At 65.9% G+C, this 114403-nt stretch carries 107 protein-coding genes, 2 tRNA genes and 1 pseudogene (1 of these 110 only partly in view); 51 read left to right on the top strand and 59 right to left on the bottom strand.

The features are described 5' to 3' along the window. The first annotated feature begins 1 nt into the window (after nt 1). The 5 genes from IPM60_16360 (at nt 2) to IPM60_16340 (ending at nt 4823) form a co-directional block, all read left to right on the top strand. Nucleotides 2–715, top strand: a complete 714-nt coding sequence (locus IPM60_16360) for a lysophospholipid acyltransferase family protein (GenBank protein ID MBK8909384.1) — start codon at nt 2–4, stop codon at nt 713–715. Then, nucleotides 652–2040 carry a 3-deoxy-D-manno-octulosonic acid transferase gene (locus IPM60_16355; GenBank protein ID MBK8909383.1) on the top strand — a complete coding sequence of 463 codons (1389 nt, stop codon included), beginning with the start codon at nt 652–654 and terminating at the stop codon, nt 2038–2040. Before IPM60_16360 ends, IPM60_16355 begins: the two co-directional genes overlap by 64 nt. Beyond that, on the top strand, nt 2027–3010 hold the full coding sequence (locus tag IPM60_16350) for a tetraacyldisaccharide 4'-kinase (protein MBK8909382.1): 984 nt from the start codon (nt 2027–2029) through the stop codon (nt 3008–3010). Before IPM60_16355 ends, IPM60_16350 begins: the two co-directional genes overlap by 14 nt. Next, nucleotides 3000–3896, top strand: a complete 897-nt coding sequence (locus IPM60_16345; protein MBK8909381.1) for a lauroyl acyltransferase — start codon at nt 3000–3002, stop codon at nt 3894–3896. The genes IPM60_16350 and IPM60_16345 overlap by 11 nt, the downstream gene beginning before the upstream one ends. 186 nt (nt 3897–4082) lie before the next feature. Next, complete coding sequence (locus tag IPM60_16340) at nt 4083–4823, top strand: formate/nitrite transporter family protein (protein MBK8909380.1); 741 nt, start codon at nt 4083–4085, stop codon at nt 4821–4823. Here IPM60_16340 and IPM60_16335 read toward each other — a convergent pair. Together IPM60_16335 and IPM60_16330 are read right to left on the bottom strand one after the other, a co-directional pair. Beyond that, a complete protein-coding gene (locus IPM60_16335; GenBank protein ID MBK8909379.1) occupies nt 4818–6470 on the bottom strand; it encodes a lysine--tRNA ligase in 1653 nt (550 codons plus the stop codon). The genes IPM60_16340 and IPM60_16335 overlap by 6 nt on opposite strands. A gap of 124 nt (nt 6471–6594) precedes the next feature. Next, the gene (locus IPM60_16330; GenBank protein MBK8909378.1) at nt 6595–7827 is read right to left on the bottom strand and encodes a class I SAM-dependent methyltransferase; all 1233 of its coding nucleotides are present in this window, start codon (nt 7825–7827) and stop codon (nt 6595–6597) included. Between the two features lie 113 nt (nt 7828–7940). Here IPM60_16330 and IPM60_16325 point away from each other — a divergent pair, with 113 nt between their 5' ends. From IPM60_16325 to purH, 6 genes are all read left to right on the top strand, one after another. Then, the gene (locus IPM60_16325; GenBank protein ID MBK8909377.1) at nt 7941–9347 is read left to right on the top strand and encodes a bifunctional enoyl-CoA hydratase/phosphate acetyltransferase; all 1407 of its coding nucleotides are present in this window, start codon (nt 7941–7943) and stop codon (nt 9345–9347) included. 5 nt (nt 9348–9352) lie between these two features. Then, the gene (locus IPM60_16320; protein ID MBK8909376.1) at nt 9353–10582 is read left to right on the top strand and encodes an acetate/propionate family kinase; all 1230 of its coding nucleotides are present in this window, start codon (nt 9353–9355) and stop codon (nt 10580–10582) included. A 105-nt stretch (nt 10583–10687) separates the two neighbouring features. Further along, entirely contained in the window at nt 10688–11899 is a 1212-nt protein-coding gene (gene nhaA / locus IPM60_16315; protein ID MBK8909375.1) for a Na+/H+ antiporter NhaA, read from the top strand. A 191-nt stretch (nt 11900–12090) separates the two neighbouring features. Continuing rightward, entirely contained in the window at nt 12091–12669 is a 579-nt protein-coding gene (locus tag IPM60_16310; protein ID MBK8909374.1) for a DedA family protein, read from the top strand. 24 nt (nt 12670–12693) lie between these two features. Further along, complete coding sequence (locus tag IPM60_16305; GenBank protein MBK8909373.1) at nt 12694–13224, top strand: disulfide bond formation protein B; 531 nt, start codon at nt 12694–12696, stop codon at nt 13222–13224. An 83-nt stretch (nt 13225–13307) separates the two neighbouring features. After that, entirely contained in the window at nt 13308–14879 is a 1572-nt protein-coding gene (purH, locus tag IPM60_16300) for a bifunctional phosphoribosylaminoimidazolecarboxamide formyltransferase/IMP cyclohydrolase (GenBank protein ID MBK8909372.1), read from the top strand. A 102-nt stretch (nt 14880–14981) separates the two neighbouring features. On the opposite strand, the gene fetB is transcribed toward purH, so the two are convergent. The 4 genes from fetB to IPM60_16280 form a co-directional block, all read right to left on the bottom strand. Further along, the gene (fetB, locus tag IPM60_16295) at nt 14982–15779 is read right to left on the bottom strand and encodes an iron export ABC transporter permease subunit FetB (protein ID MBK8909371.1); all 798 of its coding nucleotides are present in this window, start codon (nt 15777–15779) and stop codon (nt 14982–14984) included. Beyond that, nucleotides 15773–16390 (bottom strand): ATP-binding cassette domain-containing protein, encoded by a 618-nt coding sequence (locus IPM60_16290; protein MBK8909370.1) that lies wholly within the window; start codon nt 16388–16390, stop codon nt 15773–15775. Before IPM60_16290 ends, fetB begins: the two co-directional genes overlap by 7 nt. A 2-nt stretch (nt 16391–16392) precedes the next feature. Continuing rightward, nucleotides 16393–17670, bottom strand: coding sequence for an MFS transporter (locus IPM60_16285; protein MBK8909369.1), 1278 nt, complete (start codon nt 17668–17670; stop codon nt 16393–16395). A 148-nt stretch (nt 17671–17818) separates the two neighbouring features. Next, on the bottom strand, nt 17819–22648 hold the full coding sequence (locus IPM60_16280) for an NAD-glutamate dehydrogenase (GenBank protein ID MBK8909368.1): 4830 nt from the start codon (nt 22646–22648) through the stop codon (nt 17819–17821). Nucleotides 22649–22867: 219 nt separating this feature from the next. Here IPM60_16280 and gshB point away from each other — a divergent pair, with 219 nt between their 5' ends. Continuing rightward, nucleotides 22868–23845, top strand: a complete 978-nt coding sequence (gshB, locus tag IPM60_16275) for a glutathione synthase (GenBank protein ID MBK8909367.1) — start codon at nt 22868–22870, stop codon at nt 23843–23845. Beyond that, entirely contained in the window at nt 23842–24828 is a 987-nt protein-coding gene (gene glk / locus IPM60_16270; GenBank protein MBK8909366.1) for a glucokinase, read from the top strand. The genes gshB and glk overlap by 4 nt, the downstream gene beginning before the upstream one ends. A gap of 90 nt (nt 24829–24918) precedes the next feature. On the opposite strand, the gene IPM60_16265 is transcribed toward glk, so the two are convergent. The 8 genes from IPM60_16265 to hisB are packed head-to-tail and all read right to left on the bottom strand — an operon-like array spanning nt 24919 to nt 29343. Beyond that, the gene (locus tag IPM60_16265) at nt 24919–25422 is read right to left on the bottom strand and encodes a GFA family protein (GenBank protein ID MBK8909365.1); all 504 of its coding nucleotides are present in this window, start codon (nt 25420–25422) and stop codon (nt 24919–24921) included. Beyond that, nucleotides 25422–25787: a histidine triad nucleotide-binding protein gene (locus IPM60_16260; GenBank protein MBK8909364.1), complete on the bottom strand. Its 366-nt coding sequence runs from the start codon at nt 25785–25787 to the stop codon at nt 25422–25424. Before IPM60_16260 ends, IPM60_16265 begins: the two co-directional genes overlap by 1 nt. A gap of 13 nt (nt 25788–25800) precedes the next feature. Further along, nucleotides 25801–26145: a phosphoribosyl-ATP diphosphatase gene (locus IPM60_16255; protein MBK8909363.1), complete on the bottom strand. Its 345-nt coding sequence runs from the start codon at nt 26143–26145 to the stop codon at nt 25801–25803. Continuing rightward, nucleotides 26142–26915 carry an imidazole glycerol phosphate synthase subunit HisF gene (gene hisF / locus IPM60_16250; GenBank protein MBK8909362.1) on the bottom strand — a complete coding sequence of 258 codons (774 nt, stop codon included), beginning with the start codon at nt 26913–26915 and terminating at the stop codon, nt 26142–26144. The genes IPM60_16255 and hisF overlap by 4 nt, the downstream gene beginning before the upstream one ends. After that, nucleotides 26909–27664, bottom strand: coding sequence for a 1-(5-phosphoribosyl)-5-[(5-phosphoribosylamino)methylideneamino]imidazole-4-carboxamide isomerase (gene hisA, locus IPM60_16245; GenBank protein ID MBK8909361.1), 756 nt, complete (start codon nt 27662–27664; stop codon nt 26909–26911). The genes hisF and hisA overlap by 7 nt, the downstream gene beginning before the upstream one ends. Next, entirely contained in the window at nt 27661–28314 is a 654-nt protein-coding gene (hisH, locus tag IPM60_16240) for an imidazole glycerol phosphate synthase subunit HisH (protein ID MBK8909360.1), read from the bottom strand. Before hisH ends, hisA begins: the two co-directional genes overlap by 4 nt. Beyond that, on the bottom strand, nt 28302–28694 hold the full coding sequence (locus IPM60_16235; protein ID MBK8909359.1) for a DUF2628 domain-containing protein: 393 nt from the start codon (nt 28692–28694) through the stop codon (nt 28302–28304). The genes hisH and IPM60_16235 overlap by 13 nt, the downstream gene beginning before the upstream one ends. 25 nt (nt 28695–28719) lie before the next feature. Then, nucleotides 28720–29343, bottom strand: a complete 624-nt coding sequence (hisB, locus tag IPM60_16230) for an imidazoleglycerol-phosphate dehydratase HisB (GenBank protein ID MBK8909358.1) — start codon at nt 29341–29343, stop codon at nt 28720–28722. Nucleotides 29344–29531: 188 nt separating this feature from the next. On the opposite strand from hisB, the gene hslV reads away from it, so the two are divergent. Then, nucleotides 29532–30077, top strand: coding sequence for an ATP-dependent protease subunit HslV (gene hslV, locus IPM60_16225; GenBank protein ID MBK8909357.1), 546 nt, complete (start codon nt 29532–29534; stop codon nt 30075–30077). Further along, nucleotides 30074–31390 carry an ATP-dependent protease ATPase subunit HslU gene (hslU, locus tag IPM60_16220; protein ID MBK8909356.1) on the top strand — a complete coding sequence of 439 codons (1317 nt, stop codon included), beginning with the start codon at nt 30074–30076 and terminating at the stop codon, nt 31388–31390. The genes hslV and hslU overlap by 4 nt, the downstream gene beginning before the upstream one ends. Before the next feature lie 29 nt (nt 31391–31419). Here hslU and IPM60_16215 read toward each other — a convergent pair whose 3' ends face one another. The 6 genes from IPM60_16215 to IPM60_16190 all read right to left on the bottom strand — a co-directional run bounded on the left by IPM60_16215 (nt 31420) and on the right by IPM60_16190 (nt 36882). Continuing rightward, complete coding sequence (locus IPM60_16215) at nt 31420–32031, bottom strand: Smr/MutS family protein (GenBank protein ID MBK8909355.1); 612 nt, start codon at nt 32029–32031, stop codon at nt 31420–31422. Further along, nucleotides 32015–32725, bottom strand: coding sequence for a lactate utilization protein (locus IPM60_16210; GenBank protein MBK8909354.1), 711 nt, complete (start codon nt 32723–32725; stop codon nt 32015–32017). Before IPM60_16210 ends, IPM60_16215 begins: the two co-directional genes overlap by 17 nt. Then, the gene (locus IPM60_16205) at nt 32722–34146 is read right to left on the bottom strand and encodes an iron-sulfur cluster-binding protein (protein ID MBK8909353.1); all 1425 of its coding nucleotides are present in this window, start codon (nt 34144–34146) and stop codon (nt 32722–32724) included. Before IPM60_16205 ends, IPM60_16210 begins: the two co-directional genes overlap by 4 nt. Before the next feature lie 19 nt (nt 34147–34165). After that, nucleotides 34166–34936 carry a (Fe-S)-binding protein gene (locus IPM60_16200; protein MBK8909352.1) on the bottom strand — a complete coding sequence of 257 codons (771 nt, stop codon included), beginning with the start codon at nt 34934–34936 and terminating at the stop codon, nt 34166–34168. A gap of 78 nt (nt 34937–35014) precedes the next feature. Further along, nucleotides 35015–36190 (bottom strand): murein transglycosylase A, encoded by a 1176-nt coding sequence (locus tag IPM60_16195; protein MBK8909351.1) that lies wholly within the window; start codon nt 36188–36190, stop codon nt 35015–35017. Beyond that, on the bottom strand, nt 36187–36882 hold the full coding sequence (locus IPM60_16190; protein ID MBK8909350.1) for a Tim44 domain-containing protein: 696 nt from the start codon (nt 36880–36882) through the stop codon (nt 36187–36189). The genes IPM60_16195 and IPM60_16190 overlap by 4 nt, the downstream gene beginning before the upstream one ends. A gap of 252 nt (nt 36883–37134) precedes the next feature. Between IPM60_16190 and IPM60_16185 the strand changes: the two genes are divergently transcribed. Both IPM60_16185 and secB read left to right on the top strand, forming a co-directional pair. Further along, nucleotides 37135–37617 (top strand): FxsA family protein, encoded by a 483-nt coding sequence (locus IPM60_16185; GenBank protein MBK8909349.1) that lies wholly within the window; start codon nt 37135–37137, stop codon nt 37615–37617. A gap of 204 nt (nt 37618–37821) precedes the next feature. After that, nucleotides 37822–38397, top strand: a complete 576-nt coding sequence (gene secB / locus IPM60_16180) for a protein-export chaperone SecB (GenBank protein MBK8909348.1) — start codon at nt 37822–37824, stop codon at nt 38395–38397. 110 nt (nt 38398–38507) lie between these two features. Here the strand turns inward: secB and dnaQ are convergent, their stop codons facing one another. Genes dnaQ through IPM60_16160 form a run of 4 tightly spaced genes read right to left on the bottom strand, consistent with a single transcriptional unit; the run spans nt 38508 to nt 41349 of the window. Next, nucleotides 38508–39179, bottom strand: coding sequence for a DNA polymerase III subunit epsilon (dnaQ, locus tag IPM60_16175; protein MBK8909347.1), 672 nt, complete (start codon nt 39177–39179; stop codon nt 38508–38510). Beyond that, on the bottom strand, nt 39172–39816 hold the full coding sequence (locus IPM60_16170) for a dephospho-CoA kinase (GenBank protein MBK8909346.1): 645 nt from the start codon (nt 39814–39816) through the stop codon (nt 39172–39174). The genes dnaQ and IPM60_16170 overlap by 8 nt, the downstream gene beginning before the upstream one ends. A gap of 4 nt (nt 39817–39820) precedes the next feature. Then, on the bottom strand, nt 39821–40675 hold the full coding sequence (locus IPM60_16165) for a shikimate dehydrogenase (protein MBK8909345.1): 855 nt from the start codon (nt 40673–40675) through the stop codon (nt 39821–39823). Beyond that, nucleotides 40675–41349 (bottom strand): Maf family protein, encoded by a 675-nt coding sequence (locus tag IPM60_16160; GenBank protein MBK8909344.1) that lies wholly within the window; start codon nt 41347–41349, stop codon nt 40675–40677. Before IPM60_16160 ends, IPM60_16165 begins: the two co-directional genes overlap by 1 nt. A gap of 389 nt (nt 41350–41738) precedes the next feature. On the opposite strand from IPM60_16160, the gene IPM60_16155 reads away from it, so the two are divergent. From IPM60_16155 to rho, 4 genes are all read left to right on the top strand, one after another. Then, entirely contained in the window at nt 41739–42782 is a 1044-nt protein-coding gene (locus IPM60_16155) for a uroporphyrinogen decarboxylase (GenBank protein ID MBK8909343.1), read from the top strand. Next, nucleotides 42779–43873 carry a ferrochelatase gene (gene hemH, locus IPM60_16150; protein MBK8909342.1) on the top strand — a complete coding sequence of 365 codons (1095 nt, stop codon included), beginning with the start codon at nt 42779–42781 and terminating at the stop codon, nt 43871–43873. Before IPM60_16155 ends, hemH begins: the two co-directional genes overlap by 4 nt. 22 nt (nt 43874–43895) lie before the next feature. Continuing rightward, complete coding sequence (gene hemJ / locus IPM60_16145) at nt 43896–44333, top strand: protoporphyrinogen oxidase HemJ (GenBank protein ID MBK8909341.1); 438 nt, start codon at nt 43896–43898, stop codon at nt 44331–44333. Nucleotides 44334–44647: 314 nt separating this feature from the next. Further along, nucleotides 44648–45904 (top strand): transcription termination factor Rho, encoded by a 1257-nt coding sequence (gene rho / locus IPM60_16140; protein ID MBK8909340.1) that lies wholly within the window; start codon nt 44648–44650, stop codon nt 45902–45904. Nucleotides 45905–46042: 138 nt separating this feature from the next. Here rho and IPM60_16135 read toward each other — a convergent pair whose 3' ends face one another. Genes IPM60_16135 through IPM60_16125 form a run of 3 tightly spaced genes read right to left on the bottom strand, consistent with a single transcriptional unit; the run spans nt 46043 to nt 49591 of the window. Beyond that, nucleotides 46043–47020, bottom strand: coding sequence for a quinone oxidoreductase (locus IPM60_16135; GenBank protein ID MBK8909339.1), 978 nt, complete (start codon nt 47018–47020; stop codon nt 46043–46045). Beyond that, the gene (locus IPM60_16130) at nt 47017–47541 is read right to left on the bottom strand and encodes a methylated-DNA--[protein]-cysteine S-methyltransferase (protein ID MBK8909338.1); all 525 of its coding nucleotides are present in this window, start codon (nt 47539–47541) and stop codon (nt 47017–47019) included. The genes IPM60_16135 and IPM60_16130 overlap by 4 nt, the downstream gene beginning before the upstream one ends. 19 nt (nt 47542–47560) lie before the next feature. After that, entirely contained in the window at nt 47561–49591 is a 2031-nt protein-coding gene (locus IPM60_16125; GenBank protein ID MBK8909337.1) for a thioredoxin domain-containing protein, read from the bottom strand. A gap of 182 nt (nt 49592–49773) precedes the next feature. Here IPM60_16125 and IPM60_16120 point away from each other — a divergent pair, with 182 nt between their 5' ends. From IPM60_16120 to IPM60_16095, 6 genes are read left to right on the top strand one after another with little or no spacing between them, the layout of a single operon-like run. Next, nucleotides 49774–50037 (top strand): hypothetical protein, encoded by a 264-nt coding sequence (locus tag IPM60_16120; protein ID MBK8909336.1) that lies wholly within the window; start codon nt 49774–49776, stop codon nt 50035–50037. Nucleotides 50038–50084: 47 nt separating this feature from the next. After that, a complete protein-coding gene (gene mnmE / locus IPM60_16115; GenBank protein MBK8909335.1) occupies nt 50085–51416 on the top strand; it encodes a tRNA uridine-5-carboxymethylaminomethyl(34) synthesis GTPase MnmE in 1332 nt (443 codons plus the stop codon). 45 nt (nt 51417–51461) lie between these two features. After that, nucleotides 51462–53366 (top strand): tRNA uridine-5-carboxymethylaminomethyl(34) synthesis enzyme MnmG, encoded by a 1905-nt coding sequence (mnmG, locus tag IPM60_16110; protein MBK8909334.1) that lies wholly within the window; start codon nt 51462–51464, stop codon nt 53364–53366. A gap of 10 nt (nt 53367–53376) precedes the next feature. Beyond that, nucleotides 53377–54027 carry a 16S rRNA (guanine(527)-N(7))-methyltransferase RsmG gene (gene rsmG, locus IPM60_16105; GenBank protein MBK8909333.1) on the top strand — a complete coding sequence of 217 codons (651 nt, stop codon included), beginning with the start codon at nt 53377–53379 and terminating at the stop codon, nt 54025–54027. 18 nt (nt 54028–54045) lie between these two features. After that, nucleotides 54046–54828, top strand: a complete 783-nt coding sequence (locus IPM60_16100) for a ParA family protein (protein MBK8909332.1) — start codon at nt 54046–54048, stop codon at nt 54826–54828. Then, nucleotides 54828–55796, top strand: coding sequence for a ParB/RepB/Spo0J family partition protein (locus IPM60_16095; protein MBK8909331.1), 969 nt, complete (start codon nt 54828–54830; stop codon nt 55794–55796). Before IPM60_16100 ends, IPM60_16095 begins: the two co-directional genes overlap by 1 nt. A gap of 79 nt (nt 55797–55875) precedes the next feature. Here the strand turns inward: IPM60_16095 and IPM60_16090 are convergent, their stop codons facing one another. The 4 genes and pseudogenes from IPM60_16090 to IPM60_16075 all read right to left on the bottom strand — a co-directional run bounded on the left by IPM60_16090 (nt 55876) and on the right by IPM60_16075 (nt 60618). Continuing rightward, nucleotides 55876–56898 (bottom strand): DNA polymerase III subunit delta, encoded by a 1023-nt coding sequence (locus IPM60_16090; GenBank protein ID MBK8909330.1) that lies wholly within the window; start codon nt 56896–56898, stop codon nt 55876–55878. After that, nucleotides 56895–57422, bottom strand: a complete 528-nt coding sequence (locus tag IPM60_16085) for a hypothetical protein (GenBank protein MBK8909329.1) — start codon at nt 57420–57422, stop codon at nt 56895–56897. The genes IPM60_16090 and IPM60_16085 overlap by 4 nt, the downstream gene beginning before the upstream one ends. Then, nucleotides 57409–59987 (bottom strand): annotated as a pseudogene (locus IPM60_16080) (leucine--tRNA ligase). The gene IPM60_16085 and the pseudogene IPM60_16080 overlap by 14 nt, the downstream one beginning before the upstream one ends. 46 nt (nt 59988–60033) lie before the next feature. Then, nucleotides 60034–60618: a DUF3576 domain-containing protein gene (locus tag IPM60_16075; GenBank protein MBK8909328.1), complete on the bottom strand. Its 585-nt coding sequence runs from the start codon at nt 60616–60618 to the stop codon at nt 60034–60036. 199 nt (nt 60619–60817) lie between these two features. Between IPM60_16075 and IPM60_16070 the strand changes: the two genes are divergently transcribed. The 5 genes from IPM60_16070 (at nt 60818) to IPM60_16050 (ending at nt 66697) form a co-directional block, all read left to right on the top strand. Then, on the top strand, nt 60818–61666 hold the full coding sequence (locus tag IPM60_16070) for a sulfotransferase domain-containing protein (GenBank protein MBK8909327.1): 849 nt from the start codon (nt 60818–60820) through the stop codon (nt 61664–61666). Between the two features lie 30 nt (nt 61667–61696). Beyond that, nucleotides 61697–63319, top strand: a complete 1623-nt coding sequence (locus IPM60_16065; GenBank protein MBK8909326.1) for a tetratricopeptide repeat protein — start codon at nt 61697–61699, stop codon at nt 63317–63319. Next, a complete protein-coding gene (locus IPM60_16060; protein ID MBK8909325.1) occupies nt 63316–64164 on the top strand; it encodes a sulfotransferase domain-containing protein in 849 nt (282 codons plus the stop codon). The genes IPM60_16065 and IPM60_16060 overlap by 4 nt, the downstream gene beginning before the upstream one ends. A 6-nt stretch (nt 64165–64170) precedes the next feature. Then, nucleotides 64171–66045: a tetratricopeptide repeat protein gene (locus tag IPM60_16055; protein ID MBK8909324.1), complete on the top strand. Its 1875-nt coding sequence runs from the start codon at nt 64171–64173 to the stop codon at nt 66043–66045. A 265-nt stretch (nt 66046–66310) separates the two neighbouring features. Beyond that, nucleotides 66311–66697 (top strand): hypothetical protein, encoded by a 387-nt coding sequence (locus IPM60_16050; protein MBK8909323.1) that lies wholly within the window; start codon nt 66311–66313, stop codon nt 66695–66697. A gap of 21 nt (nt 66698–66718) precedes the next feature. Here IPM60_16050 and fghA read toward each other — a convergent pair whose 3' ends face one another. From fghA to IPM60_16035, 3 genes are all read right to left on the bottom strand, one after another. Continuing rightward, nucleotides 66719–67564 (bottom strand): S-formylglutathione hydrolase, encoded by an 846-nt coding sequence (gene fghA / locus IPM60_16045; protein ID MBK8909322.1) that lies wholly within the window; start codon nt 67562–67564, stop codon nt 66719–66721. Nucleotides 67565–67676: 112 nt separating this feature from the next. Then, nucleotides 67677–68786 (bottom strand): S-(hydroxymethyl)glutathione dehydrogenase/class III alcohol dehydrogenase, encoded by a 1110-nt coding sequence (locus IPM60_16040; protein ID MBK8909321.1) that lies wholly within the window; start codon nt 68784–68786, stop codon nt 67677–67679. Nucleotides 68787–68833: 47 nt separating this feature from the next. Then, nucleotides 68834–69376, bottom strand: a complete 543-nt coding sequence (locus IPM60_16035) for a thiamine phosphate synthase (GenBank protein MBK8909320.1) — start codon at nt 69374–69376, stop codon at nt 68834–68836. 117 nt (nt 69377–69493) lie between these two features. Here IPM60_16035 and IPM60_16030 point away from each other — a divergent pair, with 117 nt between their 5' ends. Next, complete coding sequence (locus IPM60_16030) at nt 69494–70186, top strand: YggS family pyridoxal phosphate-dependent enzyme (protein ID MBK8909319.1); 693 nt, start codon at nt 69494–69496, stop codon at nt 70184–70186. A 12-nt stretch (nt 70187–70198) separates the two neighbouring features. On the opposite strand, the gene IPM60_16025 is transcribed toward IPM60_16030, so the two are convergent. Both IPM60_16025 and ribA read right to left on the bottom strand, forming a co-directional pair. After that, complete coding sequence (locus IPM60_16025; GenBank protein ID MBK8909318.1) at nt 70199–70900, bottom strand: hypothetical protein; 702 nt, start codon at nt 70898–70900, stop codon at nt 70199–70201. 194 nt (nt 70901–71094) lie between these two features. Continuing rightward, complete coding sequence (gene ribA, locus IPM60_16020) at nt 71095–72288, bottom strand: GTP cyclohydrolase II (protein ID MBK8909317.1); 1194 nt, start codon at nt 72286–72288, stop codon at nt 71095–71097. A gap of 151 nt (nt 72289–72439) precedes the next feature. On the opposite strand from ribA, the gene IPM60_16015 reads away from it, so the two are divergent. Continuing rightward, nucleotides 72440–73129 (top strand): response regulator transcription factor, encoded by a 690-nt coding sequence (locus tag IPM60_16015; GenBank protein MBK8909316.1) that lies wholly within the window; start codon nt 72440–72442, stop codon nt 73127–73129. A 33-nt stretch (nt 73130–73162) separates the two neighbouring features. On the opposite strand, the gene IPM60_16010 is transcribed toward IPM60_16015, so the two are convergent. From IPM60_16010 to IPM60_15980, 7 genes are all read right to left on the bottom strand, one after another. After that, nucleotides 73163–74071, bottom strand: a complete 909-nt coding sequence (locus IPM60_16010; GenBank protein MBK8909315.1) for a pirin family protein — start codon at nt 74069–74071, stop codon at nt 73163–73165. A gap of 99 nt (nt 74072–74170) precedes the next feature. Further along, the gene (locus tag IPM60_16005; GenBank protein MBK8909314.1) at nt 74171–75370 is read right to left on the bottom strand and encodes a lytic murein transglycosylase; all 1200 of its coding nucleotides are present in this window, start codon (nt 75368–75370) and stop codon (nt 74171–74173) included. A 15-nt stretch (nt 75371–75385) separates the two neighbouring features. After that, a complete protein-coding gene (locus tag IPM60_16000) occupies nt 75386–75778 on the bottom strand; it encodes a DUF971 domain-containing protein (GenBank protein MBK8909313.1) in 393 nt (130 codons plus the stop codon). Continuing rightward, the gene (locus IPM60_15995; protein MBK8909312.1) at nt 75775–76038 is read right to left on the bottom strand and encodes a Trm112 family protein; all 264 of its coding nucleotides are present in this window, start codon (nt 76036–76038) and stop codon (nt 75775–75777) included. Before IPM60_15995 ends, IPM60_16000 begins: the two co-directional genes overlap by 4 nt. Nucleotides 76039–76052: 14 nt before the next feature. Beyond that, entirely contained in the window at nt 76053–76709 is a 657-nt protein-coding gene (locus tag IPM60_15990) for an LON peptidase substrate-binding domain-containing protein (GenBank protein ID MBK8909311.1), read from the bottom strand. A 10-nt stretch (nt 76710–76719) separates the two neighbouring features. After that, nucleotides 76720–77637 (bottom strand): thioredoxin, encoded by a 918-nt coding sequence (gene trxA, locus IPM60_15985; GenBank protein MBK8909310.1) that lies wholly within the window; start codon nt 77635–77637, stop codon nt 76720–76722. A gap of 82 nt (nt 77638–77719) precedes the next feature. Then, nucleotides 77720–78226, bottom strand: a complete 507-nt coding sequence (locus IPM60_15980; GenBank protein ID MBK8909309.1) for a prolyl-tRNA synthetase associated domain-containing protein — start codon at nt 78224–78226, stop codon at nt 77720–77722. 136 nt (nt 78227–78362) lie between these two features. Here IPM60_15980 and IPM60_15975 point away from each other — a divergent pair. From IPM60_15975 to IPM60_15960, 4 genes are all read left to right on the top strand, one after another. Beyond that, nucleotides 78363–78437 (top strand) — tRNA-Gly (locus IPM60_15975). Between the two features lie 215 nt (nt 78438–78652). Continuing rightward, on the top strand, nt 78653–79165 hold the full coding sequence (locus IPM60_15970) for a gamma-glutamylcyclotransferase (GenBank protein MBK8909308.1): 513 nt from the start codon (nt 78653–78655) through the stop codon (nt 79163–79165). A 127-nt stretch (nt 79166–79292) separates the two neighbouring features. Beyond that, nucleotides 79293–79925 carry a CDP-alcohol phosphatidyltransferase family protein gene (locus tag IPM60_15965; protein ID MBK8909307.1) on the top strand — a complete coding sequence of 211 codons (633 nt, stop codon included), beginning with the start codon at nt 79293–79295 and terminating at the stop codon, nt 79923–79925. After that, nucleotides 79926–80582 carry an HAD-IB family phosphatase gene (locus tag IPM60_15960; GenBank protein MBK8909306.1) on the top strand — a complete coding sequence of 219 codons (657 nt, stop codon included), beginning with the start codon at nt 79926–79928 and terminating at the stop codon, nt 80580–80582. It begins immediately after the preceding gene. 105 nt (nt 80583–80687) lie between these two features. On the opposite strand, the gene IPM60_15955 is transcribed toward IPM60_15960, so the two are convergent. Next, on the bottom strand, nt 80688–81065 hold the full coding sequence (locus IPM60_15955; GenBank protein MBK8909305.1) for a hypothetical protein: 378 nt from the start codon (nt 81063–81065) through the stop codon (nt 80688–80690). A gap of 94 nt (nt 81066–81159) precedes the next feature. Between IPM60_15955 and IPM60_15950 the strand changes: the two genes are divergently transcribed. Beyond that, nucleotides 81160–81771: a DUF924 domain-containing protein gene (locus IPM60_15950; GenBank protein ID MBK8909304.1), complete on the top strand. Its 612-nt coding sequence runs from the start codon at nt 81160–81162 to the stop codon at nt 81769–81771. A 184-nt stretch (nt 81772–81955) separates the two neighbouring features. Here the strand turns inward: IPM60_15950 and IPM60_15945 are convergent, their stop codons facing one another. Beyond that, the gene (locus IPM60_15945) at nt 81956–82294 is read right to left on the bottom strand and encodes a DUF2312 domain-containing protein (protein ID MBK8909303.1); all 339 of its coding nucleotides are present in this window, start codon (nt 82292–82294) and stop codon (nt 81956–81958) included. 130 nt (nt 82295–82424) lie between these two features. On the opposite strand from IPM60_15945, the gene IPM60_15940 reads away from it, so the two are divergent. Together IPM60_15940 and IPM60_15935 are read left to right on the top strand one after the other, a co-directional pair. After that, complete coding sequence (locus tag IPM60_15940) at nt 82425–83177, top strand: glycosyltransferase family 39 protein (GenBank protein MBK8909302.1); 753 nt, start codon at nt 82425–82427, stop codon at nt 83175–83177. Beyond that, nucleotides 83065–83970 carry a hypothetical protein gene (locus IPM60_15935; protein ID MBK8909301.1) on the top strand — a complete coding sequence of 302 codons (906 nt, stop codon included), beginning with the start codon at nt 83065–83067 and terminating at the stop codon, nt 83968–83970. Before IPM60_15940 ends, IPM60_15935 begins: the two co-directional genes overlap by 113 nt. 11 nt (nt 83971–83981) lie before the next feature. Here IPM60_15935 and IPM60_15930 read toward each other — a convergent pair whose 3' ends face one another. The 3 genes from IPM60_15930 to IPM60_15920 form a co-directional block, all read right to left on the bottom strand. Continuing rightward, a complete protein-coding gene (locus IPM60_15930) occupies nt 83982–85265 on the bottom strand; it encodes an O-antigen ligase family protein (GenBank protein MBK8909300.1) in 1284 nt (427 codons plus the stop codon). 232 nt (nt 85266–85497) lie between these two features. Continuing rightward, nucleotides 85498–85935, bottom strand: a complete 438-nt coding sequence (locus IPM60_15925) for a CDGSH iron-sulfur domain-containing protein (GenBank protein MBK8909299.1) — start codon at nt 85933–85935, stop codon at nt 85498–85500. Nucleotides 85936–86005: 70 nt separating this feature from the next. Then, nucleotides 86006–87271, bottom strand: a complete 1266-nt coding sequence (locus tag IPM60_15920) for a UbiH/UbiF/VisC/COQ6 family ubiquinone biosynthesis hydroxylase (protein ID MBK8909298.1) — start codon at nt 87269–87271, stop codon at nt 86006–86008. Nucleotides 87272–87997: 726 nt separating this feature from the next. Between IPM60_15920 and IPM60_15915 the strand changes: the two genes are divergently transcribed. From IPM60_15915 to IPM60_15890, 6 genes are all read left to right on the top strand, one after another. Further along, nucleotides 87998–89311, top strand: a complete 1314-nt coding sequence (locus IPM60_15915; protein ID MBK8909297.1) for an ammonium transporter — start codon at nt 87998–88000, stop codon at nt 89309–89311. Nucleotides 89312–89666: 355 nt separating this feature from the next. Beyond that, nucleotides 89667–92063: a DNA translocase FtsK 4TM domain-containing protein gene (locus tag IPM60_15910; GenBank protein ID MBK8909296.1), complete on the top strand. Its 2397-nt coding sequence runs from the start codon at nt 89667–89669 to the stop codon at nt 92061–92063. Nucleotides 92064–92243: 180 nt separating this feature from the next. Beyond that, the gene (locus IPM60_15905) at nt 92244–92906 is read left to right on the top strand and encodes an outer membrane lipoprotein carrier protein LolA (protein MBK8909295.1); all 663 of its coding nucleotides are present in this window, start codon (nt 92244–92246) and stop codon (nt 92904–92906) included. 82 nt (nt 92907–92988) lie between these two features. Beyond that, entirely contained in the window at nt 92989–93954 is a 966-nt protein-coding gene (locus tag IPM60_15900) for a fructokinase (GenBank protein MBK8909294.1), read from the top strand. A gap of 42 nt (nt 93955–93996) precedes the next feature. Beyond that, on the top strand, nt 93997–95313 hold the full coding sequence (fucP, locus tag IPM60_15895) for an L-fucose:H+ symporter permease (protein ID MBK8909293.1): 1317 nt from the start codon (nt 93997–93999) through the stop codon (nt 95311–95313). A 16-nt stretch (nt 95314–95329) separates the two neighbouring features. Next, nucleotides 95330–96463 (top strand): AI-2E family transporter, encoded by a 1134-nt coding sequence (locus IPM60_15890; protein ID MBK8909292.1) that lies wholly within the window; start codon nt 95330–95332, stop codon nt 96461–96463. Nucleotides 96464–96505: 42 nt separating this feature from the next. Here the strand turns inward: IPM60_15890 and IPM60_15885 are convergent, their stop codons facing one another. From IPM60_15885 to lptF, 8 genes are all read right to left on the bottom strand, one after another. Next, on the bottom strand, nt 96506–97627 hold the full coding sequence (locus IPM60_15885; GenBank protein ID MBK8909291.1) for a PQQ-dependent sugar dehydrogenase: 1122 nt from the start codon (nt 97625–97627) through the stop codon (nt 96506–96508). After that, complete coding sequence (locus IPM60_15880; GenBank protein ID MBK8909290.1) at nt 97624–98583, bottom strand: DMT family transporter; 960 nt, start codon at nt 98581–98583, stop codon at nt 97624–97626. The genes IPM60_15885 and IPM60_15880 overlap by 4 nt, the downstream gene beginning before the upstream one ends. Next, a complete protein-coding gene (rsmA, locus tag IPM60_15875; GenBank protein ID MBK8909289.1) occupies nt 98580–99434 on the bottom strand; it encodes a 16S rRNA (adenine(1518)-N(6)/adenine(1519)-N(6))-dimethyltransferase RsmA in 855 nt (284 codons plus the stop codon). Before rsmA ends, IPM60_15880 begins: the two co-directional genes overlap by 4 nt. Beyond that, nucleotides 99431–100471: a 4-hydroxythreonine-4-phosphate dehydrogenase PdxA gene (gene pdxA / locus IPM60_15870; protein MBK8909288.1), complete on the bottom strand. Its 1041-nt coding sequence runs from the start codon at nt 100469–100471 to the stop codon at nt 99431–99433. The genes rsmA and pdxA overlap by 4 nt, the downstream gene beginning before the upstream one ends. Before the next feature lie 23 nt (nt 100472–100494). Then, on the bottom strand, nt 100495–101757 hold the full coding sequence (locus IPM60_15865; GenBank protein ID MBK8909287.1) for a peptidylprolyl isomerase: 1263 nt from the start codon (nt 101755–101757) through the stop codon (nt 100495–100497). Nucleotides 101758–101789: 32 nt separating this feature from the next. Further along, entirely contained in the window at nt 101790–103937 is a 2148-nt protein-coding gene (locus tag IPM60_15860; protein ID MBK8909286.1) for an LPS-assembly protein LptD, read from the bottom strand. Nucleotides 103938–103950: 13 nt separating this feature from the next. Beyond that, complete coding sequence (gene lptG, locus IPM60_15855) at nt 103951–105051, bottom strand: LPS export ABC transporter permease LptG (GenBank protein MBK8909285.1); 1101 nt, start codon at nt 105049–105051, stop codon at nt 103951–103953. Between the two features lie 132 nt (nt 105052–105183). Continuing rightward, nucleotides 105184–106308: an LPS export ABC transporter permease LptF gene (gene lptF, locus IPM60_15850; GenBank protein ID MBK8909284.1), complete on the bottom strand. Its 1125-nt coding sequence runs from the start codon at nt 106306–106308 to the stop codon at nt 105184–105186. A 336-nt stretch (nt 106309–106644) separates the two neighbouring features. On the opposite strand from lptF, the gene IPM60_15845 reads away from it, so the two are divergent. Further along, nucleotides 106645–107460 (top strand): hypothetical protein, encoded by an 816-nt coding sequence (locus IPM60_15845; GenBank protein ID MBK8909283.1) that lies wholly within the window; start codon nt 106645–106647, stop codon nt 107458–107460. Here the strand turns inward: IPM60_15845 and IPM60_15840 are convergent. Further along, nucleotides 107373–109166: an acyl-CoA dehydrogenase gene (locus tag IPM60_15840; protein ID MBK8909282.1), complete on the bottom strand. Its 1794-nt coding sequence runs from the start codon at nt 109164–109166 to the stop codon at nt 107373–107375. The two genes, IPM60_15845 and IPM60_15840, sit on opposite strands and share 88 nt — an antisense overlap. A gap of 320 nt (nt 109167–109486) precedes the next feature. On the opposite strand from IPM60_15840, the gene IPM60_15835 reads away from it, so the two are divergent. After that, nucleotides 109487–111475 (top strand): PhoX family phosphatase, encoded by a 1989-nt coding sequence (locus IPM60_15835; GenBank protein MBK8909281.1) that lies wholly within the window; start codon nt 109487–109489, stop codon nt 111473–111475. A gap of 72 nt (nt 111476–111547) precedes the next feature. On the opposite strand, the gene IPM60_15830 is transcribed toward IPM60_15835, so the two are convergent. Both IPM60_15830 and lipB read right to left on the bottom strand, forming a co-directional pair. Beyond that, nucleotides 111548–112531: a diguanylate cyclase gene (locus IPM60_15830; GenBank protein MBK8909280.1), complete on the bottom strand. Its 984-nt coding sequence runs from the start codon at nt 112529–112531 to the stop codon at nt 111548–111550. Between the two features lie 161 nt (nt 112532–112692). Next, on the bottom strand, nt 112693–113409 hold the full coding sequence (gene lipB / locus IPM60_15825) for a lipoyl(octanoyl) transferase LipB (GenBank protein ID MBK8909279.1): 717 nt from the start codon (nt 113407–113409) through the stop codon (nt 112693–112695). 252 nt (nt 113410–113661) lie between these two features. Between lipB and IPM60_15820 the strand changes: the two genes are divergently transcribed. Both IPM60_15820 and mgtE read left to right on the top strand, forming a co-directional pair. Next, nucleotides 113662–113748, top strand: a tRNA-Leu gene (locus IPM60_15820). A gap of 143 nt (nt 113749–113891) precedes the next feature. Continuing rightward, nucleotides 113892–114403, top strand: the 5' end (the start) of a protein-coding gene (mgtE, locus tag IPM60_15815; protein ID MBK8909278.1) for a magnesium transporter. 922 nt of this gene lie beyond the right edge of the window; only the first 512 of its 1434 coding nucleotides appear in the window; its start codon is at nt 113892–113894; the stop codon falls past the right edge of the window.

The following is a 114403-nucleotide window of genomic DNA, read 5'->3' as shown; positions in this document are numbered from 1 at the left end:
AATGACATCGCTGAAGTCGCTGCTCGCCAACCCGTCCGTGCGCCGGATGCTGTGCTGGATCCTGGCGCAGTATCTGCGGTTCGTGCACGCGACGGGGCGGTGGGCCTATATCAACGAAGAGACGCCGCAACGCTTTTGGGACCAGGGGCAGCCAATGATCGGATGTTTCTGGCACGGGCGTCTGTGGATGATCCCGTGGTCGTGGCGGTGGCCGGGGACGGCGCGGCTGCTGATTTCCGGCCACCGCGACGGCTTGGTCATCGCCGATACCATCCGCTGGCTCGGCTTCAAGGTCGCGACGGGCTCGTCGTCGCGCGGCGGCAAGGCGGCGGTTCGGGAACTGCTCGCAGCGCTCAAAGCGGGCGAAACCATCGGAATAACGCCGGATGGCCCGCGGGGCCCGCGCATGCGCGCCCGGATGGGCGTGATCCGCATCGCCAGCCTTTCGGGCGCGCCGATCGTCCCGGTCAGCTTCGGCGCGCGCCGCCGCCGGATTGTCAACTCCTGGGACCGCTTTCTGGTGGTGTGGCCGTTCAACTCAGGCGTGGTGATCTACGGCAAAGAGATCCGGGTGCCGCGCCACGCCGATGCCGAGGCCCTGGAGCAGGCGCGGAGACGGCTGGAGGAGAGCCTCAACGCGATCACCGTCGAATGCGACCGCATGACCGGACACCACCCTGTCGCGCCGGCCGATCCGGATCCATCGAGCCCGTGAGTGAGTTCGGCCTTTATCGCGCCGCGACCACCCTCGGCGGCCCGCTCATCCGCCTCCACCTGGCCCGCCGGCGAGCGCGCGGGAAGGAGGATCCCGAGAGATTCCGCGAGCGCTTGGGCATCGCAAGCCGTCCTCGGCCCGACGGCCCGCTGACCTGGGTGCACGCCGCCAGCGTCGGCGAGTCGCTGTCGCTGCTGCCGTTGATCGAGCGCCTGCGGGAGCGTCGTCCGGGCGCGAGCGTGTTGATGACCACCGGCACGGTAACTTCCGCCCGCCTGATGGAGGATCGCCTCCCGGCCGGGGCGATCCACCAGTACGCGCCCGTGGACCGTCTCCGCTACGTGAGGCGCTTTCTCGCTCATTGGCGCCCCGACGCCGCGCTGTGGGCGGAATCGGAGTTCTGGCCCAACCTCATCACCGAAACCGCAGCTTGCGGCGCTGCCATGATCCTGGTCCAGGGCCGGATCTCGCCACGTTCCAACGCGCGTTGGCGGGGGCACCGGCCGCTGATCGCGCACATGCTGTCCCGGTTCGCCGTCTCGTTCGCGCAAAGCGAGATCGACGCCGAGCACCTCCAAGACCTCGGGGCGCGCAACGTCGCGTGCCTCGGAAACCTCAAGTTCTCCAAGCCGCCGCTGCCGGTGGACGATGAGGAGCTGGCGCGGATGCGCGGGGCCATCGGCGCGCGACCCTGTTGGCTGGCGGCGAGCACCCATCCGGGCGAGGACGACATTGTCGCCCGGGCTCACCGGCATCTGCAGGCCGCCTTGCCGAACGCGCTCTGCCTGATCGTTCCCCGCCACCCGGAGCGCGGCGCGGCCATTGCCCGGCAGCTGAGCGCGCGAGGGCTGACGGTGACGCGACGCTCGGCTGGGGAGGCCATCACCTCGGCAACGGATGTTCACGTGGGCGACACCATCGGCGAATTGGGCCTGTTCTACCGCCTCGTCTCCATTGCCTTCATCGGCAAGTCGCTGGCCGGCAAGGCCATGGCCAGGAAGTCCATGGCCGGCGGCGGACAGAATCCGCTGGAAGCCGCGCAACTCGGCTGCGCCGTGCTGTTCGGCCCGGACATGACCAACTTTGCAGGCGTGGCGGCCGCGCTGGAAGCCTCCGGCGCGGCTCAGACTGTCCTCGACGACCGGATGCTGGCGACGACGGTGCTGGCGCTGCTGCAGCATGACGACGACCGGGCTCGACGTGCGGCGGCGGCGATAGCGGTCGCCGCCGCCGAGGCGGGCGCGCTCGACCGCGTGGCCGATGCGATCCTGCCGTACCTTTCGCCGCTGTCGCCACCCGGGGCTGTGCCGCATGCGCGCCCCTGACTTCTGGTATCGCCGCGACGCCGTGCTGACGTCACGTCTACTGGCGCCCGTAGCCAAAACCTACGGGCTCGTCGCGGGCTTGCGGATGCGCTCCGTCCGCTCGTGGCGGGCGCCCGTCCCGGTCATCTGCGTCGGCAACCTGGTAGCGGGCGGCGCCGGCAAAACGCCGGTGGCAATGGATATCGGTCAGCGCCTGGCGGCACGCGGCTTCGATGCGCACTTCCTCACCCGCGGCTACGGAGGCACCGCGTCGGGTCCGACCGCGGTCGATGCGGCACGCCATTCCGCCCATGACGTCGGCGATGAGCCGCTTCTCCTCGCCCGGGTGGGGCCGACCTGGGTGGCGCGCGACCGGGCGGCCGGCGCCCGTGCCGCCATCTCCGCTGGCGCCGACGTGCTGGTCATGGACGACGGCTTTCAGAACCCCGCCATCGTCAAGGACTTGGCCCTCATCGTGGTCGATGGCCGCCGCGGCTTCGGCAATGGACGGGTGCTGCCGGCGGGACCGCTGCGGGAGCCGGTTGAACATGGATTGAAGCGCGCCGATGCGGTGGCCATCATTGGCGAGGATACCGCCGGAGTGTCGGCACGGGTGTCACCGCGCCCGGTCCTCCGCGCCCGCCTCGCGCCGCTGGACCTGCCGGCGGCGCTGGCCAAAGGCCGGCCGGTCATCGCTTTTGCCGGAATTGCCGATCCCGACAAGTTTTTTCGCACCGTGCAGGGTCTGGGCTGCCGACTGGTAGGGTCTTACCCCTTTCCGGATCATCATCCTTATGCGGTCGGCGACCTCGCGCCGATCCTCGCTTCGGCAGACAGACAAAGTGCCATCGTGCTGACCACCGCCAAGGACCACGTACGCGTTCCCCAGGAATTTGCGAACCGGGTGACGGTTCTGCCGGTGGTCCTCGTGTGGGACAACGAAGCGGACATCGAGGCACTGCTGGAGGCCGCATTGCGCCATGGCCGGTAAGCCGCGACCCCCGCTGGTGCTCCGCGCGATCTACGGGCTCCAGTCCGTCGCCCTCCGCATCCTGTTCATCGCAGTCCGTCGACTGCCGCTCGATCAGGCCTCGGCGATCGGCGGGTGGCTCGGCCGCCATTTCGGTCCGATGCTCCCTCGGACCCGAATCGCGCGGCTCAATCTGAAACGCGCGTTTCCGGAAAAGTCATCGACGGAGATCGACGCCATCATCCGCGGCATGTGGGACAATATCGGGCGCTTCGCATTGGAATATCCCCACCTGGACCAATTCTGCGGGATCGACGGCGGCGACCGGATCAGTGTGGTGGGGATGGAGTACGTCGATGCGGCCCGCGAGGACGGCGCCGCTGGCATCTTCTTCTCCGGCCACCTCGCGAACTGGGAACTGATGGGCCTCTGCGCGGCAGCTCGCGGCGTTCCCGTCAACCTGATCTATCGCGCTCCCAACAACCCATATTTGGCTTGGCTCTATGACCTGCGCCGCTCCGGAGAGGCCGAGATGCTGCCGAAGGGGTCGGAGGGCGCGCGACGGGCGCTCTTCCTGTTGCGCCGCGGCGCCCACCTCGGCTTGCTGGTCGATCAGAAGATGAACGACGGAATACCGGTGCCGTTCTTTGGCCGCGACGCCATGACCGCCCCGGCGTTGGCTCAATTGGCGCTACGTTACGGCTGCCCGGTGTTCGCTGTGCGGACCGAGCGGCTCGGCGGCGCCCATTTTCGCATCACCGTCCTGCCGCCTCTGACGTTCCAGGATACCGGCGACCGCCGCGCCGACGAGGCGAGAGCGATGCGCGAGGTCAACGCGCTCCTGGAAGCCTGGATCCGCGAACGGCCGGAACAGTGGCTCTGGATCCACCGCCGCTGGCCGGACTAGCCAGCGCGGCCGCCATTCGCGGCGTCAGGCGATGGCGGTGCAGCGGACGTTATGATAGCTCTGGACGACCGGCTGCCAAACTGTGGAATGACGATGAACAAGAACGACGACGGTCCCGACACCAATCCCCATCTCACCAAGAGCGAACGCGAAGACGTGAAGGAGCGCATCCGGCCGCGGGTGCCGATGCTTTACGAAATCATTCGCCAGGAAGGCGAGGCCGAGCTTGGGCGGCCGCTATCCGGATTGTGGTTTTCCGGTATCGCCGCCGGCATTTCGATCGGTTTTTCCATGGTAACGGAAGGTCTGCTGCGGGCCCATCTGCCGGATGCGCCGTGGCGGCCGCTGGTCGACAATCTCGGCTACACGATGGGCTTTCTCCTGGTCATTCTCGGCCGTCAGCAACTGTTCACCGAAAACACCATCACCGCCGTGCTGCCGGTGATGGCGAGTAAGGGCAAGACGACCCTGATGTGCATGCTGCGGCTGTGGGCGATCGTGCTGGCGGCCAATCTGGTCGGCGCCTTCCTGTTCGCGTTGTTCTGTAGCAAGAGCGGCCTGTTCGCGCCGGATGTGGAAACGGCGTTTACCGAAATCGCCCGCCACATGACTGATCTGTCGCCCGGCGACACCTTCTGGCGCGGCATCGTCGCGGGCTGGCTGATCGCGGTTCTGGTCTGGGTGCTCCCCAACTCCAAGGGCAACGAGGTCTTCGTGATTATCCTGATCACCTACGTGATCGCCCTCGGCGAATTCACTCACTGCATCGCCGGCTCAGTGGAGGCGTTCTGGCTGGTCCTCAACAGCGACCTCGGCCCCTTCGACATGTTTTTTGGGTTCTTGTTTCCGACCCTGTTCGGCAACGTGTTCGGCGGCACGGTGCTGTTCGCGATGCTGTCCTACGTACAGGTGCACGAGGAACTATGAGCGCCGCCCGGAGATGACATCGCGGATGAGCGCCACCGTCTCGTTTCGCCCGTACAAGGCGATGAACGAGCCCATGCGCGGCCCTTCGTCCTGGCCGAGCAGGATCTGGTAGAGGGACTGGAACCAGGCGCGGAGGTCTGCGAACGACGGGTGCCTCTTGCCGACCTCGTAGACCTCCGTCTGGATGGCCTCGGCGGAGGCGTCCGCCGGAAGGGCCTCCAGCGTCGCCGCCAGATCCTCCAACGCCGCCGCCTCCTCCGGAGTGGGCGCACGGTAGCGCTTCGCCGGCTTGACGAAGTCCCGGTAGTAGTTGATGGCGTGCCCGACCAGCCGATCGAGCACCGGCGCCGTCTCCGGCTTGGCATCCGGGCAGTAGCGGGCGATGAAGTGCCAGAGCACCGCCTTGTCCTCGGTGTGGCAGACGCTGGCGAGGTTGAGCAGCACATTGAACGAGAGGGTGGCCACCTCGATCGGCGGATGGCCGCCGTGGATGTGCCACACCGGGTTGTTGAGCCGCTCGGCCTCGGTCTGGCCGGGGAAACGCTCGAGCAGGCCGAGGTAGTCGTCCACCGCCCGCGGAATCACGTCGAAGTAGAGCCGCTTCGCTGCCTTCGGCTTCTGGAACATGAACAGCGCCAGGCTTTCGGGCGGCGCATAGCGCAGCCACTCGTCCATAGAAAGGCCATTGCCGCGGGATTTCGAGATTTTCTCGCCGTTGTCATCGAGGAACAACTCATAGGCGAAGCCGGCCGGCGGGCGGGCGCCGAGGATGCGACAGATGCGCCCCGACAACGTCGCCGAGTCGATCAGGTCCTTGCCGTACATTTCGTAGTCCACGTCGAGCGCTGCCCACCGCATCGCCCAGTCCGCCTTCCACTGCAGCTTGCAGCGACCGCCGGTGACGGGTGTTTCGCAGCTTACGCCGTCGTCCCGCTCATAGGTGATGGTCCCGGCCGCGGGGTCGTGGGCGACGACCGGAACCTGCAGCACTCGGCCGCTCTCCGGGCACACCGGCAGGAACGGGCTGTACGTGGCGCGCCGCTCCGGCCCCAGGGTCGGCAGGATGGTCTGCTTGACGGCCTCGTAGTGGCGCAGCACCTGTATCAGCATCGCGTCGAAGCGGCCGCTCCGGTAGCACTCGGTGGCGCTCACGAACGTGTAGTCGAAGCCGAAGGCGTCGAGAAAGGCGCGAAGGCGCGCATTGTTGTGGTGGCCAAAGCTTTCGTGGGTGCCGAAAGGATCGGGAATGGTGGTCAGCGGCTTGCCGAGGTGGGCGACCATCGCCTCCCGGTTGGGCACGTTGTCCGGCACCTTGCGGAGCCCGTCCATGTCGTCGGAGAACGCGAACAGGCGGGTCGGCAGGTCGCTCAACGTCGCGAATGCATGGCGCACCATGGAGGTGCGGGCGACCTCGCCGAACGTCCCGATGTGCGGCAGCCCCGACGGCCCATACCCGGTCTCGAACAGCACGTAGCCCTTGTCCGGTCTCTGGTCCGGTCCCCTGTCGGACTTCGTGTCGCCGAGCCGCTTCAACAGCGCCCGCGCCTCCGCGAACGGCCAGGCGTTGCTGGCGTGGGCGAGTGCTTGGAGGTCGTCATCAATGGCGAGCGGCGTTGCGGCCGCGGCTGGGCGTGCGATTGAGGTCATTGTCCGGGGCCGTTGATCCAGAGGGATCGCGAGCGGTCTACATTAAGCCTCGCCAATGCGCAACTGCCAGTCGTGCGGGATCTCGATCATCGACCGGCGGCGCGGATGGTTCCGTGGCATGCGCTCATCGACGAGCGATGTAGAGCTTGCCGAGTCCGTTGAGGGCTGCATGAAGGGCGACGAACTGCTCGGTGAACGTCCGCCGGCCGAGCTTCGGATCGACCCGTCGCAGGTCTTCGAGGATGGCGGCCAGGGATCGGCGCCCGTCGATCCGCGCCACGATTGCCCCCCCTAGCGGCGGGAAGGGCCGGCGGATCGTGATCCCGTCGACCGACGCAGAAATGGCGGCGCCGGTCGTAGCCGCTCCTGGGGCCGTTGGTTCCAGATCGCGCAGGACGGGGATGGCGGATAGGTCCCGCGGATCGGGCGGCGCTACCGGATTGTCGGCAGCGACCGCGTAGAACACGTGCTTGCGCATGTTGCCGGCCAGGAGTTCGGCGAAGGCGCAGCGCTCGAGCCACGGCAGCCGCGCGACACGCGCCAGGAGCGCGGCATCGCTCAGGTAGCTCGCCGGGTCGTAGAAAGCAGGCTCGATGAATGCGGTGATGCGGAGCCCCGCTCCGGCGGCCAGTGCGGCAATCTCCGGCACCAGGTAGGCGCGGTCACGTTCATGAAGCAGGAGGTCGTAAAGGCCGGCATCGCCATGCCGCAGATGATCCTGCACGAATGGGTTGCGGCGGAGCCAGTTGCTTTCGGGAAGCTGGCGGAGCAGGCGGTGCGCCAGATCCAGCCGTTGCCGAGGCGCGTCTCCGCCGGCAACCATCGCCATCATCCGCTGAACCGGGTAGACGCCGGTCCGCCCGAGCTCCCCGTATAGCATCAGCCCGATGCCGCCGCCGGGCGCGAGCATGCTGGTGAGCGTCTTGAGCCCGGCCGCCGGCTCGGCCAGATGGTGCAGAACGCCGCAGCAATCCACGTAGTCGAACCGGCCGAGCCCGGCCGCCGGCGCATCGATGATCGAGCCGGTCACAAAACGGATGTTGGCGAGCCCGCGAGCGGCGGCCCGCGCTTCGGCAATGCGGCGGCTGGCCTTCGACACGTCAAGATAGACGACCTCTGCCGCCGCGCCGCGATCGGCCAGTTGCTGTCCCAGCATGATCGTCGCATCGCCGGTGCCGCCGCCGGCGATAAGGGCCCGGAACGGCTTCTTGAAGTCGCGGGCGCCGCCGAACACGTAGTAGTTCAGCTCATCCAGATGGCTCGGCGAACCGGTCACCAAGCGCCGCGCCTCGTCAGCGGGATCCCGCGGCGGATACGGGAACGCCTCGTATTGCTCCCTGACTGGATCCCGGTCCATGTGCGTGCCTCTCGCTCAAGCTCGAATGCTGCAATGCAAACTCAACTTTTGCTGCAACGCAGCAGGTGCTACACACTACGGTAGCTGCCGAGGAGGGCGAGCCCTTGAACAAGATGCTCGAAAACCGGACGTTCGACGAAATCCGGGTTGGCGACACTGCCAGCGTGACCCGCGCGCTCCGCCTCGACGACGTCGAGACTTGGGCCGCCGTGACCGGCAATGTCAACCTGACCTATATTGCCCACTTGAATCACTTGCCGGGCAGTCTGGAAGAGGCGGGCGCCAGCGGCATGTGGGGCGCGACGCTGTTGTCGACGCTCATTGGGATGCAGCTTCCGGGGCTCGGCTCCATCACCAAGTCCTTCCAGATCGAATTCCGCCACAAACTGGCGGTCGGCACCCAGGTGACGGCGACGGTGATCGTGGTCGATAAGCGGGAGGAAACCGGCGTGGTGATCCTGGATTGCCGCTGCGCCGACCCGGCAGGCCGCGAACTTCTGGTCGCGACCGCGGAGATCCTGGCGCCGAGGGAGAAGGTCCGCCAGCCTATCCAGGATCTGCCGTTGGTCCAGCTCCGCCGCAAGGACCGCTTCCGCGCCCTGATCGAAAGGTCTGAAGCGCTGGATCCGCTGGCCACCGCCGTTGTCCACCCGTGCAGCGAGGACGCCCTGGTCGGCGCGGTCGAGGCCGCCGAACGCAATCTCATCACCCCTATCCTGGTCGGCCCCGAACGCAAGATCCGCGCCATCGCCGAGAGCGCCGGAATCGACATCACGCCCTATCGGCTGGTGCCGGCTGAGCACAGCCACCACGCCGCCGAGCTGGCCGTGGAGCTGGTACGCTGCGGCAACGCCGTGAATCTGATGAAGGGCAGCCTGCACACCGACGAACTGCTGCATGCCATACTGAAAAAGGGCGCCGGGCTCAGGACCGAGCGGCGGCTCAGCCATTGTTTCTGCCTTGCCGTTTCCACCTACGAGCGGCCGATCATGCTGACCGACGCCGCCATCAACATCGCCCCGGACCTCGTGATCAAGCGCGACATCTGCCAGAACGCGATCGAGCTCGCCCAGGCCATCGGCTACGAACAACCGAAAGTTGCCATTCTCGCCGCGGTCGAGACGGTCGATCCGGCCATGCCCGCCACAATAGACGCGGCGGCACTCTGCAAAATGGCCGACCGTGGCCAGATCACCGGCGGCATCGTCGATGGTCCGCTCGCCTTCGACAATGCCGTCGACCTCGACGCGGCGCGAACCAAGGGCATCGTCTCCCCGGTCGCCGGCATGGCCGACATTCTCGTGGTTCCCGACCTCGAAGCCGGCAACATGCTGGCCAAGCAGTTGACATTCATGGCCGATGCAGAGGCGGCGGGCCTCCTGCTCGGCGCCCGCGTGCCGGTAGTTCTGACCAGCCGCGCCGACAGCGCCGAGACCCGGCTCGCCTCGTGCGCGCTCTCGGTGCTGATGGCCGACGCTCAGCGCCGCGGCAGGGCGATGCTGAAGGCGGCTGCGGAGTAGCGGCGGTGACCGATGCCATCCTGGTCATAAACGCCGGTTCTTCCAGCATCAAGTTCGCAAGCTACGCCGCCGACACCGGCGCAGCGGAGCCGCGGCTGCTCGGCAAAGGCAAGATCGAGCGCCTGCGCGGCGAGCCACAATTCGCATGCGAAAACGCCGCCGGCCAGCGCGTCGGCGAGCACCGCTGGCCGGCGGCGATCTCCCACACCGACGCGCTTGCCTACATCTTCCAGTGGATCGAGGACCATGCCGGCGGGCTTCGCATCATCGCCGCCGGCCACCGCGTCGTGTTCGGCGGCGCGTCGTACCAGGGGCCGACGCTGCTCGATGATCGGATCGTCGACGGTATCTCGGCGCTGGTTCCGTTCTTTCCGCTGCACCTGCCCCACAACATCGCGGCGATCCGGGCCTTGGCGGAAGAGCACCCGCACTTGCCGCAAGTCGCGTGCTTCGACAACACCTTCCATGGCACCCTGCCGCGGGTCGCGCAGCTCTTCGCCCTGCCCCGGCACATGACCGAGCGCGGCATCCGCCGTTACGGCTTCCACGGTCTGTCCTACGAATACATCGCCCGCAAGCTGCCGGAGGTCTGCCCGGAGGCGTCGCGGGTCGTCGTCGCTCATCTCGGCAGCGGCGCCAGCATGTGCGCGATCCGGGACGGGCGCAGCATCGACAGCACCATTGGCTTCAGCGGGCTCGACGGCCTGCCCATGGGCACCCGTCCGGGCGCGCTTGATCCCGGGGTCCTGCTCTACTTCATGCAGGCGCTGGGTATGGACGCGGCGGCCATCGAGCGGCTGCTCTACAACGAATCCGGCCTGCTCGGCGTGTCCGGCATCAGCAACGACATGCGCACCCTGCTCGCCAGCAACGATCCCCGCGCCGCCGAGGCGATTGACCTCTTTGTCTACCACATCGCCAAGCACCTGGGCGCGCTCGCGGCGGTGCTCGAGGGCCTCGACGCCATCGTGTTTACCGCCGGCATCGGCGAGCACGCCGCCGAGATCCGCGCCCGAGTCTGCCGCCGCGCCGCCTGGCTCGGCGTTCGTCTCGACGCCGCCGCCAACAACACCGCCAACACTCCCGCTGACGCCACTCCGGGCGTCACCCCCAGCGCCACTGCAGGTTTCCGAATCAGCGAGCCCGACAGTCCCGTCTCGGCGTGGGTCATACCGACCGACGAGGAACGGATGATCGCCCTCCACACCGTGTCGGCGATCGTCGGGGGTCGTTGAACCGTCGCGTCACCGCCGGCGCATGTGTGTGGGCGGCTGACTATCACGTCATCCGTTGACGCGGGCGCTCTACGGCTGCATAGGAGTGACTCGAAGGGAGGCGACATGCTGGCGGCATCGGCACCGTTCAACGCCTTGCGCGATTTTTTCCGGATGGAGGCCGCCGGCGGCATCCTGCTCGTCATTGCCGCGGCAATCGCCGTCGTCGTCGCCAACTCCGCAGCCGCACCCGTCTACCAGGCGTTCCTCGATCTGCCGGTGCAAATCCGCGTCGGCGCCGTCGATCTCCACAAGCCGCTATTGCTGTGGATCAACGACGGCCTGATGGCGGTGTTTTTCTTTCTGGTCGGGCTGGAGGTCAAGCGGGAGTTCCTGGAGGGCGAACTGTCGACGACGTCGCAGGCGATGCTGCCCGGCGTCGCGGCCATCGGCGGCATGGCCGTCCCGGCGCTGATCTACGTGGTGATTAACCTCGGGGCGCCGATGAATCTCAATGGCTGGGCGATTCCCGCCGCCACCGACATCGGCTTCGCACTCGGCATCCTGGCGCTGCTCGGCCGTCGGGTGCCGCTGTCGCTGAAAATCCTCCTCACCGCCATCGCCATCTTCGACGACTTGGGCGCCATCATCATCATCGCGACGTTCTACACGGCACAACTTTCCGTGGAAGCCCTGGGCGTCGCCGGCCTTGCCATAGCGGTGCTGGTAGCCCTCAATCTGTTCGGCGTCACCCGCACTTCCCCCTACATCGTAATCGGCGCCGTCATGTGGGTCGCGGTGCTGAAGTCGGGCGTCCACGCCACCCTCGCCGGCGTCGTACTGGCCATGACCATACCGCTTCGCACCACGGATGCCCACGGCCATTCCCCCCTCAAGCACCTGGAGCACGAATTACACAGGTGGGTGGCGTTCGGTGTCCTGCCGATCTTCGCTTTCGCCAACGCAGGCGTCTCGTTCGCCGGCATCGGTCTTGAGAGCCTGTTAGAGCCGGTGACGCTAGGGATTGCTGCCGGCCTGTTCATCGGCAAGCAGATCGGCGTGTTCGGGTGTTTCTGGCTGATGATCCGCCGCGGCTTCGCCAGCATGCCCGACGGCGCCACGTATCTGCACCTCTATGGCGTGGCGCTGTTGTGCGGCATCGGCTTCACCATGAGCCTGTTCATCGGCGGCCTCGCCTGGGAGCACGCCCAGTTCGACGCGCCGGTCCGCCTCGGCGTCATCACCGGCTCGCTCCTGTCCGCCGTCACCGGCTTTCTGGTGCTGCTACTCGCGCGCAAGCCGAGGCCCGTGGCCGCCGAGCCGGCGCCGCAGCCATAGGGTGGATCAGGGCGAAGCCCGTCATTCCGCCGTCCGGCCTAGAGGCGGCGTGGATCTCGCGCCGCCACATCGCATTGCGCGTATGGCTCGGCGCCGCCGACACGGCATGCTTGCCCTTGCCACGAGCGGTTGCTACACGAAGCGCGCGCTCGCGCCGAGCGTCCCCGCCCCCTGTCGGAGCTCTCAAAGCCGTGCTGCAGCGCCTCTACGACTGGACCATGCGGCTTGCCGCCCACCGCCATGCGCTCCTGGCGCTGGCGGCGGTGTCGTTCATCGAAAGCTCGGTGTTTCCGATCCCGCCGGACGTGCTGTTGATTCCGATGGTGCTGGCGGCGCGCGACCGGGCTTGGCTCTATGCGACGGTATGCACCATCGCTTCGGTTCTCGGCGGGGCAGCCGGCTATGGCATCGGCTATTTTCTTTTCGAGGAGTTGGGCCGGCCACTGCTCGAGTTCTACCACTACGGCGACCAGTTCGAGACGTTCCGCGACCAGTACAACGCGTGGGGGGCGTGGATCGTGGCCGGCGCCGGCGTGACGCCGTTCCCCTACAAGGTCATCACCATCGCCAGCGGCGTCACCGCCCTCGATCCCACCACCTTCATGGTCGCCTCGATCCTGTCCCGCGGCGCCCGCTTCTTCCTGGTGGCGGCGTTGCTGTGGTACTTCGGCCCGCCGATCCGCAAGTTCATCGAGAATCACCTGGGCATGGTGGTCACCGTGTTCTTCGCCCTGCTGTTCGGCGGCTTCGTGGCGATCCGCTTTCTCTAGCGCAACCGCCGCCGGGTGGAGACTATGCTGAAGCGACTTCACGATCCCGACAGGCTGGTGCCGCTGGCGCTGTTGACGGCCTCCGCCGCGGCGCTTGCGGCAGCGTTCGCGGGCGAGCACCTTTTCGGGCTCCAGCCCTGCATTCTCTGCCTCTATGAGCGCGTTCCCTACGCGGTCGTGTTGGTGCTCGCGGGCCTGGCCCTGTTCCTGCCGGTGGACCGGCGCCATCGCGCGTTCATGGTGGCGGCATGCGGGATCGTGTTCGCAGCGGCCGCGGGCTTGGCGGTATACCACGTCGGCGTCGAGCAGCACTGGTGGTCGGCGATCGCCGGATGCGCCGGCGCACTTCCGGAGACCATGACCATCGAGTCCCTTAAGGCCGAAATTTCGGCGCCTTCGCCGCGCAAGCCGTGCGACGAAGTGGACTGGCGGCTGTTCGGCATCTCGCTCGCCGGCTACAACGCCATTGCGTCCGCCGTCCTGGCGGCGGCGTCTTTCGCCGGCGCCCGCTTGCTGTTCAGCGAGCAACGCCGGAGCCGGCGCTCGGCATTCTGAGCGACAAAATGATCAAGTCGAAGCGGTGGGTCTGCTATAGGCCGATGTTTCACTCGCCTCCCGAACTGTCCCGAGGGTAAGCCATGTCGTCTGTCATCCGCCGCGCGCTTATTTCCGTCTCTGACAAGATCGGCCTCGCGACGCTCGGGCATTTTCTCTCGGAGCGGCAAGTGGAGATCCTCTCGACCGGCGGGTCGGCGGAAACGCTGCGCCACGCCGGCGTGCCGGTGGAGGACGTGTCGGACTACACCGGCTTTCCGGAGATCATGGACGGCCGCGTCAAGACCCTGCACCCGAGGATCCACGGCGGGCTCTTGGCCGTCCGTGGCAACGCGACGCACGAGGCGGCGATGGCTGCACACGGCATCGGCGCCATAGATTTGCTGATCGTCAACCTTTACCCGTTCGAGGCCACGGTCGCCCGCGGCGCCGACTTCGAAGATTGCATCGAGAACATCGACATCGGCGGCCCGGCCCTGATCCGCGCCGCCGCCAAGAACCACGCGTTCGTGACGGTGATCGTCGATCCCGCCGACTACGAGCCGCTGATGGCGGAGATGACCGCGGGCGACGGTGCGACCACGCCGGAGTTGCGACGACGGCTGGCGGCCAAGGCCTACGCTCGCACCGGCGCGTATGACGCCGCCATCGCCGCCTGGTTCAACGGCGTGCTCGCGACGCCGTTCCCCGAGCACCTTGTGTTCGCCGGCGCGCGCAAGCAGATGCTGCGCTACGGCGAAAATCCGCACCAGAGCGCCGCGTTCTACGTCTCCGCTGCGGCGCGACCGGGAGTTGCCTCCGCCACCCAAATCCAGGGCAAGGAACTCAGCTTCAACAATCTCAACGACACGAACGCGGCGTTCGAGCTTGTCGCCGAGTTCGAGCAGCCGGCGGTCGCCATCATCAAGCACGCCAACCCGTGCGGCGTTGCGGTCGCCGAGACATTGCAGGGCGCCTACGCGAAGGCGCTGGCGTGCGATCCGGTCAGCGCCTTCGGGGGGATCATAGCCGTAAACCGGCCGCTCGACCGCGCCACCGCCGCCGAGATCGCCAAGCTGTTCGTCGAGGTGATCATCGCCCCGGAGCTGGACGAGGACGCCCGCGCCTTGCTCGCGACGAAGAAAAACCTGCGGGTGCTGGCCGCCGGCGGCTTACCCGACCCGGCCGAGACGGCGTTGACCTTGCGTTCCCTCGCGGGCGGCTACCTCCTGCAAAGCCGCGACGACGCCGTGACGGCGGGCGAGCTCAGGGTGGTCACGAAGCGTGCGCCGACCAACGCCGAGATGGCCGACCTGGACTTCGCGTTCCGTGTCTGCAAGCACGTCAAGTCCAATGCCATCGTCTACTGCAAAGGCGGCGCCACCGTTGGCATCGGGGCCGGCCAGATGAGCCGGGTCGATTCGGCCCGCATCGCCGCGGTCAAGGCCGAGGATGCCCGCAAGGCCGCAAAGGAGCCACTGCCGCGGACTGACGGATCGGTGGTCGCCTCCGACGCCTTCTTCCCGTTCGCCGACGGCCTGCTCGCCTGCATCGAAGCCGGCGCCACGGCGGTGATCCAGCCCGGCGGCTCTGTGCGCGACGACGAGGTCATCGCCGCCGCCGACGACAACAACATCGCCATGGTCTTCACGGGAATGCGGCATTTCTGCCATTAAGTTTTTAAAGTGCTCTTGACGAAAGGCCGTCGGCGCGATGCCGTCGGCGACCAGATCCTCGCGAAGGTTTTCGCGAAGCCGGCGGGTCCGCAGAATTGCCGCTCAGCCGAGCCGGTCGAGGCGGAGGCGGTGGCGCTCGTCGGTGAGGCGCAACGCTGTTGCGAAGGTGGCCAGCAGCACGCCGGAGCCGGTGGCGCCGGCGATCAGGAACATGATGACGAGCTGGTACTTGACCGCCTCGGCGGGATCGACGCCGGCGAGGATCTGGCCGGTCATCATCCCGGGCAGGAACACGACGCCGGCCGCGGCCATGGAGTTGATGATCGGCATGAAGCCGCTCCGGAGCGACTCCCGCAGTGCCGGACGCAGCGCGTCCCACCGGGCGGCGCCCAGCATGAGTTGCGCCTCGATGGCAGCGCGCTCGCGCACCATCGTAGTTGTGAGAGTGTTGAGGCCGAGGCTGATGCCGGTCATCGCATTGCCCAACACCATGCCGAACAGGGGTATGGCGTACTGCGGATGATACCACGGCGTCGGCTGCACGACGACGGCGAGAGCAAACACGGCGACGAGGAACCCCGCGAGGCTCATGGCGCCGCCGCCGATGCCGTAAGACCACCAGCCGGCAATATTGCGGGACTGGCGGGCGCGGATCTCGTGCGCCGCGAACAGCGCCATCACCGACATCACCAACGCCGTCAGCGACGGCGAGACCAGCGCGAAAAGCCCCTCCAGCACAAGCCCGACGAGCAGCAGCTGGACCACCATGCGCGCCGCCGCCACGGTCAGTTGGCGCTCGAGACGGAGGTCCAGCCACAGCGACAGGCCGCCGTTGATCAACAGCAGCAGGGCCGCAAGCACTACATCAAGCGCGTCGAGTGTGACGTAGGAGGTCACGATGGCGGCGCACCACGTTCGGCGATGCCTTCCGCGATCCGGCCGCCGCACATGGTCAGGATGCGGAAGGCGAGGCGCTCTGCCTGACCGCGGTCGTGGGTCACCAGGATGACGGCGGCACCGCCCGCAAGCCGCTCGCGGACCAGCGCTTCCACTGCGGCGGCACTGTCGGGATCGAGCGCCGCGGTCGGCTCGTCCAGCAGCAGCACCGGCGGCTTCAGGCTGAGCGCCCGAACGAGGGCAAGACGCTGTTTTTCGCCGGTTGAGAGGCGGGAGACGGGCCACGCGAGCACATCATCGGAGAGCCCGAGGCGGCGGGCGAGGTGCCGCGCTTCATCGTGATCCCGGACGTGCTCGCCGACGCTTTCCGCCCACCAGCCGGACTCCGCCGGGAGGTAGACCACCTGTCGGCGCCATGAGGGACCGGCGATGGCGCTACGCGGCCGACCGTCGAGCACGACCTCGCCCTGGTTCGGGTCGAGGTCGGCGATCGCGCGGAGCAGGAGGGTCTTGCCGGCGCCGGACGGACCCATGATCGCGACGCCATCGCCTCCATCCACGCATACGGTCGCAGGCTCGATGCCGGGACGGCGCAAGTCCCGCACGGTCAGCATGATTACTCCCGCACGTCGCGGACGGGCAGCAACAGTGCCATGCCGGCGACCAGGAACACCAGGATGGTGGCCATGCCGGCCCGCTGGCTTCCTGTCCAGCCGGTGACCGTCGCCACAACGAAGGGTCCCAAAAAGGCGGTCGCCTTGCCCGAGAACGCGTAGAGGCCGAACATCTCGGTGCGCAAGTGCTTGGGCGCGAGGCGCGCCATGAACGAGCGGCTGGCAGACTGGGCGGGGCCGAAAAAGATACCGATCGGCGCGCCGAGGAACCAGAACCAGGCCTTCTCCTCGACCAGCAGCAGGCCGACGGCCAGGACGATGATTGCCGCGACCGAGATCAGGATGGTGCGCTTGGCGCCGATCCAGTCGTCGACCCAGGCGAACGCGGCGGCGCCGAGGCCGGCGGTGACGTTGAGAGCAATGCCGAACAGCACGATTTCGTCCAACGCCATACCGAACTGTCCGGCCGCGTAAATGCCTCCGAAGATGAACAGCGTGTTGAGGCCGTCCGTGTAGATCATGCGGGCAAAGAGGTAGAGGGCGATCTGGCGGTAGGAGCGGATGCGCCGGAGGGTCGCGATCAAGGTGCGGAGGCCGCCGCGCGCCGCCGCCGCCAGACCGACGCCGGTCGCTTGGCCGTCCGGGGTGAACAGGAACAGCGGGATGGAGAACACCGCCATCCACGCGGCGACCAGCAGCGGCGTGGCGCGCACGTGCTCCCACGCTTCCGTGTCGAGGCCGAGAGCGGGCCGGTCCGCCTGCACAAACGCCGTCAGGCTGAGCACCAGAAGCATGACACCGCCGGCGTAGCCAAGTCCCCAGCCCCAGCCCGACAGGCGACCGATCTTGCCGCGGGGCGCCAGGTTCGGCAGCATGGCGTTGTAGAACACCATCGCCGTCTCGAACGCGACATTGCCGATGGCGACGAAGGCGAGCGCCCACAGCATCGAAGACGGATCGCCGCGGGTGAACCAAAGCAAAGCGACGGCGGCTACGCAGACCACCGTGGAGGCCAGCAGCCATGGTTTCTGCCGCCCGATCTGATCGGCGATGGCGCCGAGCAGCGGGCTGGAGATCGCCACCAGAAGCGCAGACGCACTCAGCGCGTTGCCCCACAACTCGGTGCCGGTCACCGGATCCGGCGCCACGACCTTGGTGAAGTAGGTGGCGAACACGAAGGTGATGATGATCGTCGGGAACCCCTGCGTCGCCCAGTCGTAAAGGCACCAGGACGCGAGCGCGAGGCGGCCAGGTCCGTGTTCAACGCTGGTTTTTGTCAGAGCGCTTATCAACAGCCGGTCCCTGTTCCGGTACTCATGACGATCGGCTCACCGGCGGTGCCTTATTATCCTCACCCGGGCCCTCTCCCGCGAACGGGAGAGGGAGGGATCCGCGGAAGGGTGAGAGCGAGGGTGAGTGGCGCAGCCTTCAGGCGGCAACCAGGGTGCCGACCTGTCGGCTCGCCACCGTGAGCATCGACAGATCGAGCGGCCCTGACGCCTCCAGCTCGCCGAGCAGCACTCGCACTCTCTCGACCGCTGCGGCCCGGTTCTCCGTCCACGCCGAGATGGCGCCGTCCCCGGCCTTGCCGACCGTATCCAGCACGTGGACGGTCAGCGCGCACTGATGGTTGTAGAGCTCCTCGATGATCGCCGAGACGGCCAGCTTCTGCCAGTGGCTCATGGCGGAGATCTTCTCGGCCTGGTAGCGAAGCCACCCGAGGCCGAGGGACTCGCCCAAAGCGAAGTTCAAGCGCGCCACGTCCTCGACGGCGATGCCGCGCGCCGCTGCGATGCGGACGATGTCGCACGCCGACGGCATGGCGATCAGGTAGGCGATCTGGCGCGCCAAGTTCTCCGGCACGCCTCTTTCGGTGTATCGCCCGACCCGATGAAGGATACGGCCGTTCATCTCCTCCGGCAGGACAGAGTCGATGCAGGTGGCGAGGGCGGCGACCGGTTGCTTATAGGCGCCCACGTTGCGGGTGATGTCGATGGGGCTACCGCCGTTGCGGAGGAACCACATGGTCCCGCGCTCGATCAGACGCTGGGCGTCGCGGTGGAGCGTCGACTGCGCGTCCGCCGGCACCAGGTTGTCGAGAGCTTCGATCTGCACCCAGACATCGCGAAGCCCGAACACGTCGCGGGTAATGATGTAGGCGCGAGCGACGTCGACCGCCGGCATTCCAGATTTGTCGGAGATCTCGGTCACGAACGTGCCGCCGACGCGGTTGATCAGGCTGTTGGTGATCGAGGTGGCGATGAGCTCGCGCCGCAAGATGTGACCGCGAATGCGCTCCCGCTGCCCGTTCTGGATGGGCGTCGGGAAATAGCGGACGACGTCCTCGGCCAAATGACGATCGTCCGGTAAGTCGGATTCTAGCACCTTGTCGTAGAGCCACAGCTTGCAGTAGGCGAACAGCACCGCGATTTCGGGCCGCGTCAAGCCTTGACGTGCCGCGATACGTTCGGCCAGGGCGTCGTCCTCCGGCAGGAACTCAACCTCACGGTCGAGGCGACCCTGGCGTTCGAACATGCGCATCAGCCGCGTCTGGTTCTCCAGCGCCGAAAATCCTTCGTCCTTGATCAGGGTGATGGCCTGGGATTGCAGGTAGTTGTCCCGCAGCACCAAAGCGGCGACCTCATCGGTCATCTCGGCAAGCAGCCGGTTCCGCTGCTTTTCGGTCATGTCGCCGTCTCTCACGGCGGACCCGAGCAGGATCTTGATGTTGACTTCGTGGTCGGAGCAGTCGACTCCGGCCGAGTTGTCGATGAAGTCGGTATTGATGCGCCCGCCGGCCAGCGCGTACTCGATGCGGCCATTCTGCGTGAAGGCGAGGTTGGCGCCCTCGCCGACGACTTGGCAGCGAAGCTCGCGGCCGTCGATGCGCACCGCATCGTTGGACCGGTCGCCCGCGTCGGTGTCGCTCTCATAGCTCGCCTTGACGTAAGTGCCGATGCCGCCGAACCACATCAGCTCGACCTCAGCCCGAAGCATGGCGCGGATCAGGTCATTCGGCCTGACATGGTCGGACCCGAGCCCGAAGCGCTCGCGGATTTCGGGGGACACATTCAGGGTCTTGGCGCGGCGGTCGAAAATGCCGCCGCCCTGGGAGATCAGGTTGTGGTCGTAGTCGCTCCAGCTCGAGCGCGGCAGCGCGAACAGGCGCTGGCGCTCCTTCAGGCTGACCGCCGGATCGGGGTCGGGGTCCACGAAGATGTGCAGATGGTTGAACGCACCCAACAATTTGATGCACGGCGACAACAGCATGCCGTTGCCGAACACGTCGCCCGACATGTCGCCAACCCCGACCACGGTGAACGGCTCCGCCTGGATGTCCTTGCCCATCTCCCGGAAGTGCCGCTTGACCGACTCCCAGGCTCCGCGGGCGGTGATGCCCATTGCCTTGTGGTCGTAGCCCTGGCTGCCGCCCGAAGCAAAGGCGTCGTCGAGCCAGAACCCGTACTCCTTGGAGACGCCGTTGGCGATGTCCGAGAAGGTCGCGGTGCCCTTGTCGGCGGCGACCACCAGGTAGGGGTCGTCGTCGTCACGGCGAACCACATCCTCGGGCGGCACCACTTGGCCGCCGACCCGGTTGTCGGTCAGGTCGAGGATGCCGCGGATCAGCGACTTGTAGCATTCGATACCTTCGGCCTGAATGGCTTCGCGGTCGCCAGTCGCCGGCGGCCGCTTGACGATGAAGCCGCCCTTCGAGCCCACGGGCACGATGACGACGTTCTTGACCATCTGCGCCTTCATCAGGCCGAGGATCTCGGTGCGGAAGTCCTCCCGCCGGTCGGACCAGCGGATGCCGCCGCGGGCCACCTTTCCGCCGCGCAGGTGGATGCCCTCCATGCGCGGTGAGTAGACGAAAACCTCCACCATCGGCCGCGGCAGCGGCAGTTCGGCGACGGCGCGGCTGTCGATCTTGAACGACAGATACGGCTTGGGAGCGCCGTCGGCGCCCCGCTGGAAATAGTTGGTGCGCAGCGTCGACTGCACCGCATTAAAGAAGCGCCGCAGGATCCGGTCCTCGTCGGCGCTTTCCACATTTTCGAGCCCTGCGTTGAGCGCTTTGGCAACGGCCTCGACTTTCTGCTCGCGCCCCGTCTCGATGGCGGGATCGAACATGGTCTTGAACAGGTCGACCGTCAGTCGGGCCAAGGAGGCGTTGTTGAGAAGGGCGTCCTGCATGTAGCTTTGGGAGAACGCGATGCCGGCCTGCCGCAGGTAGCGGGAATAGGCGCGGATCACCGTAACCTCGCGGGCGGACATGCGCGCTTCGAGAACGAGGCTGTTGAACCGGTCGCTCTCGGCGTTGCCGCACCAGACGTTGAGAAACGCCTGTTTGAATGAATCTCGGATCGCCGCCATGTCGATCGGCTGGCCGCTCCGGGTCTCCAGCCCGAAATCGTGGATCATCACCAGGCGGACGTCGCTGTTGGGGATCGGTACGGCGTAGGGGATCTCGTCGATCACCCGGAGCCCGAGATGCTCCAGCATCGGCAAGACTTCCGAGAGGATGATCGGCTGTTTCGGACGGTACACCTTGAAACGCATACGATGCTCGGCGACCTCGAACGGCCGATACAGGGTCATCTCGATCTCGTGAGTCACCATCAGTATTTCGATGCGCTCGATGTCGGCGACCGCCTCGTCGGCATTGAACTCCGCTTGGTAGCCGGGCGGGAAGGCGTCGCAATAGCGCTGAAAGAGAATGTGCCCCTCCTCTTCGCCGTGAGCGGCGATGAGCGATCCCTTGAGGAGATCCGACCAGGTGCGGGTCGCGTCGACGATCTGCGCTTCCAGCTCGCTCGCCTCGTATTCCGGGATCTGCCCGGTGACGGTGCGGATGATCATGTAGAGACGGGCGAGCGGCGAGTCGCCGACCTCCGAATACTGGGACATCACCTCGCCATTGAACGCCCGCTCGAGGATGGTCTGAATGGTGAGGCGGAGCTGGGTGTTGTAGCGGTCGCTCGGGACGTAGACCAGGCAGGTGACGTAACGCTCGTAGTCGTCCCGGCGAATGAACAGCGCCGCCTTCTGCCGATCCTGCAGATTGTGGATGCCGACGGCGGTGCGGTAGAGGTGCTCGTAGTCGACCTGGAACAGTTCGTCCCGCGGAAACGTCTCCAGAATATTGAGAAGCGCCTTGCCGTCGTGGCTCCTCGGCTCGAAGCCGGCGCGCTCGATCGCCTTTTTGACGCGGCTCCGCAGCAGCGGAATGGCCATCGGCGACTGAGTGTAGGCGGACGAGGTGAACAGCCCGACGAACATGCGATGGCCGACCACGCGGCCTTCCGCGTCGAACAGCTTGATGCCGATGGCGTCCATCGGCACGGTGCGGTGGACGGTCGACCTCAGATCCGTCTTGGTCAAGACAAGGAGCTGGCGCTCGACCACGAACATGCGAAGCGCCCGCGGCAGCACACTTGCGTCCACCGCCTCGTCGAACACGAAGACGGCCGGGTCGCGGAGAATGCCGAGGCCGGAGCCCTCGACGATCGAGATCTTCGGCGCGTCGCCGCCGCCCTCAATGCGGTATTCCCGGTATCCCAGCAGCGTGAAATGCTCCTTATAGAGCCACTCCAGGAACTCGCGGATCTCGGCAACCGCTTCGGCCGGCCAAGCCGGCGCGTTCGCCTCTAGCGTCTCGGTGCTTTCCTTCAGGCGCTCGCGCATCGGCTCCCAATCCGATACCGCGCTTCGAACGTCTTTGAGAACGCGGCGGATGCGGCCGGCGATCGTCTCCAGGATGTCGCCCGACTGATGGGTGACCTCGATACGCATGAACGACTCCGCAAGCGCTCCGTCGGCGCCGTTCGCGGCGAGCCCGTTGAACACGCCTTGGTTATCGCGGCGGACGGTGAAGATCGGGTGGATGACCAGGTGCACCGTCAGGGCTTCCTGGTTGAGCCTGGCCGTGACGGAATCGACCAAAAACGGCATGTCGTCGGTGACGACCTCAACCACGGTGTGCTCGCATCGCCATCCGTGCTCGTCGAGGCGCGGATTGTAAACACGCACGATGTCTTCCCCGGGCTTGCGGCGGGCTCCCAGGCGGAAGTGGGAAAATGCCGCGCCGAAGATGGCGTCCGGGCTCTCGCCGCGCAGATCGTACGGCGGAACATGCGCGTAGTACCGGCGCACGAACTCGGCCACGACGGCGGCTTCCGCCTCACCGAGACGGCGGGTCGCGCATTCGGTGGCCTTGTTGATAAGGTCGTTGCGGTGCGACTCCGTAGACTGGGGCATGCTGCTTCCTCCCGTTTTCGGCTCATTCGCGGCGGCATGGCGCTGTGGGCCTACTGCATGTTACACCAGATCCACACGATGCCGACAATCCCGCGGTTACCGGGCCCCAAAGCAAGCGCGGCGGTGTCGCATTGACGCGGCCGGCGGCGGCCTTTAAGTCCGGTTGCTCCGCCAGCCTGCGTAACGACATGCAGCCTGGCTTCGAGATGAGGACGCAGCATGGGCCTTGACGTGGCCATCCAGATGGATCCGATCGATCGCATCGACATCAGCGCGGACAGCACGTTCGCTCTGGCGCTGGAAGCGCAGCGGCGCGATCACAGGCTGTTTCACTACCTGCCGCAAGACCTGTCGCTTGTGAAGGGCAGGATCGTCGCGCGCGCGCGGCCGCTGCAGGTGTGGCGCTCGGTGGAGCGGCATTTCGCGTTAGGCGAACCGGAGATCATCGACCTCGCCGACGTCGACATCGTGCTGATGCGCCAGGATCCGCCGTTCGACATGGCGTACATCACCGCGACGCACCTGCTCCAGCACGTGCACCCGGCGACCTACGTGGTCAACGACCCGGTTTCGGTCCGAAACGCGCCGGAAAAGCTGTTCGTCGCGCATTTCCCGGAGTTGATGCCCCCGACCCTGATTACGTCCGATCGCGAGCACATCATCGATTTCCGCCGCGAGCACCGGGACATCATCATCAAGCCGCTGTTCGGCAACGGAGGCGCCGGGGTTTTTCACGTCGATCCGGCCGACGATAATCTGAACGCGCTGCTGGAGATGTTTACCAGGCTCTACCGGGAACCGGTGGTGGTCCAGGCCTACCTCCCGGAGGTGCGGCAGGGGGACAAGCGCATTATCCTCATTGAGGGCCGCCCCGCCGGCGCCCTGACGCGGGTCCCGGCCGAGGGCGAGGCGCGCGCCAATCTTCACGTCGGCGGCAAGGCTCTCAAGTCGACGCTGACGCCGCGCGAACACGACATCTGCGAGGCCATCGGCCCGCAATTGCGGGAACTCGGGCTGATCTTCGTCGGCATCGACGTGATCGGTGACTACCTCACCGAGATCAACGTTACCTCGCCGACCGGCATCCAGGAAATCGGCCGGTTCGATGATGTCTCGCTGGAGGCGCAGCTTTGGGACGCCTTCGAGCAGCGCTTCCATGACAGCCGCGCCGCTTCCGGTCGGGCGAGGGCGTCATGATCCTCGCCGGCGATATCGGCGGGACAAAGACGGTCCTCGCCCTCTACGAGCCGGAAGCCGGGATCGAGCGTCCGCTTGCGGAAGAATTGTTCGTCAGCGACGCGCATGCCGCCTTCGAAGACGTGGTCAGCAGCTTTCTGTCCACGACCGGCGCCAAACCCACCCGGGCCAGCTTCGGCGTGGCCGGTCCGGTGATCGGCGGTCGCAGCCAAATCACCAATCTTCCTTGGGTGATCGATGCCGAGGCGCTCGCCGCCCGGTTCGAAATCCCGCGCGTCCATCTCCTTAACGACTTGGAGGCCATCGCTTACGCTGTTCCGGGATTGGGCGCAGCGCACCTGCACACCCTCAACCCCGGCCGGCCCGCGCCCGGCGGCACCATCGCCGTCGTCGCGCCCGGAACGGGGCTCGGGGTGTCGTTTCTGGCATGGACTGGAACGAATTATCGACCCCATGCGACGGAGGGGGGTCACGCCTCATTCGCGCCTGCGACGCCGGAGCAGATCGAGTTACTGGCATTCATGCAGCACCGCTTCGGACACGTCAGCAACGAGCGCGTGTGCTCGGGCAGCGGCATTCCCAATCTCATGGACTACGTGCGCAGCACCGGTCGATACCACGAGCCCGATTGGCTGCGCAAGGCGCTCTCGGAAGCCGACGACCCGACGCCGGTGATCGTCAACACCGCGCTCGAGCGATCCGCCGACGCGTGCGTCGCCGCGCTCGACATGTTCGTCCGCATTCTCGGCGGCATTGTCGGCAACACGGCCCTAAAGCTGTTGACGACCGGCGGGATCTATCTCGGCGGCGGCATCCCGCCCCGCATCCTGTCGCGTCTGCAGCAGGCGGATTTCCTGGCGGCGGTGCGGAACAAGGGTCGATTCGCCGACCTCGTCTCCAACGTGCCGATCCACGTCATCCTCGACCCGATGGCGGCCCTCCACGGCGCTGCCCGGCACGCCCTCGATCAGCGCGACGAATGAAGGCTATCGGATCGACGTTGCGGCGGGCGTTGCAGCGGTAGTCAAAGGTCGAATTGAATGGCGGATTGCTCCTGATCCGCGGCCGTACGCTCACCGGCTCATCGCATCCCAAGTCCAGTCGTCGTCGGTATCGTGATCGGGATGCTGGAAAACTCGCAACTGCGCCTGGCGCTCGGCGGTCATGTCGTCTTCGGTCTTCGCTCGCGGCAGGTTGTCGATGGAGTCGATCCAGTGCACGCGGCTCTCGATGCCGTACTGGCGGGTCGGCGGCGTGCGTTCGGGATGATCGAGGCTGCCGATCGTCACGTCGAACTCGTCGCCGTCCCGGTATTCGAACGACAATGGCGTCCCGCAGCGAGCGCAGTAACCGCGCTTGACGAGGTTGGAGCTGCTGTAATAGGCAGGTGTGCCCCGTGTCCACGCAAAAGCCTCCCGCTGCACCGGTGCAAGGGCGGCGAAAGCATTTCCCACGGCCTTTTGGCACATGCGACAATGGCAAATGTGCACGCCCTCCGGCTCGGCGTACAAGGCATAGCGCACGGCGCCGCACTGGCAGCCGCCGGTGTGCCGCGGCATGCGCCCCTCGGACGCCATCAGCTTGAGCGCCGGATCATGCCGCCGAGGTCGCGGCCGGCGAAGATGTGGACGTGGACGTGCATGACTTCCTGGTGGGCGTCGGGGCCGGTGTTGGCGAGGACGCGGTAGCCCTTGTCGACCGCGCCGAGCTGGCGCGCGACTTGGCCGACGGCGCGAAAGAAGCCGGCGATCAGCTCCGGCGGCGCATCGAGCGTGAAATCGTCCATCGACACGTACGGGCCTTTCGGGATCACCAGCACGTGGATCGGCGACTGCGGCTGGATGTCGTGGAAGGCGAGCGCGTGCTCGTCCTCGTAGACCTTGTCGCAAGGGATCTCGCCGCGCAGGATCTTCGCAAACACGTTGGTGTCATCGTAGGCCATCATCCGTTCTCCCTCACCCCGACGTCGGCTTCCGCGAAGCTTTTTCGGCCAGGCCAGAGGTGCCCTCGCGTCGCGACAGCTCCGCCCACACGTCGTCGGGCCGCACCCCTATCGCCGCCCACAGCACCAAGAGATGGTAGAGGAGGTCGGCGCTTTCCAAGGTCGCCTTGTCCCCGCCATCATGAAGCGCGGCGACGAGCGTCTCGATCGCCTCTTCTCCCATCTTGCGGGCGGCCAGCGCGGGGCCCCCGGCCAGCAGCCGCGCCGTGTAGGACGTATCGGCGCCGGCGCCGCGGCGGCTCTCGATGACCGCGAACAGCCGATCGAGGATGCGGGCGTCCGACGGATCCGCTGTCATGCCCCGGCTCCGTCGAGACGCACCGGCACGCCTGCCGCCGCCATGTGTTGCTTTGCTTGTGTGATGGTGAAGGTGCCGAAATGGAAGATGGAGGCCGCCAGCACCGCCGAAGCATGCCCCTCGACGATCCCCTCGACCAGATGGTCCAAGATGCCGACGCCGCCTGAGGCGATAACCGGCACCGGGACGGCATCGGAAATGGTCCTGGTCAGCGGGATGTCGAAACCAATTTTCGTCCCGTCTCGGTCCATGGAGGTCAACAGGATCTCGCCGGCGCCATAGTCGGTCATCCGCCGCGACCAGGCGACGGCGTCGATGCCGGTGGGACTGCGGCCACCGTGGGTGAAGATCTCGAACCGCCCCTTCCCGGTCGACTTGGCGTCCACCGAGACGACGATGCACTGGCTGCCGAATTTTACTGCCGCCTCGCGAACGAACTCCGGGCGGTGCACGGCAGCGGTGTTGATCGAGACCTTGTCCGCCCCGGCGAGCAGCAGCCGGCGGATGTCGTCCAGGGTTCGAATGCCGCCGCCGACCGTCAGCGGCATGAAACACTGCTCGGCGGTGCGGGCGACCACATCCAGAATCGTGTCCCTGTCCTCGTGGCTGGCGGTGATGTCGAGGAAGCACAATTCGTCGGCGCCGGCCTGATCGTACAGGCGCGCCTGCTCGACCGGATCGCCGGCGTCGACCAAGTCGACGAAGTTCACGCCCTTGACCACCCGTCCCCGATCCACGTCGAGGCAAGGAATGATCCGCGCCTTCAGCATCGCCGGTACGCCTCCGGGGTCGCGGCCCCGGAGAGCAGCGCCACCGCCGCGCCAGGATCGACCCGCCCTTCGTATATCGCGCGCCCGCAGATGACGCCGGCCACCGAACCATGACCCGCCGTCCTGACCGTCGCCAGGTCATCCATGGAAGAGATTCCTCCGGAGAGGATCACCGGCGTCGTCACTGCCTCGGCCAAAGCTGTTGTCGCCGCGATGTTGGGACCTTCCATGGTCCCGTCGCGGGCGATGTCCGTATAGATTATGGCGGCCGGGCCATCGGCTTCGAAGCTCCGCGCCAGGTCGGCGGCCTTGACCTTGGTCGCGCTGGCCCAACCGTGCACCGCCACCATGCCGTCGCGGGCGTCGATGCCGATGGCGACGCGCCGCGGCCATGCTCGGCAGGCTTCGCGGGCGAAGGCGGGATCGTTGACGGCGGCGGACCCGAGCACCACCCGGTCCACCCCCTGGTCCAGCCAGCGACCAGCCGTTTCCATGTCGCGGATGCCGCCGCCGAGTTCGACTCGCATTTTGGTTGCCGCCAATATTGCCTCCACGGCGGCGATGTTCATCGGCCGCCCGGCGAACGCGCCGTCGAGGTCGACGACGTGGAGCCAGCGGCAGCCCGCATCCTCGAAGACGCGCGCCTGATCCGCCGGATCGTCGTTGAAAACGACCGCCGTCTCCATTTCGCCCCTCACCAAGCGCACGCAAAGACCGCCCTTGAGGTCGATGGCCGGCAGGAAGATCATGGGCGCCAGTCCAGGAAGTTGGCGATCAGCCGCAGGCCGACCGACTGGCTTTTCTCGGGATGAAACTGCGTCCCAACGATGTTGTCCCGGCCGATCACCGCCGTGACGGCGCCACCGTAGTCGACGGTGGCGAGGATGTGCGTCGGGTCGGAAGGCAGGAACCCGAAGCTGTGCACGAAATAGGCATGGGGCGCCGGCGGCAGTGCGGCGAACACGGGATGATCCGAGGCGCGCAGGTCGAGCTCGTTCCAGCCCATGTGCGGGATCTTGAGCTGAGGATCCGAGGGCTTCAATGGCGCCACTTGCCCCGGGATCCAGCCGAGCCCGGGGTGGCTGCCATGCTCCAGCCCGGTTTCCGCCATGAGCTGCATGCCCACACAAATGCCGAGGAATGGTCGACCACGGAGCAGCACCGCGTCTTCCAGCGCATCCGTCATGCCCGCAATCGCGTCCAGACCGCGGCGGCAGTCGCCGAACGCCCCCACGCCCGGAAGCACAATGTGGTCGGCGGGGCGCACGGCATGCGGGTCGGAAGTGACCAGAACATCTTCGCTTCGGCCGGCGTCTGCGGTGGCGCGCTCAAACGCCTTGGCGGCCGAGCGCAGGTTCCCCGAGCCGTAGTCGATGATCGCGACGCTCACGATGCACATCCATCGAAAAGGTCCGGGTTGCGGTCGAACAGCCGCACTTCGGCACTATGCCGGTTGCTGCCGGCAATCACTCCGGCTTCGACAAACCCGCGCCGCTTCAGGGTCCAGCGGTGCAGGTCGTTAGCGATGAACGCAAAGATTACCGCCACACCGGTGGATATCGCGGTTTCGATCCAGGGCCCGGCGCCAAGGACGCGCATCGTCGCGCCGAGGATAACCTCCGCCAGGACCAGCCCGAGCGCGACCAGCCATAGCCCGTGCCACAGGGCCCACAGAAGCGAGAAAAACAGCGCCGGCCAGTTGAACCCTTCCTTGACCAGGACGATGTCGCGGTCCGGATCCAGACCCTCGCGGCGGAGATGAACGGTATAGATGCGCATTGCGTATCGGCCGGCCGCCCGGCGGCTAGCAGGTTTCGGTTTCGGCGAGGGTGCCCTTGGTCGAGGGCACCGTGTCGGCTTTGCGCGGGTCGATCTCGATAGCGTCCCGGAGCGCCCGCGCCAGCCCTTTGAAGCACGACTCACAGATGTGATGGTTGTTGACCCCGTAGAGGGTTTCCACATGCAGGGTCAGACCGGCGTTGAACGCGAATGCCTGGAACCACTCCCGGATCATCTCGGTGTCGAGGCCGCCGAGGCGGTCCTGACTGAACGCCACCGTCCACACCAGGTAGGGCCGGCCAGACACGTCGATCACCACCCTCGTAAGAGTTTCATCCATGGCGGACAGGGCCGAGCCGAAGCGGCGGATGCCGCGCCGCTCGCCGAGGGCGCGGCTTACCGCCTGGCCAAGGGCGATGCCGCTGTCCTCGGCAGTGTGGTGCGGATCGATGTGGAGGTCGCCTTTCGCCCGTAAATCCAGGTCCATCAAACTATGGCGCGCCAACTGCTCCAGCATGTGGTCGAGGAAGCCGATGCCGGTGGCGACTTGGTAGCGGCCATCGCCGTCCAGGTTCACGGTCGCGGTCACCGCGGTTTCCGTCGTCGACCGCTCGACCGTCGCCGTTCGTCCCGCACTTGCAATTGGCATGACGCAAAACTCCGCTGAGGAAGGCCGCCGTTCTATCAGGATCGCGCCCCGCACGCCAACCGGAAGCGTTCGGCGCCACTCCCGGGCTACCCTTGACCGCGATCGAGCGCCGGCTTACATGGTCGGGACAGCTCTTCAGAAAACATCCTTTACTTCCTGCAATCGGTAGAGACGGAACAGGACCAGCAGTGGGCCACAGCGACAACACTTGGCACGGCACAACGATCCTTGCAGTGCGCAAGGACGGCGGCGTGGTGGTCGCCGGAGATGGTCAGGTCAGCCTCGGCAACACGGTCATCAAGTCCAACGCCCGTAAGGTGCGCCGCCTCTCTGACGATGCCGTGATCGCCGGCTTCGCCGGCGCGACCGCCGACGCCTTCACCTTGTTCGAACGGCTGGAAGCCAAGCTGGAGCAGTATCCGAAGCAGTTGGCGCGAGCCTGCGTCGAACTTGCCAAGGACTGGCGCACCGACCGCTACCTGCGCCGGCTGGAGGCGATGATGGCGGTGGCCGACCGCAACCGCTCGCTGGTGCTCACCGGCACCGGCGACGTGCTGGAGCCGGAGGACGGGGTGATCGCCATCGGCTCCGGCGGCAACTATGCGTTGGCCGCGGCGCGGGCGCTGATGGATCGCGACGACATGGACGCAGAGGCGGTGGCGCGTCGAGCAATGGAAATTGCCGCCGACATCTGCATCTATACCAACCGCAACCTCGTCATCGAGCGCTTATGACCTATCTCACCCCCCGCGAGATCGTCTCCGAGCTTGACCGCCACATCGTCGGCCAGAACGACGCGAAGCGGGCCGTTGCCATCGCGCTCCGCAACCGCTGGCGACGGCAGCAGCTTGACGACGAAATGCGTCAGGAGGTGCTGCCGAAAAACATCCTGATGATCGGCCCCACCGGCGTCGGCAAAACGGAGATCGCGCGCCGCCTCGCCAACCTTGCGCAGGCGCCGTTTCTCAAGGTTGAGGCCACCAAATTCACGGAAGTCGGCTACGTCGGCCGCGACGTCGAGCAGATCATCCGCGACTTGGTCGAGATTTCCATACACATGACCAAGGAGCGGCTACGCAAGCAGGTGCATGCCAAGGCCGAGGCGGCGGCAGAGGAGCGGGTGATCACCGCCCTGGTCGGCGACAACGCCAGCAAGGAGACGCGGGAGAACTTCCGTCGCAGGCTCCGCGACGGCGAACTGGACGACCGGGAGATCGAGGTCCAGGTGCGGGACGCCGGAGGGCTGAACCTGCCGACCATCGACATCCCGGGCATGCCGGGCGCACAGATGGGCATGCTCAATCTGGGTGAAATGTTCGGCAAGGCGTTCGGCGGCCCGCCTGCGAAAAAGCGCAAGATGACGGTGGCCGACTCCTACCACGTTCTGCTCAGCGATGAGGCCGACAATCTCCTCGACCAGGAGAAAGTGACCAAGGAAGCGATCGACGCGGTCGAGAACAATGGCATCGTGTTTCTCGACGAGATCGACAAGATCACCGGCCGATCCGAGCGCATCGGCGGCGCCGACGTCAGTCGCGAAGGCGTGCAGCGCGACCTGCTGCCGCTGATCGAGGGCACCATCGTCAACACCAAGCATGGCAACGTCGCCACTGACCACATCCTGTTCATTGCGTCCGGAGCCTTTCACCTCGCCAAGCCTTCAGACATGCTGCCCGAGCTGCAGGGGCGATTGCCGATCCGGGTGGAACTGAAGGCGCTGACTCGCGAGGACTTCGTCCGCATCCTCACCGAGCCGCAGGCCAGCCTGATCAAGCAGTATCGGGCGCTCATGGGTGTCGAGAACGTCACCCTCGACTTCACTGATGACGGCATCCACGAAATCGCCAATCTTGCCGCCGAAATCAACCACGGCGTCGAGAACATCGGCGCCCGCCGCCTGCAGACCGTCCTGGAAAAGTTGGTTGAGGACATCAGCTTCACGGCCTCCGAGCGCGGCGGCGAAACAGTGACGATCGACGCAACCGACGTCCGCGAGCGCGTCGGCGTCCTCGCCAAGAACGCCGATCTGTCCAAGTTCATTTTGTAGACGCTCGCGGGTGTGAACGACTTCCGTATTCACCGCCTGCGGCGGAGGAGGACGTAGAGGGCGCCCATGCCACCGTGGGTGGCGGAGGCGTAGGCAAAGGCGAGGACGCGGTCGCGGTTGGGGGGCTGGTTGAGCCATTGCGGGACGGATGCGCGCAGCACGCCGCGGCCGCCTTCGACGCGCAGGCCCTTCCCGGTGATGATCAGCACGCAGCGCCGGCCCGACTCCTGCGACGCTACCAAATAACGCTCCAGAGACTGCCTGGCGAGGTCTGCGCCAAAGCCGTGCAGGTCGAGGGTGCCGTCCACCTGGATGAGGCCGCGGCGAAGGCGCGTCAAGGTGCGCTTGTCGATGCCGGACGCGGTGCCGTGGCTGCGATCCGGCGGCGGTGGGGGCGGCTGCGGTCTCGGTGGTGCGGCAACCAAGTGGCGGGGCGGTCGGGGGGGCGCCGCGCCAGAACGGTCGCCGGCGGCGGACGCGCTACCATCGGCCGCCGGCGCCGGTGGAACCGGTTCTGGTTCCAGGGCCGGGTCCGGTTCAGGCCTGTTCAGGGGCTTGGTGTGCGCTGCTACCCTCCGCCAAAGCGCCGCTTCCTCTTCGGTCAGCTTGCGCCGGCGCGCGCTGTCATCCCTCAGGCTCATCGCAAATGAGAATGTGCAGACGACGCGGACCGTGGGCGCCGAGCAGGAGAGTTTGTTCGATGTCGGCGGTCCGCGAAGGGCCGGTGATCCAGTTGACGACGCGCGGCATCCGGCCGTGCGTTTGCATTGCGCGGAGCTTCACCCAGGCATCCTCGTACGCGCCGACGATGCGGGCGACGGGCAGCAGGACCATGTGCACCGGCGGTAGGAAGTTGAGGGTGGTCGGGGACTCCGGCGCCGAGAGCAGCATCAATGTTCCGGTTTCGGCGATGCCCGCGAACGCGGTGGCGACGCTTGTCGTATCCGCATCCTCGGCCTTGCCCGTCTTTACCTGCAACGCGGGCTCGGCCGACCAGTCAACCGACGACAGCACGGGATCGGTGCCGACACGCACCGTCAGCGGCAGATTGGCGCCGCGCAGATACCCCGCAACGGCGCAGGGCACCGCCTCGACCGTCTTGAGGCGTTCTACCGTCGCGTTGACCCGTTCCGCCTCTGCAACGAAAAGATTTGTCATCGCCGCCGGGCCGATGCGGCCACGGGCGGGGACGACGTTTGGCCGCGGCTCGGCCAGGCGTCGATCGAGTTCCGCTGCCTGTTCACCGCCGAGAGCGCCGCGCCCGAGGGAGGCGCGGATGGCGCCCAGCATGGCGTCGCGGCACTCTCTTGTCGACGTACCGGTCGAGTTGCTCATGAGCGCGCTCCGCCCCGCGCCGACCATTGCTGCTGGAACGTTTGTCCCGCCGGCGCCGCGAGATCCCTCGACCGCGTCCAGCCGCCCGCCAGCGGCAGGCTGCGAAACCGACCGCGGCGGCGGCCCCAGGCGCCAAGCGTCCCGACGCCGAGGCGCATGGCGAGACGGTAGAGCGCGGGTCGGCGGGCGAGAAATGCCCAGGCGCGGAGGCCGTAGCGCTGCGACGATGGCCCGATGTTGCGGGAGAACTGGTGCGCGCGCAATTGCCGCAGCATGCGCGGCAAGGGGATGCGCATTGGACACACATCCTCGCAGCGCCCGCACAGCGTCGAGGCGTTGGGGAGATCGGCGGTGGCCTCGACGCCGATGAGGTTAGGGATCAACACCGCTCCCATGGGACCAGAATACACCCAGCCGTAAGCATGGCCGCCGATGGCGCCGTAGACCGGGCAGTGATTGATGCAGGCGCCGCAGCGGATGCAGCGCAGCATGTCCTGGAATTCGCTCCCCAGCATCTTGGTGCGGCCGTTGTCGAGCAGGACGACGTGGTAGGCCTCCGGCCCATCCAGATCTTCGGGCCGTTTTGGACCGGTGGTGAAGGTCGTGTAGACGGACATTTCCTGCCCGGTCGCCGAACGGGCGAGGACACGGAGAATCGTCGTGGCGTCCTCCAGGGTCGGGACAACCTTCTCGATGCTGGCGATGACGATCTGCACCCGCGGCAGGGTCTGGGTAAGGTCGCCATTGCCCTCGTTGGTGACCAGCACCATCGAGCCGGTTTCGGCGACCAGCATGTTGGCGCCGGTGATGCCGACATCGGCAGCCAGAAACTCACGGCGCAGCACTGCCCGCGCCTCGTCCAGCAACACTGCCGGTTCCTCCAGCGGCCGGTCGGCCGGCAGGTGCGTATGCTGCTTGCGGAATGCCTCGGCCACCTGGTCCTTGGAGAGGTGAATGGCCGGAGCGATGATGTGGCTCGGAGGCTCGTGGCGAAGCTGGATGATGTACTCGCCGAGATCGGTTTCCACGGGGCGCAACCCGGCCTTCTCGAGGCTTTCGTTGATGGCGATTTCCTCGCCGATCATCGACTTGCCCTTGGTCACTGTCTTGGCGCCGGCGTCGCGGCAAATGGCGAGCACCGTCTGCCGCGCCGACTCCGCGTCGGGACACCAATGAACCTGACCGCCGCTGTCGATGACCTTGCTCTCGAAGCGCTCGAGATAGTGATCCAGGTGTGCGAGAGTGTGGTTCTTGATGTCGCGCGCGGCATCGCGCAGTGCGTCGAACTCCGGCAGACGGTCCATGGCGAGGCGACGTTTGACCGGGAAGCCTTCAGGAAAAAGCTTCAGCGCGGTCTGCAGCTTTCCGTCGTCGAGCGCCGTCCTGACATTGTTCTTGAACGCATGTGCGGTCGAATCCACCGCCGTCCTCCCGCCCTTGTTATTTTTGTGCCTCGCCGATCGACGCCGCCGTATCCGTCGTTCCGGCGAGCACCTCCGCGACATGGCGGACCTCGATTGCGACGCCGCGCCGCTGCAGGCGGCCGGCCATGTTCATCAGGCACCCCATGTCGCCCCCCAGCAACACCTCGGCGCCCGTCGCGATGATGTCGTCGGCCTTGACGTCGACCATCTTCTCCGAGATGCCCGGGTACTTGACGCAGAACAGACCGCCGAAGCCGCAGCAGGTCTCGGCGGTATGCATCTCGCGGATTTCCAAGCCGGCGATGCCGGCGAGGAGGGCTCGCGGCTGGGTCTTGATCCCCAGTTCCCGCAGCCCCGAACAGGAATCATGGTAGGTGGCGACCCTCTCGAACCGGCCCTCGACGGGAGCGGCTTTGATAATGTCGTTGAGGAATGTCGTCAGTTCGTAGGTGCGAGCCGCCATGTCCCGCGCCCGCTCCAGCATCTCCGGGTCGTCGGCGAACAACTCCGGATAGTGCACCTTGATGGTGCCGCAGCAGGATCCGGACGGCGCCACTACGTAGTCGTAATCGACGAACGCGTCGATGACCTGGCGGGCGAGCGCGGCGGCGTCGGCGTTGTCGCCCGAGTTGAAGGCCGGCTGGCCACAGCACGTCTGCGCCAGCGGCACGGAGACGGCGCATCCGGCATCTTCAAGCAGCTTGACGGCCGCAAACCCCACCGCCGGCCGCATCAGGTCGACGAGACAGGTGACGAACAGACCGACGCGTGCGGGTGAGGGGCTCATGACCCAACAATGCGGACTATTCTCAACCATGGCAAGGTTGACGTGCGTTGGCCGCGTGTGCGGGAGCGGGGGCGTTGGTCAGGATGTGGGCGCAGGTTTCGGCAACAGCAGGTAGTAACGCCCCTGCTGCTTCATGGCCCCGGCCTTGGCGGCGGCATCGTCGCCGTGACCCCAGAACAGGTCGCCGCGGATCGCGCCCTTGATGGCGCCGCCGGTATCCTGGGCGATCACCAGCCGCCTGAGCGGCGTCTCGGGACTGAGCGGCTCCGTGGTGTCCAGCCAGATTGGCGCTCCGAGGGGCAGCAACGACGTATCGACGGCGAGGCTGCGGCCTGGGGTCAGAACCACTCCCTGCGCTCCAATCGGTCCGTCGCCGTCGATGCGTCGAAAGAAGACGTACGAGGGATTGAGGTTCATGACTGCGTCCCTCTCGGCAGGATGGTCGGCGAGCCATCGGCGGATGGCCTGCATGGACATCTGCTCCTTCGGGATGGCGCCGCGCTCGATCAACGGCCGGCCGATCGCAACGTACGGGTGCCCATTCTTGCTCGCGTATCCGACGCGCTCCACGCGCCCGTCGGCCATGCGCACCCGACCGGACCCTTGGATCTGGAGAAAAAACGCGTCGATGGGATCATCCACCCACAGGAGTTCGAGATTCCGGCCCGCCAGGGCTCCAGCGTCGATCTCGGCGCGGTTGTGGTACGGGATGAGCTGTCCGTCCTTGATGCGGCCGATGATGCGCCGGCCGGCGAGGCCGGGATCGAACAGCCGCAGATCGGCGGTAATCATGTCACGGGGCGGCGCGTAGAGGGGGACCGTGAACGGTGGTTTGCGCTGCCAGGCCCCGTGCAGTTCGGCTTCATAATAGCCGGTGAACAGGCCCTGGTCGTCATCCCCGAAGCCGACGCGGTGTGGCACGAAGCGGCTCGCGAAGAACCTCCGCGTCGTTTCTGCGTCTGGGTCGGCGAGGGCGCCCGCATCGGCGCACACCTTCAGCCAGTCGGCCACCGTCCCGCCGATGCCGCCGGGGCTCATGGCGCGAGCCTGGGGTAAGCCCGATAGCTTGGCACAGGACCGGCGGAACGCCACCAAGGCCGCCGTGGGATCATCCGCCGACCAGCCGTCCAGCTCGGCATAATCCACCGGCGTCAGAGTCAATTGCGGCGGCGGCGGGGGTGGTGGCGGCTCGCACGCCGCCAGGATAACCACCAGGGCGGCAACAACCGCCCGACGAAAGTTCGAACCCCTCACTCCTGCGCGCCGGTCGCGACGAGAATCCAGTTCGGGTCGGGATTGCGGGTATCGCGGGCGAATGTCCAGTAGTCGGTGACCTCGGTCACTGTCTCCGGATCGCCCTCAATGACTTCGTTGCCCTCATCGCGGACCACCGATGTCTGTTCGCTGACGAACTTGACGGTCAAATGCGCCGTGCGCCCGGCCATGTAGGCCTCGACGATCTCCGCCGACTTGATGCCCACCAGCGTCAACTCCATGGCCTCGCCGGCCTGTTCGCGATCTCGCACCGATTGCGTAAAGTTGCCGAGGACTTCCGGACTGAGAAATGGCCGCAACGCCGGCATGTCGCCTTTGGCGAACGACGACAGGATCATTTCGAAGGCGATACGGGCACCGGAAATAAACTCGTCCACATCGAACTTTGGATCGGCAACACGAATGTTGGCCAGCCCCGCCTCCAAGGGCGACAGCGCCTGGTCGGAGGCTGTGCTCGATGGTTCGTGCGGTTCCGCCGGCCGTCCTTCCCGATCCGGCAGGCGCACAACCTTATCCTCTGCCGGCTCGCCCCGGCGGCCGGTCTTGAATGGATCGGTCGACGGCCCCTGGTGTCCATCGCGCCGCCCGAGCACGCTGCGCAGGCGGAGAATCAGGAACGCCGCGACCAGCGCGAACAGGATGATGTCGATAAATTGAAACTCACCGCCCATGTGCTTGTAGCCGCCCATGTGCTTGTATTAAGTGGGTTGAGATCAGCCGAACCGCACATTGCCCGATGGTAAAGGATCGACAACCGACACGTTAGCGTTTCGTCGGTCAAAGGTCCAGCAAAGCTATGCCGCAACGTGCTGGGCCGGCCAGCGGTCACTAACCCAACATAGGATCAGCCGGGAGCCGATACAACGATGCGCCTCATCCTCTTGCTGGTTTTCATTGGCATCCCCATCGTCGAGATCGCGATCATGATCGAGGCCGGCAGGACCTTCGGCCTGTGGCCGACCGTCGGCGCGATTATCTTCACGGCGGTTCTTGGCGCGGCGCTGGTGCGCCACCAAGGTTTCTCGACCCTGATGCGTGCGCGCCAGAGCCTCAACGACGGCCAGCTTCCGATTCAGGAAGTATTCGAGGGCTTCTGCATCTTCGTGGCCGGCGCCATGCTGCTGACACCTGGCTTCGTAACCGATAGCATCGGCTTCCTGCTTCTCGTTCCTGCGTTTCGCCGCGCGTTGCAGACATTGGGCGCACGCCATTTGGTAGCCGGTGGTCAAATGAAGGTGTGGCGCGATGTCGAGGCGTCCCGCGCAGGAGGAAGTCGGCGCGGCGGCGCTCCGGTGATCGAGGGCGAATACAAGGACATCTCCGATCCCGATGACGCGCCCGACGGACAGCCTGATCAGCCGAGCGAAGCGGATCGAATGACCAAACGTCCGAAAGAGGACCAATGAAACGACGGTCGGCGGCAGCGACGCCACGGTCCGCCGGTTGAGCCTCCGTTCGTTCCATGATAGCCAAGCCTTCTAGTTTGATTCTTTATGTCGCCTACGGCCCGAGCCTCTTATCGTCGAAGTGACGCCGGGGTCGGGTGCGGCGAGCGATGGACCAAGACAGGCATCTCTCGACAAGACAGGCATTTCTCGAAAGGAACCACGATGACTGATCCCGCGAACGGTAAAAACACCAGCGCCGGTCCCGAGGGCGCTCCTACAGAGGATATCGTCAGCGGCGAGGAGAGGGGCAGCAGCCAGGTTCCGGCAGATGATGCCAGACCTCCCCTGATCATCAACAACCAGTATATCAAGGACCTCTCGTTCGAGGCGCCGGCGGTCCCGAAGATTTTTGAGCAGATCCAGAGCGCGACCCCGGACATCGGCGTGAATGTCAATGTCCAGGCGCGACCGTTGGATGACACCCGGTTCGAGGTCAGCCTGCAGACGCGGGCCGAATGCAAAGCCGGTGGCGCCATGGCATTTCTGGTGGAACTGACGTACTGCGGCGTGTTCACCGTCAACGTCGCAGCAGAGCACCTGCGACCCATTCTACTGATCGAATGCCCGCGCCTGTTGTTTCCGTTTGCGCGCCACATCATCGCCAACGCCACCCGCGATGGCGGCTTTCCGCCGTTGCTGTTGGGGCCGATCGACTTCGTATCGATGTATCAGCGGCAGATGCAGGAGCGAGCGGCCAAGGGTGGCGACGGTGGTGCCGATGGTGCGGCTATCGCCTGATCTTAGCGCCGCTGCTCACTCCGGAAACTGAGCGCGAAGCTCATGTTTTGACAGTGCCCGGAGGCAGGCTTCATGCTTTCCGCAAAGGCCACTTCCGGCGGGCCCAAGTGTCAGGGTCTTAAGTTCCACACCGGATCCGTCAGGCCCTGGAGGAATGCGGCGTGCGCCGTCCTTTCCTCCAGGGTCGGATGAATAACCCTCGGCGTATGTCGGATCATCCGTGGCCCGCTGCTGCGCAGCCGCGCTGACGTGGCGAGATTGAACGCCGGCTGGCGACCGCCGCACAACTCCAGATACACCGCCGCCAACAGGTGCGAGTCCTTGAGGGCGCCGTGCAGAGTCCGGTCGCAGAGGTCGATCTCGAAGCGGCGGCAGAGTGCGTCCAGATTGGCCGGCGCGCCGGGGAACAAGCGTCGCGCCATCTCCACCGTATCGATGGCGCGTCCGGCGTCCAGCGGCGGCCGTCGCACACCGGCCAGTTCCGCGTTCAAGAAGCCAAGATCGAATGCGGCGTTGTGAATGACCAGTCTTGAACCCGCAATAAAGCTCAAAAACGCGTCGGCGACCTCCGAAAATCCCGGCTTGCCGGCCAGGAACTCGTCGGACAGTCCATGTACTGCGTAGGCGCCCTGCGGCATCGGCCGGCCCGGGTTGAGGTACTGCTGGTAGGTTCGGCCGGTCGGCACGTGATTGATCAGCTCGACGCAGCCTATTTCGACGATTCGATGTCCCTGGTGGGGATCGAGGCCGGTCGTCTCGGTGTCGAGCACCACTTCACGCATGGCCTGTTCGTCTCCCCGACCGCGTCGGCGGCGGCCACTTCGTGCCGGGGATGTCGCGACAGCGCCGCACGATCTGCCCGATGGTCCGCAACGTCTCTCCGCGCCCCAGCCCGGACTGTATCACGAAATCAGCGCGCCGGCGCTTGTCCGCGTCGGACATCTGCCGCGACAAAGTCGCTCGAACCCGCTCGGCGGTCATGCCGGGACGAGCGAGCAAACGCTGAAGTTGAACATATCGAGGCGCCGTGACCACCGCGACCCGATCGCAGCGTCGCTCGCCGCCTGTCTCCAACAGCAGCGGCACATCCAGCACCACCAGCGTGCGGCGGTTTCGCGCGGCGATTTCAAGAAAGCGGCGCTCGCCCCGCCTGACCAGAGGGTGGAGGATGGCCTCCAACCGGCGCAGGTCGGGCCCGCAGGCGAACACCCGATCCGCCAGTCGCCGGCGATCGACAGCACCTTGACGCACCACCTCCGGGAATGCCGCCTCCACCGCAGCGACACCGCCGCCACCTTCGGCCAACAGTTCGTGGACGCAGGCGTCGGCGTCGAACACCGGGACGCCGAGCCGTTGGAACATCCCGGCCGCCGTGGATTTGCCCATGGCGATCGATCCAGTGAGACCCAGGATCACCATGCTGTCACGCCTCACCCCCCATCGCCGCGAGGACGTGGTCCCGAAGCGCGTCGTCGACTTCCGCTTCGACGCCGAACCACGCCTTGAATCCCGGCCGCGCCTGGTGCAGCAGCATGCCAAGGCCATCGATGGTGATATGTCCGCGCGCCGCTGCCGCCGACAACAACGGCGTCGACAGCGGCCGGTAGACGATGTCGATGATTACCGCGGCCGACGGTAGTGGAGGCAGGTCGAGGGGCAGCGGAGGATAGCCAACCATACCGAGCGTCGTGGCGTTGACGAGCAACGCCGCGTCGGAGAGGGCCAAGTGGCTGTCGGTCCACGCAAATATGCGGGTTGAGGACGCTCCCAGGTGCGCCGCCAGTGTTTCGGCTCGGGTGGTGGTGCGGTTGACCAGACGCAACTCGGCTACCCCAGTGTCCAGCAACGCCACGCACACCGCCCGCGCCGCCCCTCCGGCGCCGATCACCACCGCTGGACCTGCCGATGCCGACCATGACGGGCAGCCGGCACGCAGGCTCGCCATGAAACCATAGGCGTCGGTGTTGTCCCCGCGCGTGCAGCCGTCCGCTGCGACGATCACGGTATTGACGGCGCCGATGCGCCTGGCATCCTCGGACAAGCAGTCAACGGCACGTAGGGCTCGTTCCTTGTGGGGAACGGTGACGTTGGCCCCACGGAGTCCCAGCTTCGGCAGGCTCCGGATGGCGTCCTCAATATCTGCGGGATGCACCGCCAACGGCACGTAGGCCCCGTCGATCCCATATTTCTTCAGCCAGTAACCGTGCAGGCACGGCGACAGCGAGTGCGCCACCGGCCAGCCGATGACCCCTGCGACCGCAGCTTTGCCCGTCAGCATCATTGCGGCAGAATGCCTTCGCTTCTGAAGAACGCCAGCAGCGGCAGCAGGGGCAGCCCGAGTATCGTGGAATGGTCGCCGTCGATGTCCGAGAACAACTGGATGCCGGCGCCTTCAACGCGATAGACGCCGACCGACGACAAGGCTCCCGCTGCGGTCTCGGCGAGGTACTGGTGTAGGAAAGCGTCCGAAAATGACCGCATGGTCAGGCGCGCCGTCTCGACCCGAGACCACACCATCGCCTTACCACGTACAATCACAGCGGCGCTGATCAAGCGATGGGTTCGGCCGCGGAGCGCCCTGAGCGTCGCCTCAGCGGCATCGAGATCGTCGGGCTTGGTGAAGATGCGTCCCCGGCAGGACAGCATCTGATCCGCGCCTAGCACCAAAGCATCTGCCTGACGGGCGGCAACGGTCCTCGCCTTGGCCTCGGCCAAAGCAAGCGCTGTCGCGGCCACCGACATTCCCGCCGCCTCTGCCTGTAGCCGGACCGCATCCTCATCAATTGCGGCCGGATCATACACGAACGACACACCCGCTCGGCGCAGCATCGCCTGCCGCGCTTCGCTGGAGGAGGCGAGAACGACATGCGCTGGGCCGACGTCAGCACTCACGTGTAAGCCTCTCCAGGCTCGGGTTGTCCACAATGGATCGGAATAACGTGCGGACGACATGGGTACAAGTCGTCCCGTAGGTGCCCGCCGCCGGTTTTGGTCCCGCTCGCCGGTTATACCCGCACAGGATCTCCGTCGCCCTCCACAGGCGGCCGAATATCGAGAACAGGGTGAACAACATCCCCGCTTGCGTAGCGATATGCACACTATCCCCGCGTTCCCGCGATGGCTCGACTTATGGGGAAAGCGGCAAGCGCCCGCCGATCACGCCAGGGTTTTCAACAAGCCGGCGCGCGCGATGGTCCGCGACGTTGCAGCTAGGGACAACGTGTGCGTGAGTCGCTATCCCCGCTTTTAGAGCCTCTACAGCCACAACCACCTATAAGATTCTAATTATTATGTTAAGGAGGGGGTGAGCGAATCCTCGCGTCCCTTTCCGGCCTTTAGATCTGATTGTGACTGGCAAACCGTTTCTCAACGCTTTCCACGGCAGCGACGGGCGACCGCCGTTCTGGTTCTTGCGCCAGGCGGGCCGCTATCTGCCAGAGTACCGGGAGCTTCGTCGTCAAGCGCCCGATTTCCTCGCGTTCTGCTATACGCCCGAACTGACGGTGGAGGCAGCACAGCAGCCATTGCGCCGCTACGGCATGGATGCCGCCATCCTGTTCAGCGATATCCTGGTGTTGCCGGACGCACTCGGTTGCAACGTCGCGTTCGTCGAGGGCGAAGGCCCGATCCTGCAACCGGTGCGTACCGAAGCGGAAATTGCCGCCCTCCGCCCCGAGCGACTGGATGAGCACCTTGATCCAGTGTTCGCCTCGGTACGGAAGCTGCGCAGAGCGCTGCCGCCGGCGACGGCGCTGATCGGTTTTGCAGGCGCGCCGTGGACCGTCGCCCTCTACATGGTGGAAGGCCGCGGTGGCGGCGAGAGCGGCGTCGTGCGCCGCTTGGCGTACGCCGAGCCCGGCTTGTTCGAAAGGCTCATGGGCGTGCTCGTCGACAGCACCGTCGCCTACCTCACACGGCAGATCGAAAGCGGCGCCGAGGCCGTCATGTTGTTCGATTCCTGGGCTGGGTTGCTGGCTGAGATGCAATTTCGCTCCTGGGTAATCGAGCCGACCGCGGAAATCGTCCGGCGTCTCAAGGAGAGCCACCCCGACGTTCCTATCCTCGGTTTTCCGCGCGGCGCCGGCGCGCTCTACGAAGACTTCACGCGCGGCACGGGCATCGACGGAGTCAGCCTCGACGCAACGATCCCGCTGGCCTGGGCGCGTAAGCGCCTGCAGCCAGACTGCCTGGTGCAAGGCAACCTGGACAATGTTCTGTTGGCGGTCGGCGGCAATGGTCTGGAGGCGGAAACCGACCGTATCGTCGAGGTCCTCTCTCATGGGCGCTTTGTGTTCAATCTCGGCCATGGGATCCTGCCGCACACGCCGCCAGAGCATGTGGCGCGGGTCTCAGACCGAATCCGGGGATCTCACGCAAGGTCATGATCGAAACACCAAAGGAGCACAGGCTTGCCGTCGTCCTGTTCAATCTGGGCGGCCCGGACCGCCTGGAAGCGGTACGGCCGTTCCTGTTCAACCTGTTCAACGACAAGGCGATCATAGGCGCCCCTGCGCCGGTGAGACGCCTCCTGGCGGAATTCATTTCGCGGCGGCGGGCGCCGCTGGCCCGCGCCATTTATCGCGAGATCGGGGGCGGCTCTCCGCTCTTGGAGCGGACCCGGCAACAGGCCGCGGCGCTGGAGCGGCGGCTTAGCGAGCAGAATCCGGGGGGTGTGGTCCGGGTCTTCGTTTGTATGCGCTACTGGCACCCTATGAGCGCCGAAGTTGCCTCTGAGGTGGCGGCATTTGCGCCGGACGACATCGTCCTGCTTCCCCTTTATCCGCAGTTCTCGACCACCACCACGGCGTCGTCCGTCGCGGACTGGCAGCGTGCGGCCAGCGACTGCGGTATTGGTGCCGAAACCCGCGCGATCTGCTGCTATCCCAACAACCCCGGCCTTATCGCCGCACAGGCCGCGCTGGTGCGCAACGCCTACGAAACCGCGCGACCGTCTGGGCGGCCGCGGATACTGTTCTCGGCGCACGGACTGCCGGAGCGGGTGGTGGCGCGCGGCGACCCCTATGCCTGGCAGGTAGAGCAAACCGTGACGGCCGTTGTCGACGCACTCGCCATCGCGGATCTCGACCATGTCATCTGCTATCAAAGCCGCGTCGGGCCGCTGAAGTGGATCGGTCCGGACACGGAGCGCGAGCTGGAAAAGGCCGGCCGCGACGGCGTTCCGGTGGTCCTGGTGCCCATCTCGTTCGTGTCGGAGCATTCGGAAACCCTGGTAGAGCTCGACATCACCTACCGTGACCACGCATTACTTCACGGGGTTGATTGCTATGTCCGGGTGCCCGCGGTCGGAGTCGCCGGCGCCTTCATCGACGGCCTCGCGGACCTGGTCGGCGAGGCGCTGGTCGAAAGAGGTGGGGTGGGAAACAACAGGCTTGCGATCAGTTCATCAGGCGGGCGGCGGCTGTGTCCGCCCGCAATGTCGGGCTGTGCGTGTTCCCTTTCCGGCTCGACCTCCTGACAATTCAGCCGAGGAAATCGCCATGGACGCATACCTCTGGATGAAGGCGCTGCATGTGATCAGCATCATCGCCTGGATGGCCGGGTTGTTCTATCTGCCGCGGCTTTACGTCTATCACACCCAGACGGCGGTCGGATCGGATGCCTCGGAGACCTTCAAGGTCATGGAACGCAAGTTGCTGCGCATCATCATGAACCCGGCGATGATTGCCTCGATCGTCACCGGGATCATTTTGATCTGGCAGGTCTTCATCGACGCCCTTGTCAGCGAAGGCTGGCTGCACGCCAAGGTCGCCCTCGTCGTCGTCCTGATTGCGTTTCATATGATGCTGGCGCGATGGCGGCGGGCGTTCGCAACTGACAACAACGTGCACAGCGAAAAGTTCTATAGGATGGTGAACGAGGTTCCGACCGTCCTGATGATCGGCATCGTCATCCTGGTGATTGTAAAGCCGTTTTAGCGCTGCCAGCTTACATGGCGGCGCTTGTTCTGCGGCGAGGCTGCGGGCGGAGCATGGCGGCTTTCACCCCGCCCCGGAATCTTGCGCCGAATTCTTTGTTTGACACTTTGCGGCCACCTGAGGCATTGTACTCCAAACGCGAGTTTCCACAGGCAAGACGGCTCAACTTAATCTTGTGGCCGTTGCAGCGCGAAACTTCGCCGTCCCGTCCGTTGTCAAACCTCCACGAACCGAGCTCACCACCGCCATCAGCCGTTCCGGTCCGTGCCGTTTGGCAACCCCTCCATGTCAGTATGGATTCTGGGAAGTGTTTAATGAATCTTAAGGAGCTAAAGTCCAAGCCGGCAGCAGATCTGCTCTCATATGCAGAGGATCTGAAAATAGAGAATGCAAGTTCTCTGCGCAAACAAGAGATGATGTTCGCAATCCTCAAGCAGTTGGCGGAAAATGAGGTCGCCATCTTCGGAGATGGTGTTATCGAAGTTCTTCAGGATGGCTTTGGATTTTTGCGTTCTCCTGAAGCCAATTATCTTCCCGGTCCGGACGACATATACGTCTCACCTAGTCAAATTAGGCGTTTCAGCCTGCGCACTGGCGATACCGTCGAGGGCGAGATCCGCTCTCCCAAGGAGGGTGAACGTTACTTCGCGCTCCTCAAGGTCAACGCCATCAACTTCGGCAACCCCAGCGATGTCCGTCACCGTATCAATTTCGACAACCTGACCCCTCTTTATCCCGAGAACCGCTTCAAGATGGAGGCCGACAACGGCAATGGTCGCGATTTCACCAGCCGCGTCATTGATCTGATCACGCCGATCGGCAAGGGCCAGCGCGCGCTGATCGTCGCGCCGCCGCGCACCGGCAAGACCGTGATGCTGCAGAACATCGCGCATTCGGTCGCGGTCAATCATCCGGAGTGCTACCTGATCGTGCTGCTCATCGACGAACGGCCTGAGGAAGTGACCGACATGGCGCGGTCGGTAAAAGGCGAGGTGGTCAGTTCCACGTTCGATGAACCGGCGTCGCGCCACGTCCAGGTCGCAGAGATGGTCCTGGAAAAGGCCAAGCGGCTGGTGGAACACAAGCGCGACGTGGTGATCTTGCTCGACTCCATCACCCGACTGGCGCGCGCTTACAACACCGTGGTGCCGTCATCCGGCAAGGTGCTGACCGGCGGTGTCGACGCCAACGCGCTGCAGCGGCCCAAGCGCTTTTTCGGGGCCGCTCGCAACATCGAGGAAGGTGGATCGCTGACGATCATCTCCACGGCCTTGATCGACACCGGCTCGCGCATGGACGAGGTCATCTTCGAGGAGTTCAAGGGCACCGGTAACAGCGAGATCATTCTCGACCGCAAGCTCTCCGACAAGCGCACTTGGCCCAGCATCGACATCACCAAGTCGGGCACCCGCAAGGAAGAATTGCTGGTCGACAAGGCGACCTTGTCGAAAATGTGGGTGTTGCGTCGCGTCCTCATGCCGATGGGCGTCACCGACGCCATGGAGTTCCTCCTCGACAAGCTGCGCTCCTCCAAGACCAACGCCGACTTCTTCGAGGCGATGAACGCCTAGTGTACAGACCCAGTCAGATGGTACATCTGACTGGGTCAGATCGTGCACCGAAATCAATCGGTTGCGTGCAGCGACCGTGCATTCTTTGAACGCACCGCTGCACCAGCGCCGGATGTGTCCGGCGTCAGACTTGAACGATTACGGCAGCAGAACCGTGGAGCCGGTAGTTTTTCGTGTCTCCAGGTCGCGGTGGGCTTGGGCGGCTTCCTTTAATGGGTAAGTCTGGCCGATGTCGATCTTGACGTGCCCGGCCGCGACCACATCGAACAGCGCGCTGGCGCTCGCCTGTAGCTCATCCGGCGTCGCCGTGTAGGTCACAAGGGTCGGGCGGGTCAGGTAGAGAGAGCCTTTGGCCGACAGGATGAGCGGATCGATCGGCCCGGTCGGTCCCGAGGCGTTGCCGAAACTCACCATCATGCCGCGGGGACGGAGGCAATCCAGGGAGCCCTCGAACGTGGCCTTGCCGACCGAGTCGTAGACGACGGGGACGCCGCGCCCGTCGGTAATCTCGCGCACGCGCTCGACGAAGTTCTCCCGTGTGTAGACAATGACGTGATCGCAACCGTTAGCGCGCGCCAGATCCGCCTTATCGTCGGTGCCGACGGTCGCGATGACGATGGCGCCGAGGTGTTTCGCCCATTGGCTGGCGATCTGCCCCACGCCGCCGGCAGCCGCGTGCAGAAGAATGACATCACCGGCCTGAACGGCATAGGTCCGACGCAGCAGGTACTCTGCGGTCATGCCTTTCAGCATCATTGCGGCGGCGGTCTGATCAGAGATCGCGTCCGGGAGCTTAACCACCCGGTCCGCCGGCATCAGTCGTATCTCGGCATACGCCCCCACCGGTCCGCTGGCACAGGCGACCCGGTCTCCTGGCTTCAGGCGGTCGACACCCTCCCCGACCGCTTCGATCACTCCCGCTCCCTCCATGCCGATGCCGGACGGCAGGCTCGCCAGCGGGTAGAGGCCGGTGCGATGATAGGTGTCGATGAAGTTGAGCCCTACAGCGGAGCTACGAATCCGCACCTGCCCTGGACCCACGTCGTCCACGGGGACGTTTTCCCAACGCAGAACCTCGGGGCCGCCGGTTTCATGGATGCGGATGGCGTAGCTCACGATGCCCTCCTGTGCTGCGACGGTCGTGTGCCCGCTCCGAGCTCGAAGGCGCGACCCGGCGATCGTTCGTGATCGAGTAGAGCCTCCTTGGTGGTGAGGCCGTTGCCGCCAGAGTATCCGGTCAACTTGCCGGTCGTGCCGACGACGCGATGGCAAGGGATCACCAGCACGATCGGGTTGCGGGCGCAGGCCCCGCCGACGGCACGAGGCGACGTTTCAAGGCGTCTGGCGATGTCTCCGTACGTTGCGGTGCCGCCGTAGGGGATGGCTGCGATCTCCTTCCAGATCCGCCGATCGAACGCGCTGCCGAAGGGATCGAGCGGCAAGTGGAATTCCCTCAGGGTGCCGTCAAAGTACGATCGGATCTGGTCCGCCGCGTCCTCGAGAAGCGCCGAAGGCGGCGGCAAAGGCTCATCCTCGCTCCAGTGCATCTCTACAAGGCTTCCGCCACGTTCTGTGGCCGCCAATTCGCCGAGAGGCGTGGCGACAATGACGCGAAGCGCGGGAAGGGGCGAAGACATGGCAGTCATAGGGCGCGTCCTACTGATGGTCGAGGTGCTGGAGCAAGACCTCCGGTTCGGTAATCGGCAGCCCGCACGTCGAGCCGATGCAAACATACGCCGTCGCTCGGCCGTCGACCATGCCTTTCCCTTTGGCCGGATGCGACGACGGCAGATCTTCGGCGCCCGATGAGATTGGCATGATGATCTTGAGCGGTGTCGGAGCACGAACCGCCGCTCGGCGCAGCGCGGCCGCCTGCGCATCGTCGCGGTCGCCGACGATGACCACCTGTACACCGCGCTCCAGCAACTCGAAATTCGTCAACAATCCCGGCACGGCGATCAGATACTGCGGATTGTTGCCGGAAAACAGGACGATCATCGCATCACAGCGCGCCCGATAGTGTTGGTTGCCGGTCAGGTGATAGAGGCGCGCCAGCACTTCGAGCATTGTCGTGTTGCCGGAGGGTGTGGCGTGGTCGGCAATGGTCTTGGCACGAGTGAAGACGTCCGTCGTGTCATCGGCCGACTGGAAGTAGCCGCCATCCATCGGGTCCCAGTAATAGCGGTCAGCGATCGCCGCCCAGTGCTCGGCGTGCGCCAAGTAGTCCCGCCGTCCCGTCGTCTCGAACAAGGCGACAGCCGCCAGCGCCATCGACGCGTAGTCCTCGATCACCGCAGGATGCCGCGACGAGCCGGCACACCAAGCGTGCAACAGCCGTTCGCCGGCGCTCAGATTACGACTGATGAACCGAAACGCCGCCTCTGCCGCGTCGCGCCAGGCCGGCTGGTCGAACACGGCGGCGGCGCGCGTCAACGCCGCGATCATCAGGCCGTTCCAATCGGCGAGCACCTTGTCGTCACGGAGCGGCGGAACCCGCTTCCGCCGCGCTTCGAGCAGCACCTGTCGACATCTTCTCAACGTTTCCTCATCCGCCTCCGAACGCAACGCGGGAGCGTGGGAGCGATTCAGGATGGTATGGCCTTCCCAGTTCCCCCTCCGCGACACGTCGTAGGCGGCCTTGAACAGGGCCGCGTCGCTGCCGAGCAAATCGTCGATTTCGGCCTCGCTCCACACGTAGTACTTGCCTTCGACGCCCTCACTGTCGGCATCGTAGGCGCCGGCGAAAGCGAAATCAGAGCCGGACGGATCGTCGACGCGAAGATCGGCGAGGCACCACGAGATGGTTTCCGCGATGCGCACCGCAAGCAGCGGATCGCGAGTGTCGAGCCACACTTCGGTCATCAGGTCGACCAGGAGCGCGTTGTCGTAGAGCATTTTCTCGAAATGCGGCACTAGCCAACGACTATCCGTGGCATAGCGGGCGAAGCCGCCGCCGACGTGATCATAGATTCCGCCCTGGCACATGTGTTGCAGCGTGGTCAGCACGGCGTCCCGATACATTTCCGCACGGCTGCGTTTGTAGGCGCGCCACAGGAACCTGAAGAACACCGGCTGCGGGAACTTGGGCGCCCCCGCGGTGCCGCCGAGCGCCGGATCAACTAGCCGCACAGCGGCTGCCGCGGCCTGATCCAGCATGGCCAAGGTCAAGCCAGGGCCGGATTGAGGCGACGACAGCCGCCTGAGGCCGTCGCGCAGCGCCTGGACATTGGTCCGAATGCGACTCGGGTCGTTGTGGTACACGTCGGAGATCGCCCGCAGCACGTCTCCAAACCCCGGGCGGCCGTAGCGCGGCTCGGGAGGAAAATAGGTTCCGCCCCAGAACGGCTCGCCCTCAGGGGTCAAAAACATTGTCAACGGCCAGCCCCCCTGCTCGCCGAGCAGCGCGAGGGCCGACTGATAGATGGCGTCGATGTCCGGCCGCTCTTCGCGATCCACCTTCACGTTGATGAACAGGTCGTTCATCGCCCGGGCGATCTCCGGATCTTCGAAACTTTCGTGTGCCATTACGTGGCACCAGTGACAGGCGGCGTAGCCGATCGATAGCAGCACGGGCTTGTCGGCCTGTCTCGCGTCGCGCAAGACGTCTTCACTCCAGGCGCGCCAATGCACGGGATTGTGCTTATGCTGCAAAAGATAAGGACTGGTCTCGGAAGAGAGGCGATTCATACTGTTCCGCGCTTGTGGTGTACCGAGGGAACGCGATAACGCGAGCCGGGCGACGAGGATGTTGCGCCGAAGCGGCTGCTTGCTTAGTTTGCGCTCGCTGCGGCCAACGACAACCATAATTAGTTTATGGAGATCTTTGCGGGCGTACTTGTTTCCACACGAGTGTCATGGAGGTTTGTTTCATGAAAATGCACATGGACGTCGATCTGACCCCGGAGGAGGCGCGAGTTCTGTTCGGCCTCCCTGACGTTCAGCCGATGCAGAAGGCGATGATGGGGGAAGTCGAGGAACGGATGCGCAAGGCGCTGTCCGTCATGGAGCCGGATGCCGTCGTGAGGATGTGGCTTCCAGCCGGAATGCAGGGCCTGGAAGCGTGGCAGAAGTTCGTCATGGGACGGGTCGGCGCCGCCATGGGTCGCAAAGAGGGTGAAGACACACCCGGCTGAACCGGTTCGGCGCCGCGTTGAATTTCAGGAGACAGCGCCCTTCCTCGATGACACCCACGACGATCTTCGCCCTGGCCTCGGGCGGATCACGAGCCGGCATAGCCGTCATTCGCGTCTCGGGTCCGGAAGCTGCCCGCGCGGCGACAACATTGTGCGGCGGGCGCGATTTACCGGCGCGGCGTCTCGTCCGGCGGCGAATCGTTGGAACGGAAGGCGACACTGTCGACGAGGCTTTGGTGGTTCGTTTTCCTGCCCCGGCAAGCTTTACCGGCGAGGAGGTCATCGAGTTGCATGTGCACGGCGGGGTCGCGGTGGTTGCCGATACCCTGCAGGCACTAGCGGCCTGCCCGGGCCTGCGTCCTGCCGCCCCTGGTGAGTTCACACGCCGCGCGTTCGACAACGGCAAGCTGGACCTGACGGCTGCCGAAGGCCTCGCCGATCTGGTCCAGGCGGAAACCAGCGCGCAACGCCGCCAAGCACTGCGGCAGATGCAGGGCGAACTGGCGGCGCTCTATGATGGCTGGCGGCACCGGCTGCTGGTAACGCTCGCGCACCTGGAGGCGCACATTGATTTCGCGGACGAGGATCTGCCGGATTCGATCGATGACCGGGTTGCCGTCGATGCAGCTATCCTCACCGAAGAGATCGAGCAGCACCTCGGCGACAACCGGCGCGGGGAGCGCATCCGCGACGGGGTGTGCGTGACCATTCTCGGGCCGGTCAACGCCGGCAAGAGCACGCTGTTGAACCGGCTGGCGCGGCGGGAGGCCGCCATCGTCTCCAGCGAGCCGGGCACGACCCGCGATGTGATCGAGGTCCATCTGGATTTGGGTGGCTACGCGGTCGTGCTGCGCGACACCGCCGGACTACGTGACACCGATGCAGACGTCGAGGCCGAGGGAGTGCGCCGCAGCCGCCACGCGGCGGAGTCGGCGGATCTGCGGCTGGTGGTGTTCGATGGCGCGGTATGGCCAAGGTTCGACGCAGAGGCGGCGGATCTGTTGGAAAGGGATAGCGTCGCCGTGATCAACAAATGCGATCTTGGGCACGTGGGATCGCCGGTTGAGGTGCTGGGTCACCCTGCCTTGCAAATTTCGGCCCGCAACGGCGATGGGCTGGATCGCCTCGTCGAGGTGTTGGAGCAGGAGGTGGGGCGGCGCTTCGAAGCCGGCGAAGCCCCGCAACTCACCCGGATTCGCCATCGCCAGGCGCTCGAGGAGTGTCGAGCCTCCCTCAAGAGCAGCGCATGCGCCTCGTCCAACGAACTCGCTGCGGAAGATTTGCGATTGGCGGCGCGGGCGCTCGGGCGCATCACCGGCCGCGTCGACGTGGAAGACGTGCTGGACGTGATCTTCAAGGATTTCTGCATCGGCAAGTGAGCGGCGCGGCGCGGCAATGACCATCACCAGAGCAGGTTAGATTTCATGGCGCGGATCAAGGGGCCGACCACTGGCTTGGACGTGATCGTCGTCGGCGGCGGACACGCGGGCTGTGAGGCGGCGGCTGCTGCAGCTCGGATTGGAGCCCGAACCCTTCTGCTGACCCACCGGCTGGAAACCATCGGCGAGATGTCTTGCAATCCGGCGATCGGCGGCTTGGCCAAGGGGCAGTTGGTGCGCGAGGTGGATGCACTAGACGGGCTGATGGGGCGCGCCATCGACAGTGCCGGGATACAGTTTCGGATCCTGAACAGAAGCAAGGGACCAGCGGTGCGCGGGCCGCGGGCACAGGCGGACCGCAAGCTTTACAAGGCGGCCATGCAGGCGGTGCTCGCCGAACACGAAAATCTTTCGATCCACGCCGCCGGTGTGGACGACATCCTGATCAACAGGGACGGCGGGGTCTGCGGTGTCCGGTTGGCGGACGGTGAAGACCTGAAGGGAGGTGCCGTGGTGCTCACCACCGGCACCTTCCTTCGAGGCGTCCTTCATACCGGCGAGCATCAGTCTCCTGGTGGCCGCGTCGGTGATGCGCCGGCGATCGCACTGGCCGCGACGCTGGAGCGACTGGGGTTTCGTCGCGGGAGGCTGAAGACCGGTACGCCGCCGCGCATCGATGGACGCACCGTCGACTGGGCGGGTCTGGACGTGCAGGCGGGGGACGATCCGCCACAGCCGTTCTCCTTTCTGACCACGGCGATCACCACCGCGCAGATCCAGTGCTACATCACCGCTACCACCCCGGACACCCACGCTGTCATCCGCGCCAATCTGCATCGGGCGCCGCTGTACTCGGGCCAGATATCCAGCGTCGGGCCGCGCTACTGTCCCTCGATCGAGGACAAAGTGGTGCGCTTCGCGGAGCGGCAACGCCACCAGATCTTTTTGGAGCCGGAGGGTCTGGATGATCCGACTGTCTACCCCAACGGCATTTCAACGTCGCTGCCGCGCGATGTGCAGGCCGCCTTCGTGCGCTCCATCCCGGGGCTGGAGCGGGCAGCGATCGTCCGCCCCGGGTACGCCATCGAATACGACACCGTTGATGCCCGGGAACTGACGCCGACCCTGGAAACCCTGCGTGTGCCGGGCCTCTTCCTCGCGGGCCAGATCAACGGCACGACAGGATACGAAGAAGCTGCCGGCCAGGGGTTGGTGGCCGGGGTCAATGCTGCGCAGAAGGCTGCCGGGGGAGCCCCGTTCCTGATCGACCGCAGCGAAGGCTACATCGGGGTGATGATCGATGATCTGGTGACCCTGGGCGTCACTGAACCCTATCGGATGTTCACGTCGCGCGCCGAATACCGTCTATCGTTGCGCGCCGACAACGCCGATCGCCGCCTGACGCCGAAGGCGGTGGCCGGCGGATTTGCGGGAGAGGCCAGACGGCGTGCGTTCACGGCGAAGCTTGCGGAAATCGATCGGTGCGAGGCGCTCATGCGGAGATTGGCCGCGGCTCCGGCTGATCTCATGCGGCATGGCGTCGCGGTCGCCGGTGACGGCAAGCGACAGAGCGCTTGGACGCTGCTGCGTTATCCCGGCGTTAATGCTTCTGCGCTACAACGGATCTGGCCAGAGTTTGCGAGCGTGCCGGCGAGTGTCGCTGAACACCTGCAAAGCGAGGCCGTTTACGAAGGCTACCTGCAGCGGCAGGAGGCCGATATCCGCGCATTCAATCGCGACGAGTCTCTGCAGCTTCTCCACGCCCTCGACTACGGGGCGATCCCCGGCCTCTCCTCGGAGATCCGGAGCAAGTTGCGCGAAGTGCGACCGGCGACTTTAGGGGCAGCTTCGCGCATTCCCGGCGTCACGCCGGCCGCGTTGACCGTGCTGCTGCGCTACGTGCGTCGGCGCGATCGCGAAGAGCCGGAGCCGCGGGCAGCCCTCCCATGAGCCGCCGATCATGACCGGTCAGGGTGTTTCACGTGAAACACCCCTGGCTCCCGACGCTTGCCAGCGCCTCATCGCCGCCGATGACGTGACCATGGCGCGCTTGGCCGCTTACGTCGACCTGTTGCGCACCTGGTGCCGCCGCATCAACATGGTCGGCGCCCGCACCCTTGACGATCCCTGGCGCCGCCACATCCTCGACTGCGCCCAAATCGCCTCGCATCTGCCGGGCGGCCGCCCTGTTGTCGTCGATCTCGGTACCGGCGCCGGTCTTCCTGGCTTGATCGTCGCGATCTTGACGGACGCCGAAGTCCATCTGGTCGAGAGCAGTGCGCGCAAATGTGCGTTCCTTCAGGAAGCAGCGCGAATCACCCAAACGAAGGTTGCCGTTCATCACGACCGCATTGAAACCCTCCCGCTCACAGGCGTCGACTGCGTCACCGCCCGCGCCTGCGCGCCGTTGTTAAAACTCCTTGAATATGCTGAAAGATTGCTGGCGAGCGACGGAACCTGTTTGTTCCTGAAAGGCGCCGCCGCGGCGGCGGAATTGACGGCGTGCGAGGAACGATGGAAGATGACGGTGTCATTGATCGAGAGTCGGAGTGATCGCTCCGGCCGCATCGTCAAGATCGAGGGCCTCCACAGGCGTGGAGGTCGTTGGTAAGGGAGGTCTCCGCTGGCAATGCCGCGAATCATCGCCATCGCCAATCAGAAGGGCGGAGTGGGCAAAACGACGACTGCAATAAACCTCGGGACGGCTCTCGCGGCGGTGCACAAGCGCGTCCTGATCCTCGACCTCGACCCTCAGGGCAATGCCAGCACCGGCCTGGGCGTTGATCGCTCTGCGCGCCGGAAGAGCACCTACCACGTCCTGATAGGCAACCAGACCCTTGCCGACGCCGCCATCGAGACAGTTGTCCCCGGCCTCCGGATCGTTCCTTCGGGCGTGCACCTTGCGGCCGCAGAAATTGAACTTGTCCCGATGGAACGCCGGGAATTTTTCCTGAAGGACGCCTTCGCGGACAGTCTCGGAACCTACGATTACATTTTGATCGACTGTCCTCCAGCCCTCGGGTTGCTGACCATCAACGCCCTGGTAGCTGCGGATTCAGTGCTCGTCCCCTTGCAGTGTGAATTCTTCGCGCTGGAAGGCATCAGCCACCTTGTGCGGACAGTCGAGAAAGTAAAGCGGCTTTTTAACCCTTTGTTAACCCTACAGGGCATCGTGCTGACAATGTTCGACCGCCGCAACAACTTGTCCACGCTTGTCGCCAACGACGTGCGCAGCTTTTTCGGCGAGACCGTCTACAGCACCGTCATTCCGCGCAACGTCCGCGTCTCCGAAGCTCCGTCGCACGGCAGACCAGTTTTGGTCTACGACTTGAAGTCGGCGGGCGCCCGCGCCTACCTTACCCTTGCCGGCGAGGTCCTCAAGCGTGAGCGGTTGGCGCCGGCCGCGGCCTGATGGCGACGGATAACCGTCGAAAGCAACTGGGAAAAGGCCTCTCCGCTCTGCTCGGAGAGGATGACGGGGATTACGCCGGTCTCGACCGCTTGCATGGACCGAATATGGTTCCGGTCGAGTTGTTGGCGCCCAGTCTCTTGCAGCCCCGTCGTCATATGAACCCCGAGGACTTGCAGCAGCTTGCGCAATCGGTGGGCGAAAAAGGCGTGTTGCAGCCGTTGCTGGTTCGCCGCAACGGCGATGACCCGACCATGTTCGAGATCATCGCCGGGGAACGCCGGTGGCGAGCGGCGCAGATGGCTGGGCTTTACGAAGTCCCGGTAGTCATCAAGGACCTGGACGACCGCGATGCGCTAGAAATTGCGTTGGTCGAAAACCTCCAGCGCGAGAACCTGTCGCCGCTTGAAGAGGCGCTCGGCTACAGCCGCCTGATGAGCGAATTCTCTCACACCCAGGAAGACTTGGCGAAGCGCCTCGGTAAGAGCCGCAGCCACGTCGCCAACATGGTCCGGCTGCTCAGCCTCCCGGAGGAGGTCAAGGGCTTGGTGGAATCGGGTGCTCTGTCGGCGGGTCATGGGCGCGCCCTTCTCGGCGCGGCCAATGCCGCCGAACTGGCGCGGCGGGTGGTCAAGCAGGGTTTAAACGTGCGGCAGACCGAACGACTCGCGATGGAGCAAGGCAAGACGGGCGCTCACCCGCGGAGCCCCAAGGAAAAGGATGCAGATACGCTATCGTTAGAGCGCGACCTGAGCAACCTCCTCGGCCTTGTCGTTGAGATGCGCCTCCACCGCGGCGGCGGGTCCCTCACGCTGCACTACCGCTCCCTGGAACAACTGGATGATATTCTGCACCGCCTGACCCAGGCCGCAGGCGCCGCTGTGGTGCGCAATTCTCCGCATGCCTCGGCCACCAGCGCCGAGCCGACCGCACCCAATGCCGGTTCCGCCGACTCCGTTTCGGAGTCGTAACGACAGGGTCGACTTACGTAAAATCATCCCGCTCGCGAAACGACCCGTTTCTTGAACGAAACGAACGGCCTCTGGGGCCTCAGCCAGTGGACGCGGCCTGGGCGAGGCGCATCAGCGCGCGGTGACAGACGGCGTTGCCCGGCAGCCCGGTGGTCTTGCAGTCCAATTCCGCCTGCAACAGAACATGCAGGGCCGGCGCCAGCCGGCCTGACGGCCACAGTCGCAAGTGACGCTGAAACCGCTGGCGCACCATGACGAAGACCGGTGGCCTTAGAGCGCTCATAGCCTGCTCGGCGCTGCGCCCCTGTTCTACCAACTCAGCGGCCTGCAACAGGCGCTGAAGGTGGCGCGCCGCTGCACGGATCACCATTACCGGCTGCGCCCCACCGGCGAAAAGCCGCTCCATCTCGCGATCGAGGATGCGGGCGTCGCCATCACACGCGGCGAAGACCGCCGCGTCAAGCGAGGCGGCGCCGTTATCGTCGATACAGGCGACAACGTCTGCAAGCTCGATCCGTGGCGCGGCCCCCACGTACAGAACCAGTTTCTCCAGCTCCCGCCGTGCCTGCGCCCGATCGGGAGAAAGGTGGCGAGCGAGCGCCTCGGCTGCATCTTCGGAAATGCCCTTGGCCCCCTCCGCCAAAACCTCTCGTACAAGGCGGATCAGGGCCTGGCCGTCATCCACGTAGCAGGCAACCGCCGCTCCATTGCCGGCGCTCTCGACGGCTTTGCGGAGGGCCGAGCCTTTGGTCAACTCACCGGCCTCGATGATCGCTCGTCCCGCGACAGGCGTCTGGTGGAGCCAAGCGCCGACTATCGCGCCGACGGCGTCCGTAGCGCCGCAGACGCGCACCACCCGTTCGCCGCCGGTGAAGGGCAGGGCGGCCGCTTCGTCGGCGAGGCGTGCCGGATCCGAGGTCAATGCTGCAACGCTCAGTTCGACGACCGCGAAGGGATCGCCAGGATCGACGCCGATGGCGCGAAGGACGGCCTCCGCGCGCTCCGCAATCAGTCCGGCGTTTGGCCCGTAGAACAGGATGGCGCGGATCTTGTTATCGGGCTCCCGAACGAACGCATCGGCCTGAGCCGACCGGACGATCACCTGAGACTGTCCGCCACCGCGGCATGATCCGAGGCGAAATGCACCCCGAGACGCGTGCGGATTTCCCGCGCGATGCGGTCGATAGTGCGGCGCCGCGCGTCGTTCTCAGACGTCAGCGTCGAAAACTGGGCCGTGTCGAGAAGATTATAGCTGCTCGTAGCGAAGCTGCGATCGCTGAGCACCACGACGCCCGACCGGTTGTCCACCAGCTTGAACTGGGCCTCCACGCTGAGGTTCGCGCGCGTCGCAAGGCCAGTCCGTTCCACGGCGACCTCGCTGATGACTTCGTCCAGATCCACCTCCAGCAGATAGCGCGGCGTCGCCGGCACGCCACGAGGAGTCAGAAGGTCCATCAAAGCGTTGCGCATCTGTTGACCACTGCGGTCCGCAATCACCGCGACCTTGATCTCGCTCAGCTCGCCGAGGACGTCCTCCGGGTCGCCTGCCCCGCCGTACATGGGCCGGAACCCGCACCCGGCGGCGGCGAGTAGCAGAACGACGACGCCGGTTCTAAAGAACCACATTGACGATCCGGTTCGGCACGACGATCACCTTACGCGGCTCGCCGCCGGCGATGGCTCTGGAGACGGTGGGAACGGCCAGCGCCGCCGCTCGCGCGTCTGCGTCGGCGCTGTCCTTGGGAAGCTCGATGGTGCCGCGCAGCTTGCCGTTGACCTGCACCGCCACGGTCACGGTGTCGTCCACCAGGAGCGCCGGGTCCGCAACCGGCCACGGCGTGTCGGCAAGCAGGCGGTCATGGCCGAGGCGTTGCCACATTTCCTCCGCCAAATGCGGCATCATCGGCCCGACCAGAATGACGAGCGTCTCGAGTCCCCGACGCCGCACCCACGCGGATGCTGCGTCATCGCCGTGGAAGTCTCCGAGCACGTTAGCGAACTCGCGGATCCGCGCGACCGCCCTATTAAAGCCGAACTTCTCCAGATCGTCGGTTATGCGGGCGATGGTCTTGTGCATCTCCCGGAAAACCACGGCCGCTTCCGATCCGTCGGCGCGCGGATCAAAATGCTCCGGCTGCTCGCCATCGACGGCAACGACGGCATCCCCAGGAGCATCGATCATCCGCCAAAGGCGGTTGGCGAAGCGCCAGGCGCCCTCGACGCCGGCCTCGCTCCACTCCAGGTCGCGCTCCGGCGGGGTGTCCGACAGCATGAACAGCCGTGCCGTGTCGGCGCCGTAGATGTCGATGATCGTTTCCGGATCGACCACATTGCGCTTCGACTTGCTCATGGACTCCGAGCGGCCGACGGTCACCGGCTCGCCGCTGCCGACCCGCAGCACGGCCCCGTCGTCGCGATGTTCCACCTCCTTAGGGAACAGCCATTTCCCGCCCGGGTCGCGGTAGGTCTCGTGGCACACCATGCCTTGCGTGAACAGGCCGGCGAATGGTTCGTCCATGTCGACGTGGCCCGTCTGGCGCATGGCGCGGACGAAGAACCGCGAATAGAGAAGGTGAAGGATGGCATGCTCGATGCCGCCCACGTACTGATCGACCGGCAGCCAGTAGTCGGCAGCGTCGCGATCCACCGGCACATCGGCTTGAGCTGAACAATAGCGCGCGAAGTACCAGGAAGAGTCGACGAATGTGTCCATGGTGTCGGTTTCGCGCCGGGCCGGACCGCCGCAAGTGGGGCACGCGGCGTGCTTCCAGGTGGGGTGGTGGTCGAGCGGGTTGCCGGGCACATCGAAGCGCGCGTCGTCGGGAAGCACCACCGGCAAGTCCTGTTCCGGCACCGGAACGACGCCGCAGGCCGTGCAGTGCACGACAGGGATCGGGCACCCCGGTAGCGCTGTCGCGAGATACCCCAATCCCGAAGCCGATAGTTGGTCATCGGTTCGCCCGCACCGAGTTCCAATAGCCGGCGTGACATTTCTTCCTTGGCCGCCCCCACTTCCAGGCCATCGAGGAACGCCGAGTTGATCAGCACCCCCTCGCCGGTATAGGCCTCGTCGCCGATCAAAAACGCGCGCGGGTCCGCATCGCGCGGCGCCACGACCGGTAACACCGGCAACCCGTACTTGCGGGCGAAGTCCAGGTCGCGCTGGTCGTGGGCCGGGCAGCCGAAGATGGCGCCGCTGCCGTACTCCATCAGCACGAAATTGGCGACGTAGACCGGCAGTTCGCAGCCGCCGACGAATGGATGGAGCGCGCGCAGCCCTGTATCGTGGCCTTCCTTCTCGGCCGTCTCGATCGCCTCCTCGCTGGTGCCCAGGCGACTGCAGCGGGCGATGAATTCGGCAAGCGCCGGTTCCGATGCGGCCAGTTCCGCTGCCAGCGGGTGGTTTGGCGATAGAGCGCAGAACGATGCGCCAAACAGGGTGTCGTGGCGGGTGGTGAACACCTCCAGCCGGTCCTCACGCCCTTTGAGTTCGAAAGAAACGCGCGCCCCCTCGGACCGGCCGATCCAGTTGCGCTGCATCAGCCGCACCCGCTCCGGCCAACGGTCGAGCCGGTCGAGCGCGGCGAGCAGATCGTCGGCGAACGCGGTGATGCGGAGGAACCACTGGCTGAGCTTGCGGCGCTCGATCAGAGCGCCGGAACGCCAGCCGCGGCCGTCGATGACCTGCTCGTTGGCCAGCACAGTATTGTCGGCCGGGTCCCAATTGACCCACGATTCCCGCTGATATGCGAGCCCAGCCTTGAGAAAATCCAGGAACAGCCGCTGTTGGTGACGATAGTAGTCGACATTGCAGGTGGCAACCTCCCGCGACCAGTCGATCGAGAGGCCCATGGATTTGAGCTGACCGCGCATAGCGGCAATGTTGGAGTCCGTCCACACCCTCGGGTCGATGCCCCGCTCCATGGCCGCGTTCTCCGCCGGCAACCCGAATGCGTCCCAGCCCATGGGATGCAGAACGTTGTAGCCGCGGGCGCGCATGAAGCGGGCGACAACGTCGCCGAGGGTGTAGTTGCGGACATGCCCCATATGGATGCGCCCTGACGGATAGGGGAACATCTCCAGAACGTAGTACTTGCGCCGGTCCGGGTCCTCGACGGCGCGGAAGCAACCGAGGTCTTCCCAGACCGCCTGCCACTTGGCCTCGGCCTCCTTGAAGTTGTATCGCGACATTCGCTCTCGCAAAGATTGACTGGGGAACGGGTTCCGAGAGGCCAGGCTACTCCTGACGAACCTCGAAGCGCAGTTGACGCGCCTTCGACAGGATGGCGTCCTCGATCTTGGTAGCGGTCTCGCTCGGCAGCGGCGCATCGCGCCAGCCGCCGGTGCCTTCGTCCACCTGTCGGAAAACCGCGACTTTGACGCCATCGGCGCGCAGCGAACGGCCGAGGATGTACACATTCATCTTGAACCGCTCGTCGGGTGTCTCCGGCGGCGTGTACCAGTCGGTGATGATCACGCCACCGAACGGATCGGCCGAGTTCACCGGCATGAACGCGATGGTATCCAGCGACGCCCGCCACAAGAAGCTGTTGACGCCAATGCCGCCGCCGCCGCCGTCTCCTGGCGCGTCACCTCTGCCACCGCCGCTGAAGTCGTAACCGAGGCCGCCTTCGCCGAAGATCGAATCCCGCTGGGCATAGGGGTTGCCTTGCGTCTGACCGCTCGGCAGGCCGGTCGGGTATTCGCCCTCGACCTTGGCGTCGGAGCAGCCGGTCACCAGGGCAGCGCAAAGCGCCATCGCGCCAAGGACACGCCCCGCCGCCGCCCGCCTGCTTTTCACCACCACACACTTCATCATCATTGCTCGTGTTAAACGATTCCAATCCGCCGGCGCCATTGATAGCGCGACAACGCACCGTTGCACAATCGGCTCTGTCGCGGGTGCATCGGGCGGGGCCGCCGAAGCGCCCCCGATCTCCCTGGTCGGAACCGTCAGGCTCGACTATTTTTTCGAAGCGATCCCGCTCCGTCCAACGGCTTTCGCGAAAGAGACACGGCTCTTGACCCAGATCGTCTGGCTCGCCTCGTTCCCCAAATCCGGCAATACGTGGGTGCGGGCGCTGCTCGCCAACTACCTCTCCGGCCGCGATACACCTGTCGACATCAACAGCCTGCCGAACTTTGTCTACGGCGACATGCGCGCGGAGTACTACGAGCGACTGTCCGGACGAAAGGTGCAGGACCTGTCGTGGGCAGAGATCAACCGGCTGCGACCGCGCGTTCACCAGTTCCTTGCCGGCGCCCGCGACGGGCTGGTGTTCGTCAAAACCCACAACCGCCTCTCCAGCATCGATGGCATCCCAACGATCACCCCGCATGTCACGTTCGGCGCCGTTTACGTGGTTCGCAACCCGCTGGACATGGTGATTTCTTTCGCCCGCCATTACGGCCTTCCGCTCGACCGCGCCGCGCAGGCGATCTGCTTCAAGGGGCTGGAGATCCCTCCGAAGTCCGGCCACATCCTTCAGACCCTGTCGGACTGGAGCACCCACGTCGGCGGATGGCTGCGGGCGCCCGGCCTTTATCACAAGGTGGTGCGCTATGAGGATCTGTCCGCCGATCCCGTCGCCGCGTTCGCAGAAATCATCGACTTCCTCCGTCTGCAGCGCAATCGCAAGCGCCTCAAGATGGCTGTCCGCTTCAGCTCCTTCACCGAACTGGCCCGCCAGGAGAGAACGACCGGCTTCATCGAGCGCTCCCGGAGCGCAGAGCGGTTCTTTGCCCAGGGCCGGACAGGGGTGTGGCGCGGCGTGTTGAGTGAAAGGGACGTGCGGCTGATCACAGACCATCATGGTGAGATGATGCAAGAACTGGGCTATCTGGCGCCCGACGGCCGCATTGCCGTCTAGCAGCCACGCCGGATACGAAGGCACGAGCGCATGGCCAAGGCAACCACAGGCACCCGCAGAGCGGCCTCCGCCGGCAGCATCGGCGCGTTGCTGCTCGAAGCCGTGCGCGACCACCGGCAGGGGCGCCTCGATCGGGCGGTCCGACGCTATACGGACGTGCTGCGCCGTGACCCGCGTAACGCAGAGGCCCTGCATTTGCTCGGCGTGGTCCACCACCAGCGTGGGGACCACAACCGCGCCTTGACTTTGATTGGCAGGGCCATCGCCCTCAACGGCGACGATCCCGCCTTTCATAGCAATCTGGGCGCCGTTCTTCTCGCCCTGGGTCGCCTCGACGCCGCCGCCGCAAGCCTCCGTCACGCCGTCACTCTCGATTCCACACACTCGGACGCGTTGAACAACCTAGGCAACGTCCTCATGCGCCAGGGACAAGCGGAGGCGGCGGAAGCGTCCTATCGGCAGGCTCTCGCTGCGCGACCAGAGAATGTGGCCGCCCGCAACAACCTCGGCAGCGCGCTGCGGGAGCAGGGAAAACTGGACGAGGCCGCCGCCGCCTATCGGTGGTCGCTCTCGGTCCAGCCCCGTCATGCCCCCGCGCTCTCGAACCTCGGTCGGATCCTGCACGACATGGGGCGTTATGACGAAGCGCTGGAGTGCTACGACCGCGCCATTGCCATCAATCCCGAGTTGGCCGAGGCGCACGGCAACCGCGCCACCCTGCTTCTGCAGTTGGGGCGATTCGCGGAGGGCTGGGAGGAATACGAGTGGCGCTGGCGCAACGCCGGCTTCACTACGCCTGCCCGGGCTTTTGAGCAGCCGCCGTGGAATGGCTCCGATCTCTGTGGACGCACGATCCTGCTCCACGCCGAGCAGGGTCTGGGTTCCGCCATTCAGTTCGTCCGCTACGCGGCTGTGGTGACGGGGCGCGGCGGCCGAGTGGTGCTGGAATGCCAGAAACCGCTAGCGCGGCTATTCGCCTCGCTTCGGTCGCAAACCAACGCGGCGGTCGCACATTTGGTCATCAAGGGAGAGCCGCTTCCGGCGTTCGATGTGCATGCACCGCTGATGAGCCTGCCGCGGCTGCTCGGCACCCGGCTCGAGACCATCCCTGCGGCCATCCCGTACCTGTTCGCGGAAGAGGCTCTCGCGGCTGAATGGGGGGCGCGGCTCGCCCGGTGCGACGGTACCAGAATTGGTCTCGCATGGGCCGGCAACCGGCGCCACCACAACGACCGCAACCGCTCCATGCCCGCGACCGCGCTGGCGCCTCTGGCGGCGATGGAGGGTTGCGCCACATTCAGCCTGCAGGTTGGCGACGCTGCCGCGGACCCAAACGCCCTCCCGGCCGGCTCCGTCATTGATCTGGCGCCGGACCTTCGGGATTTCGCCGACACGGCCGCCGTGATCTCGCAACTGGATCTGGTGATCTCGGTGGACACCGCCGTCGCGCACTTGGCGGGGGCGCTGGGACGTCCGGTGTGGATGCTGGTGCCCCATGTCTCTGAATGGCGCTGGCTGACCGAGCGCGAAGACACGCCCTGGTACCCCACCATGCGCCTCTTTCGGCAACGGTCGCCCGGCGACTGGGACGAAGTGGTCCGGCGGGTCCGCGACCGCCTCGCGACGATGTTTGCACCGGATCGGCCTCGATGAGCGGCATCGTCTGGCTGGCGTCCTATCCCAAATCCGGAAACACGTGGCTTCGCGCCTTTCTCGCCAATTACACGAGCGGCGGCGACGAGGCATTCGACATCAACAGACTGCCGTCTTTCTCGTTCGCCGACATGCGGGCCGAACCTTACGAGCGAATTTCCGGTCGGCCGGCCTCGTCGCTCACCGGCGCCGACTTCAATCGCTTGCGTCCCCAGGTCCATCGCCACTTCGCCAAGGCGCGGGCGGGGCCGGTATTCGTCAAGACGCACAGCGTTTTGGCGCTGATGGGCAACGTCCCGACGATCACCCCCGACGTCACCGCCGGCGCCGTTTACGTAGTGCGCAATCCGCTGGACGTCGCCGTCTCTTACGCCGCTCATAACGCTCTCAGCATCGATACCGCCATCGATCTCGTCTGTCTGGAGAGCTTTCGGGTGCCGCCTGGCGACGGTCAGGTCCCGCAGTTCATCGGCGACTGGAGCGCGCATGTGCGAAGCTGGCGCCACGTGCGCGGTCTTCCCAAGGTGGTGCTCCGCTACGAGGACATGGTCGCGCATCCGGCAACGGCGTTCGAGAGCGTGATCGCGTTCCTGAAACTGCCGCGCGACCGCCGCAAGCTGAAGCGCGCCATCCGCAATAGCGCCTTCCCCACGCTAGCGGCGCAGGAGGCCACGGCCGGCTTCCGCGAGCGCCCGCCGCCGGCCGAGCGCTTTTTTCGCAGCGGCAGGAGCGGCGGTTGGCGCGATGCGTTGACCGATGAGCAGGCGGCGCGCATCCTCGACCGCCACCGGCCGATGATGATCGAGCTCGGCTACCTTTCCCCTTCCGGCGCCTTGCTGGTCTAGAAAGACATGCCGGTATCCCACGACCGCCTGCAGACGATCCTCGTGGACGCCGTCCGTCACCATCAGGACGGGCGGCTGGAGGAAGCGGAAAAGCTTTACCGCCGCGTTCTCAGAGCCAACCCGAAACACCCAGACGCGCTGCATCTGCTCGGCGTCATCGCACACCAGCGCGGGCAGAACGAGCGGGCGCGACAGCTCATCTCAGACGCGATCGTCCTCAACGACCGCGACGCCGCCTACCACAACAATCTCGGCACCGTGCTGCTCGCACTGCATGAGCCGGAAGCCGCCGCCGCAGCGTTGCGCCGTGCCCTGGCGCTGAACCCCGCCTATCCGGAGGCCCACAACAACCTCGGCAATGCCCTGCAGGCGCTGGGCCGGCCAGACGAGGCGGTACACTGCTACCGGCGAGCGGCCAGGATCCGCCCGACGTACGCCGAAGCCCACGCCAACCACGGGCGGGCGCTGCGCGCGTTGGGCGATCTGGCGGGCGCCGTCACCGCATTGCAACGGGCGATTGCCCTGCAGCCGCACTACGTCACGGCGTTGAAGGACCTGGGCGATGTTCTCGGCGAAAGCGGCCGTCCCGGAGAGGCGGAAGCTCGTTATCGCCAAGCGCTCGATGTGGACCCGCACGACGCGGACGTCCGCGCCGCTCTCGCCGCCGCATGGGAGCACGCAAGCCGGCTTACGGAAGCGTTGGCGGCGGCGGAGGCGGTGCTGCACCATCAGCCGACGCACCTCAGGGCGACGGTGGTCGCCGCCCGTTGCGAGCGGCGCCTGGGTCGGCCCGAGGACGGTCTTCGCCGCCTCGGCGCGCTTCACCTCGACCGCCTCGACCCCGACTCGCGGGCCTTCGCCAGCTTCGAGCTGGCGACAATCCACGATCGGCTCGGAAACTACGACCAGGCGTACCCCTGGTTCGAAGCGGGCAACCGGCTCATCCTCGCGAGTCCGGCGGCGCGGGTACTGGATCGCGACGCGTTCCCAAAGCAAGTTGAGCGGGTCAGCCAGCGCTTCACGTCGGAATGGGTGGCATCGTGGACGCCTCCCGTACCGGACTCGGAAAACGCCGCCTCGTCGTTTCTGGTCGGCTTTCCGCGCTCCGGCACCACGCTTCTCGATCAGGTGCTGGACGCGCACCCGCTAATCGCCACCATCGAAGAAAAGCCGATGCTTGATGTGGTCAAACACGCCATTGACGCCGATTTCGGCGGCTACCCGGATGCGCTTGCGACGCTGACACCGGATGACCTCGCCATCCTGCGCGAGATTTACCACCGGGAAACCGCCCGCTACGCCAGCGCCCCGCCCGGCGGCCTGCTGATCGACAAGATGCCGCTCAACGCCATTGATGCCGGATTGATACACCGCCTGTTCCCGGACGCCAAAATCCTGTTGGCGCTCCGCCATCCATGCGACGTGGTGTTGAGCGGCTTCATGCAGGCGTTCCGGCCCAACCTCGCGATGATCCAGTTCGGAAGCCTCGCCGACACCGCCCGCCTCTACGTCCAGGTCATGGCGCTGTGGCGGCAATACCAGGCGCTGCTGCCGATGCAGGTGATCACGGTGCGCTATGAGGACCTAGTTGCCGACTTCTCCGCCGAGGCCGCCCGTGTGCTGGCGCTCCTGGGGGTACCCTGGGACGACGCGGTGTTCGCCTACGCCGACCACGCCCGCTCGCGGAACATCTCGACCCCCAGCTACCACCAGGTCGTGCAGCCGATCTATACCCGGTCCATCGGGCGCTGGCGCCACTACCGGAGCCGGCTCGAGCCACTCCTGCCGATGCTCCAACCGTACATGGACGACTTCGGTTACACGCGCGACGGCATGACGACAAGGCTATTGTCGCCCCGGCCTGCCAATAATTTTCATTAGCAACCAGAAGCAATCTTAAGCGGCCCGCTACAATTTTTCTTGTGCGCCGATTTGTCCGTGATAAAGTCAAGCTACTAGCATGAAGCGGCTGTAGAAGCCGCAGCCGGGCTTGCTCGGGGGCGGCGGGGTGTGCCGCGAACCTTGGGCTGGGAGGGGCATGATGCGGATCTCCGCTTTGCTGTGCGCGGCTTCTGCGGTTCCGTTCGTGCTCGGGGCGTGTGCCGTGAAGGTCAAGCAACCGAGCATGGACATGGCAAAATTCGAAATGGAGTACAACGCCGAGGGCGGCATCGATTGTCCCGCTACACGTGAAAAAATAGCTCTGTTGTCTGGTCGGGTCACAGATGCACCGTCGGCAACGACCGAAGTCGATGTCGGTGCGGCGGTCTCGCACCACGCGGTCGCCAGTATTGGCACCGTCGGGCGGTCCGCGATGTTCGGATCGCCCGGGATGGGGATGATGTCGGCGATGCCGATCGTCGGCGCCGTCGGCAACATCGCAATGGTCGGATACCAGATGGCCACCTTGCAGGACCGCGTCGACGAGCAGCAGGCCGCGGCTCAGGTGCAAATGAACGCACAGACGGACCAGACCGCTCTCAGCATGCTCCGTCAGCAGTATGCCTACGCCTGCGCCACGCCCACCAAGTGAAGTGGCCAAACTGGCAAGCCATTATGTTGCGGCCAATGCTCGGCCATGGTGGCGGATGTGGTCCTCCATGAAGGTTGCGATGAAATAGTAGCTGTGGTCGTAGCCCTCGTGGCGGCGAAGTATGAGGGGCACACCGGCCTGCCGGCACGCAGCCTCGAACAGGTCCGGGCGAAGCTGTTCGTCCAGGAACGGGTCCGCCAAACCCTGGTCGACCAATATGGGAGTCGTCCAACCGCTGTCGCCGACCAGCGCGCACGCATCATGGTCGAGCCACTGATCGCGATCCGCGCCGATGTAGCCGCCCAGCGCCTTCTGGCCCCACGGCACCCGGCTTGGCGCGACGATCGGCGCGAATGCCGACAGCGAGCGGTAGCGTCCGGGACTCTTGAAGGCGATGGTGAGCGCGCCGTGCCCCCCCATCGAATGCCCGAAAATCCCTTGTAGCCCTGCGTCGACGGGAAAATGCACGGCCACCAGCGCCGGCAACTCGTCCGTCACATAGCGGTACATCCGGTAGTGGTGCGACCACGGCTCCACCGTGGCGTCCACATAGAAGCCGGCGCCGGAGCCGAAGTCATAAGCGTCGTGCTCCCCCGGCAGATCTGTTCCGCGCGGGCTGGTGTCGGGAAACAGCAACGCCAGCCCGTGTTCCGCCGCGCTGCGCTGCGCGCCGGCCTTCTCCGTCGCGTTGGCCCAGGTGCAGGTGAGGCCCGAGAGGTACGTCAGCAGCGGGCATTTCGCTTCGTCGGCCTGCGGCGGCAGGAAGATGGCGAACTCCATGTTGGTTCCGGTCGCCACCGAATGGTGGCGGTAGACCGCTTGGCGCCCGCCGAAGCAGCGGTGCTCCTCGATCAGTTCAAGCGTCATGATGCCATACCCTGCAGTCAGCAGCTCATCTGTCGTCACTCTTCCAGTGCCTCACCCTGAGTCTGTCGAAGGGTGGGCCAAGACGCTTGCGCAACGTCTTTCTTCTTATTCCTCAGTACACAACGACGCTGCGGATCGACTCGCCGGCGTGCATCAGGTCGAACGCCTCGTTGATCCGCTCCAGGGGCAATGTGTGGGTGACCAAATCGTCGATGTTGATCTTGCCGTCCATGTACCAGTCGACGATCTTCGGCACGTCGGTGCGTCCGCGGGCGCCACCGAAAGCGGTGCCTCGCCACGACCGGCCGGTGACGAGCTGGAACGGCCGGGTCGAGATCTCCTGGCCGGCGCCGGCAACACCGATGATGATGCATTCCCCCCAGCCCTTGTGGCAGCATTCCAATGCTTGGCGCATCAGGGTGACGTTGCCGACGCACTCGAAGGCGTAATCGGCGCCGCCGCCCGTCAGGTCGACGATATGCCCGACAAGGTCGCCGGCCACGTCTTCCGGGTTCACGAAGTGGGTCATGCCAAATTTCTCGGCCATGGCGCGCTTGCCGGGGTTAATGTCGACGCCGACGATCATGTCGGCGCCCACCATGCGCGCGCCCTGGATGACGTTGAGGCCGATGCCGCCGAGCCCGAACACCACGACGTTCGAGCCCGGCTCCACCTTGGCGGTGTAGATTATCGCTCCGATGCCGGTGGTAACGCCGCAGCCGATGGTGCAGATCTTGTCGAACGGCGCGTCCTTCCGCACCTTGGCGACCGCAATCTCCGGAAGCACCGTGAAGTTGGCGAAGGTCGACGTGCCCATGTAGTGCAACAGCGGCGCGTCGTTGAGCGAAAACCGGCTGGTGCCGTCCGGCATGAGCCCCTTGCCCTGTGTCGCCCGGATTTTTTGGCAGAGATTGGTCTTGGGATTGAGGCAGAACTCGCACTCCCGGCATTCCGGCGTGTAAAGCGGGATGACGTGATCGCCGGGCGCGACAGACGTGACTCCCGCACCGACCTCGACAACCACTCCTGCACCCTCGTGCCCAAGAATGGCGGGGAACAGGCCTTCCGGGTCGGCGCCGGAGCGCGTGAACTCGTCGGTGTGGCAAATGCCGGTCGCCTTGATCTCCACCAATACTTCGCCCGCCTTCGGGCCTTCCAGCTTCACGGTTTCGATGACGAGCGGCTTCCCGGCCTCATGGGCTACGGCGGCGCGTACGTCCATGGCGCGTCCTTTCCGGATGTTGGGCATATCCACAAGCAGCGACGAGACTACCGCGCCTTGCCGAAACCGCCAATGCCTGCGACGCCGGCGGCGCCGCTACCGCTTAGGCGTCGCAGGGTGCGCGTGTCGATCCCGCCGAGCGCATAGACGGGGACCGGACTCGCCCGCGTCAATGCCGCAAATCTCAGGCTGCCCAGCGCTCTCGCGTCCGGGTGGCTGCGGGTGGCGAAAACCGGCGATAGCAGCACTGCGTCGACGTCAGCGGCGGCCGCGCGGCGAATGGCGCCGGAGGAATGCGCCGCCGCGGTCACCATCCAGCCTCGCCGCCGCCACAGTCTCCACGTCTGCGGCGCGCTCTTGAGCATGGCTTCCGGCAAGTGAACGCCCGCGGCCCCCGCGCTTATGGCCAGCTCTGGATCGGCAGCAACCAACAGCCGCAGCCCGCGCCTCCGGCACGTCGCAGCCAGACGGTGTGCCAGAGCTTGCCGTTCCGACGCCGGCGCATCGTAGTGCCGCAGGACAACGGCCGCGCCCGGCGGCAGGTCCTCGATGGCCGCCGACGGATCTGGCAGCCGCCGCTCGTCCGTCATCAGCACCAGGCGCGGCAGGCCGATCGCAGAGGTAGGTGGTTTGAGTCGGCGGACCAACTCTGTTAGGGTCGACGCCACGAACGCTTCGTATCCTCAGATGCAGTGGATCCCGGCGCGATGCTACCGGAAGAAGTCGACGCCAAACAGATCGTCGCGGGGCTCGCCGCGGTACGCGGTCAGATCGCAACGTCCGCCGCCGAAGTGGGGCGGTCGCCGGACGAGGTGACTCTGGTGGCCGTCAGCAAGTCCCAGCCTGTCGAACGCATAACGGCGGCCATTGCCGAGGGCCAGACCGCGTTCGGCGAGAACCGGATTCCGGAGGCCGAGGAGAAGTGGCCCGAGATCCGCGCAGCCTTCCCTGACGTGCGCCTGCATCTCATCGGCCCCCTGCAGCGCAACAAGGTGCGCCGCGCCGTGGAGCTGTTCGACGTCATCGAGACTGTCGACCGGCCGAAGCTCGCCCGCCACCTGGCCGAAGTCATGGCAGAGATGGGCCATCGGCCGGAGGTGCTGATCCAGGTCAACACCGGCGAGGAGCCCCAGAAAAACGGTGTGTTGCCGGAGGAGACCGATGCGCTGGTGCGGCTCTGCCGCGATGAATTCGGGCTGCCGGTGACCGGGCTGATGTGCATTCCGCCGCAGGACGAGGAGCCGGCACTGCACTTCGCCCTTCTGCGGGAAATTGCCCGCCGCAATGGCTTGACCAAGCTCAGCATGGGCATGACCGCCGACTACCCCACAGCGGTGCGGTTCGGGGCGACCTCGGTACGCGTCGGCACCGCGATCTTCGGGCCGCGACTGGTTCTATAGACGAAACGGGCGTCAGCCGCCGATATCGACCATCGGCTGCGCCTCGCGCTCCGCCATCATGGCGCTTTGCTGATAACGCACCTGCGCCCGAGTGGCGACGCCTGCATCTTCATTGCGGCGGGTGTCCCGCTCCGGCGGCTCCGGAACCCAGGCGGCGAAGGAGGGCGGAGCAGCGATTGCCGCCAACAGATCTTGCGACTGCCGTTGCGCCAGCTCCCGTTGCGCCCATTCCGGCACTTCCGCGTGTTCATGCCGCAAGTCCGCCCCATAGCCCGCCCCATAGCCACCATCGGCCGTTGTGCCGGCTGCCGGCCTGGGCATGCTGGTCGCCAGCAACATCACGTTCGATCCGTCGTCGCCGGGCTCGTCCGAGGCGTCAAATAGGGCCAGCACATGCTCGCCAACATCCTTGCCGCTGACTTCGTCGACGACAACGTTGACGATCGAGGCGATGGCGCCGATCAGCCCTCCGAACAACGCTCCGCCGGCCATGCGCGGCACCGGGTCGATCTGGTCGCCGGTCAGCTCGCGGTACAGCGTGGAGACGACGGGGATGTGCTGGAGCGGATTGACGATGTCCAAGACATCAAAAAACGTCGGCCCATCCTCCCCGAACCCTCGGAACCCGCCCTCCTCCTTTGATGCGGATGCCGGCCGCGGAGTGGTGGCGATCGAGAGCCCTGGGATGCCGTGTTCTGTGATCGAGACGGTCATGGCGCCGTAACTGCTGTCGGGATGCGTAGACACTCACGGAGCAAATCGCATGCCACGACCCCAGCTCCCTCGCCTCAGCCGCCAGCCGGGCCCGTGAGGTTCCTTGTTCGCTGAATCCAATACCTCACCCTGAGCTTGTCGAAGGTTGTGCATCGAGAGGGCGGGGCGAGATCTGCCGGCAGACTCTGCCGGGGTCAGAACAGGTGTCCGCCGCGCTCGGCCTTGGTGCGCAGGTAGCGCTCGTTGTGGCGATTGGACGGGATGGCGTGGGGCACGCGCTCCTCGACGGCGATTCCGCAGCGGACCAAGCCGGCGACCTTGGCCGGATTGTTGGTCAGCAGCCGGACGCGCAGGTACCGGAGCTGCCGAAGCATCTGCGCCGCCGGCAGATAAACCCGCTCGTCCGCATCGAAGCCCAGTTGTTCGTTGGCGCTCATGGTGTCGAAGCCCTGGTCCTGTAGCTCATACGCGCGCAGTTTGTTGACCAGTCCGATGCCGCGACCCTCCTGGGCGAGATAGAGAAGCACGCCGCCGCCGGCCCGCGAAATCTCCCGGATCGCGCCCCGAAGCTGATCGCCGCAATCGCAGCGCAAGCTCCCGAGCAAGTCCCCAGTGAAGCACTCTGAATGCAGGCGGGTGAGCACCGCATCGTCAGCCGCGGGCGCACCGATGATGAGGGCGAGGTGCTCGAGGCCGCCGTCCCGCGGACGAAAGGCGACGATGCGGGTGTTCTCCGCGTCATCCAGCGGAACGCGCGCCTCGCTTACCGGTTTCAGCGAGCGCGCCGCGATCGGCTCGTACTGGAACACGTCACCTGCATCGACGAACAGCAGATCGCGGCGAACCGCCCACGCCACTGGGTCATCGACACCGTCGATAACGGCGGTGACGGCGGCAGGCAGCAGCCGCGCCGTCTTGGCCAGCTTCACCGCGGCGCTATCGCACCCGAAAGCCGGACTTTCGGCGCTGATCAGGTCCGTCGGCAGCGGCAGCGTCGGCAGCGCGCCGGGATCGGCGAGATCGCGGATGCGGTCCGCGGTCAGGCCGTCCGGTACCGTCAAGGTAACGATCTTCATGCCGGTATTCGTTAGTCCGAGCACGCTGGCGCGGCGTCCAGTCAACGCGAGAACAGGCGCGCGCTGGGCCATGGTCTGCAATTCTACCAGAGCTTCCGGCGTCACCGCCTCCGCCGCCAAAACAACGGACGCGTGGCCGCCGCTGCCGAGCACCACCACCGGCCGGCCGCGACGAAGGTCGGACACCGCCCGGTCAACCGAGAGCAACGACAGCGGCTCCCGAGTCGCGGGAATGACGATCAGTTGCGGCCGATCGCGCAAAGTCGGGCTTCCCCCGCTCCGGAACGACGACGATCCATGATTCCTCGACATTACGCGGGAAGCCCGTCGGGAGAAAGCGCGTTCGCAGCCTGCAGCGGCGAAGGCCCCGAGAGAGGCCCCGACGGCGCGTTGCCAATCGGCGGCATTCGATCATATGCTCGACACAAGGTGTGGATGCAATGGCCTTCGGACAGGCACCGCCATGATCAACGGCAAACGGGTACTCCTCGTCGATGACGACGACGCGTTGCGCGAGACGCTGTCGGAGCAACTGCGCCTGCATGAGGAGTTCACCATCGTGGCGGCGGCAAACGGCGCCCGTGCGCTCGAACTGACCCGGCGCGACTATTACGATGTGATCATCCTTGACGTCGGCCTTCCGGATATGGACGGCCGCGAGTTGTGCCGCCTGATGCGGCGTTCCGGCGTCAAGGCGCCGATCATCATGCTGACCGGCGCCGACACCGACGCCGATACTATTCTGGCGCTCGACTCCGGCGCCAACGACTATGTCACCAAGCCGTTTCGCCTCGCCGTGCTGCTCGCGCGGCTGCGCGCCCATATCCGCCAGCACGAACGCAGCGACGACGCCGTGTTCAGCATCGGCCCGTACTCGTTCCAGCCGAGCGTCAAGGTGCTCGTCAACGACGAGACCAACCGCAAGATTCGCCTGACCGACAAGGAGACGGCAATCCTCAAATACCTCTACCGGGCCGGCAGCAAGGTAATCGGCCGCGACGTGCTGCTGGGCGAAGTGTGGGGCTACAACGCCGGTGTCACGACCCACACGTTGGAGACCCACGTCTATCGCCTGCGCCAGAAGATCGAGCCCGACCCGGCCAACGCCCGCATCCTGGTCACCGAAGCGGGCGGCTATCGGCTCATACCATGAAGCCGGTCCACGGCACTGCCGGCCGGGCAGGGGTCACTCCGGAAGCGGGATGAACTCGGTTTCGCCCGGTACCGCGTCGAACCGTCCCGCACGCCAGTCCTGCTTGGCCTGCTCGATGCGCGCCTTGTCGCTGGAGACGAAATTCCACCACACTGTGCGCGGTTCGGGGAACGCCTCGCCGCCGATGATCATGATGCGGGCTCCGCTGTCGCCTTGGAGTGCCGGCTCGGCGCCGGGACTCACGATCGCCATGTCACCGGCATTGAGGTCGATAGCGCCGATCGCGGCCCGTCCCTCCACAACATAAACGGCCCGCTCGTCATGCGAGCCGGGGAGCGGCAACCGCCCGTCCTTCAAGAACATCACCTCGACGTAGAGCGTCGGCGAATGGGTCGCGACCGGAGACGAGACGCCGTACGCTGTCCCCATGATCACCGTCACCCGCGCTTCGCCGGCATCGACGACGGGAATCGTAGTCGCCGGGTAGTGCACGAATGCCGGGTCAGTCTCCTGCAGCGCGACCGGCAAGGCCAGCCAAAGCTGAATTCCATGCAACGCAGCGCCCGCTATCCGCTGCTCCGGCGGCGTTCGTTCGGAATGGACAATGCCACGCCCGGAGGTCATCAGGTTGACGGCGCCCGGGCGGATCGGCTGGACGGAACCCAGACTGTCACGATGCAGGATTTCCCCGGCGAAGAGATACGTCACCGTCGCGAGCCCGATGTGCGGGTGCGGCCGGACGTCGATACCCCTGCCGCTTGAGAACGATGCCGGACCCATGTGGTCGAAAAAAACGTACGGCCCGACCGTGCGTCGTTCGGCGGACGGAAGCGCCCGCCGCACCGTAAAGCCGCCGAGATCCTTCTCATGGGGCCGGATCAACATCTCGACGTCGTCAGGACCGTCGAGGCACTCGGGTTCCGCAGCCGGCTGCCAACTCATTGCCGTCCTCCTCGTTTTTGTCCCGCGGACACTATAACTCCTCTTGGGTTTTGCGACTCCACTTTCAGCACTGGCGAAAGCGACCGGAGCTATCGCACCCTACGGTGCGGTGTCGGCGAGGGTGCGGTAGATGCGGCGGCCAGCGCGGCCGGTGGCAGGAAGGCCGGCGCGCTGCTCGGCGTCGGCGATGGCGGCGCGAGTGACGGGGCCGATCCTGCCGTCGGCTTCGCCGATGTCGTGGCCTTGGGCCAGCAGCAACTGCTGCAGGTGCAGGCGCTCGGCCCGGGAAAGGCCGGGGTCATCGGTGGGCCAATCCGTCCGCAACGGCGGGTAGCCGGCGAGGCGGTCGGCGAGGTGAGAGATGGCGAGCGCATAGGACTCGGCGTGGTTGTAGGCGTAGATGGCGTCGAAGTTGGGGAACGCCATGAAGCCCGGGCCTCGCGGACCGGCCGGCAGCAACAAGCCGGCCGCTGCGTCGCCGGACAGGGTTGAGCCGTCGGCGCGGACGACCCCACGTTGGTCCCAGATCGACAGGGCGGCCCGGTTGCTGCGCCCGGTTGGACCATCATAGCTGGCCGGAGCCTTGACCTCGATCATCCACGGCCGACCGGAGCGCCAACCGGCCCGCTTCAGGTAGTTGGCGGTAGACGCGAGGGCGTCGGCAACGGAATTGACCAGGTCGCGTCGGCCGTCGCCGTCGAAGTCCACCGCCAGGCGTTGATACGTGGTGGGAATGAACTGGGTCTGGCCGAAGGCGCCGGCCCACGAGCCGTGCAGTTGGTCGAGCTCCAGGTCGCCGCGACTGACCAGCCTCAAGGCGGCCATCAGCTCGCCGCGCCAGAAGTCGGCGCGGCGGCCGCCGCGGCACGTCAAGGTCGCGAGCGCGTGCGGCAGGAAGTGGCTGCCGGCCTCGTTGCCGTAGTCCGTCTCCACGCCCCAGATCGCCGCCACGATATGGCGGTCGACGCCGTACCGGCGCTCCACCGCGTCGAACACGCTCTGGTACTGTCGCAGCTTGGCGCGGCCGTCGCGGACGCGCTGCTCATCCACCAGGAACGCCAAATAGTCCCAGATCGGGGTCTTGAATTCCGGCTGCACCTGGGACAGGCGCAGCACTGCTTCATCAGGCGCGCTGATGCCAAGGGCTCGGTCGATGATGGCGGGCCGGACGCCGGCGGCGACGGCGTCGCGACGAAGATCGGCGATGCATGCGTCGAAGTTGGCGGCGGCGCTGGGAGACGGCAGTCCTGCCGGAACCAACGCCACAAGGACTGCGGCCGAAACAACACGAAAGGACATCGGGCCGCTTTCTGGTCAGGGATCGCGGCTGAGACCGCGCTCTTCGAGCGCCCTCAAATAGCTGGCCCAGATCGCGTCCTGGTTGTCGCCGAGGGCATAAAGCCAGTCCCAGGTGTAGAGGCCGGTGTCGTGCATGTCGTCGAAGCGGATGCGTACCGCGTAAGTGCCGACCGGCTCGACCCCCATGATTCCGACGTGGCGACGCCCGGCGATGACCACCTTCTGGCTTGGGCTGTGGCCCTGGACCTCGGCCGAGGGGCTCTCGACGCGGAGCAACTCGGCTGGCAGGCGGAACGTGCGCCCGTCGTCGAAGTCGATCTCAAGCACCTTCTCGTCGCGCTTGAGCCGGATTTCCATCGGACGACGGACGTTGCCGTGGCGCGCCGGGTCGGTGGCGGCGCCGCTCATAGCGATTCTTGGCTGGGCGATGCTGCGGGCAATTCCGGGGCGACCGGTGCGTCAGTCGCCGCATCGTCCAACGACCGCGCCTCGTCGACCAGCATGATCGGGATGCCGTCACGGATCGGGTAGGCGAGGCGGGCCTTGTCGCTGATCAGCTCCTGCTGCTCGGCGTCGTAGCGCAGCGTCGTCTTGGTCAGCGGACACACCAGGATCTCCAGCAGCCTGGGATCGACTTTGCGGTTCGTCATGGTTAACTCCTTCGACATCGTGGCCGGATTGTTCAATGGGTGACGCCGGCAGCGGGCGCATCCACGTCGCGCACCGCCATCTGCAACAGCGCGATCAGCATGTCGGCGCGGGCGGTGAGGTCGGGACATTCCAGCAACGCCTGCTTTTCGTTCGCCTCGAACGGGCAGGCCATTGCCAGCGCCGTCACCAGCGCCTCATCGGAGGCCTTTTCCACGCCGGACCAGTCGGCGCCCATGTCGCGGGTGTCCAGATAGCGGCGCACTGCCGCCAGCAAATGCTCGCGATCGACCACACCCTCCGCCGGCTTCAAATCATGCCGGAACGGCGTGAAGTCCGGGCGGACGCGGCGGTAGCCATCGATCAGCGACAGCTCCTCGACGACGCGGAAGCGGCAGACGCCGCGGAGCGTGATCAGAAACCGCCCGTCGTCGCTCTCCGCGAACGACACGATGCGCCCGGAACAGCCGGTCTCGTAGAGCGGGGCGTCATCGTCGAGGACGTCGGAAACAGGCTGGCGCGGCTGGATCATGCCCATGATGCGGCCGCTGCCCAAGGCCGCCTCGGTGAGGTTGCGATAGCGGGGCTCGAACACGTGCAGGGGCAGATGGCCGCGCGGCAGCAACAACACGCCGTTCAACGGAAAAATCGGCAGAACGCTGCGCAGCGCATCGGACCGGAAGTCCTCCACCGCCAGCGCCTCAGGAAAACAGAAGGGACGACAAACGGCGGCGGAAGCCGGCTGTCAACGGATGGGTTGGGCCGAGCGCATCGAACAGCTTGAGCAGTTGCTTGCGGGCCGCTTCGTCGTTCCAGGCGCGGTCGCGCCGAATGCTCTCCAACAAGTGCTCCAGCGCGTCCTGTTCGTGGCCGTTGCCGAACAGGGCGGTCGCCAGCGCCAGGCGCGCGTCGTGGTCGTCCGGGTTCGACTCGACGCGGGCGCGCAGCTTGCGGGCGTCTCCGGCCTTGATGCTCTCTTCCGCCACGTCGATGGCGGCGGTCGCCGCGGCGATGTCGGCATTGGCGGCCAGATCCGGCGGCAGATCCGCCACGACCTTGCGAGCCTTGGCGAGGCTGCCGGTGGCGACATGGGCGCGCACCAGCCCGGCGATGGCCTTGGGGTTGGTTGGATCCTCGTTCAGAATCTGCGCATAGATCTTGGTCGCGGTGCGGGCGTCGCCGGCGGCGAGAGCTTGGCGGGCATGCTCCAGAGCGTCATCGAGCGGCGACTGAACGTCCGCGGTGAGGCGACCGATGAACGCGCGCAGCTTGCTTTCCGGCTGCGCGCCGACGAAGGCGTCGACCGGGCGCCCGCCGAGGAAGGCATAGACCGTCGGCACCGACTGGACGCGGAGCTGCAGGGCGAGCTCCTGGTTTTCGTCGATGTTGATCTTGACGAGCCGCACCAGGCCGCCGGCCTGGCGTACCAGCTTTTCCAGCATGGGGCCGAGTTGCTTGCAGGGGCCGCACCACGGCGCCCAGAAATCGACGATGACGGGCACCTGCATCGACGGATCGAGCACATCGGCGGCGAAATTGGCCGTGTTGCTGTCTTTGATGACGTCGCCGCCGCCGCCGGCAGCGGGCGCGGGTGCGCTCGGGTCAATGATAAACGCCATATCGGTACCACCGGACTTTGCATCAGGTCATGCCGTGGAAGACCCCAAACATGGCGGGTTCCGGCGCGGCTCGCAAGGGGGGTCAACCATCGCCGGCGTCCGGGAAACGAACAAGCGCCGGCTCGTGGCCGGTGGCGCGGAGGAACGTCATCAGGCCGTCAGGGGAGATGGCGGTGGTCGCGGCGTTGGTCAGGGGGTGGAAATTGAGGCGCTGGTGGTCGAGCAGGCCGGCGTCGAGCACAACCTGTACCCGCACATCGGGATCGTTGATTACCGCGAACGGAGTGACCGAGCCGGGCTCGATGCCGAGGACCTCCACGAGCAGCTCGGGGCGGCCGAACGATAGTGTCGCCGCGCCGATGCGGTGGCGCAGGTCCTTGAGATCGACGACGCGATCCTCCAACGCCACCACCAGCCACAGCCGCCCCTTCTTGTCTTTCAGAAACAAGTTCTTGGTGTGGGCGCCGTCGAGGTCGCCGCGGAGGGCTTTGCTCTCCTCGACCGTGAACACCGGCGGGTGGCGCACCGTCTCGGCCGCGATCTCGAGTCCGGCGAGAGTGCGCATCAGGTCGTCTTCGCTGACAGGCATGATGAGAGGACTTACTCGGGAACGACGGCGATCGCAACCGCCGCAGCGGCCGGCCGGCTGCGTGGCGCGGCGGGGTGAATGTGCGCTTGCAATGCGACCAGCGGCGCGTAATATCAGCGCCTCGGCGATCCGGCGCGCGGGCGTAGCTCAGGGGTAGAGCGCAACCTTGCCAAGGTTGAAGTCGAGGGTTCGAATCCCTTCGCCCGCTCCAAACGGCAGACGTACTCCGTCGTGCGCCTTTTTCAGTCAGAAACAGTGCACACAAGTCGCTCCCTGCAGATGGCGTTGACCGTGTTAGCGATGGTGGTCGCCATTCCGGCCTTGCTGGCCAGGTAGGGGCGCCCATTGCACCCCGACCCGGACGCATCGGCGACCGCTCCCGGGCGGCAACGCGATGTTCGCTGGGTGTTCGCTTACGGGTCGCTGATGTGGCGGCCGGGGTTCACGTATCTGGAAAAGCGCCCGGCGCTGCTGAAAGGGTTCCACCGCGCTTTCTGTGTCTACTCGCACCACTATCGGGGCACGCCGGAAGCGCCCGGGCTTGTGCTGGGGCTGGATCAAGGAGGCTCATGCCGGGGCGTGGCGTTCGCAGTCGGGGTGGACGAATGGCCGACGGTCAAGGCCTACCTCGACGAACGGGAGCTGGTTACATACGCATATGCCCCGCGGCTGCTGGCAGCGGAGACTCCGGAGGGCGCCGTGCCGGTCTACACGTACGTCGCCGACCCGGATCATCCGCAATACGCTGGTGACCTGGGCATCGAACGAACGGCCGCGATCATCATGGGCGCCGCGGGCATCGCCGGCCTCAATCGGGTCTACCTCATCAACACGCTGCGCCACCTGGAAAGCGAGGGCTACACCGACACGGTGTTGCAAACGCTGCTGCATCGAGTCGAGCGCCTCACCGGGATCATCGAAGCCGGCGGCGGCATCTGAGCGGTCGTTCGCCGCGATCTGCAGCCGCCGCGCCGGAACGAGACTCGTTCCACAGTTGAACCACGTCGAACCTCCCGGCTAAGTTGGATGACACGTGCCGCTTCCCGCGGCGCCGACAGACCGGGCCATGGCCAACCTCATTACGCTCTCGCGGTTTCTGCTGCTGTTTCTGCTGGTCGCCATGGTGTACTGGGCGCCGCCGCTGTGGCAGCTCGCTAATGCGCCGCTACTGGTTGTGATCATCGCCCTCGACGGACTCGATGGCTACGTCGCGCGGGTGCGCGGTGAAGCGTCCGTGTTCGGGTCGATCTTCGACATCGCCGTCGACCGCATCGTCGAAAACGTACTGTGGATCGTGCTGGGCCACATCGGCCTCGTGCCCATGTGGGTCGCGATCCTGTTCATCGTTCGCGGCGGCATCGTCGACTCGATCCGCTATGCGGCCATATCGGAGGGCGACAGCGCTTACAGCATGATGCAGTCGCCGTGGGGGCAGGCGCTGGTTGCCGGCCGCTTCATGCGCGGCCTCTATGGCGCGGTCAAAGCGGTGACGTTCGGTTGGGTGCTGCTGTTTCAACCGCTGCCTCACCTCGACGCGGCGACGTGGCAGGCATGGCAGGGAACGATCGAAGTGGTGAGCATGACGCTGATCCTGGCCTCTGTGGTGCTGTGCCTGCTGCGTGGCTTTCCGGTGGTGGCGGAGTTCGTCATCGCGGAAGGCGTCTTCCGCCGCAAACCATCCGCCGCGAAGAGTGGATAGGTGGCCATCGCGCTCGTCGACGTGGATGGCACGTTGCTCTGCGGGAGGACCTCCAGCGAGCGCCTGTTCATCGGGCATCTCATCGCCTCGCGCACCCTGGGGCTCAGGCAGTCGATCGACGGGCTCCGCTTTTTTCCGCGCTGGGTATGGTCATTCGGCCTCGATACCAGCAAGAAGAACAAGGCGTATCTGTCGGGCCTCGACATCGGCGCCGTCAAGCGCGCCGCCGAAACGTTTGTCGAAACCACGCTTGTCCATCGGCTGCGCCCGCTGATGCTGGAGCGCATTGAGCGCCACCGGCAGCGGGGCGACATCGTGGCGCTGCTTAGCGGCACGCCGGATTTTCTCGCCGAGCCCCTTGCCCGCCGCGTCGGGGCGGACATCTGGTGCGCCACCCGGTGTGCGCGTGAGGACGGCGTGTTCCTGCCGGAGCCACCGGTGGTGCACCCTTACGGGGACGAGAAACTGGAGCTGGCGCAAGCCATGTGCCGCGAGAACGGCGGCGCCGATCTGGGAGCCTGTACCGCCTACGCAGACACCATCCAGGACCTGTTGCTGCTGCGGCATGTCGGCCATCCGGTGGCTGTCTTTCCGGACCCGCCGCTGAAAAGGATCGCCCTCCGACAGGGATGGGAAGTGCTATCCGACGGTTGTTGATCGCCGCCTGGTCCTCCGGGCTTCGTGAACGCCGGCCTTCTTCGCGGCCGGTCGGTGGAATACGCCGGCGCTTGTCCGCGCCATGTGGCAACGCGTCGGCAGCGATCACCGGGTGCAGACGACCTTGAGGCTGTTGACGTATCCGGTTCCTTGCAGCCAGCACGCCCGCACGCGGCCGCCGGCGTCGACGTTCCACAAGGTGTCGCCGCCGGTGACGATGGCGCCGCCGGAGGGTGCAGGAAGAGGGTCCTCGCGAGCCGGGCTGGTTTCCTGCTGAACCTGGTGCGGTTGTCGGGACCTCGACAGACCGCTGATAACGGTCACGCTGCCGTCGGCGCCCGGATCAGTGGAGACCACTTCGCTCTTGTTTCCTCGAATGACGATGATGTCCGCTGCCGAAGCCGGAGTTACGGATGCGAGCGCAGCATTCCCGGCAATCATATAGAACAGGAAGATTGATGTGGCGCCGTTCCTTGTTATCATTATCCGTCCCCATGTGTGTTTTTTTATTGGCCCGTATGAGTTATTGTTATGCCATTCTTGAGAGACCGTTCTTTTTACTGACAGAGGCTGCATGATGAGTGACAACGATCACGACGTCAATATAATCGAGACCGCCACCAATGCAGAGGCCTTAAGGGTGTTGGAGTTCTGGTTCGGGTCGTCCGCGGCCGGCGAGGAGACGCTGCCCGAGCGGAAGATCTGGTGGCGCCCTGATGCCGAGTTCGATGCTGCGTGCCGGAAAGGGTTCGCGGACCTCAGCGACCGCGCGCTGGCCGGTGAGTTCGACCATTGGGCGGAGACGGCGTCCGGCGCCTTGGCGCTGGTACTCCTGCTCGACCAGTTGCCGCGCAACATTCACCGCGGGCGGCCGGAGGCATATGCGGGCGACGACAAGGCCCGCACCGTCGCCGGCGGCGCCATCGCGCGCGGTTTCGATGCGGTCCTAGCGCCGGTGCAGCGTCTCTTTCTATATCTGCCGCTTGAGCATTCAGAGACGCTGGCGGATCAGGAGCGCGCGGTCCGACTGATCGCCGTCCTCGGCAACGACACCTGGCTCGACTTCGCCCGCCGGCACCGCGACATCATCGCTCGCTTCGGGCGTTTCCCCCATCGCAACGCGGCGCTCGGGCGCGCCACCACGGCGGAAGAAACGGTGTTTCTACAGGAACCCGGTTCGTCGTTTTAGCCGCCCCATGCCATCGTCGTTGATCTTCTGCGCATGCGCTCGTGGGCTCACCCTTCGACAGGCTCAGCTCAGGGTGAGATCTTTGCCAGAATGCCTCAGCGACCGGATACCACATGGTGAGCCTGTCGAACCATGAGCCTGCCGCGGGAGAATTGTACGACCGGCTCTTCGGGTTCGATGGCAGCTATTCGGCCGCTGACGTGGCGGGTTCTTCGCCGTGCTGCGCGGAACCCCGATCGTTCGACCACTCTTCCTCCGGGATCGCCAAGTCGAACGGAAAGCCGGTGGCGTGGGCATAGAGAACCAGGTCATTCAGCAACTCGGATTCCTTGTCGGCATTTTTCTTGTTGCGCCGGATCGACACCAGCTTGGTCAACGCCTGAACGTTGAAGCCGTCGGACTTGACCTCGGCCTTCAACTGCTTCAGGTCCTCGCGGAGCGTGTCCATGTCGTCCTGCAGGCGCTCCATGCGTTCGGCATAAGCAGTCAGTCTCTCGCCAGCGTCGGTGTTGCGACCGATCATCAGGATTAATCTCCGTTGGTTGCAGATAAAAGCCGGGGGATGAACGCGCGTCGCGGGCGCGCGATGCGGTTCCACGATGCGGTTCCACGATGCGGTTGCGGGGCGCGTTTCCACGCACCATAAAGCGGCGATGGGACGGGATCAAGAAGCGTCGGCGGGCACGTCAACCCAGCGGGGACTCGCGCCACCACGCTGGCTGATCGTCGGAATCGTGTTGTTGACGATCGTGCGCCTCATTACGGCGGCCACCGCCGGCTTCAGCGAAGACGACGCGTACTACCGCCTATGGGGACTGGCGCCAGCTTGGGGCTATTATGATCATGCGCCGATGGTCGGCTGGTGGGCGTGGCTCGGCATGGCGTTCGCCGGGGATACGGTGCTCGGAGTGCGCTTGCTGGCACCGCTGGCGACTGGATTTGGATCCCTCGTGATGTGGCGCATGGCGGCGCTGCTGTTCGACGACCGAACGGCGACCCGTAGTGTGCTTGCGTTCAACGCCATGAGCCTGGTGGCGATCGGATCGGTGGTGCAGACGCCGGATGTGCCGGCACTGTTGTTCACCGGCTTGGCGCTGTGGGCACTCACGGAATGGCTCCGCGGCGGAGGCGCCCACTGGTGGTTCGTCGTCGGCGCCATGGCCGGCCTCGGCCTGTTATCCAAGTACTCGGTGCTGTTTCTCGGCGCCGGCATCTGTCTCTGGTTGCTGGCGACGGCGCGGACGGGCTGCACTGGCGACGTGGCCGCCATGGGCAGGCGGATTGCTGGCGCTGGTGCTGTTCCTGCCTGTGGTCGGCTGGAATGCGACCCACGACTGGGCGTCGTTTGCCAAGCAGTTCGGGCGGCTGGTTCCCGAGCACGCGGTGACGTTACGTTATCTCGGTGAGCTGATCGGTGGCCAGATTGGGCTTCTCAATCCGCTGTTGACGCCATTCGTGGTGTGGGGGTTCGCGGCTGCCCTCAAGCGCGGCTGGCGTAACCGCGACGCCGGACTGCTGCTGGTTCCGCTGACGTCAGCGCCTTTCCTGCTCTACTCGGTCGTGCATGCCATGCATGACCGGGTCCAGGGCAACTGGCTAGCGACCTTGTACCCCGGGTTGGCAGTGCTCGCGGCATGGGCGTCCATGGAGGCCGAGGCCGCCGCACCACGACTCCGCCGCGTCGCGCAAGTGCTGTTCACGGTCGCGGTGTGGGCGGGCTTGACGACGGCTTTGGCGGTGTACGTCTACCTCGCGATGCCGGTGGCGCCGCTGCTCGGACGCCACGATCCGTCGGCGCAGATGCGCGGGTGGCCAGAACTGGCGCAGACGGTGGCGGCGATGGCGGATCGCAATGGCGCGGCGTGGGTCGCCACCACCAAGCATCAGACCACCGGTCAGCTCGCGTGGGCGCTCGGGGACAGGCTGCCGGTTATCCAGTTGACCGATCCGATTCGCTATGTCCACCTCGCCGCTCCGCCGCCGGAGGTGCTCCGCGAGCCCGCGATCTACGTGGAGCTGGAGCGGCGCGCTGCCGATGGCGCGGCGCTCGAAGTCTGGTTTCGCGATGTCCAGCCGATGGGCGTGATCGAGCGGTCCGTCGCCGGCCGGACACTGGCGCGCTACAGCGTCTGGCGGGTCAACGCGCTTAGCGAAAAGAGCCTGGCGACGCTGACCAAGCGGCGCGACAACGAGCGCTGATTGTGCCGGCGCTACGCGGCGGGTGGCGACTGCGGATCCGTTGTCAGCGCACGCTGGGACAGGATCAGGGCGAGCAGCACCATGTGTGCGAGCTGCCACCACGCCGCCCAGAAGGAAAAATTGAAGAGCCCCGCCGCCCAATATGCGGCGCTGGTGCAGCCGGCGGCGAGGACCGCGTCGTCGCCGCCGCGGATGAACGCGCGCGCGAAACCGGTCAGCAACAAAGCGACGAACACGAGGGCGGGAAGCGCACCCACCAAACCTGTTTCAGCCAAGATCTCGAGCAGCCAGTTGTGCGGGTGCGACGGCAGGTATTCGGCGTGCGGCGAGAGACCTGCCACGTGCCGACCGGCCCCCTCGACCAGGTTGATGGTGTTGATCCCGTAGCCGAGCAGGGGCTTGGTGAGCGCGACGTCGAAGGTGAACGACCAGATGAACTGCCGGTGGGGATCGACCAGCCAGGGCGGGAGGTAGGTGTCGACGCCCACCCCATTCTCCGGAGCGTAGGTCGCGACCAGCACGGCGACAGTGGCTGCGACGACGGCGAACGCGACGGCCGCGGCGGACACGATGGCGGGGCGCCGGCCGCTTCGCGCCGACACCACCACGCCGGCGAAGGCCGAGGCGCTGAGCAGCGCCACCAGGGGCGCGTGGGTCTTGGCGAGGCCGACGAGGAGCAGAGTGGCGATCGCGTACAGGACGGCGAAGGCGCGCCACACCGTTCCGAATCTCCAAGCGCTCCAGATGACCGCCGGCACGAGCAGCGCAGCGGCATTGGCAAAGGCTTTCAGACGATCGGCCGGTACGCTGGGCACCCAACCCTGAAAGCGGATGACGGACAAAATCTCGTCGGCGATGAGAAACGACGACAACGCCAGGCTGACCGCGATGAGCGCGGCGACGACCAGGGCCTTCCGCATCAGGTCATGGTGGCAGCGAAGGGTCGTCAGCATCGCCCAGAGCGCGGTCGCAGCCGCGACCATCCCGAACGTGCCGCCCAGTGCCTCCACCGTCAACGCCAGGTCGGGGGAGCGCACCAGGCTCGGGAGCCAGCACAGGACCACCAGCGCCAGGACGAGACCGGCAGGCGTGGTCGCGGCATCGCGCGCCGCTGGCCACCAGGCGGACGGCCTGACCATCGCCGCGAGGATCAGCAAGGAGACCGGAAACGTGACGCCTATCGCCGCCGGGCCAAGCACCAGAGCCGGAGCGGACGCCGACACGAGCACCACTGCGATACGATGTGGGACGGCGGTCTGCGCGAGGGAGCCCATGAGGGCGGACGCGTGGGTCATCCCCCGTCCATAGAAAACATGCCGCGCTTCCGCAACGAAAACGATCAGCGGCCAAGCGGCGCAACCAGCCAACGCGGCGGGCCGCGCTGCGCTATCCCTGCTTACGCGGCTTTGCGGCGTGTTGCGCTTCGATAACCCGCCCTTGTGGTTGCTACGCAGCTACAGCCGTACGGCGGAGTAGCGAACGCGCTATCCGCCATCGCCCGTGGCGACGGGCGCGCAGGATGCCGGATCAGTCGCTCTGGAAGCCCGCCGCCTTGTGGCTTCCGTCGCAAAACGGTTTGCTCTTGGATTGGCCACAGCGGCACATGGCGGCCTTGGCGCCGCGCCACCGCTTGCCGCTGTCGCTTGCCTTGATCACCACCGGGCCCTCGATCAGAAGCGGGCCGTTCTTCACCGCCCGGATCGTCAGGCGGCCGCTGCCGTCCGCCGCCGCGACTTCACCGGTTTCGGCGAGCACGCAGGCGTCGCGGAAGCCACCAGCGTCATGACTGCCGTCGCAGTAGGGCTTGTTGCGGGATAGCCCGCAGCGACAGAGGGAAACTTTCATGTGCAACTCGGGCGTGCTGCCGCGCCCGCTGTCGATGGCGAGATCGCCCCGCGCCACTAGTGGGCCGTCGCGGCTGACCGTCACCGTGTTGCTCTCGTCAGCACGTTCCTTATCGCTCATCGCCTTCTCCCTCCTTGTTCGTTGCGGCCATCGGCGGCCATGTCCACGAGAATCACCGGTCCCGGCGCGATCACAGGGCCTCGCCCCGCATCAGGCGCGGCAGTTCGCCGACGACGCCCATGGCGTGGCGCATGAACAGGGATTTCAGCGGCGGGATCTGGTTGACGGTGGCGAGGCCCAGGTTGCGGGCCAGTTTGATGGGGCCGACGTCGTTGGAAAACAGGCGGTTGAGGCCGTCGGTCATCGCCAGCATCAGGTGGTTGTCGAAGCGCCGCCATTGTTGATAGCGCGTCAGCACGTCGCCGCCGCCGATGTCGCCGCCGAAACGGGCGCAGTCCACCACCGCCTCCGCCAGCGCCGCCACGTCGCGGAACCCCATGTTCAGGCCCTGGCCGGCGATGGGGTGCATGCCGTGATATGCGTCGCCGACCAGCGCCAGGCGCTCGGCTGTGGCCGTCCGGGCGAACTGCAGCGACAACGGATAGCACCAGCGCCGTCCTTCCACCGCGACGGTTCCAAGAAAGTCGCCGAACCGCTTCGCCAGCTCGGCGGTGAAATCGCCGTCGTCGAGCGCCATGATCATCGGCGCCAGATCGGCCCGCTCCGTCCACACGATCGACGAGCGGTTGCCGGTGATCGGCAGGATCGCGAACGGGCCCGCCGGCAGGAAGTGCTCGTGGGCGATGTTGTTGTGCGGCCGCTGGTGGGCGACGGTGCAGACGATGCCGACTTGCGCATAGTTCCATCGTGTGACGCCGATACCGGCGGACTCCCGGATCTGCGAGCCGCGGCCATCGGCGGCGACCGCGAGACGCGCCCGCACCCGCCCCCCGTCGGCGAGGCGCGCCGCCACCCCGGCCTCCGTCCGCTCCAAATGTGCAACCCGGGCCGGCGCCAGCAGCCGCACCGACGGCAGGACGTCCATACGGGCGAACAGGGCGCTCCGGAGGATGCGGTTCTCTACCATGTGGCCGAATGGCTCGCCGCCCACCGCCTCGTGGTCGTAGTGCAGGAACATCGGGGAGCCGCCCTCGGAGACGCGGATGTCCAGCATCGGTGTCGCGGTCTCGGCGACGTGCTGCCACACGCCCACTGCTTCCAGAAGCCGCCGCGACGATAGTGCGATCGCCGAGGCGCGGCCGTCGTAGGCGGCGGACGTCACCGTCACCGCATCGACTGCGTCGACGACGACGATGTCCACATCGCACTGTCCAAGCGCGCACGCCAGCGCCGAGCCGACCAAGCCGCTCCCGACGATCAGCACGTCGGCGCGCAGGTCCACTTGTCCGGTAACGTGCGCATCACTCAGATGGAGACTCGGACCAGGGTCGGGCATGGCGATCCTCTCGTTCGACGCGAACGGAGATCTTGCGGGTCGCGTTCCCCCAGGTCAACGCCCGGAAGCCGAAGGCGACAAGTGGGCCGGCGATGTTTCCTTGCGCCACGACTGTCCGCGCTTATCTGCCCTAAGGCCGCCTGCCCTTCCATCCCCTGCTGCGCCCCGTCATGGCGTGCAGGGTCCATGACATGCGCGGCAATCCAGGAAGTGCCGCTGCAACCCCAAGCCATCATCTGTTGCGGGTTTCATCTAACGGTAGAAATCAACGATTTGAATGGTTTAGCTGCGGTTTTGCATACATTTGCATACATCCGCATACATTCCCGGCCCCGAATCCGGACACATTTTCTTTAGTTTCAGATACTTGCGCCGTGTCACCCTGTGCAGAACCGCATCAAGAACGTCCAAGACAAATGCGTTGCCGCGTCTTGCGGCGTCACATGACCGTTGCTCGAAACGTCATCACTCGCGCCAACTCTGATTAATTTCTGGGCAGATTCCAATCGCGCGCGCACACCGCTCGTTCATCCTGCCGGGAGGCCCCTTTCCAGCATTTTCAAGCTCCTCACCCGCCTCTTCGGGCTCTGGCACGGAAATTGAGGAGGAGGGTCTGTCTGCGCCTCCGGGGCGGCGACGGCGGTCGGCCAGCCTCTAAACCGGGTACGGCTCGGCGCGGCCGAGAAGGACACGAACGACAAGGACATGAACGAGGAGATCTGAGTGATGATCGGCACTATCAAGATAAGGAAGGTGGTTCGGCCCGTTGGCCTGGCGGCGATGATGCTAATGTCTCACATGGGTTTTGCGCTCGCCCAGGACACAGCAACCCTCGACACCGGCGATACGGCGTGGATGCTGACCTCGACCGCCCTGGTCCTGTTGATGACCATCCCCGGCTTGGCGCTGTTCTACGGTGGCATGGTGCGCCGCAAGAACGTGCTCGCGACCGTCATGCAGAGCTTCGCGGTCTGCTGCCTGATGACCGTGTTGTGGATGGTCGCCGGCTACTCCATCGCGTTTGGAGACGGGGGCGCCCTCAATGACTACATGGGCGGCTTCGGCAACCTGTTCCTGGTCGGATTGGCGCCCGATGCGCTCCAGGGCACCATTCCCGAATCCCTGTTCATGACCTTTCAGATGACGTTCGCCATCATCACCCCCGCACTGATCACCGGCGCGTTCGCCGATCGCATGAAGTTTTCCGCCATGCTGTGGTTCCTCGGCCTGTGGATGCTGATCGTCTATGCGCCGGTCTGCCACTGGGTGTGGGGCGGCGGTTTCCTAGCCGAAGAAGGGGTTCTCGACTTCGCCGGCGGCACAGTCGTGCACATCAACGCCGGCATCGCCGGTCTCGTCGCCGCCATCGTGCTCGGCAAGCGACACGGCTACGGCGTGGACAACATGGCCCCCCACAACCTCACCCTCAGCCTGATCGGCGCGTCGCTGTTGTGGGTCGGCTGGTTCGGCTTCAACGCCGGATCTGCGGTCGGCGCCAATGCGTCGGCAAGCATGGCGATGACGGTGACCCAGATCGCCACCGCGGCGGCGGCGCTCGCGTGGATGTTCACCGAGTGGCTCCTGCGCAAGAAGCCGAGCGTGCTCGGCATCGTCTCGGGTGCGGTCGGCGGTTTGGTCGCCATCACCCCGGCATCCGGTTTCGTCGGGCCGACGGGCGCCTTGGCCATCGGCATCATCGCCGGCGTCTCTTGCTACTGGGGCGCGGTGTGGCTGAAGACGACGCTCGGCTACGACGACTCCCTCGACGTGTTCGGCGTCCACGGCATCGGCGGCATCGTAGGCGCGGTGCTCACCGGCGTGTTCGCGGTGGAAGCCATTGGCGGCACCGCCGGCGCCATCGAGGGCAACGTCGGTCAGATCTGGACCCAGATCGTCGGCATCCTGGCTACCATCGTCTACTGCGCGATCGTCTCGTTCATCCTGCTCAAGGTCATCGACCTGGTGATCGGCCTCCGCGTCGACAAGGAAGCCGAGATCACCGGCCTCGACCTCAGCCTCCACGGCGAGACCGTGCACTAAGCCCGCGATTCCTACCCGGGCCGGGGAGTAGGGGCGGACCCGATCTCCGTCCATCGTTGCATCCCTCGGCGACTGGGCCGAAAGGGTCACCCCCTTTCGGCCCTTTTTCCGTCGCCGACGAATCGCCCGCGGTTGTCGTTTCCGGCACGCGGCACCTTGTAGCACGGAGGTAGCGATAATTCTGCAACACTGTTCCCGCTTCGACACCGGGAGACTGCGCCGTGGATTGCGTCAACGGCGCAGTTCCCTTTTGAGACGCCTGATTTTCATGGGACAGATGCGCCGGCCGATCCCAACATCCTGCATCAAGGCCGCTTGCTAACGTCGCAGAAATACCGCACTCTTGCGCCCACACATGGCTCGCTTGACGATGATCGGCCCCGACTCCGTGCTTCCCGTGGCAGTGCGGGCATGGATGTCGCGAAGGCTCAGCGAACTGACCGGCATGACCCTAATCATGGCGTGCGCTGTCGCGCTCGCCGCCTTGTTCAGCTACGACCCGGCAGATCCGTCCTGGAACCACATCACCGACGCGGCCGCCCACAACCTGCTCGGCCGATTCGGCGCGTTTGCCTCCGACGCCATGGTGCAGACGGCCGGGGTGGCCATCCTCATTCCGGTGATCACGCTCGCCGTGTGGGGCTGGCGGTTGATGCACAAGCGGAGCGTCCCGCTGCTGCGGCTGCGGCTCCCCGCGCTGGTGGCGGCAACGGCGTTGGTCGCTGCCGCTCTGGCGCTGCTGCCAACGCCACATGCCTGGCCGTTCGCCACCGGTAGCGGCGGCCTGATCGGCTTCCTGTTGCTGCAGGGCATCGCGCGGTTCGGGCAGGCGCTGCATCCGGCGCTGGCCGCGACCGGACTGGCACTAGGGTGCGGGATCGGCGGCGCGGTGCTGTGGTCGTGGGCCCTCGTCCTCTCGCGAGGCGAGTGGCAGGCGCTGGCGCGGCTCCTGACGGACGCCGTGCGCGCCGTGCCGCGTATTGGCGGCGAAGCCCGGAGAATATTGGCCAGCGCCCGCTCGCTTGTTTCGGCCCGATCGCTCTGGCTCGCGCATCGCCAGCCGGCCTTCGCGCCGCCGCGACCGAGCCTGGTCGAGGATCCCGCCGACGCGCTGGCGCCCTCTTCGACAAGGGCGGCGGCCCGCGACCGCGATGACGAGGACCTGATCGCCCCAAAGGCGCCAAAAATAAGCAAGGGCCGCAAGTCGGACGCCGGCCGTCAGCCGCAATTCGCGTTCGATGCCGACTACCGTCCGCCGCCGCTCGATCTGTTGCGGGCGCCGCCGCGCACCCGCGGCTCCGAGGGGATCAACCGCGACAGCCTCGAGCAGAACGCCCTGATGCTGTCCTCCGTGCTCGAGGACTTCGGAGTTCGCGGCGACATCGTAAAGGTGCGCCCCGGTCCGGTGGTCACCCTCTACGAGCTGGAGCCGGCGGCCGGCACCAAGACGTCGCGGGTCATCGGTCTTGCCGACGACATCGCCCGCTCCATGAGCGCCGTTTCGGCCCGCGTCGCCGTGGTCGTCGGCCGCAACGTCATCGGCATCGAACTGCCCAACAGCCGCCACGAGATGGTGTACCTCCGCGAGCTTCTGAGCGCCGAGGCGTTCGAGCGCCACACCGGGCAGCTCGTCCTCGCCCTGGGCAAGGACATCGGCGGCGGGCCGGTGTTCGTCGATCTCGCCCGCATGCCGCACCTGTTGATCGCCGGCACCACCGGCTCCGGCAAGTCCGTAGCCATCAACACCATGATTCTGTCGCTGCTCTACCGGCGCCCGCCGGACGTATGCAAGCTGATCCTGATCGATCCGAAGATGCTGGAATTGTCCGTCTACGACGGCATCCCCCACCTGCTCGCGCCGGTGGTGACCGACCCCGCCAAGGCCGTCGTGGCCTTGAAGTGGACGGTGCGCGAGATGGAAGAGCGCTACCGGATGATGTCGCAGCTCGGCGTCCGCAACATTGCCGGCTTCAACGCCCGTGTCGTCGAGGCGCGCGACAAAGGCGAGAAGCTGGTGCGCCGCGTCCAGACCGGCTTCGACGACGACGGCCGCCCGGTTGTCGAGGAACAACCGCTCGATCTGGAGCCGCTTCCGTTCATCGTCGTCGTCGTCGACGAGATGGCGAACCTCATGCTCGTCGCCGGCAAGGACATCGAAGCCGCCGTCCAGCGCTTGGCGCAGATGGCGCGCGCCGCCGGCATCCACCTGATCATGGCGACGCAGCGGCCCTCCGTCGATGTCATCACCGGCACCATCAAGGCCAACTTCCCGACCCGCATCAGCTTCCACGTCACCTCCAAGATCGACAGCCGTACCATTCTCGGCGAGCAGGGGGCGGAACAGCTTCTGGGCCAAGGCGACATGCTGTACATGGCGACCGGCGGCCGCATCACCCGCGTTCATGGCCCGTTCGTCAGCGATGAGGAAGTGGAAGACGTGGTGCGCGACCTGCGCGACCAGGGCGAGCCGCAGTACGTGCAGGAGGTGACCGAAGGCATCGAAGAGGATGCGGCCTGGATCACCGGCGAGATCGGCGAGGCGGGCGGGCCGTCAGGCGACGATCTCTATGACGAAGCCGTCGCCATCGTGTCGCGAGAAGGCAAGGCGTCGACCAGCTTCGTGCAGCGGCGCCTGCAGATCGGCTACAATCGCGCCGCGCGCCTCATCGAGCGCATGGAGGCCGAAGGTCTGGTGAGCAAGCCGGACCGGGTCGGGCGGCGCGAGGTGCTGGTCGGCGAGCGCGCCGTTTAACCTGCACAACCGCCGTTGCGCAAGGCGAAGCAAACCTCGATGATCATCGTTGCGAGGAGGCGAAGCCGACGAGGCAATTCGGACGGCGACGCCGCATAAGCTCTCCCGATTGTTCACGCGATCGCTGCGCAACCGCTCGCGATGACCATGAATGAGCATCACTCCCGAAGGGCTGACTCCATGCGCCTCACCGTGATCCGCACTGCCATCGCCGTCGCCGGACTGATATGTCTCGTCGTTGCCGTTCCTGCCGTTTCCCTCCATGCCGCCGCCACTTCGCGGGGCGCCGGGCTGGGCGCCGAGGATCGCCATCAGATCGAGCGCCTCGAACGCTACCTCAACGGGCTCGGCACCTTGCAGTCGCGGTTCCTGCAGGTGTCCTCCAACGGGGGAGTTGCGGAAGGTGATTTTTACCTGTGGCGGCCGGGGCGGCTCCGGATCGATTACGACCCGCCCGTGCCGGTCTTGATCATCGCCAACAACGGCCTCCTGGTCTACTTCGACCGCGAGCTGGAGCAGGTCAGCCACGTCCCGATCAACAGCACCCCCGCCGGCATTCTTACTCGAAACAACCTCTCCTTCGACGATCCGGAGCTGACCATCACCGGCTTCGAGCACGACGACAGGATGCTCCGGATCACCATCGTGCAGAGCGAGGACCCCCTCGAGGGCAGCGTCACGCTGGTGTTCAGCGACGACCCGATCCGCCTGCTGAAGTGGTCGGTGGTCGATGCCCAGGGCGTCACGACCGAGGTCACGCTGCTGGACACGCGCTTCGACGTGCCGCTCAATCCGGAGCTGTTCGTCTTTCGCAATCCGCGCTTCTACAGGGACGATTTTTAGCAGCCGCACGTGCTGCGTCACGTTACAGTGACAGGTGGCAGGACAATCGCGCAGACCGTTGCGCCGTGGCCCGGAGGCTTGCATGTCGGACGCCATTTGCCTCGGCGAGTTGCTGGTCGACTTCGTTCCCACCGAGACCGGAAAGGACCTGGTCGAGGCGTTAACGTTTCGAAAGGCGGCAGGTGGCGCTCCGGCCAATGTGGCCGTCGGGCTGAAGCGGCTCGGGGTCGACAGCAGCTTCATGGGGATGGTGGGGGTCGACCCGTTCGGCCATTTTCTCGCCCGGACGCTCGAGGCCGACGGCGTCGATATCGGTGCCCTCCGATACACCCGTCATGCGCCGACGGCGCTCGCCTTCGTATCGCTTCGCGCCGACGGTGAACGGGAATTCGTGTTCTTCGGCAACCCCAGCGCCGACAAGCTACTCGCCCCCACTGACATCGATCTCGGCGCCATCGCCCGCGCCAAGCTCCTCCATTTCGGCTCGATCAGCCTGTCGGCCGAGCCGGCCAGAAGCGCAACGCTGTTTGCGGCGGATGCGGCGCAGGAAGCCGGCGCGATGATCTCCTACGATCCAAACCTGCGGGTCTCGTTCTGGTCCGACGCGACCGCCGCACGCGACGGCATTCGGGCCGGCCTCGCCAAGGCCGACATCGTCAAGATCAGCGAAGACGAACTGAGCTTTCTCACCGGCGTCAACGATCCTGCGCAGGCGAAGGAGCATCTGTGGAACGACCGCACCAAGCTGATGGTCGTCACCAGCGGCCATGCCGGCTCCATCTACATTACCAGCGACTTCATGGGCCTCGTGCCAAGCTTCCATGTCAAAGCGGTCGACACCACCGGCGCCGGTGACGCGTTTACCGCCGGCCTCCTTGCCGGCCTGCTTCAGAACCGCGCCGCCATGCGCGACGAGGCGTTGCTGCGCGACGTGTGCCGGTTCGCCAACGCCGTCGGCGCTCTCACCGTCACCGGCCGCGGCGCCATTCCGTCCTTACCCACCCGCCGGCATGTGGAAAGGTTTCTCGAACAGCAAAGCGTGCAATAAGCGCCGCCTTGAATCCGGGGCCACGGGATAGGGGATGAGGCGATGACATCCGGGACATCCAAGACGCCGTTGGTCTACCGCGACATGGTGGTCCCGTTCGTGTTGCTGATCACGTGCTTCGCCGCCTGGGGTGTTGCGGCCAACATGACCGATCCCTTGGTCAAGGTGTTCAGCAAAATCTTCACGATGAGCACGTTCCAATCGGCTCTCGTGCAGTTCAGCTATTACGGCGCGTACTTCTGTCTGGCTCTACCGGCAGCGTTCATCAACAGGCGCTATTCCTACAAGGTCGGCGTTCTGACCGGCCTCGGCTTCGCGACGATTGGCGCCTTCCTGTTTTATCCGGCGAGCCAGATCATGACCTACGGCTATTTCCTGGCCGCCCTGTTCGTATTGGCCGCCGGGCTCTCGATCCTCGAGACCTCCGCGAACCCGTTCGTCATCGCCATGGGGCCGGAGGCCAACGCGACGCGACGCCTCAATCTCGCCCAGGCCTTCAATCCGGTGGGGACCAACCTCGGCGTGTTCCTGGCGGCGACGCTGATCCTGCCGAACCTCAACCAAGCGACAGGCGACGAACGCCGAGCCATGTCCGCGGAGGCGCTGCGCGCCGTCCAGACGGCGGAATTGAACGCGGTCATGACACCCTACGTCGGCATGGCCCTGGTGCTGTTGCTGATCTGGCTGGCGATCGCCTTGCTTAAGGTCCCGAAGACCCACGAAGCAACGGCGGAGGATCTGCAAGACGTGCATTTCGGCGCCACCCTCGGCAGATTGTTCCGCAATCGCCACTACCGGTTCGGCGTCATCGCCCAGTTCTTCAATGTAGCGGCGCAGACATGCACGTGGACCTTTACCATCCAGTACGTGCAGGAGGCGATCGGCGGCGACGAGGCCAACGCCGGACAGTATCTGCAATACAGCCTCCTGGTGTTTCTCGTGTCGCGCTTCGTCATGACTTGGATCATGGGCTATGTGCGGCCGGCGCTGCTGCTGATGGCGATGGCGATCGTGGGATCCGCCCTTGCCGCCTATGCGATCATCAGCCCCGACATCTCCGGCGTCTGGGCAGTCGTCAGCATCTCGGCCAGCCTGTCGCTGATGTTTCCCACCATTTACGGCATCGCTCTCCACGGTCTCAGGGAGGACACCAAGTTCGGCGCCGCGGGCCTGGTCATGGCGATCCTGGGCGGCGCCCTGATGCCGATGGTGCAGGGCGCGGCGATCGACAACTTCGGCGCCGCGACCTCCTACGTCGTGCCCGCGGCCTGCTTCCTGGTCGTCGCCGCGTACGGCGTGTTCGACCTGACCTCGAAGACGCGGTCCGCGCCGGCTCCTGAATCGAGGCGCACCAGATGAAGGGTCTCTGATCACCATGAGCGAAGAGAGACCGCAGCGAATGAGCGCCGAGCGCCGCCTCGTGTTGTGGCTGGTGATTGCGGCCGCGGCCGCGTTCGTGCTCTATCTGCTGCGGGCCGCGCTGCTGCCGTTCATCGTTGGCCTCGCGATCGGCTACCTGCTCGATCCCTTGGCCGATCGGCTCGAGCGGGCCCGGGTGCCGCGCGGGGCGGCGGCGGCGCTGATTGTTGCCGGGTTCGTCCTTGCGTTCGTCGCCGTGTTGATCGTCCTGATCCCGGTGCTGAGCGCCCAGATCGGCGATTTCATCGGCCGCCTGCCCCAGTACGCGGAAATGGCGCGAGACGCCATCACGCCCCACATCGCGGACCTCAAGGCCAGGCTCGGTCCGGGGCAGGAGCAGCAAATCGAGTCGTTCCTGCAGAGCTACGCCGGGAAGACCACGGAATGGGCGGGCAAGCTGCTGTCGGGGGTGCTGAGCGGCGGCGCCGCTGTCCTCAATCTGTTCGGCCTGCTCATCATCACCCCGGTGGTCGCCTTCTACCTGCTGCGCGACTGGGATCGGCTGGTGGCGCGGCTCGACGGCCTGCTGCCGCAGAAGGGCGGCCCCCGCATCCGCACCATCATGGGCGAGATCAACGATCGTCTGTCGGGCTTCCTCCGCGGCCAACTCATCGTGGTCCTGTTGCTTGGCGGCTGGTACGCCGTCGGACTTCTGGCGATCGGGCTCGATTTCGGACTCCTGATCGGGATCGGCGCCGGTCTGATCTCGGTCATCCCGTTCGTCGGCAACATCGTCGGCCTGGTCACCAGCATCGGCGTCGGCCTCGCCCAGTTCGACGGCTGGCTGCCGATCGTCCTCATTCTCGCGGTGTTCGGCACCGGCCAGGCGCTGGAGGGCTACGTGCTGCAGCCGAAGATCGTCGGCGACCGGGTAGGCCTGCATCCGGTGTGGCTGATGTTCGCCGTCATCGCCGGCACCGCGCTGCTCGGCCTCACCGGCGCGCTGCTGGCGGTCCCCGCCGCCGCCGTCGTGGGCGTGCTGGTGCGATACGGCATCGAGCGCTACCTGGAGAGCCCCCTCTACCGCGAACCCGAACTGCCGGTGTCCAAAAGTGGTACGCGAGGATCCCCCCCGACCGCGGGGGATTGAATGTGTGCAGGTTCTGGCGGCGCGGGGGGCTGTAGCGAGGAGCTACCGCTCCCCCGGCGTCAGGCGGCGGATTTCGCCATCGGACTGGTCGGTGAGGAGGTAGACGGCGCCTTCGGGGCCCTGGCGGACCTGGCGGATGCGGGCGCCCATGGGGATGCGCTCCTCATCAGTCACGGTTTCCCCATCCAGGCTGAGACGCACCAGCGCTTCGGAGCCGAGCCCGGCGATCAGCAGATCGCCCTGCCACTCCGGGAACAGGTCGCCGGTGTAGAAGGCCATGCCGGAGGGCGAGATGGCCGGGACCCAGTGGTAGACAGAGCCGGCGAAGTCGGGACGGGTCGGCGGGTCCGGAATATCGGCCCCGCCGTAGTGCCGCCCCCAGCTCACCAACGGCCAGCCGTAGTTGCGGCCTGCCTCCGGGATGTTGAGCTCGTCGCCGCCACGCGGCCCGAATTCCAGCGACCACAGAGCTCCGGTTTCCGGATGGATGTCTGCGCCCTGGACGTTGCGGTGGCCGTAGGACCAGATTTCCCGCATGGCGTCGCGGCGGCCGACGAACGGGTTGTCGCCGGGCGCCGAGCCGTCCGGAAGAATGCGGACGATGGTGCCGAGATGGTTGCCGAGGTCTTGAGCCGGCTCGAACTTGAAGCGCTCGCCCAGGGTCACGAAAAGGGCGCCGTCGGGCGCGAACGCGAGACGCGAGCCGAAATGGGCGCCGCCGCTCACCTTCGGCTGCTGGCGGAAGATGACCTCCGTATCGCGAAGCGCGGCCCCGTCCAGCCGTCCGCGCGCCACCGCCGTCGACGCGCCGCCGCTTCCAGGCTCGGCAAAGGACAGGTAGACGAGGCGGTTGGACGCGAACGCCGGATCCAGGGCCACGTCGAGGAGCCCGCCCTGGCCGTCCGCGAATACCTCCGGCGTGCCGGTCACCGGCCTTGACACTTTGCCGTCCGGCTCAACGATGCGGAGACGCCCCGGCCGTTCCGTCACCAGCATCCGACCGTCGGGCAGGAAAGCCAGCCCCCACGGATGCGCGAGCCCGGAGGCGGCCGTCTCGACCCGAACCGGACCGCTCTCGGTTTCTATGAGGCGCTCCGCAGCCCGCACCTGGAGCGGCGCTCCGACGACGAGAATGGAAAACAACAGCAGCGCCAGGTGGTTCATGTGCCCTTCTCCGAAACGCGCAGCGGCCGGGGCCGCTCGGTCGCGGTGAGCAGGATTCCCAGCCCGATCAGGACGACGCCGACCGCGTGGAACGGGTGCAGGCGCTCTCCTAGCAGCACGACCGCCAGCGCCGCGGCGAACAGCGGCGTCAGGTGCATGGACAGCCCGGCCCGGGTGGCGCCGATCACGGCGACGCCGCGGTTCCAACAGATGTAGGCGACGACCGACGCGAATACAGAAACGTAAGCAAGAGCGGTGATGTTGTCGAGAGTCAGGGCAAGTCCGCCGACCACCGCCAGTTCCCAAGCGTACAGGGGTGCGAGCATCACGAGACCGCAGGCGGTGATGGCAAGGATGGTCGCCAGCGACGGCCAGTCGTCCGGCACGTGGCGCAGCAGGAGGGCGTAGAGCGCCCAGGTGGGCACCGCCAACAGCATCCAGAGATCGCCGTCGGCGAGGCGCAGTCCCCTGAGCACCGCCACATCGCCGCGGACGATGATGACGCCGACGCCGACCAGCGACAGCGCGATTCCGAGGGCTTGACGCACGGACAGCGGCGTCCTGTCGAAGACATAGGACATGACCGGGATGACCAGCGGCGTGATGGCGAGGATGAGACCGGCGTTGGTGGCGGTGGTGGAGTGAAGGGCGGTGTAGACAAGAACGTGGAACAGACAGACGCCGGTCGCCGCCAGGGCCACCGCCAGCGGCCAGTGGCGCATGAAGGCGGCGCGGTGGCGCCACAGATCCCGGCCGGCAAACGGCAGCAGCACGAGGCCGGCGACGGTCCAGCGCCAGAACGTGAAGGCCACCGGCGGAATCTCGGCGTGCATGGCGCGTCCGAGCACGAAGTTGCCGGCCCAGCACAGGGCGGCGATGGCCAGAAGCATCCAAGCCGAGAAAGCGCCAATTCGCCGAACTTCCTCGCGGCGCTGACGTTGGCGGCCAATCTTCATGGACTGGATGTTGTGCCGGCGTCGGCATCGCCCAGGGCTCGCGCCAATGCGCAGAACTCCGCCACCGACAGATCCTCGGCGCGCCGGGTCGGCGCAATGCCGGCGCTCGCCGGGTCGAGGCGGAGAGATCTGAGGCTGCCGCGCAGCATCTTGCGGCGTTGCCCGAAGGCGGCCGCCGTGACCCGCTCCAGAGCCTCCCACGACGCCGGCGCCAGCGGCTCGGGACGCGGTATCAGGCTCACCACGGTCGACGTGATGCGCGGCGGCGGGGTGAAGGCGTTGCGGTCCACGTTGAACTCCCGCCGCACCGTGCACAGCCATTGCGTGATGACGGTGAGCCGGCCATACGCCGAAGCGCCGGGGTTGGCGGTCAGGCGGTCGGCGACCTCTTTCTGGAACATCAGCGTCAAGCCGGCGTAGTCGCCAATGTTTCGGAGCCACAGGAGCAGCAGCGGGATCGAGATATTGTAGGGCAGGTTGGCGACGATCTTGCGGGGCGGCGGCGCCAGCGATGCGGGGTCCACCGTCAGGGCGTCCGCCTCCACCACCTGGAGCCGATCGGAGACGGCGGCGGCCATTTCCCTCATTGCCGCGGCGGAGCGGGGATCTTTCTCGATGGCCACTACCCGTTCGGCGCCCGCCTCCAGCAGCGCGCGGGTGAGGCCGCCCGGTCCCGGCCCAACCTCGATCACCGACATCCCGGTGAGGTCGCCGGCGGCGCGCGCCACCCGGGCTGTCAGATTGAGGTCGAGCAAGAAATGCTGGCCAAGCGAGCGTCGAGCATCGAGCCCGTGGCGGGCGATGACATCGCGGACCGGCGGCAAAGACGGCAACGCGCGTGGCGGGCTCATCGGACGAACGTCGCGAGCCCGGCGCGCCGGCCGGCCATGGCCGCCGCCAGCTTCAGCGCCGCAACCAGGCTTTGCGCGTCCGCGACGCCGCGTCCGGCGATGTCGAAGGCGGTGCCGTGGTCCGGCGAGGTGCGTACGAACGGCAGCCCCAAAGTGACGTTGACTCCCTGGTCGAAGGCCAGCGCCTTCAGCGGGATGAGCGCCTGGTCGTGGTACATGCAGATGGCGGCGTCATAGCCGCAGCGCGCCGCCGCGGTGAACAGAGTGTCGGGCGGGACCGGCCCGAACGCGGCGAGGCCGCGCTCCCGCAGACGCGCGATTGCCGGGGCGACGATCTGCATTTCCTCGCACCCCATGTCGCCATCCTCGCCGGCGTGGGGATTGAGGCCGGCGACCGCCAGCCGCGGCCGGGCGATCCCGAAATCCCGCTGCAGGGCGTCGTGGGTCGTCGCCGCCGTTCGGACGATTGCGTCGCCATCGAGCGCATCGATGGCGTCCCGCAGCCTCATATGGATCGTCACCGGCACCACCCTCAACCCGCCGCCGACCAGCATCATCACCGGATACGCGCCGCCGCCGGCCAAGGCGGCAAGGAACTCGGTATGGCCGGGGAAGGCGAAGCCGCTGCGGTAGAGGGTCTTCTTGTGGATCGGGTTGGTGACTACGGCCCCGGCGGCGCCGGACTGGACCAACGCGACGGCGCGGGTGATGGCGGTGATGACGGCCGGGGCGTTGTCCGGGTTGGGCTGTCCCGGCACGACTTCCCCCGCCAGCGGCTGGTGCAGAACCGGCAGACCGGCGCCGAACGCCGCGCCGGCGTCCGCAATGTCCGCAATCGGGCGGATCGGAACATCAAGGCCGAGCAGCGTCGCCAGCCGCTCCAGACGGGCCGCGTCATCAATGACCGCGAACACCGGGATGGCTGGGTCGCCTTTGCGGCCAAGCCACGCTTTCAGGGCGATCTCGCCGCCGACGCCGGCCGGTTCGCCCATCGTCATTACGAGGGGCCGGATCGTGGGCGCGGCCGTCACGCTCATATGCGCCCCGGCGGCATTACCACTCACAGACGAATATCGATGAACGCTTCGCGCTGCAGATCCCGAAGCATGCGGCGCGCCGCGGCGCTCAGGCGTTCGTTCGCCAGCATCTGGCGAACCCTCTCGCGAGCCTCGGCATCGGTGGCGTCCTCCCGACGGTCACACACCATGAGCACGGAGATGCCCTCGTCGATGCGCACCGGCGCGCTTTTTTCGCCGACGGCGAGGGTGCGGACGGCGCTGCGCAGTGGCTCCTGGATCTCGTCCAGATCGACACGACCGAGGCTGTCGGCAGCCTCCACATCCGACTCGCCCGCCAATGCCTCCAGCTCTCCACAGCTGGCCGCCCCGGCTGCCAGGGACCGCGCCCGATCCATCCGGTTCTGCACGTCCTGCGGCGTCGGTTCCGGCGGCAGGGCGACCACCAGCCGGCTCAAGGTCATATCGATGGCGCCCCTCTGCAATCCTTCTGAAACCCGTTTGTCGATGACGACGATGATGTAGTAGCCGTTGACGGTGCGGATCGGCCGCGATAGCTCGCCGCGGTTCATGCGGTCCACAACCTCCCGCAGGTCGACCGGCAACTGCTCCGGGCGCACGTAGCCGAGATCACCGCCTGCCGCGGCAGTCGGCCCTTGCGAGAAGTTGCGCGCCAGTGCCGGGAAGCTGGCGCCGGACGCGATCTGCTGAAGCAGGCTGTCGGCCAGCTTGCGGACCTCCGCATCCTGGCCGGGGTCCGTGACCGGCAGGAAGATTTCTGCGATCCGGTACTCGGGCGTGCCGGCGTCCCGGCTCATGCGGTCGATGCGGGCGGCGACCTCGTCGTCCGTCACGTCCACCTTGCCGCGCATCTGGTTGGAGACGGCCTTGACCCAAGCGATCTCGGCCTCCACCTGATCCCGCAAGGTGCGCATGCTGACGCCGTTCTGGCGCAGGAACTCCGCAAGCTGCTCCGGCGGAACGCGCAATTGTCCGGCGATCTGGCTGAGGGCGCGGTCGACCTCCTCGCGGTCGGTGCGCACCTCGAGCCGCTTCGCTTCCTGGACCTTGAGCTGCTCATCGATCAGGCCGCGGAGCGCAATGCCGCGAAAGCGGCTGCGGTTGGCCTCGGTGTTCTGGAGGTTCGAGGTGGCCAGGAGGAGCGTGATGCGATTTTCCAGATCGGCTATGGAAATGATGTCGTCGTTGACCACCGCGGCGATGCGCAGCGTGTTCTGGCCCAGCACCGGCGTGGGCTGTCCGAGCAAAGCCGCCGCCGACGCCACGGCCAGAATCAAGGCGGCCACGCTCATCCGCAGAGAGGACGGGCGCCGCCCGCTCACAGCCCGAACCCCAGGTCGCCGATGGTCTTCAAGGCAATGCGGAAAAACAGGGAGTCCCTGGGTTCAAGATCACGGTCGCGGAATTCCTCGCGCAGCAGCCTGGTATCGAACAGGAAGCACTCGTCCTCGTAGGTCAGGCCGATGCCATACCGCAACTGCTGATTCTCGGCCAGGTCGCGGGTGCCGAAAATCCGGCCCCGCCAGAAGCGCGTCAGTTGCGACCGCGCCGTCATGGTCAGCTCCTCACGCCCCTGAAATTCATCGCCAGCCTCGTCGGCGAAATATACATATGTCCCGCTCAAGTACAGCGCCTTGAGGCCGCCGCCGAAACCCAGCTCGTTGCGGGCGAATGTCCATTCCGATTGGTCGACGCGGGTTCGATATTGCATGTCGAACCATGGCAGAAACGTCAGATCGACGGTGCCGACCAGATCCGACAGGTTGCCGTCGAGGCCGGACGCCGGCTCCGGCGAGGAATCGGCGTGGAAGCGATAGGATTGGCCGACGAAGGCGCTGGCGCTGCCGTCAGCCAGGCGGAACAGATCCCAGCCGAGACCGTAATTGATGCGGGCGCCCCCTTCCACCCGATCGAGCCCGGGAAACCGGTCGGTACTGATGACGTTGTTTTCCGCCAGCTCGACGTCGAGGCTGTCCTCGTTAGGGATCTCCTCCGGATTGCCGCCAATCGGCGACACGACGAACTGCACCACCGGTTCGATCACTTGGTCGAAAGCCTTGTCTGCGCGGACGAACGGCATCCGCCACTCGAGCGCCGCCTGCGGCCAGACGCGCCCGGTGACGCCGCTGAACGCGCCCGGCTCGCCCTCGATCTCTTGATCGCTGACGTGGTAGCCGTCGCCCCACAGGCCGGCTGAAAGCGTGTAGACGCCGCCGATAGGATCGCGGAACGGCACTTCATAGCCAGCACGGGTCGACAGCCGACGCGTGTCGGTTCCGTCCTCGCGGGTCAGCACGGCCAGGTTCGCGTCGAAGGTAGGGCGCCCGCCGAAGCGGTCTGCCGTCCCCACATGGTTGTAGTCGACGATCGGCAAGACCAACGGGATCTCCGCATCATCGACGCCATCCTCCAGCGACTGAAATGCATAGGCCCCGCCGGTCAGATAGTTGCGCCCGCGAAAGCCCTCGACGAACCCGCGCGACGTCAGTGTGCGCTCATTGCCGAAGCCGTAGCGGCGGAGATAGGTGTCGTCGGTGGTTCGGTCGAAGTCGACGCCGCCGCGCCACGTGTCGTTGATGTCGTACCGAAACTCGCTGAACACGTGCCCGAGGAATTCGCTGGAGTCATGCGCCCCGCTGCCGGACATCTGCAGCTCGCCCTTCTTCAGGCGCTGGCGGTATTCGAGCGCGAGGGCGGGCCCCTCCTTGGTCGTGATGATCGGCGTGATCGTCGCGTCTTTGGTGTCGTCTATCACCCAAAAGTACGGAGCCTGGACGATCAGGCCGAGCAGGGAGTCGTCGCCGAACGTCGGGACCAGAACGCCGCTCTTGCGTTTGACGCTTGGGTCGGGGTGCGACAGGTACGGAGTGTAGGCGATCGGCAGCCCGGCGAATTCGAGCCACGCGTCCGAGTAAGTAATCTCCTTGGCTTCCTGATCATGCACGATGCTGACCGCCTTGACCTGCCACAGCGGCGCCGCCCTCGGGTCCTCCGCGCAGAGGTTGCAAGGCGAGTATACGCCCTTTCGCATCTCTGTAAGGTTGCCGTCCTGGCGGCGTCCGCCGGCGGCGGCAAGCCGCGAGCCATCGGCGAGGAGGGCGCGAAAGTCCTCGATGACGCCGCTCTTGAGGTCCCCGGTGATCTCCATGTGCTCGGCGAACAGCACCTCGCCGGAGGACTCCAGCAGTGCGATGTTGCCGGTCGCAGTGACCAGATCAAGATTCTGGTTGTAGGTGACGGCATCGGCGAGCAGCACCCGATCGGCGTGGGAGATTTCCACGTTGCCGCTGGCGCGGACGATGGAGAGCGCCCGGTCGTGGCTGACTTCATCGGCGGTGAACAGGATCGGAAGATCCCGCTGGTCCGGGTCGAGCGCCGGCGACGCACCAGCCGCCTTCGCCGTGCCCGCTCCGATTCCCACGATCGTCAACAGGATGAGCGCTACTATGAACAGTCTCGTCGGCATCCCCAGGTGCTTCCTACCCATCCTCGAGGTGGAGCAAGGTCGACAGGCCCAACAGGGTCGCGACCACCGCCGGGGTCCAGGCCGCCAAAGCGATCGGCAGGCGATCTGACAGCCCGATCGCAAACACAACGTCCGAGAATATGTACAGCACAAAGCCCGACAATAATCCGCCGGCGACCACGTAGAGCGTTCCGCCCTTACGCGGATGGCGGAGGCTGAAACTGGCGGCTATGAGCACCATGGCGCACATCAGAAGCGGCGCCGCCAACAACGCATTGAACTGCAGACGGTGGGCGACTGCCGAGAACCCCGATCTTTCCAGGGTCGCAATGAATTCCGGCAGTTGCCAGAACGAAATCGTCTCGGGTGAGGCAAAGCTGTCCTGAATGCGGGCGACGGTCAAATCCGTCGGCAAGGTCAACTCGGCATGGAAGCGTGAGGGTTGTTCCGGGGTCATCTGCCAGGCGTCCCGCATCAGCCAGTGGCCGTTCTCCAGACGGGCGAAAGCGGCGTCGATGCGTTCGGCGAACGTGTCGGTCCCCTCATAGTTGAAAAACGAGACGTCGCGCAGCTCGATCCCGTTGTCTAATTGCAGAACGTGCTGGGCATGGACGACCGATTGGCCGGAGCCCCCAACCTGACGCAGCCACAGGCCGCTGTCGGAAATGGCCAGCGTGTTGCGCGACTGGTCGATCAGGAACGCTTCTTCCCGCTCGTAACGGGCGAAGAAGGTGGCGGACAATGGGTTGAACACGGTGATCTGGAGCACCCCTAACGCGAAGGCGACGAACAGGACCGGGACCAGGAACTGCCATGCCGAAACGCCGGAGGCGCGCACCACCGTCAGCTCATGGTTCCGCGACAGGCGCCAGAACAGGAGAATGCCCGCGAACAGACCGGCGAACGGAAAAGTGCGTTGGCCCATGTAAGGCAGCTTCAGCAGCGCCATCTCCAGGACCATGCCGAAGCCGACGTGGGGCCGGCCGGCGGTCCGCCGCAACAGCTCGATGCTGTCGGCGAGCAGAATGATGACCAGGAACAGCGCTATCATCACAAGGAACGCCAACAGGTAGTGGCGGCCGATGTAGACGGAGAGGGTTGGCGAAAGTCGCACGCGAGTCGGTTCCAATCCCTAGTGCAGCGGTGCATTCAAAGAGTGCACGGTCGCTGCACGCAACCAATTGATTCTAGTGCACGATTTGACCCAGTCAGATGTACCATCTGAATGGGTCTGTGCACTAGGCGCTCAGCCCTCGGTCATCCTGAAGCGGGCAGGCAGCCCGCCAAGTTGCGGCTGGTGTAACAGAACGAACAAACCGCCGGCGGCCGGCAGCAGAATACCTGCGTACATCAACGGCAGGAATGCCAGGTTGCGCGCCGCGACGTTCTCGATTGCCAAGCTCGCCATGGCGAAGGCGGTGACCAGCGCGATGGCGACGAGGCTCGCGCGAAGCTGGCCGCTGCGCCGGAAGCGGCCGGTCAACAGGGCGGCGACGCCGATCAGGGTAAAGCCCACCGACGCCACCGGCGCGGTCAGGCGCCGGTGCGCCTCGACGATGAACTTGCCATAATCCCGTTCGGGGACGCCGGGGTCGTTGCGCACGTCGAACAACTCCGAGAGCGAGCGCTCACGCGCCTCCCGGAAGCGGTTGGCCGGAGTCTGCCGCCTCTGGTCGAGATCAAAGGCGTACCGGTCGAAATAGAGAATGGAGAATTTGTTGCTTTCTTCGTCCACTTGTTGGCGCGATCCGTTGAACAGCACCACGCGCGCCCCCTCGTCCGTCTGCACCAGCGCTCCCCGCTCGGCCATCAGCGTATAGGTGTCGGCGCGATCGCGCGCATCGTGAACCAGGATGCCGCGCAGCGATCCGTCGCTCGACCGCTCGCGGACATAAACAGTGATACCCTTGCCGAAGTCGGCGAAGGCGCCCTCCTCCAGCAGAACGTGGGAATAGTTGTAACGGATATCCCACTGCAGCTCCTTGAAGGTGCGGTGCGCCGCCGGGATCACGGTGAAGTAGAGCGCATACGCTGCCGCAGTCGCCGCGGCGGCGGTGACCAGGGCCGGTTTGGCGAGGCCCAGAGGGCTCACTCCCACGGCCGCCAGCACCACCGCTTCCCGGTCGTTGAGGAGGCGCGCATACGTGAACAGCACCGCGACGAAAACTGCCACCGGCAGAATGACCACCAGGAAGTCCGGCAGCAATAGCATGATCAGATGAAAGAACGTGCCGGTCCCGAGGCCGCGGTTGACGATCAAGTCGACGAATCGCAGCGACTGGCTCAGCCATAGCACGCCGGTCAGGCCGGCGGTCACGAACACGATGCCGATGCCGAGCTGTCGGATGACGTTACGATCGAACGGGGTCATGGTCGGCGGATCAAGGAATCCCGGTCAGCGACGGAGCACGGCGCGCCGGTCACGACATCGGCGCAGCCGTATGACACTGGGGAAAAAAGCGAAAAACATCAAGAACAAAACCCCATGGCGGGGCTCGCGTGCGCGCATCGCGGGGCCGCATACCAGTGGGCCGCCACGCTTCCGCTTGCTCGCCGCCGCTCCCCTCATCCGCCGACGTCCGGAACCTGCGCGACTAGAACGACATTGATAAACGTGACGGTTTCATGACAGAACTTTGGTTGGCTGCGGCGCCGCCGAATCGAGTTGCAGGGCAAGGTTCAGTTGGAAAGCACGACGCACGTCAGGATGGTCTTCGTTCGGGCCGGTGCGACCGAGCGCTGGCTCCCGCTGGCGCTGCTGCTCGCGCTTGCGGCCATGGCGGTGGCCCTGCTTCCAATACCGGAGTGGTACCACCTGCTGATCGTCAGCGAGCGCGGCATCATCGAGAACGGGACGGTCGCCCTCAGCCTCGCCGGCGCCGTTTATGCGTGGCTGCTGTTCCGGTACTGGAGGTCGGTTTCGGACCGCCTGACGAGCCTGTGGTACCTGGGGTTCGTCATCGGCCTCGTTATCCTGGCGGGCGAGGAGATCAGTTGGGGGCAGCAGTGGTTCGGCTGGATGACGCCGCGCGGGTTCGCGCAGATCAACATTCAGGGAGAGACGAACCTGCACAACCTGAGCGGTTGGAGCGAGCAAGTGCCCAAGTTGCTGATGGCAGGGGCCGTGCTGGTCACCGGTGTGCTGTGGCCCTTGTACGCGTCCCGCCGCCGCCACGCTGCCCACCTCCTCGGCGACGGTCTGCGGCGGATCTGGCCGCCTGAAACGCTGTGGGCGAGCGCGGTTATCGCCTTCGGCCTATGGTTGACCGGGCGCCTGGTCATCGGTCTCGATCTGGACGATGATCTCATCCGCCCCTACGTCGTGCCGTTGAAGGAAGGGCACGAGCTTTTTCTAATCCTTTACGTGACCCTGTACTTGCGGAGCGCCTGGAGCACGCGGCAGAGCGTCCGCGAGCAACAGCAACGCGTGAATTCCTACAAGTGCCGGGCAGGATCGAGGCCGGTCAACGCCCCTCCGCTCCGCTCGACCCCCGCCCGCAGACCTCCCGAACGTGTCAGGTAGGAGTCCGCGAAGAAGCGCGCCGAGAGCAGTTTGGCCCGGTAGAAATGGGGATCTCCTTGGCCCGAGGCCAGCCCGCGCGCCGCGACCATTGCGCCTTTCGCCATCAGCCAGCCGCCGGCGACGGTGCCGAGCAGCAGCAGATAGGGCACCGCGCCGGCAGCAGCGCGTTTCGGGTCGGCGGGGTAGGCGTTCAGCAGCCAGTCGGTGGCCGCGGACAGGTCGGCCGTTGCGGTCGCCAAGACATCGCCGATGACCCGCGTGTCGTCCCCGGCGGCCGCCGCGGCCTGGCGGTCGAACCCGCTGATCGTCGCGATCAGCGCGCGAACCGTTTCGCCATTTTCCCGAACGACCTTGCGGCCCACCAGATCGTTGGCCTGGATGCCGTTGGTGCCTTCGTAGATGGCGGCGATGCGGGCGTCGCGCAGGTGCTGCGGCGCGCCGCTCTCCTCGATGTAGCCCATCCCGCCGAGGACTTGTATGCCGGTGTTGGCCACCTCAATGCCGATCTCCGTCGACCATGCCTTGACCACCGGCGTCAGCAGCCCGACCAGCGCGTCGTTGCGGCGCCGCACTGATTCGTCCGGGTGGCGATTGGAGACGTCGAGACAGGCGCTGGTGTAATACGCCAGGGCGCGCGCTGCCTCGGTCTGTGACTTCATGGACATCAGCATACGCTGAACGTCCGGATGGTGGGCGATTGTCACCGGCGACGGATCGGCGCCGCCGAGCATGCGGCCCTGGACGCGCTCCAGGGCGTATGCGCGGGCGAGCTGGTAGGCGCGCTCGGCGATGCCCACCCCCTCGAGCCCGACCGACAGACGGGCGTTGTTCATCATCAGAAACATGTGGGCGAGGCCGGCGTTCTCCTTGCCGATCAGGTAGCCTACGGCGCCGCCGTCGTCGCCGAACGACATTACCGCCGTCGGGCTGCCGTTGATGCCGAGCTTGTGCTCGATGGACACGCAGCGAAGATCGTTGCGCTTGCCGACGCCGCCGTCCGGGTTCGGAATGAGCTTCGGCACCAGGAACAGCGACAGGCCGCGGGTCCCCGGCGGTCCGTCCGGCGAGCGGGCCAGCACCATGTGGATGATGTTTTCCGCCATGTCGTGCTCGCCGTGGGTGATGAAGATCTTCTGGCCCACCAGCCGATAGCCGTCGCCGTCCCGGAACGCACGGGTGCGCACCTGCGCCAGATCTGACCCCGCCCCGGCCTCGGTCAAATTCATCGTCCCGGTCCACTCGCCGGAAACCATCTTAGGCAGATAGGTCGCCTTCAGGTCCTCGGTGCCGTAAGCGTGAAGAAGTTCGGACGCGCCCTGGCTCAGCATCGGGCACAGGCCGAACGCCATGTTGGCGGAATGCCACACCTCGGTCACCGCCGTCGCCACCAGCCACGGCAGGCCCTGGCCGCCGTACTCAGGGTCGAAAGGCACGCTGTTCCAGCCGCCGTCGACGAACTGGCGATAGGCGTCGCGGAAGCCGTCGGGGGTGCGCACGACGCCGTTGTCCCAATGGCAGCCCTGGGTGTCGCCGATGGCGTTGATGGGCGCCAGTACCTCGGCGCCGAACTTGCCAGCTTCCTCCAGAATGGCGTCGACCAGATCGGGCGTGACCTCTTCGCAGCCGGGCAACGCGGCAACCGTCTTGAGATCGGCGAGTTCGTTGATGACGAACCGCATGTCGCGCACGGGTGCGGCATATGTCATGGTCGTCGGCCCTCCCTGGTTCGTTTCCTCGGTTGCTGAGCGGTCGCAGCGGCGGCAAGCGAAGCCGTTACGGTAAAGTAGTCGCTACCGGAACGAGCGTCAATTTGCCGACCGTGCGACGCCGCCGTCCGCCGCCCGTTGCGGACGCGGAGGCAAAACGTCACGGAAGTGTCGCGAAAGTTTCGAGGTTTGACGCTTTAATGCAGGCATCGACGGCAACAGCCTGCATTAAGGTGTTGCTCACGCCCGGCGGGACGTGCTCGGGCGCGGCGGCAGCTTGCGGAGTGGTCAGAGTGGGCACCGGATGGAGGGCAGGAGGGATGAACGACAGGACGAGATCATCGGGTCGTGACGCCGACGCGGCGGACGAAGGGCTTCCGGCGCAGACGCCGGCGGTTCCGACGCTCGGCGACGTGATTGCGCTCCGTCTCGGGCGGCGTGAGATGCTCATGGGATCGCTGGCGGTCACGGCCATCGGTGCGGCGGGCGGTCTGTTGTCCTGGGTGGCGCCCGCCGCCGGGGCGGCAGCCTCCCGCTTCAAGTTCCGAGAGATCGCGCACGGTGTGGACGAGACCCACCACGTGGCTCCAGGGCACGACGCCCGGATCCTGATCCGCTGGGGCGACCCCGTCGTCTCCGGCGCGCCGCCGTTCGATCCGATGAACCAGAGCGCCGCCGCCCAATCGCAGCAGTTCGGCTACAACAACGACTACATCGGCTATCTAGGCCTCCCCTTCGGCTCCGCCAACACGGCGCGCGGCGTCCTCTGTGTCAATCACGAATACACCAGCGAAGAGGTGATGTTCCCCTCCGGCGACTTCTATGGCCGCGGCGATCTCGATAGTGCGACGCGCGAGCGCGTCGACGTCGAGATGGCTGCTCACGGCACTTCGGTGCTCGAGGTGCAGCGGGACGAAACGGGCTGGCGCGTGGTCGGGGACGGCGATCTCAATCGCCGCATCACCGCGCTCGCGACGGAATTCGAGCTGAGCGGCCCGGCGGCGGGCGACGCCCGAGTCCGGACTCTCGCGGATCCGTCCGGACTCAGAGTCATCGGCACGATCAACAACTGCGCCGGCGGAATGACGCCGTGGGGTACGTATCTGAGTTGTGAGGAGAACTTCCACACGTACTTCTGGGGAACGCTTGCAGAGGACCATCCGGAGCACGCCAACTATAAGCGCTATGGCCTCGGGAAGCCCGGCTATGCCTGGGGACGGTTTCACGACCGTTTCGACATCAACAAGGAGCCGAACGAGGCCAACCGCTTCGGCTGGATCGTCGAGATCGACCCCCTCGACCCTGCGTCGACGCCGAGGAAGCGCACCGCGCTTGGCCGCTTCAAGCACGAGGGCGCCGAGACGATCGTCAACACCGACGGTCGCGTCGTCATCTATTCGGGCGACGACCAGCGCTTCGAATACCTCTACAGGTTCGTGAGCGACGGCATTTTCGACGCGGCCGACCGTGCCGCCAACATGGACCTGCTCGACCGTGGCACCCTCTCCGTCGCTCGCTTCCTCGACGACGGCCGCATCGAGTGGCTGCCGCTGGTGCACGGCGAGAACGGGCTGACCGCCGAGAACGGCTTCGCGAGCCAGGCCGACGTGTTGATCGAAACCCGGCGCGCGGCGGACGTCCTCGGCGCCACGCCGATGGATCGGCCCGAAGACGTCGAAGCCGATCCCGCCTCCGGCAAGGTGTTCGTGTTGCTGACCAACAACTCCAAGCGCGAGCCGGAGCAGACGGACGCCGCCAATCCGCGCGCCGAGAACCGCTTCGGCCACATCATCGAGATCGCGCCGGCCGGCGGCAATCACGCCGCCACGGGGGGAACGTGGGAGATCCTGGTGCTGTGCGGCGATCCGGCCAAACCCGAGGTCGGTGCGCGCTGGAATGCGGCGACCAGCGAAAACGGCTGGTTCGCCTCGCCGGACAATTGCGCGGTGGATCCGCAGGGTCGCTTGTGGGTGGCGACCGACCAGGGCTCCAGCTGGGCGAAGACCGGCACCGCCGACGGCGTCTGGGGACTGGAGACCGAGGGGGAACTCCGCGGCACCGGGAAAATGTTCTTCCGGGTGCCAATCGGCGCCGAGATGTGCGGCCCGCAATTCACGGCGGACGGCCGCACCCTGTTCGTCGCGGTCCAGCATCCGGCGACCGACGGCACCGAGGATTATCCGGGGTTCGAGCGCAAGTCCACATTCGAGGACCCGGCGACCCGCTGGCCCGACTTCAAGGACGACATGCCCCCCCGCCCGTCCGTTGTCGTCATCACCAAAAACGACGGCGGCATGGTCGGCGAATGAGGGCGGGTTGATCTCGCGCGGCGCGCACGCCGTGCGCCGCGCTCCGGAAGCGGCGGCCAGAGGCGCGGCGGATCAGCTTCTGTTCCAGACGGAAACGCGATCGCGACCGCCACGCTTCGCGGCGTAGAGGGCCTGATCGGCCCGCTCGACGGCGTTCTCGATGCCGTGGCCGCCAATCAGGGGCGCGATCCCGACCGACACGGTTGTTCTGACCTCGCCATGCCGCGTTGTCTTGACCTCGCCGTGCCGCTCGATGGTGATGGGCGTCTCCGCAACGGTCAGCCGCAGCCGCTCCAGAATGGTCCACGCGTCCATCGGCCGGGCGTTCGGCAGGCACAACAGGAACTCGTCGCCGCCGAAGCGGAACACCGCATCGTAAGGCCGGGTGCCGGACACCAGCAACGAGGCGACGGTCTGCAGCACCACATCACCGGCGGTGTGGCCGTACTTGTCGTTCACCGGTTTGAACATGTCCAGGTCGACCATAGCGACGCAGCACGACTGGCTGCCGCGGGCGTGGCGGTCGGCTTCGATTCGGAGCCGGGCCCACATGGCCTGGCGGTTGCCGAGGCCGGTCAACGGATCGACATTGGCCACGAGGCTCCAGATGTCGTTCTGGATCTGACGGAGCGCCACCGTCATGTCCAGAACCATATCCATGAACCAGCTGTAGGCTTCGGCGGGGACTTCGCCGTGGGCGTTCACGGCGCGGGCGAGAGCTTCGGCGTGGGCCGTCATGCTCTGGTGCTTTTCGTACAGGAGCACGAACGACGGGTGGCTTCGCAGGTACGGATCTTCTCGGGCCTCGCTCCACGCCTGCATCGGAAAGACGTCCGCGTCCCCCTCGGCGCCCGCATCGGGGGCACGCCGCAAGAGGATGCGGAAGTGCCAGTGCTTCAGCCAGTGCGCGTGCTCACCTGCGATCCTGTCCAGCAAATGCAGTGCATGCAGAGCAAGAGAAGGTCCGCCGGAGCCCATTAGCACGCCTCGGCCGACCGTCTCCGTGGTGTCCGGCAGCCTCGAAGAGTCGCCCAACGCGTCCCGGTTTCCACTCACGTCTGAAAGCCAATCATCGAGCACCCCATTGTCTGGTCCGCAACTCGATCGAGCCCATGCCGTGCTGTGCGGGAGCCGTATTCTGCCGTTCTTGCGACGCACCCTACACCGGTTCGGGGCAAGCACAATCCCAAAAGGGTTCATCGTTCGAATGGGTTAGCTTACGTACCTAATTCGGTTACCTCGTCCGGGACCGTTTCCGGACCCAAGCGAGGCTGATACGATGACGCGCCAGGGTTGGCTGCGCCGTGCCAGGGGAAGGTGGCACGCAGAACCCGGTCCAATTGTGGGAGCTCGATGTCGACCCCCACGTCCCGGAGGGACGTCACCCCGTGCCCGACAACGCCACACGGGACAATGCCCGCGAACCGCCGGAGGTCCGGCGACACGTTGACGGCGATCCCGTGGTAAGTGACCCACCGGCGGATGCGGACCCCGATCGCCGCAATCTTGGCCTCGCTGCCGTCTTTCAGGACCACCCAAATGCCGACGCGGCCGTCGCGCCGATCCCCGTGCACCCCGAAGGCGGCCAATGACGCGATGATCCAGTCCTCCAATCCCCGCACGAACAGACGCACGTCGGCGCCTCGTTGGCGGAGATCCAGCATGACGTAGGCAATGCGCTGGCCGGGGCCGTGGAATGTGTAGCGTCCGCCGCGTCCGGTGGCGACGACGGGGACGCCGGCCGGATCCAGGAGCTCCTCCGGCCGGGCGCTGGTCCCGGCCGTGTAAACCGGATCGTGCTCCAGCAACCACACCGCCTCTCGTTCGGCGCCGGCGCGGATATCGGCGACGCGCGCCTCCATCGCGTTCACCGCGAGCCGATAGTCCACGGGGGCGGAACTGATCAGCCACTCCACGCGCTCTGCCGCGTCCACGGCGCCGTCCCTACGATGCTGCTCCCATCCGGCGGTCCACGGGACTCGATCCGCTGGCCGAGGTCCGACGCTCTCTGCGATGGCGGGCAAGGTTGTCGATTTCACGTTCGTTCACCTGTTCTTTTCGGCCCAGCCTTGACCGGCCCAGCCTTGACCGGCCCAGCCTTGACCGGCCAAGTCTTGATCGAAGTGCCGCGATCTGTTATTCGCACTCTATCAGACGGCAGGCATCGATCCTGCCGCAAGCCTTTTGCGGTCGTGGCGGAATTGGTAGACGCGCAGCGTTGAGGGCGCTGTGGGGGAGACCCCGTGGAAGTTCGAGTCTTCTCGACCGCACCAGATGACGGGCCGGTCCGCTGACCGCCTCGGACCGTTGGTTGATCCAGCGCCGAGCGGTCATTTCATGCGATCAAGCGGTACGCGGCGGCCACATTTGCGAGCCATGACGTTGCCGCCGGCGTCGGCAGCACGCTGCGATCGGCATGAGGACGAAAGGCCGTCGATGTGACCGATGTCGAGCGCCAGGCAGAGGAGGATGCCGCCCGGACGGAGCCGGGGAGGGCTTTGAGCTCGAGTCCACGTTCATCGACGCGGTCGCGGATGCCCTCCAGCGGGACGATCGCGCTCAGCTTCATGACCTGATCGCCGACGTCCACGACGCGGACGTCGCTGACCTGCTCCAGAGCCTGGACGGCGAACGCCGCCGCGATTTCGTGGAAGCGACGCGCGCCGATTTTCGCCCGCAGGTTCTCGCGGAGCTCAACGAGACTGTCCGTGACGAGGTCATGGAAGTCCTCGGTCCGCAAGAAACGGCGGCAGCTCTCACCGCGCTCGAGACGGACGATGCCGTCCTCGTTCTGTCGGAACTGGGCGCCGCGGAGCAGCGACAGCTCCTCGACGAAATCCCCGCCGAAGAACGGGCGCTCATCGAGGAAGGTCTCGGCTATCCGGAGTACAGCGCCGGGCGGCTGATGCGCCGTGAGTTGGTGGCGGT

Source organism: Rhodospirillales bacterium (assembly GCA_016710335.1).
Classification (GTDB): Bacteria; Pseudomonadota; Alphaproteobacteria; order Rhodospirillales; family Defluviicoccaceae; genus JADJXQ01.
The sequence above is the reverse complement of the archived record's forward strand: the minus strand, read 5'-3'. Positions and strand labels throughout refer to the sequence as shown.

Bases quoted from the DNA above. Each gene is read 5' to 3' on its own strand.
- IPM60_16085 (MBK8909329.1), bottom strand. From the start codon at position 57,422: ATGTGGTTCTTTAGAACCGGCGTCGTCGTTCTGCTACTCGCCGCCGCC.
- hisF (MBK8909362.1), bottom strand. From the start codon at position 26,915: ATGCTGAAGGCGCGGATCATTCCTTGCCTCGACGTGGATCGGGGACGG.
- IPM60_16355 (MBK8909383.1), top strand. From the start codon at position 652: ATGCGACCGCATGACCGGACACCACCCTGTCGCGCCGGCCGATCCGGA.
- IPM60_16330 (MBK8909378.1), bottom strand. From the start codon at position 7,827: ATGGACCGGGATCCAGTCAGGGAGCAATACGAGGCGTTCCCGTATCCG.
- IPM60_16160 (MBK8909344.1), bottom strand. From the start codon at position 41,349: ATGTCGTCCGCACGTTATTCCGATCCATTGTGGACAACCCGAGCCTGG.
- IPM60_16075 (MBK8909328.1), bottom strand. From the start codon at position 60,618: ATGATGATGAAGTGTGTGGTGGTGAAAAGCAGGCGGGCGGCGGCGGGG.
- IPM60_16235 (MBK8909359.1), bottom strand. From the start codon at position 28,694: ATGCGCATCTATACCGTTCATCTCCGCCGCGAGGGTCTGGATCCGGAC.
- IPM60_16095 (MBK8909331.1), top strand. From the start codon at position 54,828: ATGGCGACGGATAACCGTCGAAAGCAACTGGGAAAAGGCCTCTCCGCT.
- IPM60_15845 (MBK8909283.1), top strand. From the start codon at position 106,645: ATGGTCTTCGTTCGGGCCGGTGCGACCGAGCGCTGGCTCCCGCTGGCG.
- IPM60_16065 (MBK8909326.1), top strand. From the start codon at position 61,697: ATGGCCAAGGCAACCACAGGCACCCGCAGAGCGGCCTCCGCCGGCAGC.
- IPM60_16340 (MBK8909380.1), top strand. From the start codon at position 4,083: ATGCTTTACGAAATCATTCGCCAGGAAGGCGAGGCCGAGCTTGGGCGG.
- IPM60_16185 (MBK8909349.1), top strand. From the start codon at position 37,135: ATGATCGAGGCCGGCAGGACCTTCGGCCTGTGGCCGACCGTCGGCGCG.
- lptF (MBK8909284.1), bottom strand. From the start codon at position 106,308: ATGACCCCGTTCGATCGTAACGTCATCCGACAGCTCGGCATCGGCATC.
- IPM60_16035 (MBK8909320.1), bottom strand. From the start codon at position 69,376: ATGACGGACGAGCGGCGGCTGCCAGATCCGTCGGCGGCCATCGAGGAC.
- IPM60_16125 (MBK8909337.1), bottom strand. From the start codon at position 49,591: ATGAATCGCCTCTCTTCCGAGACCAGTCCTTATCTTTTGCAGCATAAG.
- IPM60_16050 (MBK8909323.1), top strand. From the start codon at position 66,311: ATGGAGTACAACGCCGAGGGCGGCATCGATTGTCCCGCTACACGTGAA.
- secB (MBK8909348.1), top strand. From the start codon at position 37,822: ATGACTGATCCCGCGAACGGTAAAAACACCAGCGCCGGTCCCGAGGGC.
- hisB (MBK8909358.1), bottom strand. From the start codon at position 29,343: ATGCCAATTGCAAGTGCGGGACGAACGGCGACGGTCGAGCGGTCGACG.
- IPM60_15925 (MBK8909299.1), bottom strand. From the start codon at position 85,935: ATGAGCGATAAGGAACGTGCTGACGAGAGCAACACGGTGACGGTCAGC.
- IPM60_16305 (MBK8909373.1), top strand. From the start codon at position 12,694: ATGCTGAAGCGACTTCACGATCCCGACAGGCTGGTGCCGCTGGCGCTG.
- ribA (MBK8909317.1), bottom strand. From the start codon at position 72,288: ATGTCGAGGAATCATGGATCGTCGTCGTTCCGGAGCGGGGGAAGCCCG.
- nhaA (MBK8909375.1), top strand. From the start codon at position 10,688: ATGCTGGCGGCATCGGCACCGTTCAACGCCTTGCGCGATTTTTTCCGG.
- IPM60_15940 (MBK8909302.1), top strand. From the start codon at position 82,425: ATGGGACGGGATCAAGAAGCGTCGGCGGGCACGTCAACCCAGCGGGGA.
- pdxA (MBK8909288.1), bottom strand. From the start codon at position 100,471: ATGAGCGTGACGGCCGCGCCCACGATCCGGCCCCTCGTAATGACGATG.
- hemJ (MBK8909341.1), top strand. From the start codon at position 43,896: ATGGACGCATACCTCTGGATGAAGGCGCTGCATGTGATCAGCATCATC.
- IPM60_16335 (MBK8909379.1), bottom strand. From the start codon at position 6,470: ATGACCTCAATCGCACGCCCAGCCGCGGCCGCAACGCCGCTCGCCATT.
- IPM60_15930 (MBK8909300.1), bottom strand. From the start codon at position 85,265: ATGACCCACGCGTCCGCCCTCATGGGCTCCCTCGCGCAGACCGCCGTC.
- IPM60_15915 (MBK8909297.1), top strand. From the start codon at position 87,998: ATGATCGGCACTATCAAGATAAGGAAGGTGGTTCGGCCCGTTGGCCTG.
- mnmG (MBK8909334.1), top strand. From the start codon at position 51,462: ATGGCGCGGATCAAGGGGCCGACCACTGGCTTGGACGTGATCGTCGTC.
- IPM60_16120 (MBK8909336.1), top strand. From the start codon at position 49,774: ATGAAAATGCACATGGACGTCGATCTGACCCCGGAGGAGGCGCGAGTT.
- IPM60_16130 (MBK8909338.1), bottom strand. From the start codon at position 47,541: ATGTCTTCGCCCCTTCCCGCGCTTCGCGTCATTGTCGCCACGCCTCTC.
- IPM60_15835 (MBK8909281.1), top strand. From the start codon at position 109,487: ATGAACGACAGGACGAGATCATCGGGTCGTGACGCCGACGCGGCGGAC.
- IPM60_15905 (MBK8909295.1), top strand. From the start codon at position 92,244: ATGCGCCTCACCGTGATCCGCACTGCCATCGCCGTCGCCGGACTGATA.
- hisH (MBK8909360.1), bottom strand. From the start codon at position 28,314: ATGTGCATCGTGAGCGTCGCGATCATCGACTACGGCTCGGGGAACCTG.
- IPM60_16055 (MBK8909324.1), top strand. From the start codon at position 64,171: ATGCCGGTATCCCACGACCGCCTGCAGACGATCCTCGTGGACGCCGTC.
- IPM60_15880 (MBK8909290.1), bottom strand. From the start codon at position 98,583: ATGAAGATTGGCCGCCAACGTCAGCGCCGCGAGGAAGTTCGGCGAATT.
- IPM60_15995 (MBK8909312.1), bottom strand. From the start codon at position 76,038: ATGTCGAAGGAGTTAACCATGACGAACCGCAAAGTCGATCCCAGGCTG.
- IPM60_16260 (MBK8909364.1), bottom strand. From the start codon at position 25,787: ATGGCCTACGATGACACCAACGTGTTTGCGAAGATCCTGCGCGGCGAG.
- hisA (MBK8909361.1), bottom strand. From the start codon at position 27,664: ATGATCTTCCTGCCGGCCATCGACCTCAAGGGCGGTCTTTGCGTGCGC.
- IPM60_16040 (MBK8909321.1), bottom strand. From the start codon at position 68,786: ATGGACGTACGCGCCGCCGTAGCCCATGAGGCCGGGAAGCCGCTCGTC.
- IPM60_15950 (MBK8909304.1), top strand. From the start codon at position 81,160: ATGAGTGACAACGATCACGACGTCAATATAATCGAGACCGCCACCAAT.
- IPM60_15900 (MBK8909294.1), top strand. From the start codon at position 92,989: ATGTCGGACGCCATTTGCCTCGGCGAGTTGCTGGTCGACTTCGTTCCC.
- rsmA (MBK8909289.1), bottom strand. From the start codon at position 99,434: ATGAGCCCGCCACGCGCGTTGCCGTCTTTGCCGCCGGTCCGCGATGTC.
- IPM60_15860 (MBK8909286.1), bottom strand. From the start codon at position 103,937: ATGCCGACGAGACTGTTCATAGTAGCGCTCATCCTGTTGACGATCGTG.
- IPM60_15980 (MBK8909309.1), bottom strand. From the start codon at position 78,226: ATGCCTGTCAGCGAAGACGACCTGATGCGCACTCTCGCCGGACTCGAG.
- IPM60_16345 (MBK8909381.1), top strand. From the start codon at position 3,000: ATGGCCGGTAAGCCGCGACCCCCGCTGGTGCTCCGCGCGATCTACGGG.
- IPM60_16360 (MBK8909384.1), top strand. From the start codon at position 2: ATGACATCGCTGAAGTCGCTGCTCGCCAACCCGTCCGTGCGCCGGATG.
- fucP (MBK8909293.1), top strand. From the start codon at position 93,997: ATGACATCCGGGACATCCAAGACGCCGTTGGTCTACCGCGACATGGTG.
- IPM60_16005 (MBK8909314.1), bottom strand. From the start codon at position 75,370: ATGTCCTTTCGTGTTGTTTCGGCCGCAGTCCTTGTGGCGTTGGTTCCG.
- IPM60_16190 (MBK8909350.1), bottom strand. From the start codon at position 36,882: ATGGGCGGTGAGTTTCAATTTATCGACATCATCCTGTTCGCGCTGGTC.
- IPM60_15910 (MBK8909296.1), top strand. From the start codon at position 89,667: ATGGCTCGCTTGACGATGATCGGCCCCGACTCCGTGCTTCCCGTGGCA.
- IPM60_16280 (MBK8909368.1), bottom strand. From the start codon at position 22,648: ATGCCCCAGTCTACGGAGTCGCACCGCAACGACCTTATCAACAAGGCC.
- IPM60_15920 (MBK8909298.1), bottom strand. From the start codon at position 87,271: ATGCCCGACCCTGGTCCGAGTCTCCATCTGAGTGATGCGCACGTTACC.
- IPM60_15885 (MBK8909291.1), bottom strand. From the start codon at position 97,627: ATGAACCACCTGGCGCTGCTGTTGTTTTCCATTCTCGTCGTCGGAGCG.
- purH (MBK8909372.1), top strand. From the start codon at position 13,308: ATGTCGTCTGTCATCCGCCGCGCGCTTATTTCCGTCTCTGACAAGATC.
- hslU (MBK8909356.1), top strand. From the start codon at position 30,074: ATGACCTATCTCACCCCCCGCGAGATCGTCTCCGAGCTTGACCGCCAC.
- IPM60_16215 (MBK8909355.1), bottom strand. From the start codon at position 32,031: ATGAGCCTGAGGGATGACAGCGCGCGCCGGCGCAAGCTGACCGAAGAG.
- IPM60_16025 (MBK8909318.1), bottom strand. From the start codon at position 70,900: ATGACCGTCTCGATCACAGAACACGGCATCCCAGGGCTCTCGATCGCC.
- IPM60_16170 (MBK8909346.1), bottom strand. From the start codon at position 39,816: ATGGTGATCCTGGGTCTCACTGGATCGATCGCCATGGGCAAATCCACG.
- IPM60_16000 (MBK8909313.1), bottom strand. From the start codon at position 75,778: ATGAGCGGCGCCGCCACCGACCCGGCGCGCCACGGCAACGTCCGTCGT.
- IPM60_15890 (MBK8909292.1), top strand. From the start codon at position 95,330: ATGAGCGAAGAGAGACCGCAGCGAATGAGCGCCGAGCGCCGCCTCGTG.
- gshB (MBK8909367.1), top strand. From the start codon at position 22,868: ATGGGCCTTGACGTGGCCATCCAGATGGATCCGATCGATCGCATCGAC.
- IPM60_16030 (MBK8909319.1), top strand. From the start codon at position 69,494: ATGCTACCGGAAGAAGTCGACGCCAAACAGATCGTCGCGGGGCTCGCC.
- IPM60_15965 (MBK8909307.1), top strand. From the start codon at position 79,293: ATGGCCAACCTCATTACGCTCTCGCGGTTTCTGCTGCTGTTTCTGCTG.
- IPM60_16325 (MBK8909377.1), top strand. From the start codon at position 7,941: ATGCTCGAAAACCGGACGTTCGACGAAATCCGGGTTGGCGACACTGCC.
- IPM60_16010 (MBK8909315.1), bottom strand. From the start codon at position 74,071: ATGAGTTGGCAGCCGGCTGCGGAACCCGAGTGCCTCGACGGTCCTGAC.
- IPM60_16100 (MBK8909332.1), top strand. From the start codon at position 54,046: ATGCCGCGAATCATCGCCATCGCCAATCAGAAGGGCGGAGTGGGCAAA.
- rho (MBK8909340.1), top strand. From the start codon at position 44,648: ATGAATCTTAAGGAGCTAAAGTCCAAGCCGGCAGCAGATCTGCTCTCA.
- IPM60_16265 (MBK8909365.1), bottom strand. From the start codon at position 25,422: ATGGCGTCCGAGGGGCGCATGCCGCGGCACACCGGCGGCTGCCAGTGC.
- mnmE (MBK8909335.1), top strand. From the start codon at position 50,085: ATGACACCCACGACGATCTTCGCCCTGGCCTCGGGCGGATCACGAGCC.
- fghA (MBK8909322.1), bottom strand. From the start codon at position 67,564: ATGACGCTTGAACTGATCGAGGAGCACCGCTGCTTCGGCGGGCGCCAA.
- IPM60_16015 (MBK8909316.1), top strand. From the start codon at position 72,440: ATGATCAACGGCAAACGGGTACTCCTCGTCGATGACGACGACGCGTTG.
- IPM60_16165 (MBK8909345.1), bottom strand. From the start codon at position 40,675: ATGCTGACGGGCAAAGCTGCGGTCGCAGGGGTCATCGGCTGGCCGGTG.
- IPM60_15945 (MBK8909303.1), bottom strand. From the start codon at position 82,294: ATGATCGGTCGCAACACCGACGCTGGCGAGAGACTGACTGCTTATGCC.
- glk (MBK8909366.1), top strand. From the start codon at position 23,842: ATGATCCTCGCCGGCGATATCGGCGGGACAAAGACGGTCCTCGCCCTC.
- IPM60_16290 (MBK8909370.1), bottom strand. From the start codon at position 16,390: ATGCTGACCGTGCGGGACTTGCGCCGTCCCGGCATCGAGCCTGCGACC.
- IPM60_15840 (MBK8909282.1), bottom strand. From the start codon at position 109,166: ATGACATATGCCGCACCCGTGCGCGACATGCGGTTCGTCATCAACGAA.
- IPM60_16255 (MBK8909363.1), bottom strand. From the start codon at position 26,145: ATGACAGCGGATCCGTCGGACGCCCGCATCCTCGATCGGCTGTTCGCG.
- IPM60_15955 (MBK8909305.1), bottom strand. From the start codon at position 81,065: ATGATAACAAGGAACGGCGCCACATCAATCTTCCTGTTCTATATGATT.
- dnaQ (MBK8909347.1), bottom strand. From the start codon at position 39,179: ATGCGTGAAGTGGTGCTCGACACCGAGACGACCGGCCTCGATCCCCAC.
- rsmG (MBK8909333.1), top strand. From the start codon at position 53,377: ATGACCGGTCAGGGTGTTTCACGTGAAACACCCCTGGCTCCCGACGCT.
- IPM60_16060 (MBK8909325.1), top strand. From the start codon at position 63,316: ATGAGCGGCATCGTCTGGCTGGCGTCCTATCCCAAATCCGGAAACACG.
- trxA (MBK8909310.1), bottom strand. From the start codon at position 77,637: ATGGCGTTTATCATTGACCCGAGCGCACCCGCGCCCGCTGCCGGCGGC.
- IPM60_16200 (MBK8909352.1), bottom strand. From the start codon at position 34,936: ATGAGCCCCTCACCCGCACGCGTCGGTCTGTTCGTCACCTGTCTCGTC.
- IPM60_16210 (MBK8909354.1), bottom strand. From the start codon at position 32,725: ATGAGCAACTCGACCGGTACGTCGACAAGAGAGTGCCGCGACGCCATG.
- IPM60_15970 (MBK8909308.1), top strand. From the start codon at position 78,653: ATGTGGCGGCCGGGGTTCACGTATCTGGAAAAGCGCCCGGCGCTGCTG.
- IPM60_16350 (MBK8909382.1), top strand. From the start codon at position 2,027: ATGCGCGCCCCTGACTTCTGGTATCGCCGCGACGCCGTGCTGACGTCA.
- hemH (MBK8909342.1), top strand. From the start codon at position 42,779: ATGATCGAAACACCAAAGGAGCACAGGCTTGCCGTCGTCCTGTTCAAT.